The sequence below is a fragment of the Deinococcus depolymerans genome, from assembly GCF_039522025.1.
Lineage (GTDB): Bacteria > Deinococcota > Deinococci > Deinococcales > Deinococcaceae > Deinococcus > Deinococcus depolymerans.
The window spans coordinates 109,263-221,624 of record NZ_BAAADB010000012.1 but is presented as its reverse complement, the minus strand read 5'-3'; the positions used below and the strand labels follow the sequence as shown (position 1 = coordinate 221,624).

Below are 112,362 nucleotides of genomic sequence, written 5' to 3'. Positions count from 1 at the left end.
GCGCGACAGCGCGTACACCGCCGCGTTCGCGATCTTCGGCGCGCGCGGCCCCACGCCCGGCACCTTCCGCAGCGCCGCCTCTGCCACACCCGCCACCGCCCGCGTCAACGCGTCATCCGCCGCCAGCGGCACCATCCACAGCAGCCCCTTCAGGGACAGCGCGTTGAACTCGTCCAGCAGCAGGTTCGGATCACCACCGTACTGTCCGGGATTCAGGCGGAACGTCCGGGGCCTGGACAGCAGCGGCAACGCGTCCGTCAACACCTCCCGGAAGGGCGCCGCCCCGACCGCCTTCACGTGCGCTCCGGCATCCCTGAGCCACTTCGCCGTGGGTTTGCCCGCTGTCGCCGTGCGCGCGAACGCCATCAGCGCAGGCCACGGCTCCCGCCGCTCCGGGGGCAGGGCGTCCAGGCGAGCCAGCACCGCATCCGACCACGCCTCACCGGGATTCAGTTCCGGCGTCAAGATGTTAGAAACACTGCTCCACCACGGGTACTTTTCAGCCGTTGGTCCCCAGTAGGTCACCAGTGCCGAGCGCCGCGCTGCGGCCAGGGCCAATGGGGACAAGATGGCGGTCTTGGTGGCCCTCTGTACCAGGGCAGGCAGGAATGCCTTGGTGGACACATCGGCGTAGGCACTCAGAGGGGCGGCCTCCGGTTCGACCCTGACAGCCAGGATACGGGCGATCTCGTCGTCGCCAATTTCCTGAAGCAGGTGGGGAAGTGCCGTGTCAGACGCTGTCTTCCAGGCGTTGGGAGCTTCCCTCCACCCCACCTGTGGCGGCGCCGTCTGAGGATGTGCAGAGGTGTGAAGGTCAAGGACCCGGCCCAGCAGGTAGCCCTGCTGACCCGCTGGGATGCTGGGGAGCGGGGGGGGCTGCCGCACCTGAGACGTGTCATAGCGTCCAAGGCGCACCTGTTTCACGAGCAGGGCCAGCCATAGATTCGCCGCGTCCTCCCCGGATGCGTCAGCGAGTCGCTGTTCCAGATCACGCAGTTCGTCCAGGTGACGGACGGCCGCTGTGGCGGCGACCCGCAGCGGAGCGGTTTCATCCGCCGCAGCGTGGCGCAGACGGGGCAGCAGAAGCCCCTGCACCTCGGCGGTGAGGCCGAACCATTCGTGCAGGAGGGTCGTCGCAGGTGGGGTGAAGTGCTGCCACGCGGTCATCACGCACCCGGCGACCAGCTCGGGTTTCAGAAGGGCCGCGTGGGGCCGGATGGCCTCACTGAGCAGATGCCGAACCGCTGCGTGGCGTAACTCTTCGCCTTCCAGCAGCGTGTTGATCCGGTTGGCCTCCGCCTCCGCAGGGGTCAGAAGCTGCTGAAATGCGGTGAAGGTCGCCTCGTCCACCTCTCGCCCGTTAATCTGATGTCGTCCATGGCTGGTTGTCGTGGTGATCATCGCTCAGCCCCCCACCAGTGGGGTGAGTTTGAGGAAGGTGACGTCCAGTGGTTCGTCGAGGCGCAGGGTGACGGTCTCGTCGAGGCTCTCGGCCTGCTGGTCGCCGATCAGGATGATCAGGCCGTTGCGGGTGAAGGCTTCGGTGGCGCGGGCGTACTGCTGTTCCCAGTGGACGCGGTGTGGGCGTGGGGGGGTGGGGCTGTTCAGGTCGCGTTCCATGCCTTCGGGGATGACGAGCCCCCGGAAGCGTTGGGTCTGGGTGGCGTTGTGGTCGGTGCATTCCTGGTAGACGCGGCGGCGGATGAGTTCGCGGATGGTGACGGTTTCCTCGGTGAAGTCGAGGGTGAGGGCCGGGGTGGGGTGGGGGCGGGTGGTGGTCTCGTCGAGGATCTGTACGGTGTAGCTCATGAGTTCGCCTCCTGATTATGTTGACAGCGTATCACGGTGGTGGGTCAATTGCAGTGCAGATCACACCGCAGGTGGACGGTGTGACCCTCACGGTGATCCAGGCCACGCGGACTATGCTGCCCGGATGGAGCACGCATGAGGGGAATCGTGTGGCTGGCGCTGGACGGCGTGGGGCACCCGCATGACGCGCCGCCGGGCAGCGTGTGGGAGCAGGACCTCCCGGCGCTGCGGCCGCTGGTGGACGCGGGCCGGTGTCTGGACGCGACGCTGGGCGTGCCGGGCCTGCCGCAGTCCGGGACGGGGCAGGCCTGCTGGTTGACCGGGACGGACGCCGTGGCCCTGATGGGTGAGCATTTCGGGCCGCAGCCGGGGCCGACGCTGCAACGCCTGCTGGCTGCGCAGAGCCTGCCGGTGCGGCTGGCGCGGGCGGGCGGCCGGGCAGCGCTGGTGAACCATTACGTTCCGGCTTACTTCGAGGCGGCGGCGGCAGGGGGCCGGAACCGCATGGGGTGCTTTCCGTTCTCGTTCCGCGCGGCGGGGTGGCCGCTGAACCCGCCGGGCGTGCCGCTGGTGGGCGCGACGCTGGGCCTGGGGTACGCGCGTCCCTGGCCGGAGGAAGGCAGCCCTGAACGCTGGGGGCAGCTGGGCGCGGCCCTGGCGGACGCCGTAGCCGGGCATGACCTGATCGCGGCGGACCTGTGGTTCGGGGACCTGCTGGGGCACGCGGGCGCGCAGCCGGTCCCGCCGGACGCGCTGACGGCGGGCCGCACGTACCTGCGCCGGGTGGACGCCCTGCTGGCCGGACTGCTGGACGCGGGGGCGCGGGTGGTGGTCAGCAGCGATCACGGGAACCTGGAGGACCTGGGCGTGAAGGGCCACACGCGGGCGCGCGTGCCGTTCGCGGGGTCCGGCGTGAACCTGGGGTCGCCCGTGAACGTGGTGGAGGCCGGGCGGGTGCTGGCCGGCTGGTTCGGCCTGCCGTGAGGGGCGGGTGGGGGGTGCAGACTGGCTGTACAGCGCCCGGCACGACCGGTAGAATCGCGGTCATTGACACAGTGAGTTCAGAGCGGGCCGTTCTGCGGCGCGCCGTCCGTGCTGCCGCCGGTCGGGGGGGCCGCGCCGCACGGCGTGAATTCCCAAAGTTATCCACAGGCTTATCCACAACCCCTGTGGAAAGCCTGTGGATAAGCGTCCGCACCGGAGGGCAGACAGCCTGTCTTTTGTTCGTCCCGGTCGCAGAATGTCACGCGGCACGCGCACTTCCGCATCAGGGCGCCGGTTATCCACAGGCTTCCGTTTCACTGTGGATAACTCCTGTTGGTTACAGGGACCGGACTGCACGGACGAAGTCACTCACCAGCTGCCCGTCCTTCACGCCGGCCCTGGCTTCCAGCCGACTGACCGCGTCGACCGCGGCTGGCCTCAGGGCCTGAATGGCCGCCGCCACGTTCGCCGGGCCGAGCCCACCGGCCAGCCACGCCCCGCGCGGGAACACGTCGCGTAGCGCCGCCCAGTCGAGCGGCACACCACCGCCCGGTTCCGGGGCGTCCAGCATCAGGGTCACGCCGGGTTCGTCCCTCCACATGTCGGCCTCCGCCGCCAGATCGGCGGGGCGCACGACACGCAGAACGGGATAATACGCGGCGACCTGCCTCACGTAAAGACTTGACAAAGGCCCGTGAAGCTGCACGGCACTGACGCGCGCGGCCTCCGCGGTGCGCAGCACCTCGTCCAGCCCCTGGCCCAGAAAGACGCCGATGCGTGCCACGACCGGCCCCACGTTCAGGCCCGCCTCGCGCGCCACCTGCGGCGTCACCAGCCGCCTGCTGACCGGCGCGAAGATGAAGCCCAGCGCGTCCACCCCGGCCTCGGCACTCAGGACCGCGTCGCGCACGCTGGTCGTGCCGCACACCTTCACCCGCACCGTCACTGCGGCTCCCGCGCGGCTTCCAGTTCGCTCACGCGCGACTCCAGCGCCCGCACCTGCCGCGTCAGGGCCAGCAGCAGCAGCGCGTAATGGTCGTACAGTTTTGGGCGTTCCATGCGCGCCTCGCCGCTCATCCAGTCACCCAGCAACCGCTCGGCCTCGCGCAGCACCTCGTCGTCCGGCACGTCCCGGTAACTGCGGCTGCCCAGAATCTCCCGCGCAAAATTCAATTCCCGGTCACTCATGCGCGCCATTCTCGCTGAACGGCGCGCCGCCCACCATGACCGCCGCCTTCAGGTCACCTCCCCTGCGCGTGGCGGCGCACCCACGCGGCACTGCGATTCGTCAGGAAGCCCACCACCGGCAGCAGGCCCGACATGGCCGCCATCATGACCGCCATGGTGGCCGCGACCGGCAGCAGGCTCAGGACAATCAGAGGTGCGCTCAGCAGGTCATGCAGCGAGTACAGCGCGCCCGCCACGAACGACACCAGCACGCCCGTCAGCAGCCCCTGTGCCGCCACGCGCCACCACGCCGTGTCGAGCGGGCGGTGCCACGCGGCCAGACCCAGGCTGCACAACCACGCCGCCACGCCCACCGATCCCGTGATGGGCACGAAGAACATGAACTTCGTCCACTCGTCGGTCACGCGCATGTAGGGGTGTCCCCAGAACAGCCGCGTGAGCCACAGCAGGCACAGCGTCCCGATCAGCAACGCGTCCAGGCCCGTTCCCAGCACCGTGCGGGGTGAGAGGACTGCGCGCAGGGCCGCCCAGCGGGTCATGCGCCCAGCGTAACCGGGATGCGGGCGGGCCGCTGCGTCATCTGACGGATGCCCGCCGGGGGTAGCGGCCCTGACTCCGCTCCTGCTCCTCGCCTCATACGGACTCCGATTGAATGGCTGACAAAGCCGTTCAATCCGAGCGGATGCGACTCGTAGAGCTGCTCCGCAGAGGAGGAGCTGGGCGGGTTCCGGACGTGGAGCTGGCAATCCGGTGAAGTTCCGGATTTTCGGCGAAACAAACGGCAGTCCGTATCAGGCGCCCGGCACGCCCGCCTCGGCGAAGGTTCGCATCTCGCGGAGGGTGGCGGCCGCGCCGAGCAGCATCGGCGCGGCCAGCACGCCGCCGGTGCCCTCGCCCAGGCGGAGGTTCAGGTGGAACATGGGCTTCAGGCCCAGGTGCGCGAGTTGCGCCGCGTGTCCGATCTCGGCGCACTGTCCGGCGGGGAACAGGTGGTCGCGCAGGTGCGGGGCGAGGGCGGCGCCGATCAGGGCGGCGCTGCCTTCCACGAAACCGTCGAGGATCACTGCCCGGTGTGAGGCTGCCGCCTGGAGCATGACCCCCAGCATGGCCGCGATCTCGAAGCCGCCGAACTGGGCGAGCACCTCCAGTGGGTCGGTGGTGGGCGTGCGGTCCAGCGCCGTGCGGATCACGGCGACCTTGTGGGCCAGCCGCGCGTCGTCCACGCCGGTGCCGCGCCCCGTGACCTGCGCGGCGTCCAGGTTCAGGAGGCGGGCGGTGATGGCGGCGGCCGGGGTGGTGTTCCCGATGCCCATCTCGCCGGGAATCAGGATGTCCGCGCCGTCCTCGATGGCCCGGCGGGCCAGGGCCGCGCCTGCCAGGATCAGCGCCTGCGCCTCCTGCGGTGTCATGGCCGCCTGCACGCTCAGGTCATGCGTGCCGCACCGCAGGGCCGCGCGGACCAGCGCCGGGTGCTCCGGCAACTCGGCGTTCACTCCGGCGTCCATCACGTACACCCGCGCGCCCACTGCCCGCGCCAGGGCGTTCACGGCCGCGCCGCCCGGCCCGGCGGGCGTGTCCGCCAGGAAGTTCGCGACCATCGCCGGGGTCACCTCGGGCGGGTAGGCGCTGACGCCCGCGCGGGCCACGCCGTGATCCCCGGCCGCGACGATGACTGCCACGCCGCGCGGGTCGGGGCGCTCGCTGCCCAGCACGCCCGCCAACCGCACGGCGAGGTCTTCCAGATCACCCAGCGCCCCGGCGGGTTTGGTCAGTTGCGCCTGCCGCGCCCGCGCCCGCGTCATCACCCCCGCGTCGGCAGGCTGGATGGCGTTCAGGAGGGCCGTCAGGTCAGGATGCATCAGCGGGCATTCTGCCCGTTCAGGGAGGCGGGCGCAGCGCGGTCAGCCACCAGTGCCCCCCTTCGCGGCGCAGCGTGGCGACCGTGCCGGGCGGCGTGGCGACCGCCGCGAGGCCCACGGTGAGGCGCAGCGCGGCCAGCAGCGGCCCGGCGTGCGTGAAGGCCACCGCCTCGCCGGCGGGCAGGGTGTCCAGCCACGCCTGCACGCGGGCGTGAAAGCCCTGGCCGGTGTCGCCGCCGGGGGGACCGTGGGGGCTGTGGGGGTCGCCCAGCGCGTCGATCCAGGTGCGGGGCGCGTCGCCGTGCGCGGCTTCCAGTTCGGTCCAGGTGTGCCCGGCCATCACGCCGAAACTCGCCTCTGCCAGCGCGGGTTGGGGCAGGGCGTGCGGGAAGCCGGCCAGCCGCGCGGTCTGCCGGGCGCGGCCCAGCGGGGACGTGAACGCCAGCGCGCCCCGGGGCAGGTCGAGGCGGCGGGCCAGTTCTGCCCCGGCGGGCGTGAGGGGCGCGTCCTCGTGCGGGTGCGGGTAACGGCGCTGCGCGTTCGGGAGGGTGGGCGCGTGACGCACCAGATGCAGCGTCAGGCCCCCGGGCATGCTCAGCGACCCCAGGCGAACGCGGTCAGCGCGAGCAGTTCCGCCGTGACCACGATCATGCCGTACGTGTCGCCGTTCAGGCCGCCGCCCAGCCGCCGCGCCGCGAATGCCGCCACCAGCAGCGCGCCCACCAGGGCCGAGAGCCACGCCGCCCACGCGCCGGGGATCAGCAGGGTGGGCGCGGCGAGCAGCAGCGCGGCCCAGAGGCGACCCTCGCGCGAGCGGGCGCCCAGGCTCTCGGCACGCGCGGCGGGGTAGGTGTTCATGGGAATCAGTAGCAGCGTCCGCGCCGCCACGGCAGCCACCAGCGGCGCCAGCGGCGGAATGGGGGCCGACAGCAGACTCCAGAGCAGCAGCAGGGACAGCCCCCCGGTCGCCAGTCCGAACGCGCCCACGTGCACGTCGCGCAGGATCACCAGCCGCTCCGCGGGGGTCTTCATGGCGAACAGGGCGTCGGCGCTGTCCACCAGTCCGTCGAAGTGCAGCATCCCGGTCAGCAGCAGCCACGCGCCCACGCCCAGCGCGGCGGTCACGCCGCCGGGCAGCGGCACGTCCAGCCACAGCAGCCCCGTCACCACGCCGCCCACGGCGTACCCGGCGAGCGGGTAGTACGCGCTGGCCCGCGCGAAGTCCCCGTCCCGGATCTCGGTGACGTGCGGCAGCGGCAGGGTCGTCAGGAACGTCAGGGCCAGGTGCGCGGCCCGCAGCTGCCGCCGGACGCGGCCCGGGTGGGAGGCGGGCAGCGTCATGCGTGGGGCGCGGCCACGTGCACCTGCGCGGCGACCCCCAGCGACACGGTCAGGGTGTGTCCGTCCACCCAGACGGTCAGGGTGCCCAGGGCCGTGTCGATCTCGCGGACTTCCAGGGTCGCGCCGGGGGTCAGGCCCACGTTCAGCAGGGTCCGCAGTTGCCCGGCGTCTCCGTCCGGGACGCGCGTGACGGTCACCTCGTCGCCCACGGCCTGCTGCGACAGGCGGCGCTCGGCGCGGGTGGGCATCTCGCCCTGCAGGGTGGGGATCGGGTCGCCGTGCGGGTCGTGCGTGGGGTCGCCCAGCCACGCGGCGATGCGGGCTTCCAGGCGTTCGCTCAGGGCGTGCTCGAGCCGCTCGGCCTCCTCGTGCAGTTCGTCGAGCGGCACGCCGAGCGCGCGGTGCAGGAACAGTTCCAGCAGGCGGTGGTGGCGCAGGACTTCCATGGCGACGCGTTCACCCTCGGCGGTCAGGCGGGCGCCCTGGTACGGGGCGTGCGACACGAGGCCCTGTTCGGTCAGTTTTCGCAGCATGCCGGTGGCGCTGGCGGGCGCGACGTTCAGGGCGTCGGCCAGTGCCTGGGTGCTGACCTTGCCCGTCTGCCCGAGGCGCAGCAGGTGCTTGAGGTAATCCTCGGCGGAAGGCGAGAGGGAACGGGCCGTCATGCCCCCCAGTGTAGCCGGGGGGGGTGCGGGGCAGGCGGGCGGAACTTTTCCAGGTGACGGGACCTCTAAGCTGTGAGGTGACCTTGAATGACGCCCTGGATTCCCTGTCTGACCCGGAACTCGCGCGGCTGGCCGTGCGGGACGAGCGGGCCTTCGAGGTGCTCGTGACCCGTCACGCGCCGGCCGTGCACCGGCTGGCGGCGCTGAACGTCGGGCCGGGCGCGGCGGACGAGGTCGTGCAGGACGTGTTCGTGGCCGCGCACCGGGGCCTGCGGGGCTTCCGGGGAGACGCGCAGTTCAGCACGTGGCTGCACCGCATCACCCTGAACGCCTGCACGAAAACCCTGGGCCGCCACCGTCCCAGCGTGCCGCTGGAGGACGCGCCGGAACCCGCCTCCGCGCAGAACCTGACGCGCGCCGCCGAGGTCACGCAGCTCCGCGAGCAGCTCTCGGCGGCGCTGCGGACCCTGCCGCCCGAGCAGCGCGAGGCGGTGACGCTGCGCGAGGTGTCGGGCCTGGAGTACGCCGAGATCGCCGCGCTGACCGGCGCGGAACTCGGCACCGTCAAGAGCCGCATCAATCGGGGCCGCGCGGCCCTGCGGGCGTGGCTGACCTGCGCCGGAGTGACCCCCCATGACTGACCACCCGAATGACCTGCCGGACCCTGACCTGGACACCCTGCTGGCGCAGGCCCGCACCCTGACGCCCGAGGATCACGGCGCGGCCGGGCGGTTCCTGACGGGCCACCGTGCGCGGCAGGCGCAGCAGCGGACCCGGCGGGCCGGGTGGGTGTCGGCGGCGCTCGCCTCGGCGGCGGTCGTGGCGGGCCTGACCGTGCTGCGCCCCACCCCGGCCCTGCCGAGCAGCGCGGCGTACGACGCCTACCAGAGCGCCTGGGGAGAGGGCTGGTGAGGCGGGCCGCGCGGCTGGGAACCGCCCTGCTGCTCGCCGCGCTGGGCGGCGCGGCGCATGCCAGCGACACGGACGACCTGCTCTCTGCCCTGAAGCGGGCGCGGACGCTCGCGGCGCGCGGGCAGGCCGAGGTGACGGTGCTGTTCCCGCCGCGCGCCGTGCCCACCCGCGCCGCGAACGCCCTGCCGGTCGTGGCGGTGCGGCCGGCGCTGCTGCTGAAGAATTTCACGGTGGTCAGCGCCGGGCCGCAGTCCGTGGCAGGCCGGGACGCCGTGCGCTTCGACCTGACGCCGAAGGTGGGCGGCGCGGGCCGCTGGTCGCTGTGGGTGGACCGCGCGTGGAACGTGCCGCTGGCCTTCGAGGAACGCCGCGCGGACGGTGCGGTGGTGCGCCGCGCGGCGTTCCTGAAGGTGAACGCCGCGCCGGTGAAGGTCGCGGCGGCGGTGACGGCCATTCCGGCGGGGCTGCGCGTGGCGCTGGGGCGGGCGCTGCCGGGCCTGAGTCTCCCGGCGGGGTTCACGCCGGTGGGCGTCCGTACCCGCGAGGCGGGCGGCCTGGAAATCGCCCTGAGTGACGGCCTGAACGTGCTGGCGCTGGTGCTGGCCCCGCAGGACGTCCGGGGTGCGCCGGGCGTGGCGTCCCGGCGGGTGGGGAACGCGTTCGTGTGGCTGGTCGGGAACCTCCCGGACACCGAGTTGCGCGCGGCGCTGGCGGGGGTGCGGCGGGCCTCGCCGGACGCCCTGGGAACTTTTGCGGGGCCGGGGGACTCCAATCCCTAGACCACGGTTCACCGCACCCCGTTTCAAGGAGACCCCATGACCCTGACCCCCCTGACCCGCAAGCTCACGGCCGAGGACGCCGCGCACTTCCTGCGCCGCACGGCGTTCGGCGCGACCGACGCGCAGATCCGCGCGCTGGTGGGCAAGGACGCCCGCACGGCCGCGCGCGAGGCCCTGGCGTTCGACCAGACGACCGCGCCCGGCAATCCCTTCGATCCCATGCAGGGGGCCGGGCCGGGGCCGATGATCCAGCTGACGCGCGGCGCGTGGCTGTTCGAGCTGGTGTACGGCCCGCACCCGCTGCGCGAGAAACTGGCCCTGACCTGGAGCAATCACTTCGTGGTCGGCACCGACAAGGTCCGGAACGTGCACGCGCTGGCCGGGTACCTGGGGCTGCTGCGGCGGCACGCGGCGACCGCGAGTTTCGAGCGGTTCACGCTGGAGGTCGCGCAGTCCCCGGCGATGCTGCGCTACCTCGACAACGACCAGAACCGCCGGGGGAAACCGAACGAGAATTTCAGCCGGGAGCTGCTGGAACTGTTCACGACCGGCATCGGGCCGTACTCCGAGGAGGACGTGCGCGAGGGCGCGCGCGCCCTGACCGGCTGGACCTTCGAGGGTGGGCGCGGCAACCAGAACTACCTGGAACCGTCACGGTTCGTGTTCCTGGAACGGCAGCACGATCCGGGCCGCAAGACGTACCTGGGCCACAGCGGAGAGCTGCGCGGCGAGGACATCGTCCGGCTGGCCGCCACGCACCCGCGGACGGCCGCGTTCGTGAGCCGCAAACTGCACCGCGCGTTCCTGGCCGACACGCCGGACGAGGCGGCCGTGCAGGGCAGCGCCGAGACGTGGCGGCGCACGAACGGGAACGTGCGGGCCGTGCTGGAGGAACTGCTGGCCAGCGAGGCCTTCTACGCCAGCCGCGCGCGGATCATCCGCAGTCCGGTCGAGTACGTGGTGGGCGCGCTGCGCACCCTGGGGCAGCCGAAACTGGATGCCAAGGCCCTGTTGAACCTCACGCAGACGGCCGGGCGCATGGGGCAGGTGCTGCTGCAACCCGAGAACGTCAAGGGCTGGGACGGCGGGCGCGAGTGGATCAACGACACCACCCTGCTGCTGCGCCTGCAGCTCGCGGCGGCCCTGACGCTGGGCGGCAAGGCTCCGCCCCTGACGGCCGCGCCGTCCGCGCTGGCGCTGACCGGCCTGGAACGCCCGCCCAGCGCGGCGGCCACCCTGAAGCTGAACCCGCAGCAGGCGACGTACCTGCACCTGATCAGCCCCGAATTCCAGCTCGCCTGACCCTGTCCGGCGGCCGGGCTGTGGGCTGCGGGCACCGTGCCCGACACTGTTCTTCCTGTTCTTTTCTTCCTGTTCTTTCTGAACCTTCCGGGAGGTTTATCCGTGACGAACCGACGTGATTTCCTGAAACTCTCCGCGCTGGCGGCGGCCGCCACGACCGGCATGCCGGGCTTCCTGGCGCGCGCCGCCGCGCAGGCCGGCGGCAGCAAGACCCTGGTCGTGATTCAGCTGACCGGCGGGAACGACGGCCTGAACACCCTCGTTCCGTACAGCAACGGCGCGTACTACGCCGCGCGGCCCACCATCGCCATCCCGAGGAAGGACGTGCTGACCCTCACGCCGGACCTGGGCATGCACCCCGCGCTGCGGCCGCTGATGGGCCTGTGGGACAGTGGCCGCATGGCCTGGATGGAGAACGTGGGCTACCCGAACCCGAACCGCAGTCACTTTGCCAGCATGGCGATCTGGCACACGGCGGACCCCTCGCAGGCGCAGTCGGACGGCTGGATCGGCCGTCTGGCCGAGAAGATCGGCGATCCGTTCTGCGCCAGCAACATCGGCGCGGCCACGCCGCAGGCGCTGCGGGCCAGCGAGTTCAGCCTGCCCAGCATCGACACGGTCGAGAACTTCCAGCTGAAACTCCCGCAGGGTCTGGGTGGCGCGTTCGGGGACATGCTGGACGCCGCCAGGAGCGGTGAGGCGGCGTTCCTGACGCAGGCGACCCGGCAGATGATGAAGAACACGGCGCGCGTGCAGGCCAACGCCCAGAAGTACCGTTCGGGCGCGACGTATCCGGACGGGAAGTTCGCGGCGCAGCTGCGCGACACGGCCCGCCTGATCGCCGCCGGGGTGGGGCAGCGGGTGCTGTACGTGTCGCTGGGCGGCTTCGACACGCACGCCGGGCAGCGCGCCGAGCAGGACGAACTGCTGGGCACGCTCGCGTCGGGTCTCGCGGCATTCCACGCGGACCTGGAACGGCAGGGGCTGGCCGAGAACGTGGTCGTCATGGGCTTCTCCGAGTTCGGGCGGCGCGTCGCCGAGAACGGCAGCGCCGGCACCGATCACGGCAAGGGCAGCGTGATGTTCGCGCTCGGGCAGGGTGTCAGGGGCGGCATTCACGGCAGCAGCCCGGACCTGGAGGACCTGTCGGACGGGGACATCAAGTACCGGCAGGATTTCCGGGGCGTGTACGCCGAGGCGCTGAGCGGCTGGCTGGGCCTGAACGCCCGCGAGATCCTGAACGGCGACTTCCGGGGTCCGGGCTGGCTGGCATGAAGGCCGCAGGCAGGGTGACGCTGGCGCTGGCGGCGCTGCTGGGCGGCGCGGCGCTGGCCCTCCCGAAGTACCGCCTGCAGGCCGCGCCGCAACTGCACCTGACGGATGGGAACGAGCTGTGGCAGCTGGACCGCCGCGTGATGCCCTGCACGTACTGCCACGTGCGCGGGTCGGGCGGTGCGCCCTGGAACCCGTTCGGGCAGGCCATCCAGGCGACCTTCCGCCGCGAGGCGGAGGCGGGCCGCGCCGTGAAGTTCCCGCAGGCGCTGTCAGTCCTGCTCGAATCGAACGGGGACGCGGACGGCGACGGGTACCCGGACGCGCTGGAGATCTTTGCGAAGACCCTGCCCGGCGATCCGGCCAGCCGCCCGGAGCAGCCCGTGGCCGACCTTCAGGTCGAGTTCGACGCGGCGGGCGGCGCGGCGCAGTTCGCCCCGCCTGCACCCGGCGGAAAGGACGCCGGGAACAAATAAAAAATCCGCCTCTGCGGGCGGCGGCGTTTCTTTCGATTGATAGGAACAGAATACCCCGGAATGCAGGAACCGTCAAGCCTATGCACAGGCACCGGAAAACCCGCCCTGACACGCCCCTGTTTCAGGGCGTCCGGGCGGGATATGCAGCGTGTGCCTGCGCTCAGAGGTCTTTCTCCCAGGTGATCCACATGCGTTCCGTGCGGTAGCCCAGGCGGGTGTTCACGCGCAGCATGGGGAGGTTCAGGACCGTGCCGCCCGTCCCGGCGTGCGCGAACCCCTCCCCTTTCGCCCAGGTCAGCGCGTGGGCTTTCAGGGCGGTCATCACGCCCCGGCGGCGGTGGTCCGGGTGGGTGACGGTTCCCTCGCTGTCCACTTCCGTGCCACGTGGGGTGAGGCGGGTCAGGGCGACGATCTGCCCGCGCCAGCGCGTGACGAACGCGGCCTCCTCCCGCCGGATGACGTCGCGCAGCCCGTCACGGGTGAGGGGGTCGGGCGTGGTGGTGGGGTTGCGCGGCTGGTCGCGCACGCCAGTCTGGTGCAGCGCGTGCAGGGCGTCCCAGTCGGCGTCGGGGGCGTCCGGGGTGAGGCGTTCGGGTTCGTACCCCGCCAGGAACAGCCGCTCCTGCGCTGCCTCGAAGAGCGCGGGGTCGAAGGTGGTCAGGTCCAGGTGCGCGCCCCAGGACTGCCAGGCGTTGCGGAACCCGGCCGCCGCGAAGAAGGTCATCTGCTCCGTGAAGTCCTCGCGGGTGACGCCCAGCACGCGCCGGAACCCGCCCGGCGCTTCGGCCAGCTGCGCCAGCAGCAGCGGCGTGAAGCAGGCAGCGTCCCCGGCCACGTCCAGGCGCAGGGCGTCCGGCACGCCCTCCCCGAACGGTGCGAGGCGTGCGGTGGCGATCACCACGCCGTCCTGCTCGGCGACGAGGCGGGTGGGGCGGGTGCCGGGCTGCGCCTCCCGGAAGTGTTCGGGTGCGTAGGTCCAGTGGCCGCGCACGCCCTCGGTCACGAGGCGGGCGACGGCTGCGGCGTCGGCGGCGCGCAGGGGGCGCAGGGTGGGGAGGTGGTCGGTGCGGTGTGCGTGGGTCATGCGGCCATGGTGCGCGGCGTCCCATGCCGGGGGCGAACCGGGGGGGTAAGCCTTCTGGCCTAGTGGTGGATGGGGGAGCCTGCGGTCCGTGCATATGCGGCGTGCCTGTCCGGCCGAGGAGCCGGCCGCGGCCGGCTGGAGATGGAGGTCGGGTGAAGATACACGGGTCCGCATACTCAGACTCTATTCACGGAAGGGCTTGACCTTTTTACGCCACTGGCGTATTATGTCTTTACCGGAACGGAGGCGACGTTGGTGCGCCTGCACCCCAGGACGGATACCGGCCCCAGATCACGTTTCCCGACCCCCGCATCGGCGAATCCTGCGCGGTCAGCCCCACACCCTCACAGAGCCCAGTCAGGCCGCCCGTCACCCCGACGGGCGGCCTCCTTCTGCCTGCGCGTGGGGGAGCACGTTCCCGCCCGTGGCCGCTGCCCGGTCGCCTCTCCACGGAGCCTATCTATGGGAGTGTGAAGGTGTCTCCATAAGTGTACACAGTACACATACTCTTCTCGGGGTAGGATACGCAACATGTCCAGCGACATCTCCCAGCTGAGTGTGAACACCATCCGCACCCTGAGCATCGACGCCGTGCAGGCCGCCAACAGCGGCCACCCAGGCGCTCCCCTCGGCGCCGCCCCCATGGCGTACGCGGTGTGGCAGGACTTCCTGCGCTTCAACCCCACACACCCCGAATGGGCCGGCCGCGACCGCTTCGTGCTGTCCGCCGGGCACGCCAGCATGCTGATCTACAGCCTGCTGCACCTCACCGGCTACGACATGCCCCTCGAGGAACTCAGGAACTTCCGCCAGTGGGGCAGCAAGACCCCCGGCCACCCCGAGTTCTTCCACACCCCCGGCCTCGACGCCACCACCGGCCCGCTCGGGCAGGGCGCCGCGATGACCGTCGGCATGGCCATGGCCGAGGCGCACCTCGCCGCGCGCTACAACCGCCCCGGCTTCCCCATCTTCGACAACCACACCTACGCCATCCTCGGTGACGGCGACCTGCAAGAAGGCGTGAACCACGAGGCCGCCGCCCTGGCCGGCCACCTGCGCCTGAACAAACTGATCTGGCTGCACGACGACAACGAAGTCCAGCTGGACACCGCCACCAGCAAGGCCGAAAGCGAGAACACCGCCCAGCGCTACGAGGCGTACGGCTGGAACGTCCTGAAGGTCAAGGACGGCAACGACCTCGACGCCATCCGCGCCGCCATCCGCGAGGCGCACGCCAGCGACCGCCCCACCCTGATCCAGGTGCGCACCGTCATCGGCTTCGGCAGCCCCCGCGCCGGGACCAGCAAGGCCCACGGCGAACCCCTCGGCGCCGACGGCGTCAGCGCCACCAAGGCCGCCCTCGGCTGGGAGTACCCGCCCTTCACCGTGCCCGACGAGGTGCGCGCCCACATGGACGCCACGGAACGCGGCGCCAAACTGGAAGCCGACTGGAACGCCCTGATGGACGCCTACCGCGCCGCGCACCCCGACCTGGGTGCCGAGGTCGACGCCCTGCTGGCCCGCGACCTGCCCGCCAACCTCAGCGACGTGCTGCCCAGCTACGAGGTCGGCGGCAAGGGCGTCGCCACCCGCAACGCCAGCGGCGAGATCATCGGCGCGCTGGCCGCCGCCGTGCCCGGCCTGATGGGCGGCAGCGCCGACGTGTCCGGCAGCACCAAGACCACCATCAAGGACGGCGGCGAGATGCAGGCCGACAGCATGGGCGGCCGCAACGTCCTGTTCGGCGTGCGCGAGTTCGGCATGAGCGCCGCCGCCAACGGCCTGAGCCTCTACGGCGGCCTGCGCCCGCTGGTCGGCACGTTCCTGGTGTTCGCCGACTACCTCAAACCCGCCTTCCGCCTCAGCGCCATCCAGATGCAGCCCGTCACGTACGTCCTGACGCACGACTCCATCGGCCTGGGTGAGGACGGCCCCACCCACCAGCCCATCGACCAGCTGGCCATGCTGCGCGCCGTGCCCGGCGCCCACGTCATCCGCCCCGCCGACGCCAACGAGACGGCCGCCGCGTGGCAGATGGCCCTCGAGTACGACAAGGGCCCCACCGCCCTGGCCCTCACCCGCCAGGACCTGCCGATCCTGCCCCGCAACCACGCCGGCGTGAAGAAAGGCGCGTACGTGCTGCGTGACGCCGACGGCGCCGCCGGGGCCGCGCAGGTCATCCTGATCGCCTCGGGCAGCGAGGTCAGCCTCGCCCTGGAGGCCGCCGAATCCCTGGCCGCCGAGGGCATCCAGGCGCGCGTGGTCAGCATGCCCTGCATGGAAGTCTTCCGCGCGCAGGACCGCAGCTACCGCGACAGCGTCCTGACGCCCGGCGTCAAACGCGTCGCCATCGAGGCCGCCAGCAAGGGCCCCTGGTACGAGTGGGTCGGCACGGACGGCGCCGTGATCGGCATGGACACCTTCGGCGCCAGCGCGCCCGCCAGCGTGCTGTTCGAGAAGTTCGGCTTCAGCGTCGCCAACGTCACCAAGGTCGTCAAGAGCGTCCTGTAAGCCCCGCACCGAGAAGCCGGACCCGCTCAGCAATGAGGGGTCCGGCTCTTCTGTGGTGCACTCGACTGGATTCGAACCAGTGGCCTGCCCCTTAGGAGGGGGCCGCTCTATCCAACTGAGCTACGAGTGCGGGCGGTGGCTGGGCGCGTTCCGGCGCGCAGCGGGGATTATAGCAGGGCGGCCCGTGGGCGGGAATGCCCGCTCGCAGGGCACAGAAACGTGAGATAAAAATGTAAGCGAGCCCTACCTATACTCCCTTGAGGTTCTTCATGACGAACGCTGTGTACACCATGACCGTCCGCGCCCTGTCGGGCGTCGTTTCTGAACGGGCTGCCGAGACCATGCTGCGGGCGGTGCTGCGCGAGCAGAATGTCGCGGCCGAGACGGTCACGGCGCAGGAGATGCAACAGGTGATCTCCGGTCCGCTGCTGTCGCGCCTGGGAACCGTGATGCCGGCGGCGCGGGCGCGGCGCGAACTGCTGAGCCTGGCCGGACAGCTGGAAGCCAGATACCCGAAGGCGCCGACCCTGTTCACCGAGAACGTACCGCAGGCCACCTGGGACGACCAGGGCGAGACGGGTACCGGCTGGAACGACCTGCTGCTCAGCGCCGACGATTTTGAATTCGATGACCCCGAGTACGGCGCGGCGCTGGCAGGCCGCGCCTACGACCTCGCCACGACGCTGGATCAGGACGCCCTGATTCAGCTGCTGGGGCGGCTCAGTGGCGTGCAGGGCGTGATGGTGTGCCGCGCGAGCGGTGAGGTGCTGCGGTCGCGGTCCGTGCGGGACCCGGCCGGACTGGGCAGCGTGGTGGCGGCGAGCGCGATGCTGTTCCAGCGGCGCTCGCTGCGGCTGCTGTCGGCGGACCTGGGCGGGCAGACGGTGTGCATGTGCCCGCTGGGTGGGTACTGCGTGGCAGTGATCGCCAATTCTCAAGCGAACGTGGGGAGACTTCTTGTGGAACTTCAGCAACTGCGGGTGGCGGCGTGAGGCTGTCCATTCAGGATGACCGGACGGGCCGCGTGCGCGCGCCCATGACGCTGCTGGCCCTCGCGGCGCTGGGGCTGGGCGGGGCGGGCGCGCAGGACCTCGCGGCGTACAACGCCCTGGCGCAGAACCTGGACGGCGCGGTGACGGCGCGGGCGTCGTCGGCGCAGGCGGCGCTGGCGCGGCTGGACGCGGCGCAGACGGCGCTGGACGCCCTGTCGCCCACGCTGCGCAACCGGCAGATCGTGACCGGCCTGAAGGACGCGCTGGGCAGTTCCCGCGCGGCCCTGGGCCGCACGCCGGCTGAACTGGAAGCGCAGGTGCTGCTGGCGCGCGGCCTGATGCGCAAGGCGCTGTACGACCAGACGCTGGCGCTGCTGGCGTCCGCGCCGCAGAACGGCGCGGCGCAGGTGCGGGTCCTGGCGCGCGAGTTCGGCCTGAGCGGCGACGCGGCGGCGGCCCTGACCCAGGACGTGAAGGCCGGGCAGCTGGAACGCGCCGCGTGGCGGCTGCAGCGCTCGGCGGTGCAGAAGGTGAACGCGAGCCTGCTGGCGGCCCGTCCGCTGCAGAACACCGCGTCGTACGTGAACCTGGCGCGGGCGACCGGCTGGTTCACGGTGGTGCAGGACGCCGCCGGGGCCGGCCCGTTGAAGGTCTCGCAGTTCGGGGACGCGCTGCGGCAGCTCACGGGTGGGGACACGGCGGCGCTGGCCGCCTCGCTGACGACGCTGCGGCAGGGCACCGCGGCGTTCGCGGCGGCGCTGGCCACGCCGCCGGCCGTGGCAGGCAGCCGCCCCGCCACCCAGACGCCAGCCACCCAGACACCAGCTGCACAGACGCCCGCCACGCAGCCGGCCCAGACCCCGCCGGCCCAGACGCCCGCCACACAGACGCCTGCCACGCAGCCCCCGGCTGCCCAGACGCCCGCAGTCCAGACGCCCGCCTCGGCGGACGGGGTGGCGGCGACGTACGCGGCGCTGGGTCGCGCGCTGGCCGCGAGCGGTCACGCGGACGGCGCCTCGGCCCGCGCGGCGCTGGTCGAGGCGGGAACCGCGCTGACGCGCGTGCCGACGGAACTGCGGACCGCGGCGGGCTTCGACGCGCTGACGTCGGCCGTGGCGGGCGCCCAGGGTCGCGGGGCGCTGCGCCCCAGTGACGTGCAGGCCCTGATCGGTGGCCTGGCGAACCTGGAGAACGCCGCGGCGGGCCGGCCGGTCAGTGCCCTGGACAGCACTTCGCTGGGCGTATCCCGCTGGTTCAGCGGGTGGCTGCGCGTGCTGGTGTTCGCGCTGCTGGCGGGCCTGACGGTCGCGCCGCTGTACCTGCTGAACCTCGCGTTCGGCGGGCGGAACGTGTACTGGCGCGCCATCATGGGCGGGCTGGCCCTGCTGATGCTGCCGCTGTTCCTGGAAGGCCTGTTCGGGCTGCTGGGCGCCTTCGGGGACCTGCTCGGCGCGGCCCCGCTGCGCAACCTGACGAACCTGACCCTGACCCAGGGCGCGTACGCCCTGCCGGTCTGGGCGCTGCTGGGCGCGGCGGCCATCGGCCTGAGTGCCTTCGGGTTCCGGGGACTGTGCGAGCAGTTCGGGCTGCTGGGCAACGCCAAACCCAGCGTGCAGAACGCCACGCAGCACACCAGCATCGACTGGGATGAGGACGTCTGATGGCCAGCGTGAGCCTTCAACGCCTCCCGGTGCAGATGCTGGGCGACCTGGTCTCCCCACGCGCACTGGAACGCATCCTGCAGGACGCCGCGCAGGCACGCGGCAGCACCCTCGACACCCTGGACCCGGCCGCGCTGGAGGACATCCTCAAGCGCGAGGTGTTCAAGCGCCTGCAGCTGAGCGTCCCGGCGCCACTGGCGAAAAAGCGCGTGTCCGAGGTCCTGAACGAACTGATGAAGACCACCCAGGAGCGGCAGATGCCCTCACCGGTCGTCAGTTCCCTGGTCGGCCTGGAAGAGGGCGCGCGGCGCTTCACGCTGTACTTCGACTGGCCGGAAACGCAGCGGCTGCGCGGCGTGCTGACCGTCGCCAAACAGGAGGAGAAGGAGGGGCGCGACATCAGCGCCCTGGTCCTCGAGGGCCAGAACCTGATCGAGGTGATGGACCGCCGCCTGCAGGAAGGACTGATCGAGCAGGGACAGGACCTCGCCGAGCTGCGCGCCACCTTCGCGCGCGTGCAGGGCATGGGCGGCAAGGAAGTCCGCCGCCTGGAGACCCTGATCACGCAGATCGACGAGGCGCAGTCGCAGGGCACGCTGCTGCCCGGCGAGGTCGAGCGGGCCCGCAACATCACCTTCAACCTGCGCAAACTGCTGGAATCGTCGGTGGTGCAGGCCGTGCAGAACGTGGACACCGCCGAGATTCCCACGTCCGCCACGATCCTCGACCCGGAAGCGCAGGCGCGCGTGCTGGCGCTCGAGCAGGCGCACGCCGCGCAGCAGCTCGGCACGCTGGAACGCGAGTTCGCGGCGCTGCTGCAGGCCCGCCCGGACCTGCGGGCGCAGCACGACGCGCTGCGCGGCCTGCAGCACGGCAACCAGCTGACGGCCGACACGGTCGAGAACTGGCGCGAGCAGCTGAAGTTCGAGCGGGAAACGGTGCTGGGCGAGCAGCGTGCCCACCTCGCCCGCCTGGAAGCGGCGCTGGCCGGCGCGATCAGTGGCGCGGACATGCGGATCGCGCTGGATTCCGCGCGGCACCTGCTGGACATGGGCAGCCTCGCCACGGACGAACTGCAGGAACTGAGCGCCATGCAGGAATCCCTGCAGGCGGGCGTGAACGCGCAGTCGCAACTGGCGACGCAGCGTGAACTTCTGGACATCGAGCGCTCGGCCCGGAACGTGGTGGGTGCCAGCGCGGAGCTCGCGCCGCTGCTCGCGCAGGCCCGCGCGGACCTCGCGCAGGGACAGGAGCCGGACGTCGCGGCGCTGTGGAGTCTGCTGGAGCGCCGCATGGGCGCCGCCGCGCAGGAACGCGAGGACTTCGACGCGCGCGCCGACCGGGTCGTGCGGGAGTACGACACGGTCCGCAGTCTCGCCGGCGAGACCACCCAGAAACTCGGGCGGCTGGCCGACACGCTGCGCGCCCAGCGCCGCCTGGGCCGCATGAGCGCCCAGGCCCGCGAACGCTACGAGCAGACGCTGCACGACGCCGAGGCGCTGCTGGCCGAGGCGCACGCCGAGTACCGCGCCGCGCAGGAGGTCACCGCCACCTTCGGCCAGGACGCCCTGAGCGGCCTGCTGGACGTGTTCGATTTCGAGGAGGCGACCGACACCAGCCTGATGGCCGCCGCGCCCACCCCGGCCCCGGATCCCTTCGTGGCGCTGGGAACACTGCCGGCCACCCCGCCGCCCGTGACCCCTGCCCCGGCCCCCGCCCCGGCCGTGAGTGCCTCGGCGCTGTTCGACACGCTGCTGTCCTCCATCGGCGCGCCGCCCGCCCCCCCGGCCCCCAGTCCCGCCCCGGACGCCCCGAACGACCCGGCCCCGTTCACGGCGTCCTTCACGCTGCCGCCAGTCGCCACGCCGCAGAGCGAACCGGTCGAGACGTGGCTGTTCCGGAACGGGCAGTTCGAACGGGGCCCGCGTGACCCGGCCGCGCAGGGCATGCTGACCCTGCTCACCCAGGCGAGCGCGCTGGGCCTGCAACGCCTGGACATGAACGACGCCACCCACGTCTGGTCCGCCCGCAGCAGCGCGCCCGGCGAGTGGCGACTGGGCCGCGCGGTCACCTGGACCGCGCTGGACGAACGGGTCGGTCCCTGGCTGGACACCGGCGAGGGCTGACCCCCTCCCCCACCGGTCGCCCGGCATACTGGGCAGCATGACCGCCGAACCCCTGCTTCCCGAACCGGGTGACGTCCTGCTGCTGCGCGGCCTGAGCGAACAGCAGCGGTTCGGAGCCCGGCTGGCCGCCGCCCTGCCGCCCGGCAGCGTCCTGTTCCTGGAAGGCGAACTGGGCGCCGGGAAGACCAGCCTCACGCAGGGACTGGTCGCCGCACTGGGCTTCACCGACACCGTCACCAGCCCCACCTACGCCCTCATGAACGCCTACCCCACCCCGGCCGGGCAGGTCCTGCACGTCGACGCGTACCGCGTGCGCGACGTGAACGAACTGTACGAGATGGACCTCGAAGACCTGATCGAGGGCAGCCGCCTGAGCGTCATCGAGTGGGGCGAAGGGCTGTACGCCGACTACCCCGCCGCGCCCATCCTGCTGCTCGAACACCTGGACGGCACGCCCGACGTGCGGCGCGTGACCCGCCGGCGCTGAAGACGCAAATCTTCTGAACGGCAGGTCAGACCAGCAGTACACTGGCGGTCATGACGGAACGGTTCCAGCAGAGCAGACGCAAGGTCACCCTGCCCGTTCAACCGGCACTTCAATTACCGGACCCGCCCGCCCCGGCACACCTGGAAGCGCAGCGGCGCACGCTGCAACGCTTCACGGCCCGGCCACAGCCTGCCCAGCGACAGGCCGCCGCGCCCGTGCTGCGGGCCGCCAGCCTCGACCGGCAGGAACAGGACCGCCTGACCGGCGAACGCGCCAGCCTGCAACGCCAGATCGCCACGCTGGACAAGGCCGCGCCCGCGCAGCCCTCAGCGCAGCTGCCCGTCCCGGTGAAGCCTGTCACGCCCGCCGACTGGGTCACGGTCATGCGCCACCGTGCCGGGGGCGTTGAGGGGCAGCGGCTGGACACCCGCGCCTTCGGAGAGTTCCAGACCCTCCAGCGGCAGGTTGCCCAGTCGCTGGGTCAGGGTTTCCGGATGGACCGGGGTGACCCCGCCGCCCGCTACGCCGCCTATGGCGAGCACCTCGCCACGCTGCAACGCCACGCGCTGAGCGCCCCGGTGTCCCGCGTGGTGCTGGGCATGGTGCCTCCATCCGAACGCCTGCCCCTGCAACGCGCCGCCGATGAGGCGCTGCGACGCCAACGGGCGCAGGAACAGGCGGCGCTGAACTTCGGCACCCTCCAGACCCTGCAACGGCAACTGGCCGAGCTGGACGCCGAGGCGACCCAGCCGGTCCTGCAACGGATTCAGGCCAGAAGAGGCGCGGGGAACCCGCTCCCGGAGGCCATCCAGCGGCACCTGGAACAGGGCCTGAACCACGACCTGAGCCGGGTGCGCATCCACGACGACGCGGAAGCAGACAAACTGGCGAAGGGCGTGAATGCCACCGCCTTCACCACGGGCACCGACATCTTCTTCCAGGCGGGGCAGTTCAACCCGAACACGCAGAGCGGGCTGGAGCTGCTGGCGCACGAGGTGACGCACACGGTGCAGCAGAGCCAGGGGCGCGTGGGGACGGGCATCGACCCGGACGCCGGACTGGAAGCCGAGGCGCGAAGTATGGGCGCGAGACTCGCAAGCCAGCCCATCACAACAGGCGCGGGCATTCGTGAAGTCCGCTCTAAACCGGGACAGGCAGTCGTCTCTTCGGGGAGGGCCGTGCAACGCTGGGGACTTGGCGATCTTGAAAAGCTGGCGGGCAGCGCAGGCAATAGGATTGCCGGGGTCGTCGGGAACGTCAAGAAACAGGCCCATCAGAGTGTGCAGCGGGCGACGGACAAAGTCAGGAAAGCGGCAGCGGCAGCGACCAAAAAGGTCCAGGTCACTACCCGCAAGACCAGCACCCGGATTGGCACCTTGACATCCAGGCTGCGCCGGAAGGTGGACAGGGCAGGACAGACGGTCAGGCAGTATGCAGGCAGGACCCTCACCAGGGTCAGCCACGCCGCTCAACAAGCGAACCGGCAGAGAAAAGTCCTGGGAACGCACCTCGCCGCTCAAACCAACCAGCTTCGACACACCGCTGCGAAAGCCGTTCAGAAAGTGACGAACCTGGCCAACCGCTCCTTTCAGAAGACAGCAGCGGGCCTGACACGATTCGGGCAGCGTGTTCAGACAACCGTCAAGGCGTTGCCCGCCAGGGCCAGCGCCGCCAGGGATGAATACAAGGCCAAAGCGGCCGCCGCCCTGGCAAAGGCCAAAGCCAGACAGCAGCAGCTCATCCAGCGCGCCAGGGCAGCGGGTCAGAAAGCCGAGAAGGCCGCCAGAGCCAGCGTCGCCAGAGCCTCACGTCAGCTCGACGAGGGCAGAAAAAAGGCAGCGGCCCTCGCCGTTCAGGGCTGGAACACCACTGTCAAAGGGGTGAAGAACGTCTCGGCCTGGGCCACCGAGAAAGTCAATGCAGTCAGGAACAGTCCCAGATTCAAGAAGGCCGTTCATTTCCTGAAAACCTCCGGCGTGCAGATTGCCAAGGTCGGCGCGGCCATTGTCGTCGGGGGCGCCGTCATCGCCGGGGCCGCCGCACTCACAGCGGCGACCGGCGGTCTGGCCGGCCCTGTGCTGGTCGGAGCTCTGTTCGCCTCCGGCGCACTGGGCGGCGCTGCCGGCACCGTGGTCGAAAACCTGCTGACAGGAAAACAGTGGAGTCATGACATCAATGCCAAGAGCCTGATCACGGACGGCGTACTGGGCGTGGCGGTGGGTCCCGCCGCCAAACTGGTGGGCGGCGTGGCACGCGCGGCGGGCCGCCCGGTGCTGGCCGGACTGGGCAAAGCGGCGGCCCGACTTCCCGGCAGCACGTACGTGCAGGGAGTTGCGGCGGCGGCCCGCACCTCCGCCGGGACCATGGCACGCAACGCCCGCACAGCAGCCACCACGCGCTGGAACACCCTCAAGTCGGGCGCGCAACCCGTTCTGAGCGCAGTGGGAACGCACGTCGGCAGCAGTCTGCCGGGGCAGGCATTCAGAGCAGCCGACACTGCTTTCAGCGCGGGCGTTCGTGGGCTGGCAGGGCTGGTGTCAAGCGGCGCCCGGCAGGGTGGAGTCGTCGTCAAAGGAGTATCGGACGCCGTGCGCACCCGCGTGGCAAGCGTGACGGGCAGGCCGGGCATCAACAACGCGATCCGCGCTGCCCGGCAGGTCACGGGTAACGCCAGGGACCGCGTGGCTGTCGCGGGGATGCAGGCCCGCAATGCAGCCAGGCGTGGATGGAGGAATGCGAGACGAGCCCTCACGGACCATGAAATGCGTGTTCGCACGAATCTTCACAGCCTTGGATTGCCGATTAACCAGACTGCCTCTGTCTCTACTAGCCTCTTTAGCACTGCAGAGCGCAATCTGTCCGCCATGCGCAATTACGTTTCCAGCGAGGCCAGGGTCATTGGTGGAGAGGTGCGGGATACGTGGCTGGGCACGGCCGGCCATGGTGGCGTGTTGCGCACGGCCGGGAAGATGGAAGGCTTGGTCGCCCGTACGCCGTCGCTGGCGGCCGGTTGGAAGCAGGAAATGGCAGTGGCCCGTTCGGGGCTGGTCAGGGAACGCATCCGGGTGCTGCGACTGGAGGCCCGGGCGGCAGGTTCCACGCTGTCCAGAAGGGCGGCACGACGTCAGGCCCGAACGCAGGTGACACAGGATATGGTCCGCGACCGCGCCGCGCGAACGGTCCGGCCCGACTTTCTCAAGCGGGCCAGCGACGCGTACGCAGCAGAAAACCAGGCGGCGCGGACAGGCATGGACCCCAGCCGGGGCATTCTGGCGCAGCTTCCACGCGCCTACTGGACCGGCGCGCAGCAGATGGTCGGGGACGCCTGGGGGCGCCTGAGCACGCTGGGGAATGCGGGGGGCGTGGCTGGTGCCGGGGCGGTCGCTGGAGGCTGGATGAGTGAGGAAGTCTTCAAAACGTACCTGACAGGTGCAGCCAAAGCCTACAAGAAGGACAAACAGGCAACCTACCCGAATGCCCAGCACCTGCGGGAGGGTTCACGGGAAGTCAGCAACAACCTGCTGAAGAACGCCGTCTCTGCCGGAACTGGGCTGACTTCAGAGGCGCAGGGCGGTTCCCTGATGATGCTGACACCGTTCGACAAGACCGTGAAGACAGCCGCCGCGCTTGGTGGGTACACCAGCATCACAGATACGAACGAACTGACATACGAACCTCCCGATCAGGCCCCCCAGACGCCGGATGAAAGGGCGGTCCCGTGAGTCTGCTGAGCACCCTGAAACTCCTGCTCACCAGACCGGAGCGGGCACGTGACAGGCCGCGCGTCGCGTACCCGTCGCCCCGGGCGGCGGTGCTGGCCTTCCTGCACGACCCGCAGTGGGGAACGCGGGTGGTCGAGCAGGGCGAAGAACGCATTGTGTTCGAGTACGACGGTGTCACCGGAGAGTGGCTGGACGACCCGACTGGCGACTGGCTGCACCTGCGGTTCCGCGATCCCTTCACCGAGGCGCAGCGGGCCAGCGAACTGGCCATGTACGAGGGCTGGGCAGCCCACTGCGCACAGCACACCCTGTTCCGCTGGGATATCGACGAGCAGGCGCAGGAGTACTACGGAGACGCGTTCGCGCTGTTCCACGAACAGTACAACCAGCTGGAGTGCATCTGGGGAGCGTTCAACAGCGCGAAACTGCTCAGAGAGGGCAGTAACCGAATTGCCATGGGACGGTCCTTCGATCTTTTCTTCGGCGACAGGAACGCGGGGAACTCAGTTGCCGGGTCACTGTGGCGTTGGTTTGACAGCCCTGCGGCTCCAAAAGGCACCAGACACCTCAAGGGAACCTACCGAGAAGAATGGTTTGAAACGGGTTCAGCCGTCTGTTCTGTCATGCAGGAACAGTGGGCTTACTACGCCCGCGTTGCTTACACCAACGGTGATTTTCAGCCTTACATGTCGGGAAGCGAGGAGCAGCAGCTCCGGCTGTACCGCCTGCATCTGGGCTTGCAGCGCTGGTTTCCCAGACTCCGCAACTTTGTCATTCAGACCGACAATCCGGAGAACTCCGGGGCGAACGAGACCAGCGTGGCGATTCTGGTGTCGAGCGGGACGGACGCCGGGCCTATCTTTGACCGGGTGTTCCGGGAGTTCTACGGACAGGTGATCGAGATCACGGAGTGGTTCAATTTCGATTTCAACCCGAAGACCGCGCCGTGGTTCGATCATTCGATCAAGAAACCGCAGCGGCGTGATCAGCGTCAGTCCCCGGTGAGGGGTCTTCCCGACGCGAAGGAGAACAGATGACAGAACCCATGCAGTTTGGCCGTCAGGCCGTCAAGCGACCTCCGTTCGAGATCAGCGGAGTAAGTTTCTCTTCCCTGCCACTCTCGCTGGCCGAAGAGAGACGTCTGGCCGGAGCCGGGGCCGACGCGACCACTGACGACGCGGCCATGGACGCCCTGCTGGGTGTGCTGTCGGCACTGCTGAATGCACGGACACAGGGCGAGTCGGTCGGTGCTGACTGGCTGATGGAGAACCTGACGGCAGGCGACCTGGAGGGGATCGTGTCGTACCTGCGTGGCGAGGCAGCAGCGGACTGAATGCGACTGCTGGCCGCATAACACGGGTGATACGGATTCCGTCTGTTTCGCTGACAATCCGGAACTTCACCGGGTTGCTACCTCCACGTCCGGAACCCGCCCAGCTCCTCCTCGCTTCGCTCGGATTGAACGGCTTTGCAAGCCATTCAATCCGAGTCCGTATGACACCTCCCAGACAGGGGCTGCACCGTTCGTTGTGACAGGGCCGTGTGCCCTGGTGGGCGCTGTCAGAATGGGCGCATGTGGACTCTGGTGCTGAATTGCGGGTCGAGCAGCGTGAAGTTTGCGCTGCTGGACGTTCGGAGTGGGGCGGTGGGCCTGTCGGGTCTGGCCGAGCGGCTGGGGTCGGGGGACGCGTCGGCGCGGCTGGACCTGCCGGGGGGGCGGCGGTCGGTGGCGCTGCCGGGCGGGACGTACGCGGAGGCGTTCGCGGTGATCGCGGGTGCGCTCGATGAGCTGGGCGTGCGCGGGGACGTGGGCGCGGTGGGGCACCGGGTGGTGCATGGCGGCGAGCGCTTCAGTGAGCCGGCGCTGATCACGCCGGAGGTGCTGGACGCCGTGCGGGCGTGTGTGCCGCTGGCGCCGCTGCACAACCCGGCGAACATCGCAGGGATCGAGGCGGCGCGCGCGGCGTTCCCGCACCTGCCGCAGGTGGCGGTGTTCGACACGGCGTTTCATCAGAGCATGCCGGAGGTCGCGTTCCGGTACGCGGTGCCGGAGGCGTGGTACCGGCAGCATGGCGTGCGGCGCTACGGGTTCCATGGGACCAGTCACGCGTTCGTAGCGGCGGAGGCCGCGCGGGAGCTGGGCCGCCCGCTGGCGGAGTTGACGCTGGTCACGGCGCACCTGGGGAACGGGTGTAGCGTGTGCGCGGTGGCGGGGGGGCGCAGCGTGGACACCAGCATGGGCCTGACGCCGCTGGAGGGGCTGGTCATGGGTACGCGCAGCGGGGACGTGGATCCGGGCCTGCATGATTTCATTGCGCGGCAGGCGGGCCTGGGCCTGTCGGAGGTGACGGCCGCCCTGAACCGTGAGAGCGGGTTGCTGGGCCTGTCGGGGTTGAGTAACGACATGCGGGAACTGGAGGAAGCGGCGGCGCGCGGGCATGCGGGTGCGCGGCTGGCGGTCGAGGCGTTCGTGTACCGCCTCGCGAAGCAGATGGCGGGCATGGCGGTCGCGCTGGGCCGGGTGGACGCGCTGGTGTTCACGGGCGGCATCGGGGAGAACAGCGCGGCGGTGCGCGGCGCGGTCCTGGCGCGGCTGGGCGTGCTGGGCGCGGCGGTGGACCCGGCGCTGAACGCGCGGGCGGTGCGGGGCGAGTCCGGGCGGATCAGTCCGGAGGGGACGCTGCCGGCACTGGTGGTGAACACGAACGAGGAACTGATGATCGCCCGGCAGACGCAGGACCTGCTGGCCGGGCTGAAGGGAGCCCAGGCATGAAAACCCTGTTCGTCGCACCGACCCGCAACGGCGTGGGCCTGAGCAGCACGGCGCTGGGCCTGACCCGCGCGCTGGAACGCCAGGGGTTGAAGGTGGCGTTCCTGAAACCCATCGCGCAGACGCATGAGGCCCGCACGGACGACAGCGTGCATTTCGCGCGGACGCTGGCGCACCTGCCCACGCCCGACCCGATCACCCTGACGCACGCCGAGGAGCAGTTGAGCCTGGGGGCCGAGGAGGACCTGATGGAGGAGGTCGTCACCCTGGCCCGGCAGGTCACGGGGGGCGGCGCGGACGTACTGATCGTGGAGGGTCTCGCCCTGAACGAACGGAACGTGTACGCCGGGGCGCTGAACGCCAGCCTCGCGCGGAACCTGGAGGCGGACACGGTGCTGGTGTCCAGTCTGGCGGGGGTGGGCGCGGCGGAACTGGCCGATGAGCTGGAGATCTCGGCGCAGGCGTACCGCCGCAGCGACGGCTCGGGCCTCAGCGGGTACGTGCTGAACTTCGCGCCGCCGGGGCTGGATTTCGGGACGCTGATGGCGGAACTGCGGGCCCGCAGCCGCGTCCTGAACGGGGGCACGCTGCCGTTGCTGGGCGTGGTGTCGCAGTCGGGCGGCCTGAACGCGCCGCGCACGCTGGACGTGGCCCGGCACCTGGGCGCGGAGATCGTGAACGAGGGTGAGGCGGGCCTGCGCCGCGTGACGAGTACGGTCGTCACGGCGCGCACCGTGCCGAAGATGGCGCACCTGTTCGTGCCGGGCGCGCTGGTCGTCACGCCCGGCGACCGGGAGGACGTGATCATGGCGGCGGCCCTGTCGCACCTGAGCGGCGTGCCCCTGGCGGGGCTGATGTTCACGTCCGGCAGCGCCCCGGAGGACAGCATCGAGCGGCTGTGCCGCGCGGCGCTGGGCAGCACCCTGCCCGTGCTGCGCGTGAACACCAACTCGTTCGAGACGGCCTCGCGCCTCTCCAGGCTGGATTCACGCGTCCCGCACGACGACACGCAGCGCATGGAGCGCATGCTGGACTTCATTGCCGACCGGCTGGACACGGGGCCGCTGGGTGCGCGGCTGCGCGTGCCGGAGGTCGCCGGGGACCGCCGCCTGCCGCCCAGCGCCTTCCGGTACGAACTGATCCAGAAGGCCCGCGCCGCCGCCAAGCGCATCGTGCTGCCCGAGGGGGACGAGCCGCGCACCGTGAAGGCCGCCATCCGCTGCACGGAGAAGGGCATCGCGCGCTGCGTGCTGCTGGCCGACCCGGAACGCGTGCGGCAGGTCGCGGAGGGGCAGGGCCTGACGCTGCCCGACGGTCTGGAGATCCTGCACCCGGATTCCATCCGCGCGCGGTACGTCGAGCCCATGGTGGAACTGCGCCGCAGCAAGGGCCTGACCGCCCCGCAGGCCGAAGCGCAACTGGAGGACACGGTGGTGCTGGGCACCATGATGCTCGCGCTGGGCGAGGTGGACGGGCTGGTGTCCGGCGCGGTCCACACGACCGCGAATACCGTGCGGCCCGCCCTGCAACTCATCAAGACCGCGCCCGGCTCGCGGCTGGTCAGCTCGGTGTTCTTCATGCTGATGCCCGAACAGGTCCTCGTGTACGGCGACGCGGCCATCAACCCTAACCCGAACGCCGAGGAACTCGCGGACATCGCCATTCAGAGTGCCGACAGCGCCCACGCCTTCGGCATCACGCCCAGGATCGCCATGCTGTCCTACTCGACCGGCGAGTCCGGCAGCGGCCAGGACGTCGAGAAGGTCAAGGCCGCCACCGCCCTCGTTCGCGAGCGCCGCCCGGACCTGCTGGTCGACGGCCCCATGCAGTACGACGCCGCCAGCGTCCTGTCCGTCGGGCAGGCCAAGGCCCCCGGCAGTCCCGTCGCGGGCCGCGCCACCGTGTTCATCTTCCCGGACCTGAACACCGGCAACACCACCTACAAGGCCGTGCAGCGCGCCGCCGGCGTCATCGCGGTCGGCCCGATGCTCCAGGGCCTGCGCAAACCCGTGAACGACCTGAGTCGCGGCGCGCTCGTGGACGACATCGTGTACACCATCGCCCTGACCGCCATCCAGGCAACGCAGGGGAAGGTTGATGGGTGAAGGTTGATGGGTGATGGAAAGGCCCTGTCCATCAACTTTCAACCATCGACCATCTCCCCCCTATAGAGGTCCGCGCGGCTGAGGGGTACGTGGGCTCTGCGTTGCTCGTCGGGTTTCGCCAGGAGGGTCTGGTAGAGGCCCAGGTGGCCTTTCTCGAAGTAGTGGGAGGTGGCGCCCAGGTAGAGGCGCCACAGGCGGTGGCGTTGCTCGCCGAGGGCGGCGCGGGCTTCTGCGTGGTGCGTTTCGAGGTTCGCGGCCCAGTGGGTGAGGGTGAGGGCGTAGTGTTCGCGGAGGTTCTCTATGTCGCGGACCTCGAACTGCGCCTCGGTGGCGTGTTTCACGGTTTCCCAGATGGGCAGCAGTTCGCCGTCGGGGAACACGTACTTCCGGGCGAAGTTGCCGCTCTGCAGCCACAGGGGCACGCGGGCCTGGGGGATGCCGTCGCTGATGGCGTGGTTCATCATCAGGCCGCCGGGTTTCAGGGCCGTATACGCGGCGCGGAAGTAGGTGGGCATGTTCTTGCGGCCCACGTGTTCGGCCATGCCGACCGACGCGATCTTGTCGAAGCCCCCTTCGGGCGCGTGGGCGAGCACGTCGCGGTAGTCGCGCAGTTCGAAGGTGACGCGGTCGGCGACCCCGGCGGCGTCGGCGCGGGCGCGGGCCTCGTGCAGTTGCGCCTCGCTGAGCGTGACGCCCAGCACGCGCGCTCCGTAGCGCTGCGCGGCGTGAATGGCGAGGCCGCCCCAGCCGCTGCCGATGTCCAGCAGGTGCTCGCCTTCCTTCAGGCGCAGTTTGCGGCAGATCAGGTCCAGTTTCGCTTCCTGCGCCTCGTCCAGCGTCTCGGTGCCGCCCCTGAAGTAGGCGCAGGAGTACACCATGCGCCGGTCCAGCCACAGTCTGTAGAAGTCGTTGCTGACGTCGTAGTGGTACGAGATGGCCTGCTGGTCCCTCTCGCGGGAGTGCTGCGGGCCTTCCAGGCTGGCGGTCACGGCGATGGGCGGGGTGGCCCCGGCGCGGCGGCGCAGGGTGGCGGCGGCGCGCAGCAGGGCGGGCGCGTCGGCGGGGTTCAGGGTCGCGTCGAAGGTCTCGGCGATGGCGGCGATGTCCCCGATGTTTCCCTCGATCTCGAAGTCGCCGCGCAGGTACGCCTCGCCGAGCGCCATGTCCAGCGGGAGTTTCAGCAGGCGGCCCAGCGTTTCCGGGCTGTTCAGGATCAGGCGGGCGCGGCTGGGCCGGGTGGCCGCGATCACCTCGCCGTTCCAGAGCTGCACGTCGAAGGGGCGCACGCTGGGCAGCGCGGCGCGCAGCAGGGTGCGGGTGGCGTCCAGCGTCTCGGTGTCGGTCGGGGCGGGGCGGGTGGCCTGCCGGGCGATCAGGGCGGCGCCGGCGGTGGCCAGGGCCGCCCAGGTCAGGGCCGTACGTCTGGTTGTGGACATGCTGCACCCTACCGGATTCCCGCCTCCCGCGTCCCGTCTATCGCCGGGCGGTGAGCCACAGCAGAGCCCCGCCGGCCGCGACGGCGATCAGGTCCGGGGCGTACGCGGCGACCGCGCCGGGCAGCGCGCCGTTCTCGCCCATGATGCGGAACACGCTGAAGGTCGCGTAGTACGCGAACGTCAGCAGCAGCGCCCAGACCATGCCCAGGTCACGGCCGCTGCGGAAGCTGAACACGGCCAGCGCCACCGCGAAGAACGCCAGGGCCAGCGCGGCCAGCGGCCCGGCGAACTTGCGGTGCAGGGCGGTGAAGTCGGCCGGGGAGTTGACGTGCTGCGCGCGGTAGGTGTTCGTGCGGGCGATCAGGGTGGGCAGCGGTTCGTAGATGGGGTTCAGGTCGCCGTTTCCCTCGGCGCCGAGTTCCGTGCCGGTGTCCTGGAGGGGCAGGGTGCCGCTCTGGAAGGTCAGGACCGTGACGGGCCGGGCGTCCTGGTACGTGACGCGCTGCCCGCTCCGCAGTTCGAGGACGTTGCTGCCGGGGCGCAGGCGGCCGCTGGCGGCGGTGATGACCTCGCGGGGCGGCAGGCCGGGCTGCATGGTCACGACCCGCAGGTCGCGCAGTTCCCCGCCGGGCAGGATCTGCCCGATGCTGATGGCGCGGCCCAGCGCGTCGCGGAGCACGGCGTTCTGCCCGGCGGCGTTCAGGCCCAGCACGCGGGGGTTGTCCAGCACGATCTGCTGCTGCACCTGGCGGGCCTCGGTGCGGGCGCGCGGCACGAGGCCCTCGCCGAGCGCGAAGGCCAGGACGGTCACCGCCAGCCCCAGGGCCAGGACCGGGCGGAACAGGCGCGTGGCGGGAATTCCGGCGGCCAGCGCGCTTTTCAGTTCGCTGTCGGCGGCCAGGCGTGAGAGGCCCAGCAGCGTGGCGAACATCAGCGCGATGGGCAGGGCCTGCGCGGCGGCTTCCGGGACGTTCAGGGCCAGCACGCGGGCGACCAGGACGGGGTTGGCGCCCTTGGCGAGCAGCGGCGCGATGACTTTCTCCAGGCTGCCGACGACCAGCAGGCTGATCACAGCGGCCAGCGCCCCGAACAGGAACGGCAGGATCTCGTTCAGGACGTAGCGTTCGAAGGTGGGCAGGCCCCTCACCGGAGCCTCCAGGCGAGCGCGGCGGCCAGCAGCGTGAACGCGAGGTTCGGCAGCCACGCGGCCAGCGCGGGGTTCAGCGCCCCGGCCGTCGCGAGGCCCGGCACGGTGCTCCACAGGACGTAGAAGGTCACGATGAACAGCAGCACGGCGGCGAACGCGGCGGCGCGGTTACGCAGCAGCAGGCCCAGCGCCCCGGCGGCCAGCGCGAACACCACGGCGGTCAGCGGGTCGGCCACGCGGCGGGCCAGCTGGAACGCGGCGGCGCGGCGGTCGGCGGGCAGCAGGGCGGGGTCGGCGGCGCGGGCGCGCAGGTCGGCGGTGGGGGCCTGCTCGGCGTTGCCGGGCGGGGGGCGCAGGGTGTCGTTCTGCGGGACGGTCACGGACCCCGTGCTCTGGCGGGGCGGCTGGCCGGGGCGGGTGATCCAGGGGGTGGTGAGCGTCCAGGTGCGTTTCCGGGTGTCCCAGCTGCCCAGCGAGGCGGTCAGGGTTTCCTGGCCGCGCTGCACCATCACGCCCTGCAGCTGCGCGGCGCTGCCGCCCGACTCGCTGACGACCCGGCCGGCGTAGTACAGCGCGCCGGGCGGGGCGTAGGTGTAACGCTCCTGCCGGGGCGGCGGCGGGGGAATGTCGTAGATGCTGTACCACGCGCGGTCCCAGGCGGCCAGGCCGGCGGGGACCAGCCGGTCGGCGTTCACGAAGGCCAGGGCGGCCACCCCGAGGAACGGCAGGGCCAGCGGCCAGACCAGCCGCAGCGGGGGGACGCCGCCGGCGCTGATGGCCTTGAGTTCGCTGTCGCGCTGCATGCGTGAGAAGGCCAGCAGGATCGCGAACGGGACGGCCAGCACCAGCGCGCGGTTCAGGATGGTGGGCGTGATGGCCAGCAGGGCGCTCAGGCCCTTGAGGAGCGGGGGGTGGTAGGTCAGGAGTTTGCTGACGGTGCTGCTCAGGACGTCGACCATCTGGAGCGTCAGGAACAGCGCGACGCCCGCCGCGTACCAGCGTGTGACCTCGGCGAGAACGAGCCGGATGAGGAGGGGCGGCACGAGCAGGATTCTAGCGGGCGCGGATGAGGGCAGCGGGTGGGAGCGCCGCACTCCGTCCGTGCGGGGGGGCTATCCGGCCTGCGGGGGCCGGGTGCTGCTCCAGCCCTGCCGTTCGTGCCGCGCGAGGTGCTCGTGCAGCCGCAGGATGGCGGCGTTGCCGTGCGCGCCGCGTTCCTGGATGGCGCGGGCGGTGGCGGCGTCGAGGTATGCGAGGCGCAGCAGTTCGGTGCTGCTCAGGCCGTCGCGGGTGTGTTTCACGCCGCGTTCGCGGCGGATGGTGGCGCTGTCGGTGCCCAGGACGCTGCGGTTGCTGATGCTGCCCAGCTGTCCGTAGACGTTCCCGGCGCCGCCGTGCCGGGCGACAGTGCTCATGAGTTCCCGGCGGGCGTGGGTGCTGTCCAGGCGGGCGGCCAGCCAGCGGCGCGCTTCGGGGTCGGGGTTGCGTTCGGCGATGCTGGCGGCGAGGCGCACGTCGCCCTGCAGCGCGCGGGCGAGCAGGTCCTGCGCCCGTCTGCGCCAGCGGCGGGCCTGGGGGGTGTCCAGCGCGAAGCACAGGGCGGTGAAGGCGGGGACGCTCAGGGCGCCTTCCGGGCCCGCGCCGAAGTCGGCGCTGTCGGGGGTGAGGTCGTGGGCGGCGAGGGTGGCGGCGTGCGCGTTCTCGGGGACGCCCAGCTGCGTGAGGGCGACCGCCGCGTGGAGGAGGCCGTCCGCGCTGACAGGCAGCCGGACGGTGCCGAAATCGAGGGTCAGGGGTACGTTCTTCACAGGAAAAGTATAGCATGAATTATGCTAAAAGCATAATGACCGGTGGGTGAAAAGAGCCCGCGGCGGGTGGGCAGACAGCAGCGGGAAGACGGTCCGGCGGCCCAGCCAGACCGCCCGGCAGGAGCGGCCGGGAAGCGGCAGCCTCTGCACGCCTGGCCCACTTCCCATGTCCCCCTCACCTCTCCCCCCGTACACTGAGCGGCACGCCCAACCCGAGTCCCGCTCCCCCCCGGAGGTTCCACCCATGACGGATGCCCACCGCCCCGACCGCTGGTTCGTGCCCGAGTCCGTGCTGCGCCGCCTGAAGGGCGACCCGGAGGAAGACATCGCCGCGGCCCGCCGCGACCCCGACGCCTTCTGGCTGGCGCAGGCCCGCGCCTTCGAGTGGACGAAGACCCCCACGACCGGCCTGACCTGGAACCGCCCGCACATGCAGTGGTTCGCGGACGGCGAGACGAACATCACCCTCAGCGCACTGGACCGCCACGCACGCGGCGAGGCCCGCACCCGCGCGGCGCTGATCTGGCTCTCCGAGACCGAGGAGGCGCAGGTCATCACCTACGGCATGCTGCACGAACGGGTCGAGCGGGCCGCCGCGGGCCTGCGCACGCTGGGCGTGACCGCAGGCGACCGCGTGGTGATCTACATGCCCCTGACGCCGGAGGGCGTGATCGCCATGCTCGCCTGCGCCCGCCTGGGCGCGGTGCACTCGGTCGTGTACGCGGGCCTGGGCGTGGGCGCACTGCGCGACCGCATCACGGACGCCGGGGCGCGCGTGGTCATCACGGCGGATGTCGGGTACCGGCGCGGGAAACTCGTGGACCTGTACGCCATCGCCTCCGAGGCCATCGCGGAGCTGGGCGGCGTGGAACACCTCGTGCTGTGGGAACGCATCAAGACCTACCAGCGCGAACACGACGCCCGCACCGTCCCCTGGGAGAGCCTCTTCACGCACGGCCGCGCCGGGGCGGTGCCCGTGAACGCCGAACACCCCCTGTACGTGCTGTACACGTCCGGCAGCACCGGGAAACCCAAGGGCGTCATCCACACGCACGGCGGGTACATGGTCGCCAGCACCTACCACCTGGGCCAGCTGTTCGACGTGCGGGCCGGCGACGTGTTCTTCTGCACCAGCGACATCGGCTGGATCGTCGGGCACAGCTACATCGTGTACGCGCCGCTGGCTGCCGGGGCGACCGTCCTGTTCCGCGAGGGCGCCCCGGACTTCCCGGACCCCGGCGTGTTCTGGCGCACCGTCGAACGCTACGGCGTGAACGTGCTGTTCACCGCGCCCACCGCGCTGCGCCTGTTCATGAAACTCGGCCCCGACGTCCTGAAGGGCCACGACCTGAGCAGCCTGCGCGTGATCGCCTGCGCGGGCGAGGCCCTGAACCCGGAGGCGTGGCGCTGGGCGCAGCAGCACCTCGCCGGCGGGCTGGAGGAGGGCGCGCACGCCGTCGTCATCGACCACTGGTGGCAGACGGAACTGGGCGCCCCGATCCTGGGCACCCACCCGCGCTGGCCCGCCCGGCCCGGCTTCGTGGGCCGCCCCCTGGCCGGCGTGGACGCCGACGTGGTCGACGAGCAGGGACAGCGCCTCCCGGACGGCGTGCAGGGACACCTCGTGCTGCGCCGCCCCACGCCCGGCATGATGCGCGGCATTCACGGCAACCCCGAGAAGTACGCGCAGGTCTGGACCGAGAACCCCGCCGGGTACCTGTCCGGCGACCTCGCCGTGCGGGACGAACACGGGTACATCAGCATCCTGGGCCGCGCGGACGACGTCCTGAACGTCGCCGGGCACCGCATCGGCAGCGCCGACGTGGAAGACGCGCTTGTTTCGCACCCCGCCGTCGCGGAGGCCGCCGTGATCGGCATTCCCGACGACCTGAAGGGCGAGAGCATCGTCGCGCACGTCATCCTGCGCCAGGGCTTCGAGGATCAGGTCGGGCGGGGCCTGCGCGCCAGCATCAGCGAACACGTCCGGCGCGAACTCGGCCCCATCGCCACCCCCGGCGAGATCCGCGTCGTCACGGCCCTCCCCAAGACCCGCAGCGGGAAGATCATGCGCCGCGTCCTGCGCGCCCAGGCGCTCGGACAGGACCCCGGCGACCTCACCACCCTGGAAGGCTAGGCGGGGACAGCAATAAAAAAGCCGCCTCGTGGGCGGTGATGTCCAAGACTATAGCGCGGTATGCAGAGGCGGTCGAGGGTATCCGCCCGGAACCGCCCCCGCACCCGTTCATACGGATTCCATTTGTTTCGCCAACAATCCGGAACTTCACCGGATTGCCGGCTCCACGTCCGGAACCCGTTTTTCTCCTCCTCTGCGGGGCAGCTCTGCGAGTCGCATCCGCTCGGATTGAACGGGCTTTGCAGCCCATTCAATCGGAGTCCGTATCAGACGCGGGGGCCGTCGCGGCGCAGGATCTCCAGCCAGTTCCCGGCGACCAGCCACGGCAGGAACGCGACGAGCACCCCGGCGATGTTCACGGCGGTGAGGAGAAACAGGCTGGTGAGGCTCCGGGAATCGGAACTGAACAGCACAGGGGCGAACTGGGCCAGGAAAAACGGCAGGACGCCGCCCAGCACCACGGCCCCCAGCACGCCCTGCGCGGCCCGCCAGCCGGTGTCGCGGCGGCCCAGCCACACGCCGTACAGGAAGATCAGGCCCGCCGCGAGAAGGCCCAAGCTGACCCCCTCGCCACCAAGATTCAAGCTGGTGCTCATGCCGCCAGCATATCCAGCCCCGGCAGCGGCGGTCAGCTCATCTGCGGCGCAGAGAAGGGCATCCCGGCCTTCTGCGCGGCGCGGCGGAACACGTTCAGGCTGCCCCCGTCGAACAGCACGAAGCGCACCCGCAGGTCCGGGTGGTCGGTCAGGAACGCCTGCGCGGTCGCCAGGGCCACGTCGGCGGCGCGGTCCAGGGGGTAGCCGTACACGCCGGTACTGATGGCCGGGAACGCCACGCTGCGGCACCCGTGCGCGGCGGCCAGTTCCAGGCTGGAGCGGTACGTGCCGGCCAGCAGATCGGCCTCGCCTGCCTGCCCGCCGCGCCAGACCGGACCGACCGCGTGAATCACGTACTGCACGCCCCGCGCGGACAGCCCGAACGCCGGGGTGATGACGGCCGTGCCGGTGGGTGTGCCGCCAATGGCGCGGATGGCGCGCAGCAACTCCGGCCCGGCGGCGCGGTGAATCACGCCGTCCACGCCGCCACCGCCCGCCAGTTCCCTGTTCGCGGCGGTCACGACGGCGTCCGTGTCCTGCGCGGCGATGTCGCCCTGAATCAGTTCCAGTGGCACGCGCGCCCCTCCCCTTACCCGTTCCCGATCCGGTCGAGGTCCGTGTCGGTCAGGGTGTAGCTGCGCAGCGCGTCGGCCTGCACGCGTGCCTCGCGGTCCGCCTCGGTCCAGTCCATCTCCGGCAGCTGCCGCGCCCGCTCGGCCCGCTGGATGGCGTGCAGTTCACCCAGCGCGCGGTCCAGGTCGTCGTTCACGACCACGTACCGGAACTCGTGCGCCTCGCGGATCTCCTCGCGGGCACGGGCCAGCCGCTTCTCGATGCGGTCCGGCGTCTCGGTCGCGCGGCCCTCCAGGCGGCGGCGCAACTCGCTGAGGCTGGGCGGCATGATGAAGATCAGGATGGCCTCGTCGCCCATGCGGGCCTTGACCTGCATGGCGCCCTCCACCTCGATCTCCAGGATCACGTCCTGCCCGCGGCTCAGGGCCGCCTCGATGGGTTCGATGGGCGTGCCGTAGCGGTTCCCGACGAACGCCGCGTGCTCCAGGAACCCGTCGGCCTGCGCCTTGGCCTCGAAGGCCTCGGGGGTCACGAACACGTAATCCACGCCGTCGCGCTCACCCGGACGGGCCTCACGGGTCGTCCAGGAGGTGCTGTAGAACACGTCCTGCCCGTCCAGCCAGCGTTCACGCAGCGTGCCCTTGCCCACACCGGACGCGCCGGTCATGACCAGGAGAAGGCCCCGGTGGGGCGACACGGAAAGAGGGGTGTCCTGCGACGTCATCCGCTCACGATACGCGACCCGCCCAGAAATGAGAACAGGCGGCCCACCAGGGGCCGCCCGCAGGGAACGTCGCCTTATACGGACTCCGATTGAATGGGCTGCAAAGGCCGTTCAATCGGAGCGAAGCGAGAAGGAGAGAAACGGGTTCCGATCTGTGAACGAAACAAACGGAATCCGTAGTACACCTGCCGTCTGTCTCGCGCTCCACCCGGGACAGCGCCGGGTTGCCAACGCCACGCCCGGCAGTCCGCTCTGCTCCCACTCTCTGTGCGCGGATGGAACGGTTCAACCCATTCCATCCGAGTCCGCATTACTTCTTCTTCTTGGTGGCCTTGGCGCGGCCCTTGCCGAGCGCCTGCCCCTTCTCGTAGCTGGCCTGCATCTTGCGGCGCGTCTCGGCGACCATGTCCTCGAAGCTGATCAGGCCGGACTCGATGGCTTCCACGCTGGGCTTGATGTTCCCGCCACGGCGCGCGGCCGCCAGGTCACGGTTGACCCCCTCGAACCACTCGGTGAATTCAGGGGTCTCGTCGAACAGCATCTCGCGGGTGTCGCGCTGGTACGTCTCGGTGCTGCCGCGACGGTTGAACTGCTTGGGAAGCGTGAAACGCTCGGGCATGTAGGCACCGTCGAATTTGCCCTGACGGACCGCCTCCTGAAACAGCTTCACAAAGGTGTCGCTGCGCTGAGGATTGCTGAGTTCCATTACCTGCTCGCTGAGTTTCTTGTAAGCCATAATGAAGGCATTATGCGGGCCACCTGCCAGGAAAGTAAAGACCACCCCGCAATCAGGATTCACGGGAAATAAAGAAACGGACCAGACTTAGCATGTACACCACCCCCGATGAAGCCCCGAATCCCGAATGACCCGCACCCGCGCCTTTAGAGTGGGTCTCCGGAACAGTGGCCGGCACCGATACCGCGGGGAACTGTCTTCCGGCACCCCCCGGCCTTTAGTCATGCCCCCATCCGTTCGACCCTCCGCTGGGTTCTCGCTTGCATGGACGCCCGCACCACAGAACTTGACCGTTCCCGTAAAGACTGCCCGCAAGGGTATTGAGCCGGGGCCGGGTTCAGGGATTCCGCCCCCCTCTCCACCCGGCGCGCTGGCGGGGGGTGAACGGACCAGACGGCAGTCCCTCCCACGCCAGGCCCGGCCCAACCTACCAGCCCAGACTGCCGGGCTCTCCCTTGAACGGCCCGACCACGTCCCGCGTGATCCAGCCCCCATAGAAAGCGCCGGGTTGCGGCGTGACCCGCTCGCCGTCCACCCGGCATTCATCCACGCGGCCGGCATACACCGCCACGAACCCCCCCATGTCCCGGAAGGCGGGCGTGGGCGCCTCGTAACTCCAGGCGGCGGCCACCGCCACCGCAGCGCCGCCGCGCAGCGTCCAGTAGGTGGCCTCGCCCTTCCACTCGCAGGTGCTGCCGCCCGCCGCCCGCTCCAGCACGCCCGGCACGAACGCCCGGGGCGGCAGGTAGTACGTGGGCGGGTGGCTGGTTTCCAGCACGCGGTACGCGCCGGCCGTGGCGGCGATCCTCTGCCCGCCCAGCCAGATTTCCAGGTGTCGGTGCGTGCGTTCCAGGCGCGGCGGGCGCGGGTACGCCCACACGCTCTCCTGGCCGGGGCCGGGGGGAACGGGGCGGGGAAGTTGCATGCCCTCAGTGTCCGCCGGACGCGACGGGCGGGCCGTCAGCGGGAGTACGGTCGGCCCGGAGCGTCCGGATCAGGTCCGCCCAGGTGTCCGGCGGGGCGGGGCGTCCCGTCAGGTACCCCTGCACGACGCCGCAGCGCATGGCCCGCAGCAGGTCCAGCTGCCCGGCCGTCTCGACGCCCTCCACAATCACGTTCAGGCGCAGGCCACGCGCCAGCCCGATCAGGGATTCCACGACCCGCTGCGCCTGCGGCGAGTCCGTCAGGGACGTGATCAGCGAACGGTCGAGTTTCAGTTCATCCAGCGGCAGCTTCAGCAGGGTCGACACGGACGACTGCCCGGTCCCGAAATCATCCAGTGACAGGCGCACGCCCAGGTCCCGCAGCTGCGACAGATGCCGGGCCGCGCGGTGCAGGTCCCGCACGGCCAGCCGCTCCGTGAGTTCCAGTTTCAACTGCTCGCCCCCCACCCCGTGCCGCTGCAGGGCGCGTTCAACGCCAGCCACGAAATCGTCCCGCGCGACCTCCAGCGCCGAGACGTTCACGGCGACCCGCACGCCCGGCCCCCACTCGGCCAGCTGCCGGCACGCCTCGTTCAGCACCCACTGCCCCAGCGGCACGATCAGGCCGGACTCCTCGGCCACCGGAATGAACCGCGTCGGAGAGACCGCCCCCAGCTCCTCGTCGGTCCAGCGGACCAGGGCCTCGAAACCCAGCAGCGCCCCGGTCTCGGCGTCCACCTGCGGCTGGTAGTGCAGTTGCAGGGCCTGCCGCTGCAGGGCGCGCCGCAGGCGAACCTCCGTGAACATCTGACTGTGCGCCGCCACGTCCAGCATGGAGTTGAAGAACCGCACGCCATTCCTGCCCTCTCGTTTGGCCTGGTACATGGCCATGTCCGCCTGCCGCAGCAGGTTCGCCGGCAGGCTGCTGTCCGGCGGGTGCAGCGCCACCCCCATGCTGCTCTGCACGTCCACCGGCTGCCCACCCAGGTTCACGGTGGGTTCCAGGGCCGCCTGCAGGCGGCGGGCCACCCGCTCGGCGTCCTCGCGGCCATTCAGGTCCGACACGACCACCACGAACTCGTCCCCGCCTAGGCGGGCCACGGTGTCCGACGGGCGCACGCAGCCCTGCAGGCGAACCGCGACCTCACGCAGCAGCTCGTCCCCGACGGCGTGCCCCAGCATGTCATTCACACGTTTGAACCCGTCCAGGTCAATGAAGTACACGGCGACGCACGCGGTCGAGCGGCCCACGCGCCGCAATTCCAGCTGCAGGCGGTCCAGCAGCAGCGCCCGGTTCGGCAGGCCGGTCAGGGGATCATGCTGCGCGTCGAAGGTCATCTGTGCCGCCAGTTGCCGCAACCGTTCCTCGGCCCGTTTACGCTCGGAGATGTCCCGGTCCTGCCCGAGCACCAGTTCCCGCCCGCCCACCATGACCAGACTGCTGGCACTCTCGATCGGGAAGACCCGGCCGTCGCGGTGCCGGTGCGCACCCTCGCCGTGCACCGGCTGCTCCTCGCGAATCCAGGCCAGCAGTTCCGGCCCTTCCTGCGCCATCATCGGGTACGGGTGAAGCAGGTCGATGGACGCGCCCACCAGATCCTCGTACCCGTAGCCGTTCATGCGGCAGAACGCCTCGTTGCAGTCCACGATCCGCCACGGCACGTCCGGATCGTGCGGATCGATCAGCACCAGACCGTCGGCGGACTGCTCGAACAGCGTCCGGAACCGCGCCTCGCTCTCCAGCCGGGCGGCCTGCGCCTCCCGCTCGGCGGTCACGTCCACGCCCGTCGCGATGATGAGCGCCGTCCGTCCCTGGCGGTCCAGCACGGCGGCGTTCGACCACAGGATCACGCGCCGCTCGCCGTGCACGGTCCGCCACGCGTGCTCACGCCGGTTCGGGAACGGCCCGGACAGGAAGGACCCGGCCACCTCCTCCTGCTCATGCTCGTCCAGCAGCAGCGGCCACAGCACCCGGCCCACCACCTGCGCCGCCTCCAGACCGCTGAGGCACTCGCAGGCCCGGTTGAAGCGCAGCACGCACCCCTGCGCGTCCAGCACCATGACCAGCGTGTCCGTCACGTTCAGGACCGTCTCGGCCAGGTCCGGCCCGCCCGCAGCCGGCGCCCAGGGCACACGCGGCATTCTCAGGAAACGGGAGTTGATGGCCATACCCCACCGTACCCCGCCCAACCTCACAGAAGCCGCACGGCCCTCTACTTAAATTCCCCGGACACCCTCCGGATCAACGCCGCGACCTGGACTGCGACGCCGGCCACGCCCCGGTACTCCACAGCGCCAGCGCGATCAGCACCGGCTGAAAGAACAGCCGAGTCAGGCGTTTCTGATCCGTGTCCAGCCCGAACGCACTCTGATGCGTCAGGTACTGCGACACGTTCCCGGGAAAGATCGCCACGAAGAACGCCGCCAGCACCCACCCCACCGTCCGCCGCTGCCGGGGCAGGGCCAGCAGCGCCGCCCCGAACCCGACCTCCACCACACCAGACGCCAGCACCACGAAATCCTTGTCCAGTGGCAACCACGTCGGCACCTGCGCCTGAAAATCCTGCCGCAGGAACGTCATGTGCCCCACACCCGCAAACACCATGAACGACCCCAGCAGCACGCGCGCCAGCGTCCGGGGCAGGGTGGTCGGAGGATCAACGGTTCGGGTCATGCGCGGATGGTAGGCGGCAGACCGCACGGGCGCGTGTGCCACAGCCAGCGGAGCCTTAACCAAAGTCATGGCCTCCCACGGGCCGGGCCGCCATCCTGAACGCATGGCTTACGTGATCACCACCGGCTGCGCAGGCGTGAAAGACGCCGCCTGCACCCAGGTCTGCCCGATCGAGTGCATCCACGACGCGGGCGACCAGTTCGTGATCCACCCGGACGAATGCATCGACTGCGGCGCGTGCGCGGCCGCATGCCCCGTGGGCGCGATCTTCCAGGACTCGGACGTACCCGCCGGGCACGCCGCGTCCACCGCGCGGAACCGGGCGTTCTTCCTCTGACCGGTACCCGTGTCCAGCCGGCGTGGCAGCATCAGCCCATGCCCATCCCGGACGCGCTGTCCCTGCTGACCCGGACACCCCTGTTCCAGGGTGCCGACCGGGACACGCTGGCAGGACTGGCAGGCCCCGCGCAGGTCATGACCTTCGGGCGAGGCGACGCCGTTTTCCGCGCGGGTGACCCCGCCGACACGCTGTTCATCGTCGCGGTAGGCAGCGTGCGCATCTACCGCGTGGGGCGAGGCGGACGGGAATTCACGCTGGGCATCGACAGTTCCCGGCAGGTTCTGGAGCCCGCCAGTGTGCTCGGCGGCGAGACACGCCACGCGGCGCACGCCCAGGCCCTCGCCACACCCACCGTTCTCCTGAGCTTCCCCGCCGACCTCGTGCGGCACGCCGTCCAGCACACGCCCGCGCTGGCCGGAGCGGTCATCGCGCACCTCGCCCGGCGGGACGCCGACACGCACCGCCGCCTGGACGCCCTGGTGTTCAGCGGCGTGGGCGAACGCCTCGCCGCGTACCTGCTGGAACACGCCCCTGCTCCCCACGCCCTGCCGACGAACAGCGACCTCGCCGCGCTGCTCGGCACCGTGCCGGAGATCGTCAGCCGCAAGCTGGGCGACTTCTACCGCCTGGGCTGGATCGACCTCACGCGCCGCACCGTGACAGTCACGGATGAACGGGAATTGCAGCGACTTTCGGAGGGCCTATGACCCAAGGTGATACGGCCGCGCTCGCCACGTCCTGCACGCCCCAGACGATGGAGCCGGTCCCCGGCATGTTCTCAACCGCGGTCCGGGGCGGCCAGAATGGACAAGGAACGCTGAGGGCACGCTCCCGACCCGCCACCCTAAGCTGACGGGATGACCGACCTCGCCCAGAAGGCCCGCACGTTGCTCGACCTGCACACCGCTCCCGAGATCCTGACGCTCGCCAACGTGTGGGACGTGGTGTCCGCGCAGGTGGTGGCCGCCGTGCCCGGCGTGCGCGCCCTGGCGACCGCCAGCCACTCCATCGCCTCGACCTTCGGGTACAAGGACGGCGAGAACATCCCGCTGGAGCTGCACCTGGACATGGTGCGCCGCATTGCGCAGGCGGTGGATCTGCCGGTCAGCATGGACCTGGAGGCCGGGTACGGCAACCCTGGCGACACGGCCCGCCGGGCCATCGAGGCGGGCGTGGTCGGCGGGAACCTCGAAGACCAGATGAAGCCGCTGGACGAGGCCGTGGCCGCCGTGCGGGCCGTGCTGGACGCGGGCCGGGCCGCCGGGATCGACTTCGTGCTGAATGCCCGCACCGACGCCCTGGTGCGCGCCGAACCCGACGCTCCGCGCCAGCCGCTGCTGGACGAGGTCATCCGCCGCTGCCAGGCGTTCCTGGAGGCCGGCGCGCCCGTGGTCTTCGTGCCCCGGCTGGTGGCGCGCGAGGAGATCGAGCAGGTGGTCGCGGCGCTGGGGCCGCAGAAGCTGACGCTGATCAGCGTGCCCGGCGCGAGCCTGCCCGCCAGCGAGTTGCAGGCGCTGGGCGTGGCGCGCGTCTCGACCGGCCCCTTCACGCAGCGGGTCGCCCTGACGGCCCTGCAGGACGCCGCGCAGGAACTCGTGGCGGGCGGCGTCCTGCCGGCCGGAACGCGCGCCCTGAACTGACCCGCCCAGGCTGAGGCTCAGGAACCCACCTCGTCCAGCACGGCCCGGATGGTCTGCCGGCAGATCGCGGCGAGCGCCGGGTTCGTGTGCACGTAGTACGGCAGGGCCACCAGCGACACGCTCAGCGCCCAGCCGCGCCCGCGCGCCCACGTGGCGGGGTCCACGTCCAGCGCGGCGCGGAAACTCTGCCGGGACGGGGCATCCAGCAGGTTCCACGCGGGTTGCAGATCGACGGCCGGGTCACCCAGTGTCAGGCCGCCCCAGTCGATCACGGCGCTCAACCGCCCACCGTGCGCCAGCAGGTTGCCGGGTTTCAGGTCGCCGTGAATCCACACGGGGTCACCGGCCCAGGTGAGAACACCCAGCGCGGCCTCCCACACAGCCAGCACCGGCGCGGGGTCGAGGAGGCCCGCGCAGTCGGCGATGGCCCCACGGGTCCCCCGGTCCCGGTCCTGCAGCGTGCCGTTGCGGGAGCCCTGCGGGGCGTCTGCTGGCGGGGGCGGAACGCAGCGCAGCGCCGTGATGAAACCTGCCAGATCCCGCGCCAGCCCCTGCCTGTCATGCACGGTGTCCAGGCCCGCGTCCACCCCCTCCAGCCAGCGGTACACCGCCCACGGGAACGGGTAACCCTCGCCGGGCACGCCCACGAACAGCGGTTCCGGCACGCGCAGCGGCAGGTGCGGCGCGAGGCGCGGCAACCAGATCGCCTCCTTATGCACGTCGTCCGCTGCCCAGCCAATGCGGGGCAGGCGCACGACCAGCCCGTCCCCCAGGCGGAACATGGCGTTGTCGGTCCCCGCGTGGCGGATCCGGGTCAGGGACAGCCCCGCCCACGCTGGGCACTGCGCCACGATAAGGCGCGACACCAGGGCCACGTCCACCATCACCTCGTCCTCGTGCATCCGGACTGGAACGTCACTCATTACCCGCCACCGTACCCGCCCGCACCCGGCACGCGCATGCGCCAGAGCGCGTATCGCCACCCCACCCGGGCGCGCCTACACTGCTTTCATGCTGATCCTGCGCCCGATGACTGCCGGTGACTTCGAACGCTTCGTCGGGCACTCTGCGCCCCAGTACGCCGCCGAGAAGGTCACGAGTGGCGAGTGGACGCCCGAGGAAGCCCCGGAACGCGGCGACCGCGAATTCCGGCAACTGCTCCCGCAGGGGCCGGACACGCCCGACAACCACCTGTTTCACCTGCACGACCCACAGGAGGGCGCGGACGTGGGCGTGCTGTGGTACGCCCTCCAGACGCGGGCCGGAAGCGTCACCGCCTTCGTGTACGAGGTCGAGGTCTACGAACCCCAATGGCGGCGCGGGTACGCCACGCAGGCCTTCACGCTGCTGGAACGGCACGCCGCCGCACGCGGGGCCACGAACATCAGCCTGCACGTCTTCGGGCACAACACCGGCGCGCGGGCCCTGTACGAGGGCCTGGGCTTCCAGACGACGAACGTCATCATGCGCAAGGACCTGGGGTAAAAATCTTCGCTTCTCTCCTCTATCCAAACGCAGAAAGCCTGTAAGTTACAGCATGACACAGCCTCAGAAACGTCGTGGATACCGCACCCTGGTGCATCTCGATCAGCGATATATGTGGCGATTTCATGCTGGGGCAGATCAGGGCGTGCTCACTGTCGTTTCCCAGAGCGAGAGGAAGGAACGTCTTATACGGATTCCGTTTGTTTCGTTAACAGATCGGAACACCACCGATCTGTTAACTCCACGTCCGGAACCCGGTTTTCTCCCACTCGCTTCGCTCGGATTGAACGGCTTTGTAAGCCATTCAATCGGAGTCCGTATTACAGTCATATTTCCGGAACACTCTGATCCTTGGCTTCACGTCGGCACCCATCGGGAAGTAGACGGAAGCCCTGGGACAGGATGGAAGGCCATACCCAGACGAATTACTCCAGTCGTCGTCGCCGAGATTCTTCGTGAAGCCATCGAAAAATCCTGGCCTAGCAGGCAACAAGAGTTCGTCGCCGAGTGGCGAGATGGAAACCTCCATCTGAGTTCGACACTCCACTAATCTCACCTGCAAAAAGGCATCCTAAGCCGCTTTCTTCAGCCGCGTCCTGAGGGTCTTCTCGCTTTCCAGCAGGCGTTTCAGGGCGGCTTCGCTGCGGGTCAGGCCGTCCAGGTCGGCTTCTGTCCTGCCGGCGCGGGGTTCGTAGTCGTCGAGGATCTTGCCTTCCAGGTAGCGGTCGAAGATGACGGGGCAGATGTAGCTGCTGCGCGTGACGGCGGGCGTGTTGCCCAGGTCGGCGGCCACGTATTTGACGCAGTCGACGAGGGTCTGCCGGGCCTGTTTCTCGGTGTCGGCGACGCCCGCCTCGGCGAGGTACTCGGCGGCCAGGAGGGTGCCGCCCCAGGTGCGGAAGTCCTTGGCGGTGAACGGGCCGATGACTTCTTTCAGGTAAGCGTTGAGTTCGCTGCTGCGCACGCGCCGGCGGTTGCCGCCTTCGTCCACGGTCTGGAACAGCCAGGGGCCGGGCAGGTCGAGCAGGCGGGTGATGTTGGCGGCGAGGGTGCGGTCGGTGGTGGCCTTGTGCTGCGTGACGCCGTGCTTGCCTTTGAAGTGGAAGGTGACGGTGTTCCCCTCAACTTTCACGTGCCGCTGCCGGAGGGTGCTCAGGCCGTAGGTTTTGTGCTGCTGGGCGTAGATGTCGCTGCCCACCCGGAACCGCGCGACGTGCAGCAGGCGGGTCATGAGGGCCGTGACCTTGCGGGGTGGGAGGCCCTGGGCGCGCAGGTCCGCTCCGGTGGTGGTTTTGAGGGTGCCGAGCGCCCCGGCGAAGCGGGTGAGGCGCTGCCATTTCTTCAGTGCGCCGGCCTGCACGAAGTCCGGGTGGTAGCGGTACTGGAGGCGTCCGGCGGCGTCACGTCCGAAGGCCTGGAGTTCGGCGTCCGCGTCGGGACTGACGTACACGTCCACGTAGGCGGGGGGGACGGCGAGTTTCGCGATGCGTTCGATGCCGGTCCTGTCGCGGTAGCGGGTGCCGTCCGGCCAGAAGTACTTGAATTTCCTGGGGTCGTTGCCCTCGCGGCGCAGGTACTCCCCGGCGAGGAGTTCGGTGCGGGAGGTCATTCGGTCACCTGCATGGGCAGTTGCCAGTCGATGGGCGTCAGACCCGCCTCCTCAAGCGCGGCGTTCACCTGGCTGAATGGGCGGCTGCCGAAGAATTTCGCCTCGCTCAGCGGGCTGGGGTGCGCGGACTCGATGACGATGTGCTGGGGTGCGGTGATGAGTTTCTTCTTCTTGCGGGCGTACGCGCCCCACAGGACGAACACGACCCGCTGTGGCTTGTCGTTCACGGCGCGGATGACGGCGTCCGTGAAGTGCTCCCAGCCCCTGTTGGCGTGGCTGTTCGCCTGCCCCTCGCGGACGGTCAGGACGGCGTTCAGCAGCAGGATGCCCTGCTCGGCCCAGCTCCGCAGGTAGCCATGGCGGGGCGCGGTGAAGCCCGGCAGGTCGGCGGTCAGTTCCCTGTAGATGTTGCGCAGGCTGGGCGGGATGGTCACGCCGGGGCGGACGCTGAAGCTCAGGCCGTGCGCCTGACCGGGGCGGTGGTAGGGGTCCTGGCCCAGGATCAGGACCTTCACGTCGCCCAGCGGGGTGAAGCGCAGCGCGTTGAACACGTCCGGCGCGGGCGGGAACACGTTGCCGGCGCGGCGTTCCTGCACCAGGAAGTCCTTCAGCTCGTGGAAGTACGGGGCGCTGAATTCGCCGTGCAGGGCCTGCTGCCAGTCGTCGGGCAGTCCGGCGGGCAGGACGGCCTTCGGGGCGGCCGGGGCCAGGCCGAACAGATCAGGTTGGTCGCTCATGATGTTCCTTTTTACGGCAGTGGGCCGCCGGGGGGGTGGGGGGTTGTCGGGCAGACCCTGAGCTTTCCTTTCGGCACGCAGGTCCGCCTTCTTGCGGCTGCCGTGTTTCACGTAGAGGCGGCGGGCTTCGGCCTCGAATTCCGGGCTGGCGCGGGCGGCGCTGATGCGGGCGCGGGCGCGGCGGCCGGCCTCGGATTCGTTCACGATGGGCGGCGGGTAGCTCAGGCGTCCGGCGCCGCTCCACTCCCAGGGCGCGTGGATGAAGTCCGTGGGCACGTCCGCGAGTTCGGGCAGCCAGCGGCGCAGGAACACCCCGTCCGGGTCCTGCTCGCGCGCCTGCCGGGTCGGGGAGTAGATGCGCACGCGGTTGATGCCGACCGTGCTGCTCTGCATCTGCATCTGCGACCAGTGGATGCCGGGTTCGTTGTCCAGCCACTCGCGGGCCAGGAACAGTCCGGGCCGTCGCCAGTGCAGCCAGAGGTGCTGCGTGGCGAAACTGACCAGCAGGGCGCGCATGCGGAAGTTCAGCCAGCCGGTCTCGCGCAGCATGCGCATGCAGGCGTCGATCAGGGGGTAGCCGGTCTGTCCGTGTTGCCAGCGGTCGTAGAAGTCCGGGTTCCACTCGTGTTCGCGCAGGCCGTCCAGGGCGCGGTTCAGGGTGCGGAATTCCATGTCCGGCTGGCTTTCCAGGCGCTGCATGAAGTGGCAGTGCCAGTGCAATCGTGACTCGTAGGAGCGCAGGGACCGCACCCAGCGCGGGTCGGCGTCGGGGTCGCCCCGCACCTGCGCGAGACGCACGCGGGTCGCCTGCAGCACCTCGCGCAGCGAGATGGTCCCGAAGGCCAGCGGCGCACTCAGGCGCGAGCAGCTGGCCTCGGCACTCAGGGGGCTGCTCATCTCGCGCATGTAGTTCACGCCGCGCGCCGTCAGGAAGGACTCCAGGGTGTCCAGCGCGGCGGCGCGGCCCCCCGGCGGGATGGTCTTCGCGCCAGCGGGCACGCCCAGTTCGGCGTGGGTGCGCAGGCCGCCGGGGTCGGCGTCCACGCCACCCAGCTGCGCGGGCGCGGGCACCTGCGGGGCGCCCAGCCGTTCCTCCCAGGTGGCGGCCCAGCCGTCGCGGTTGCGCATGCGGCGGATCACGCCGTTCTGCGGCAGTTCCGTCATGGGCAGGCCGCGTGCCCGCGCCCAGGCCCGCACGCGACGGTCCCGAGCGAAACTCACGCCGTTGCCGGTCTCCTCGTGCGCCCACACGGCCGTCACACCATGCGCCCCGCGCAGTTCGTCGAGTACGGAGACCGCCTCGCCCACCCGCACGACCAGCGGGGTGCCCAGGGCGCGCAGGCTGGCGTTCAGTTCGCGCAGGGACCCGTTCAGGTACGTCAGGTGGTGCCCGGCGAACTCCTCGTGCGTCAGCTGTTCGGGTTCGTAGATGAACACCGGCAGGACCGGGCCGCGCCGCGCCGCCTCGACCAGCGGCGCGTGATCGTGCACGCGCAGGTCCTTCTTGAACCACACCAGTTGCGTTCCGCCCAGCATGACCCGACTGTCTCCCGGCGCGGCAGCCGGGACGGTAGGCGTGCGCCCCAACTTCAGGCGACATGAACGCGGGCCACCCCGTGGATCGGGTGGCCCGCGCGGGTCGCGTCCGGTGGCCTACTGGATGGTCGCCCGGAAGCAGACCGTGACGCTCTGCGCGGGGGCCAGCACGAAGCTGCCGTCCTGCACGAGCACCCGGCCGTCCTTCAGCTGCCCGGCGTCGGTGTCGGCGGCGGCGGTGTAGAACACCTCGGTGCCCGCGGCGCTCAGGCGGATGTCCCTGCCGGCGCCGAAACCGGCGGTGGCGAAGCTGGTGCTGGCGGGCACCACGTCGCTGAAGATGATGTTGGTGGCGTTCAGCCCGCCGACGTTCGTGGTGGTGATGCAGTATTCCAGCACGTCGCCGGGGTTGCCCTCGCCGGCCGTGCCGACTGCGCTGTTCCGCGTGACGTTCCGGACGGTCTTGGCGACCGTCAGTCTGGCGGGCTGGAAGACGGGCGTCACGACCTCGTTGCTGGGCACGCCGCCGCCGGGGCCGCCCGTGAAGTCCACGCGCGCCACGTTCCGCACCTGCGCGGGATCGAGCGTGAAGGGACTGACCACGGTCACGCGGAAGGTCACGACGGCCTCGTTGTCCAGCGTGGCGGGCGTGGAGTCGATCTTCAGGACCTGCGTGTCGCAGGCGGCGGCGCCCTGACTGCAGATCCCGACCGGCTGCGCGAAGGGGTAGGCGGCGCCGCCGAGGCTGGTGGCGTTCTGGCCCGTGACGGTGGTGGTGAAGCCGTTCACGCGGGCGCTGTCGGGCACGTAGGCGGTCCCGGCGGGCAGGGCGTCCTGGAAGGTCACGCCCCCGGCAGGCAGGGTGCCGCTGTTGCGGATGACCACGCGGTACTCCAGGGTGTCGCCGGGCTGCACCTTGTCACCGGTAGTTCCCGCGACCTTCCTGACGCTCTTGACGGCGCTCAGGGACGGCGCGATGACCGGGAAGGTGCAGCTGGCCAGGTCGGTGGAGCCCAGGGTGGTGCTGCCGACCGCGGTGTAACTGACGTCCGCGAGGTCGATCTTCACGAGGCGGCCCTGGTTGTCGCGGGCGTAGATGCCGTTGGGGCTGGCGGCGATGCCGTTGAACTGCGAGCCGGTGGCGGGGTTGCTCAGGCGGCCCAGGTACTCGGCGCGCAGGGTGGTGGGGATGACCAGCCACAGGTCGATGGTGGCCGAACCGGTGGCGCTGCTGATCATGTACAGTTTGCCGCTGCTGTCGGCGAAGAAGTCGCCGTTGACGTTGAAGCTGGGGGCGCTGGCGGTCGTGGCGCTCAGCTGCCCGAGGGCCGTGACGGTGTAGGGGCTGGCCGTGTCGAAACGCCACAGGTTCCGCCCGGAGTCCATGGCGTAGCCGGTGCCGGTGCTGGTGACGGTCATGCGGACCAGTCGGTCGGTGACGCCGCTGAAGATATCGCCGGCGCTCCAGGTGCCCAGGACCGTGTCGAAGATCCGCAGGCGGTTGTTCTGGTCGGCCACGAAGAAGCGGCGGGCGTTGGTGGACACGGCCAGCGTGGCCGAGTTGGTGTTGTCGGGCAGCGTGGCGATGGTGGCGCCCAGGGTGTTCGTCAGCTCGTCCAGTTCGCGGATGGCGATGCCGTTCACGTCGCTGGCGCCGCTGCCGCTGGCGATGGTCAGCGCGTAGATGCGCGGGCAGGTGGGGGGCGTGACGGGCACCGTGACGCTGGTGGTGTACACGGCGCACTGACCGCCGGTGGCCGTGCAGCTGGCCGGGTCGGGGATGGGGTCGGGGTCGCCGCCGCCACCGACGCTGGCGCGGTTGGTGATGGTGGGGGTGGCGCTGGCGGCGCTGCCCACGCTGACGCCGAAGGTCAGGTCCGCGCTGCTGCCGGCCGCGAGGTTGGGCGTGCCGGTGCAGGTGACGCTCTGGCCGCTGGTCGTGCAGGTCCAGGTGCCGGCCGTGAAGCTGGCGGGCGCGGTGATACCGGTGGGCAGCAGGTCCCGGACCGTGACCAGGCCGCTGCTGACGCCGGGGCCTTCGTTCCGGACGCTCAGGGTGTAGGTGGCGCCGGCCTGCCCGACCGTCCAGGGGCCGTTGCCGGTCTTGGTGAGGGTGAGGCTGGGCCTGGCGGGCACCGGGCAGCTGAGTTTCAGGTCGTCGAGTTTCAGGACGTTCGCGTCGGCGCTCGTGCCGTCTTTCAGGGTCAGGATCTGCAGCGTGACCTGCGGGCCGGGGCTGGTGAAGGTCGGGACGGTCTGCTGGGTGTAGCTGGTGGTGGCGACCGCACCGTCGAACTGCTGCAGGACGGCGCCGCCCGCGTCACGGAACACGTACCGCAGCTGGGTGGCGGTGTTCGAGTGGCTGCGGACCCAGTTCGAGTAGCTGATCTCGGCGCCGGCCGGCACGGTGATCCGCTGTTCGTACAGCAGGCCCGGCGTGGTCAGGGTGCCGCCGTTCCGGCCTTCGAAGCTGGCGATGTTCATGAACAGCGCGAAGCCGCCGTTGCCGGTGTGGTCGATGTCCTTCCAGAAGGTGTAGGTGCCGTCCGTGGCGTTCACGACGCCCGCGTCGCTGCGGTAGTCGTGGTTGCGGACCTCGCCGCTGGGGCCGCTGGCATTGAAGGTCTGGACGAAGGGAGTGGTCGCGCTGCACACGCCGGTGACGGGTGCGGGGGGTGGGGCAGAGACGGTCGTGGTGTATACGGCGCACTGACCGCCGGTGGCCGTGCAGCCGGCCGGGTCGGGGATGGGGTCGGGGTCGCCGCCGCCACCGACGCTGGCGCGGTTGGTGACGCTGCCGACCGCCGCGCCCTGCACCTGCACGGGCAGCGTGAACGAGCTGCTGCTGCCGGCGGCGAGGTTGGGCGTGCCGGTGCAGGTGACGCTCTGGCCGCTGGTCGTGCAGGTCCAGGTGCCGGCCGTGAAGCTGGCGGGCGCGGTGATGCCGGTGGGCAGCAGGTCCCGGACCGTGACCGCGCCGCTGGTGGCGACGGTGCCGGTGTTCTTGACGCTCAGGGTGTAGGTGGCGCCGGCCTGCCCGACCGTCCAGGGGCCGTTGCCGGTCTTGGTGAGGGTCAGGCTGGGCCTGGCGGGCACCGGGCAGCTGAGTTTCAGGTCGTCGAGTTTCAGGACGTTCGCGTCCCCGGTCACGCCGCTGTTCAGGCTGTAGATGCGCAGGGTCACCTGGGTGGTGTTCGAGCGGAAGGTCGGCAGGGTCTCCTGGGTGTAACTGGTGGTCAGGGTGCTGCCGTCGCGGCTGGCGAGCAGCGCGCCGCTGGCCGTGTCGAAGAAGGCGTAGCGCAGGCGTGAGGGCGAGGCGGAGTGCGTGCGGGCGTAGTGCTGGTAGGACAGGTCCGCGCCGGCCGGGACGGTCAGCGCCTGCTCGTACAGCAGGATCGGGGCGGCGCTGGCCGTGGTGACGTTCAGGTACAGCGCGTACCCGCCGTCGCCGGTGTGGTCGATGCTGTTCCAGAAGGTGTACTTGCCGGCGGTGCGGGTGACGGTGTTCACGTCGCTGGTGTAGGCGTGGTTGCGGATGACGCTGCGCGAGGTGTTGCTGCCGAAGGGTTCTTTCCAGGGACTGGTGGGCGTGCAGGTGGTGGCGCCCGCCACGCTGGCGAGCAGGCCGGTGGCGGTGACCGCGAGGGTCGCGGCGCGTTTCAGCTGGGTCAGGAGGGCATGCATGCGGTGTCCCATATCAGCGGCCTCCCCCGTTGGCAGGCGTGCCCGGTGAAGGTGGCGAGGTCGAGTCCAGGGGCACGCCGTTCGCCTGACCGTCGTCGAGGGTCAGGTCCAAGCGCAGGTACAGGCCCTGGCGGGTGTAGATGTTGGTGCCGATGCCCTGGAAGCCGACCGGGTTGTAGCCCAGCGTGACCCAGGTGCCGGGCAGCGCGCGGTAGCTGCCTTCCACGCCCAGGCTCAGCAGGGTCGAACCGGTGGCCGGCTGGATCAGGCCGCGCGCAGCGAGCCCCAGACCGAACTGCTCGGTCAGGTAGTACGTGCCGCTCACGGAGCCCTGGTAGGTGGCGCTGCCCGGCTGGTCGAGCAGGCTGCGGCCGGCGATGCCGGCGCGCACGGCGTAGCGCGGGACGTGGTATTCCACGTTCGCCTCGCCGATCAGTTCCGGGGTGTTGCCGGCCAGCGCGCCGTCGCGGTAGCGCAGGTACGCCAGGCCCTGCCACTGTCCGGCGCGCAGCGCGGCCGACGCGGCGTAGTTGCTGCCGCTGTCGGCGCCGAACACCTGGGTGCCGTCGGCGCTGAGGGTCAGCTGCTCGTTCAGGCGGTAGCTGGCGCCGCCCTTGAGGGCCACGCTGAAGTTCCCGCCGGTGGTGGCGGCGTCGGCGGCGAGCGTGCCGCTGAGGTGATCGGTCTTGTAGCGCAGGGCCACGCCGGCGTTCCAGCCGCTGGTGTTCTCGGCGTTCCCGTCGAGGTCCAGCAGGTAACTGCCGTTGACGCCGAGGCTGGTGGTGTCGTTCAGCGGGAGGGTGGTGTCCGCGCCGAAGCGGGCGCGGTTGCCCCAGCCGTCCGCGCCGGGCAGGTCGTAGTGGACGTTCAGGTTGGTCATGCCCAGGCGGGACTGCAGGCCCAGGCTGGCGCGGTGGCCCTTGGCCCAGTTGATGTCGTCGCGGGCGGTCAGGGTGACGTTCTCGGTGACGGGAACGCTGGCCTTGACGGTGGTGGCGCTGTCCTGCTGGCCGCTCAGCGCCTGGGCATGCTCGGCGCTGACGCTCAGGCCTCCCTGGTTGTAGGCGGCGCTGAGAATCCCGGCCAGTCCCTGCTCGTTCCCGAACCCGGCGCGGATGCCGGCCCCGAGGGTGAAGGGCGAGAAGCTGTACAGGCCTTTGAGGTCGGCGTGCCCGCCGCTGCTGGGCGCGCTGTCGGTGCCGGGCACGCTGCTGTAGGCGGCGGCCGCCGCGACGGACAGGCGGTCCGTGAGTTTGTAGTTGGCGTCGGCCGTGACGCCCAGACCGGTGGCCGAGGCGTTCAGGCCGCTGTAGGCGGCGCCCTGGTAGTGCAGGCTGGCGTTCACGCCCAGCCGCTCGCCGGTCAGGCTGGCGCTGGCGTCCACCAGGGCGCCGCCCCCGGCGTACGCGGCGAGCAGGTCCGCGCGGCTCTGGTCGGCGCTGTAGCGGGCGCGGACACCCACGCTGGTCACGCCGTCGAGTTGCACGGCGGCCGCCGAGGCGCTCAGGCTGTCGCTGACGCGGTAGGTGGCCTGGGCGCCCCAGGCCAGGGTGCGCGCCCCCAGCGGGTTGTTCAGGCGGTAGCTGAGGCGCACCTGCTGGGCGCGGCCCTCGCTGTCCACCAGGTCCACCGGCCGCTGGAAGTACAGCACGCCGGCGCTGGCGTCCAGGGTGTAGTCGCTCAGGCGGGCCAGGGCGCGGACGCGCTGCTCGCCGGTGCGCGGGTCGGTGGTCACGAGTTCCACCGTCTCGCTGTCGGGCTGCAGGCCGCTGTCGGGCAGGGTCAGGACGCGGGTGCCGGGGGCGTCCAGGGTGCGGCGCACCAGGTCGCCGGGCAGCGCCGCCACGAAGCCCGACACCTGCGGGTTGCTGCGGGTGAAGCCGCTCAGGGCGGTGGGCGTGATGCCCAGGTTGAACACGTCGACGGGCAGGGGCGCCTGACGGTACTGCACGTTGAAGGCCGGGTGCTCGTAGCGCACGGCGACCGGGTCGATGCCCTGCAGCGGGAAGCTCTCGCTGCTGCTGTCGCCCAGGTTCGGGTAGCGGTCCAGGGGGCTGCTGGTCGGCAGGCCCTGCGCGCGGTCCTGCGCGACGCTGGTGACGCCGGCGGCGCTGCGTTCGGCGTTCAGGCCGCCGCTGGCCGCGACGTACAGTTTGCCCTCGCCGATCGGCGTTTCCAGGTAACCCTGGCCGCGCGCCTCGCCGGACACGGCGCCGCTGCCCTGCAGCAGCGCGCCGACGCTGACCATGCCGATCCCGACGCGGGTCTTGCTGGGCAGCGCCTCGAAGGCCTTGCTGACGACCCGGTCGCCCAGCAGCAGCCGCACGTCGAAGCGGGTGGGTGCGGAGAGCGGTTCGAGTTCCAGGACGCCCTCGCCGTCCACCAGTTTCACCTGGTAGCTGCCGACGCGGGGGCGGGCGTCGCCCTGGGTGGGTTCCAGGCTGGTCTGCACGGTCACGTTGCTGCTGGCGGTGGTCAGGCCGGCCGCGTCGGTCAGGCGCACGGCGATGCGGATGGGCGTGACGCCGTCCGCGACGAGCTGCTCGGCCTTCAGGTCCGCGCGGACCGGGGTGCCGGCCAGGAAGACCCGCACCGTCTGGTCGCCGAAGGTGACGGTGTTCTCGCCGGTGCGCAGCGGCAGGCCGTAGAACTCCTGACGCTGGGTGCCGGTGGCGGCGTCCACGCTCTTGCGGCCCAGGGTGGCGGGGTCCACGGGCACGCCGTTCACGCTGGGCAGCGCGGCGCTGTCGGCCGGGCTTTCCACGGCGACGGTGATCCGGTCGCGCTCGCGGTAGACCGTGCCGTCCAGCGGGAGTTTCAGCGGGCCGGCGTTCTCGGGGACGGCCGGGGCGACCGTCACGTTGCTGAGGGTGTTCAGGTCGTCTAGGTTGCCGTCGCCGACCAGGACGTTCAACTGACCGCCGGCGTAACGGCCGACCAGGGTGGGGCTGGCCAGCGCCGGGAGGTTGCCCTCGTGCGTGACCCGGTAGGTCAGGACGCCGCGCGCCGCGCCGGGCGTGGTCCAGTAGTAACGGCCGCTGGGTCCGGCCTGCGGGTCGGCGATGGGCCGGCCACTCAGCTGGCTGCTGCCCGGCACGTAGCTGCCCCCGGCGGGCGGCTGGTGCGCCACGATGACCTGGTTGGCGTTCTTGGTGCTGGGCACGTCGAAGGGAATGCGGACGGTGCTCTCGCGCGTGACGGCCACCACCGGGGTCGGGGTGGGCGGCGGCGGGGTCTGGACGGTCTGCGTGCCGGTCACGACCTGCTGACTGCCGCAGTTGCTGCTCAGGGTGGCGCTCAGCTGACCCTGCTCGCCGCCGTCGCCCTTGACGCGGGCGCGGTAGCTGAGGGTCTTTTCCTCGCCGGGTTGCAGTTCGCCGCTGAAGGTGGTGGGGTCCAGCGCTTCGAGGGTCTCGCCGGGCGCGTCGGTCAGTTCATAGGGGGCGGGCGCGCCGCTGGTGTTCTTCAGGGTCAGGGTGACCGTGACGGTCTCGCCGGGCAGCGTGGCGGGCAGCGGCGCGCGGCGCAGTTCGATCTGCGTGGCGGTGGGCAGCACCCGCACGTTCAGGTTCTGGGTCTTGTTCCAGGGGGCCAGGGTGGCGGTGAAGGTGCCGCTCCCGGCGGCCTCGGCTTTGGCCTCGAAGCGCAGCAGGCCGGGGTTGGCGGCGTCCACGCGGGCCGTGACGGTCGTCTCACCGGCAGCGGTGAATCCCTCGGGGAGTTTCACGCGCAGGCTGGCGGGCAGGGCCTGCCGCTCGAAGTCGGTGGTGGCGCGCGCGGTGAAGGTCACGACGTCCCCCACGCAGACCTCGGGCCGGTCGGCCTCGAAGTTCAGGGCCATGCTGGGTTTGACCTGCACGGCCACGTGCGCCGTTTCCTTCCTGACGACCGTGACGGCCGGGGCGTTCAGGGTGACCTCGGCGCCCTTGACCGGTTCGGCCGTCACCGGGTACTCCTTGGCGGGCAGCGTGAACGGTCCGGCGCTGCCCTGCACGTTGTAGGCCTGCTCGCCGACCGTGACGGTCGCCTGGGTGGGCAGGGTCTCGTCGGGCAGCACCAGTTCGGCCCTGATGTCCAGGCGGCCGGTGGTGTCGGCCGTGACGATCTTGATGGGCCCGGTCGTGAGTTCGAAGCCGACCGAGTTGGAGTACTGGTAGGTGTCTTTCGGCTGGCGCAGGTACAGGGTGTAGTTCCCGGCGGCCTCGGGAACCTTGATGTCGTCCCACTGCAACTGACCGCTGACCTTGACGGGGTAGGCGTTGCCCTGCGCGTCGCGCAGTTCGGCTTCCAGTTCGCCGGGGCCGTCGCCGTCGTACATGCGGATGCCCATGGGGCCGCCGGGGTTGGCGACGTTCAGGGCCGGCACCCAGTCGCCGCTGCGGATGGTGACGTTCAGGTGGTCGGCCTCGACGGCGGCGCTGATGGAGTTCAGGCGAAAGGCGAAGGTGTTCTTGCCGTTGCCTTCGGTGCGGACCTTCAGGGTGTAGGTGCCGGCGGGCAGGTCGTCGTTCAGGAAGGCCTGCCAGTCCTGGGCGCCCACGCCGAAGGTCTGTTCACGGACGGTCTTCCCGTCGGCGTTCAGCAGCGTGAAGGTGGAACTGACCGGGGCCTTGGGGCGTTCGGTGGAGTAGTTCTCGTCTCCGTAGTAGTCGTCGCTGCGGTAGTCCTGCGGGTCGAACTGAGCGCCGTACACGTCGAGCTGCACGCGGGAACTGAGGCCCACGATCAGTCTCAGGTCCTGGTCGCCCACTGTCCACATCAGCTTGTTGCCGACGGAGGTCAGGGGCAGGGACGTGGCGATTTCCTGCGCTGCTGCCGAACCGAGGAGGGCCGCCGTCAGGGTGGTGATGGCGCGTTTCACTCAGTACCTCCAGCTGGCCGTCGGGTCGGTGACGGCGCCTTTAGGGTCGCCTGCCCAGCGGAAGCGGTAGGTCACCGCGCGTTCCCCGCTGGCAAGCGTGTCGTAGGTCAGGGTGTTCTGCCCGTCGGTCAGGACCGCGCCCTGCGGCAGCGGGTCCGTGACGGTCACGCCGCCCAAGTCCGCGCTGGCGTTCAGGATCAGCTGGGTGCGGTACTCGCCGGGCACGTCGGTCATGAACACCTGCTTGCGGATCAGCAGGGTGCGTGCCGGCTGGCCGGGCAGGCTGCTCGACACGCGCAGGGTGGTGTCGCGGATCACGGCGATGTCACCGGCCTGCGGGGCCAGCGGGAAGTCCACGCTGGTCAGGTTCCGCACGAACACCAGGCGGCTGCCGGGGCGGCCGGCGTCCTGCGGGACGCTGATGTTCTGCGCGGCGACCGAGTTGGGGTCCAGGCGCAGCGCGGCCGTGCCTTCAAGCAGGTTGCGGAAGTGGTAGCGGCCCTCGGCGTCGGTCAGGGCGGTGCGGCCGCCGGCCAGGATCACGCGGGCGTTCTGGCAGGGAATGTCGGTGCCGCGGTCATACGTGCCGTTGCGGTTCACGTCGAGGAACACGTACCCGACGAGGTCGGCGGTGTTGCGGCCGAAGATCAGCGGGTCGATGGTGTTCAGGGCGCTGCTGGGCGGCGTCTTGGTCTCGCCGTCGTTGCTGATGGCGGTGGCGACGGCGCTGTTGCGGATCTGCGTGCCGGCGTCGGGCGTGACGATGGCGTCGAAGGTGATCACGGCGGTCGCGCCGGGCGCGAGGCCGGGAATCAGCCAGACGTACTCGCGGTCCGTGACAGTCGGGATGATCTCGGCGCCGTTCAGGCGGCTGCTGCCGCTGACGTAGTTCAGTCCGGCGGGCAGGTTGTCCGTGACCCGGATCTCCTGCAGGGCGGCGGTGGCGCTGCGGTTGGTGACGGTGAAGGTGTAGGTGATGGTCTGCCCGAAGGCGACGGTGGCGGGGTTGCTGGTCTTGACCAGGGTCAGGTTGGCGGCGTCGAACACGCCGTTCACGACCTCGTTCGAGGGGGTGGGTTCCGGCACCTCGCTGCTGCTGACGGTGAAGGTGTTCACCATGCGCGCGCCGTCCGGGGTGCTGGCGGGCACGCGGGCCCTGAGGGTGAGGGTGACGCTGTCGCCGGGGTTCAGGCGCGCGAAGCGCCACACGATCTCGTCCCCTTCGGGCGTGCCGCCCTGGTCGGCCGAGACGAAGTCCAGACGGTCGGTGCGGGTGACCTGTCCGGTGGCGTTCAGGATCTGCAGTCGGCGCAGGTTGTCGCGCAGGACCACGTTCGTCAGCGGGAAGGTCTGGCGGTTCTGGAAGCTCAGGGTGTAGGTGATGACCTGTCCGGGCGCGACCAGTCCCTCGCCGGCGTCACCGGTCTTGACAGGGGCCAGCAGGTTCGCGGAGACGTTCAGGATGCAGTCGACCGTCAGGTTGTCGGCGGCGCCGCGGCTGCTGCGGGCGGTCAGTTCGGCGCGCAGGTCCTCGGCGGCGCTGCTGCTGCCGGTGCGGGTGGTGACGTAGCAGGCATTGAAGTCCCGGGTGCCCTGCGGGGCGAGGTCCGGCACGCGGAACGGTTCGGTGATGGGCGTGCCGTCGCGTTCGGTGAAGCGGACGCTGCCCTCGCCGAGCGCGATGCGGCCGGTGATGGTGATGGTGTCCGGGCGGTCCCCGAGGTTCTTGACGGTGTGCGGGAAGCAGACTTCCTGGCCGAGCAGGGCGTTCTGGCGCACCTGCTTGTCGTCGGCGCTGAGTTCACCGCCGGGCAGCGCTTCGGGGTTGCTGATCGGCCCGAGGGCGATGCTGGGCGTGAAGCGCACGGTCACGTCGGCCGGGGCGTCCACGCTCACGTCGCTGCTGCGCAGCTGCGCGACGTTGCGGCGGGTGCCGAGGTCCGTGTCGGGCGCGGTCAGGCGGAAGGTCAGGGTCAGGCTCTCGCCGGGCGCGAGGCTGTCGGCGCGGGCGCGGACGGCCGCGACGGGGGCCGTTTCAGTGGCGGACCAGCTGGTGCCGTCGGCGCTGTACTCGATCACGCCGCCCCCCGTCAGGGCGGCGCTGGCGCTGCGGAACACGAAGTCGCGCATGGCGGGGGTGTTCAGGAAGTCCGTGACGGTCACGGGCCGCGAGGGGCCCTGGCCGGCGTTGCGGGCGGTGAGGGTCACCAGGGTGTCCTGGCCGGGGCGGATGACGGCGGGCGTGAAGGTCTTGCCGAGCGTCAGGACCGGCGGTTCGCCCACGCGTACGCGCGCGACGTTGTCGTCGTCGGTCTCGCCGGGGCGGCCGCCGGTGTTCGTGGCGCAGTCGGCGATCAGGTTCAGGTAGGCGCTGCCGCGGTTGGCGGCGGCGGTCGTGACGCGCACCAGGACCGGGCGGGTCTCGTCGGCACCCAGGCTGAGGGCTGTGATGGGCGGTTCGTTCGGGTCGATCTGGCCGTTGCCGTTTGCGTCCTCGTGAAGGGTGAGGGCGCCGGGCGTGAACTGCGAGGCGGCGTCGCTGACGCGCAGGTTCAGGGTGTTGCGGGCGTTCCCGGTGTTGCCCACCACGTAGCGCAGCACCGCGCTCTCGCCGGGCAGCAGGTCGAAGCTCTGTCCCGGCGCGGCGACCGTACCGTTGGGCAGGACGCTGGCGGCGCACACGGCCGTGACGGTCGTCTGGACGGGCGGGGTGGGAATGGATGTGGGCGGGCCGTCTTCCGGCGTGAATTCAAGAACGGCGGCGTTCTGGATCACGGTCCCGGCTGCCGTGCCCGCTGCGTTCGCCGGTGCGACCAGGGTCAGCAGCAGCGCTGTCAGCGTGTGGAGCACAGAGGGTTTTCGCACGTTGCCTCCCGGAGGAATGTCTGAGCACTGAAAAACTGGCGTCTCTTGTTGTGGGAGAAGGCGGAGAGGGAGTCGGGTGAAATGTGGAACTCCCCCGTGGGGGGCGGCGCGCCCGGCCCCGCACCACGGGGCCGGGGCGCGCCGGCGGGCCTTATTTCACCGTGACTTTGAAGGTGCCGGTGATGGTCTGGCCGGGGGTCAGGATGTCGCCGGTGTCGATGGTGCCGTTGCCGTTGGTGTCCACGCCGGCGTAGACGGTCACGCCGTCTGCCTGGGGGGCGGCGATGGGCGCGGCGCTCCAGGTGGTGCCGTTGGTGGAGTACAGGATGGCGCCGGTGGCGCTGCTGGTGGCCGTGAAGCTCAGGTAGGTGGTGTTGGCGGGCAGCGTGTCCCTGATGAAGGCCTTGGTCACGTTGGCGTTGCTGGTGTTCTTGCCGACGATGGTGTAGGTCAGCGTGTCGCCGGGTCTGGCTTCGGCCTTGTCGACGGTCTTGGTGGGTGCGGCGACCACGGTCTTGCCGACCGTGATGGTGTCGTTCTTGTCGGTGACGGTCGCGCCGGTCGTGGGGGACTTGGCGGTCTGGTTCAGGGTGATGGTCTGTGCGGCGGCGGCGCAGGGCACGTCGACCACGGCGATCAGTTTCAGTTCGGCGCCGGGGGCGAGCACATTGGTGTCGGCGATCCCGTTGGCGTTCGTGTCGGTCAGCGCGGGCTCGCCGGCGTCCAGGGCCTTGTTGCCGTTGGTGTCCAAGAAGTACTTCACGGCGACGTTCCTGGTGGTGCCGTCGGTCAGTTTGATGGGGGCCACGCCGCTCACGTCGAAGGTGTCGGGGGCGCTGCCCAGGTTGGCGATCTCCATGGCGACCGTGGAGCGGATGTCAGGGGAGGTCGCGGTGCAGGTGACGGGCGGCACGATCGGCGTGCCGGGGTTGCCGGGCTGGCCTGCCTCGGGGGTGCCGACCGGGGCGGGGTCACCGCCGGGCTGGTTGGGGGTGGGGTTCCCGAAGGACAGGCCGGGCAGGTTCACGATGTCCCGGGTGGTGTCCTTCTTGGTGGGGTCGTTGCTGCTGGTCGTGGTGACCGTCACGGTCGGCTGGGTGCCGGGGGCCGTGGGGGCGCTGCCGGCGGGGAAGGTGACGCGCACGAGCAGGTCGGCGGTCTGGCCGGGGGTCAGGCTGCCCACGTCGGGCACGCCGTCGCCGTCGGTGTCGGGCAGGGGGGTGCCGTCGGGCTTGAGCAGTTCGACGGTGGTCCCGGTCGGGAAGCCGGCCTGGGCGGTGGTGATGTCGAACACGTCGGGGCGGTTGCCGGTGTTCTGCACGGTGTTCGTGAAGGTGACGGTGGTGGTCGTGGTGGTGGCCTGCGCGGTCTGGGTGTCGGCGGCGCTGGGCGTGATGGTCACCGGGGTGGTGTCGGCGCTCTGGTAGGGGGGCGTGGTGGGGGTGCCGTTGCCGTCCGGGTCGTTTTTCGGACCGATGACGGTGGCGTCCTTGCGGTCCACGGTGGTGGTGTTGGAGTTGTTGGCGTCGCGGGGCACGGCCGGGTCGTTGTTGAAGGCCGGGTTGTCCTGGCGGTCGCCGGTGGGGTCACCGCCGAACTTGTCGGTGCTGGTGGCCGTGGTGGGGATGGTGTACACCTGGAAGAACTTGACGGCCTGATCCTGGTTCACGCCGGTAATGCTGGTGATGGGCGTGGCGGCCGCGATCTCGGCGGCGCTGAGGGTGCCGTCGTTGTTGGTGTCGGCGCTGACCGGGAAGAACCGGATGTTCTCGGGGGTCTTGACGGCCGCCGTGGGGTCCGGGGTGTTGGTCAGGGCGTAGCTCTCGTTGGGCACGTTGCCGGTGTTGGTCAGCGTGTACGGGAAGACCACGGTGTCACCGGGTTTGGCGGCGGTGGTCTGGCCGGGCTTGCTGTAGTCGGGGGTCAGGCGGTCGGTGCTGCCGTCGTTGACGACGATGGTGAAGCTGGGCACCGGCAGGACGGTCGTGGTGACCGGGTTCGACGGAATGGGCGGGGTGGGCGTGGTGCTGCCTTCCGGGGTGAAGACGATCTCGGCGACGTTGGTGATGACCGTGCCGGCGGCGGTACCGGCGGCGGAGGCGCTGCCGGCAGCGAGCGCGGCGAGCAGTGCGGCGACCTTCCAGGAATTCTTCATGTGTGTCTCCTCTGAATGCAGGGTTTGAGCGGCGGGATTATTTGACTTTGACGCGGAAACTGAGCTTCAACGTTTCGTCCGGGTTGATGTTGGTGACGGTCCAGCGCACGTTGGTGTAGGCGCTGGGCGGCGCGGGGACCTGCCGGGTGACGCTCCGGCCGTTCTCGGTGACGGTCACGGTGCGGGTGGGTGAGGCGCTGAAGGCCTTGCCGCCGTCGACGCTGTACTGAACCTTCCAGCGGTCGGTGTTGGGGGTGGTCAGTTCGGCGAACTCGGTGCCGCGGGGCACGGGGACGTTCACGAGCAGCTGCGCGACCCGCCGGTCCGAGGTGTTCACGAGCGTGACCTGTTCGCGCAGCAGGTCACCGGGCAGCACGGTCTTGGGGTTCTCGACGAGTGTCTCGGTGGTCTTGCCGTTCGTGACCGTGCGTCTGACGAGGTCCTGGTTCAGGGTGAATTTCACGTTCCGCTGGACTGTGCTGGTCTGGGCGGCGGCGCTACCGAGCAGGAGGAGGGGGATCAGGATGCGTTTCAGGTTGACCTCCGGGACAAAAAAAGGACCGACAGCTGGGGGACAATGTCCTCCGTTCTGTCGGTCGCGCCACTGGCTCCTCACCTGGCAAGGCGCCCGTGTGCGCCAGGTGGTTCATAGCTCCGGAACAGCTGGTTGATCAGGTGCACACCCCGCTGGGCGGCTGACCTGCTGAGCGGCGGGAGTGAGGGTGGAACTCTGACAGTCTTCCGACTGACTCAGGTGTCACTATGAAATTTCTCACCTTACCGCTCCTGCCCATCATCAAGTCAGCAATCCTTGTTGTCAAACCCCCAGACGACCAGCATTCGCTTTGGCAATGGGGGTACCGCTTCCCCCATCAAAGGCGTCGATCTCCTCGATGAAGCGGTCGAACAGGTAGCGGCTGTCGTGCGGGCCGGGGCTGGCCTCCGGGTGGTACTGCACGGAAAACACCGGGTAGCGCGAGTGCGCCATGCCTTCCAGGGTGCCGTCGTTCAGGTTCACGTGGGTGGCCACGAAGGCCCCGTTGGGGATCGAATCAATGTCCACCGCGTACCCGTGGTTCTGGGAGGTGATCTCCACATTTCCCGTTAACAGATTCTTCACGGGCTGGTTTCCGCCCCGGTGCCCGAACTTCATCTTGAAGGTCCGGCCCCCCGCCGCCAGCCCCAGGATCTGGTGACCCAGGCAGATGCCGAAGGTGGGCAGCAGCCCCATCAGTTCCCAGGCGGTCTTGTGCGCGTACTCCAGCGGGGCGGGGTCGCCGGGACCGTTGCTGAGGAACAGGCCGTGCGGTTGCAGCGCCATGATCTGCGCCGGGGTGGTGTGGGCCGGCACCACGATGGGTTCGATGCCCACCTCGGCCAGCCGCTCGATGATGGTGTGCTTGATCCCGAAGTCCATCAGGACCACGCGCTTGCCGTGCCGCAGCGTCGGGAAGGCATAGGGAAGCGCGGTCGTGACCTCGCGGGTCATGTCGTGCCCGTCGATGTCCTGGTGCCCCAGGGCGCGGCTCACGTACACCTGCTCCTCGGCGGGCGTGAACTCGCCGTACGGATCCTCCGGGTGCGTGTAGCTGCGGTGCGCGATCACGCCCTTGACCACGCCGCCCGTGCGCAGGCGGCGCACCAGCGCGCGCGTGTCGATCCCCTGGATGCTCACGACGCCGTACTGCTGCATGAACGCTTCGAGCGACTGCTGCGCGCGGTGGTTGGAGTACTCGGCGCTGAATTCACGCGAGATGAACCCCCGCACGTACGGCTTGTTGCTCTCCATGTCGTAGATCGCCACGCCGTAGTTCCCGACGTGCGGGTACGTGATGGTCACGATCTGCCCGTTGTACGAGGGATCGGTCATGATCTCCTGGTACCCGGTCATGGAGGTGTTGAACACGACCTCGCCGACGGTCTCGCCGCGGTGTCCGAAGGCGTACCCGCGGTACACCGTGCCGTCTTCCAGGGCCAGAATGGCCCGCTCTTTCCTGATCATGTTCGTTCCTCCCCATTCGCGCCTCTCCGGACGCGTTTCATGGCCCGGCGCACGTGACCCTCCCGCCGTCTTACCAGCGGTACTTCACGTTCGCCTTGCCGATGATGACATTCCCCGCGACGCTGCGCTGTGAGGTCATCCCGTCATAGCGGTTGAGCAGCCCGGCCACAGCGTCCATCACCGGCCCGAGCGTCTCTTCCATCCCCATCTCGTCGAATTCGGCCGGCAGGCTGCCCATCAGGGCGTCGCCGCTGACGTCGGGCAGGTCCCGCTGGTAGCCCCAGCCGCCACTGCCGGTCAGGGTCAGGCCCGCCGCCCGGAACGCCGGGTCCTGCGCGAGCGGCGCGTCCCTGCCCGCCAGCGCCGCCCGGAGGGCCTGCTCGCTGAAGGCCGTGATCAGGTAGTCGCCCTCGAAGGCGTACACCATCTTCAGGCTGCCCAGCAGCGCGTCTATCTGATCCAAGGACTCCTGCCCGGCCATCATGGCGGCGGCCCCCATGCCGCCCGTGTCCATGCCGCCCATGTCCATGTCTTCCATGTCCATGCCGCCCAGGTCGCCCTTCATCAGGTCGCCCAGCGTGCCTTTCAGGGTGACGCGCAGGCCGGCGATGGCCTCGTTCACGCTCCGGGCGTACTCGGGCAGGTGCGCCTCGGCAGCCGCGCGGTCCCGCACGCTCTGGTACGACACGGAGGTCGCCAGGGCCGCCAGCGGATCGGACGGGTCCAGGCCCGCGTGCGCCCCGCCGGCCAGCGTGACCTGCGCGCACTCGCTGCCCAGGTACTGCCCGGCGCGTTCCAGGTGGCTGGCCAGCTGGCTGTCGGTCAGGAACCCGAACGGCTCGAACAGGTCCAGGCGGGTCAGCCAGCGGGCCGCGTAGGCGTTCGATTCGGGCGCGCAGGCGGTCGCCTGCACCGCCTCCACGTCGGCCGGAATGATGTTCTGCACGCCGAAGTCGGTGGTGTGGGTCAGCAGGCGCGCCAGCGGGCGGTCCTTCCCAGCCGTGTTCACGACCTGCGCCGAGACCGTGTTCAGGCCCGTGTCGGTGGTGGTCAGGCCGCCCGCCACCTGCCCCAGGGTGTCCAGGGCGTCCACGACCGGCGACAGCAGGCGCGGCAGCATGAACTGCGAGAACTGCCCGCGGATCACCCTGGCGGTCGCCGAGAAGTTCAGGTACGCGCCCAGCTGCACCGGCCCGGCCGCGCGGGTCGCCTGCGCGTACGGCGCGGAGGCCGCCAGGGTCGGCGCGGCCTTCCCGCTCAGGCGGCCCAGGTACGACATCAGCAGTCCCTTGTCGCTCGACAGGTACACCAGTCCGTTCGCCTGCCCGGCGAACAGGTCGCCGGACCGCACGAAGGGGTACGCGCCGACCCGCGCGCCCTTCTTCTTCGGGATGAACGACGAGAACAGCTCGGCGGACAGGTCACCCGTGCGCGCCACGGCCAGCAGCGCCGGCGTGAAGGTGCCACCCCGGCCCTGCACCGTGAACACGCCCGCCACGCCCTCGCGGCCCACCGAGTCGGCCAGGACGCCGCTGAAGCCGCGCAGCATCGCGCCGGAAGCCTCCAGGTCCCCGTCACCCCGTTCGGCCGCGCCGTCCAGCACGCTCCCGACCAGGCCCGTCAGGCGGTCGAGGGCCGGGGCGGCACCCTTCGTTTCGAGGGTCAGGAGCGCCCCGGCCGGCAGGTGCGCGGTCAGCGGCACCGACGTTCCCTGCGCGGAGGCCGTGACAGCGAGGGCGAAGGTGAGGGCAGCGGCGGCGTGCATGGGGTTCATGAGATTCATCGTAGAGGCCGCCGGCACGGGGCGCGTCAGCACTTCAGCGGATGGGGAGGGCCGCGCGCTGGCCCCCGGCGACCCGTTCACCGCAGCTCCCGGTACATGGCGATCTCGTTGCAGTTCTCGAAGAACGCGCAGCGCTGGCACTCGCTCCAGACCTTGGGGTGCAGGTTCGTCTTATCGATGCGGGTAAAGCCGCACTTCTCGAAGAAGCCCTGCTGGTACGTCCAGGCGAACAGGGCCGGCAGGTCGATCTCGCGCGCCTCGCGTTCACACGCGGCCACCAGGTCACGGCCCAGGCCGCGCCCCTGCATGTTCGGGTGAATGGCCAGCCCGCGCACCTCGGCGAGATCCGGCGCGAGCATGTGCAGGCCGCACACGCCGCCCAGACCGCCGGGCCGCCCCCCGTGCGGTTCGGCCAGCACGAGGTGGAAGTCCCGGATGGTCTCGGCGAGCAGCGCCTTGGACCGCACCAGCATCAGGCCGCGCGCCGCCCAGTACCCGATCAGCTCGTGAACCGCGTCGATGTCCGACAGCCGCGCCTTGCGGAACGACAGCGGCGCGTCCGGGTGGATGTCCGGCACCGCGATGGACTCCAGCGAGAGCGTCACGCGCGGCTCCAGCAGGGAGGGGTGTGGGGTGTGGGACATGGGAACGGCCCTGCGCCCCACGGCCCACAGCGCACCGCGCTTACCCCAGGGTGCGCATCCAGGTGGTGCCGCCCGGGCGGTCGCCCCGCGCGCGGTACGCCCGCACCTGCGGCGTGTCCGGCAGGTCGCCCATCACGACCGCCAGCGGCACCTGCTGAAAGCCGAAGGTGCCCCAGTCGCCGCCCTTGCTGAACATGTAGATCGCGCGGTCCCCACGTCCCTGCGCGTACTCCACGGCGCTCATGACCAGCCGCCGGCCCAGCCCACCGCCACGCGCCTCGGGCAGCACGGCCGCGCCGCGCAGCAGCGACGCGCCCTCGCCGTGCTCCAGGCCGATCGCGCCGACCGGCTGCCCGCCGCGCTCCATCACCCAGTAGGTCGTGCCGTCGGCCAGCGTGGCGTCGGTATCCAGGCCCGAATCGTGAAAGACGCGGGTGACGGTGTCCCGGTCGGCGGGGCTGGCCATGCGGATCTGAACGCTGGAATCGGTCATGCGGTGCTCCTTCAGTGAAAGAAAGCTCGGCGGTCACGGTGACCGCAGGTCGACACGGGTTTTGCGTGGCGACAGCATAGCGCATGCCCGCGTGGAAGCACTGCCAGTCCGCGTTCACCCCTGCGCCGCCTCCCCTGCGGGCTGCCCGTCCGGTTGCCCCTGCGGCTGCACGTCCAGCCGCCACGCCTGCTCGCCACCGATCCAGCCGTTACACAGCCCGCTGACCACCTGCGGCGCGTCCGGCAGCGCCCCGGAGATCTCTTCGGCCGTGACCGGCACGAACCCGAACCGCCGCCAGTAGTCCCCGGCCTCCTCGCTGAACAGGTACACGCTGCGGTCCCCGCGCAGCGTCGCGTGCGTCAGCGCCGAGCGGACCAGGGCGCGGCCCAGGCCCTGGCTGCGGGCCTCCGGCAGCACTGCCGTCGAGCGGATCAGGCTGACGCCCTGCCCGTGCTCCAGGCCGATGCAGCCGCCGGGCACGCCGTCCAGGTCCGCGATCCAGTACGTGCCGGCCTGCGGCGTGACGCTGGTCGTGTGCAGCCCGCAGCGGGTCAGCAGGTCGAGAATGACCGGCAGGTCTGCCGGGGCGGCCTGACGGAGTTTCACGTGCATGTCGGACAGGGTCATGGGGAACTCCTTGAGGGAAAGGGCAGACGGGGCGGGGGGAACCGTGAAGGGCGTCACGGGCGCTCCAGCGCCTGGCGGGCGTTCCGAATAGCCTCGCGCACGCGCCCGGGGGCGGTCCCGCCGAAGCTGGCGCGGCCCCGCACGCTCTCCTCGACGGTCAGGGACTGCGCGACCTCCGCGTTCAGGAGGGGGTGCGCGGCGCGCAGTTCCCCGTCGGTCAGGTCCCACAGCTGCCGCCCGCTGCGGCTGGCCACGCCGACCAGTCCGCCCACGACCTCGTGCGCCTCGCGGAACGGGACGCCCTGACGGGCCAGGAAGTCCGCCACGTCGGTCGCCGTGGAGTAGCCCCGTGCGGCGGCGGCGCGGGTCACGTCGGCGTGCCAGACGGTCTTCGGCATCATCTCGGCGTACAGGCGCAGCACGATGCTCAGGGTGTCGTAGGAGTCGAACACGCCCTCCTTGTCCTCCTGAAGGTCCTTGTTGTACGCCAGCGGCGTGCCCTTCACGACCGTCAGCAGGCCCATCAGGTTCCCGAACACGCGGCCCGCCTTGCCGCGCGCCAGTTCGGACACGTCCGGGTTCTTCTTCTGCGGCATGATCGACGAGCCCGTCGTGTGGGAATCCGGCAGGGTGATGAAGCCGAACTCGAAGGTGGAGTACAGGATCAGTTCCTCGCTGAGGCGCGACAGGTGCGCCGACAGGATCGCGCAGGCACTCAGGAACTCCAGCGCGAAGTCCCGGCTGCCCACCCCGTCCAGACTGTTCGCGGTGGGCCGCGCGAAGCCCAGCGCCGAGGCCGTCGCGTGCCGGTCCACCGGCCAGGGCGTCCCCGCCAGCGCCGAGGAGCCCAGCGGCGACTCGTCCATCCGCTCGGCCGCGTCCCGGAAGCGGCCCTCGTCACGCTCCAGCATCGCCACGTACGCCATGAACCAGTGACTCAGCAGGATCGGCTGCGCCACCTGCAGGTGCGTGTAGCCCGGCAGGATCACCTCGGTTTCCAGGTGCCTCTCGGCCTCCGCGAGCATCACCGCGCGCAGGGCGCGGGTCTTCTCCGCCAGATCCAGCGCGGCTTCCTTCGTGAACAGCCGGAAATCCACCGCCACCTGATCGTTGCGGCTGCGGGCCGTGTGCAGCTTCCCGGCCACCGGCCCGATCCGGTCCCGCAGGGCCGCCTCCACGTTCATATGAACGTCCTCGCGGTCCAGGCGCCACTCGAAGTTCCCCGCGCGGATGTCGGCCAGCACCGCGTTCAGTCCGTCGGTGATCTGCGCGACCTCGTCGGCGGTCAGAATGCCGACCTGCCCCAGCATCGCCACGTGCGCCAGCGAGCCGCGAATATCCTGCTCTGCCAGCCGCTGATCGAAGCCCACCGACGCGTTGAAGAGTTCCACCAGCCCGTCCGTGGCCTCCGCAAAGCGGCCACCCCAGAGTTTCTTATCCTGCGTATTCGTCATTGGCTTGCGTCCTCGGGTGGGCAGTGAAGGAACCCCTCACCCCCGGCCCCTCTCCCCCCGGAGAGGGGAGAAAAGATTGATTTGATCAGCACCACCGGGGCGGGGCTGTCCGGGTGGGCGTGCGCGTAGGGTTCGTCGGTGACGGTGTACCCGAGCCGGTCGTAGAAGGGCAGCACGTCCAGGTTGAACTGGCTGACGGCCAGCAGCACGCGCCCGTAGCCGCCCATCCGGGCGACGTGTTCGACCTCGCGCACCAGGGCGCGGCCCACGCCGAGGCGGCGGGCCTGCGGGACGGTCGCGAGTTTGTTCAGGGTCAGGGTGCGGTCGCCGTCCGGGCGGTAGCCGACGCAGCCCAGCACCTCTCCCCCACCGGCTGCCAGGAACCCGCCCGCGCCGGGGGCCAGCAGCGACCGCGTCAGGTCGGCGGGCGTGGTGCGGTTCCAGCTGGAGCGGGGGTCCATGCCGGCGGCCATCATGACCGCGTGGAAGGCGGGAATGTCTTCCGGGTTCACGGGGCGCAGCGTGGTGGGGGACTGGGTCACGGACTTCAGACCTGGGCGGGTTGCTGTTCGGCGGCGTCGGCTTTGGCTTTCACGCGGGCCTGGACGCGCATGCGCAGGGCGTTGAGTTTGATGAACGCGCCGGCGTCGTGCTGGTTGTAGTCGCCGCCCGCCTCGAAGCTCACGAGGTCCTTGTCGTACAGGCTCTGGGGGGCCTTGCGGCCCACGGTGACGCAGTTGCCCTTGAACAGTTTCAGGCGGGCGGTGCCGGTGACGCTGCTGGCGACGTGGTCGAAGTACACCTGCAGGGCCTCGCGTTCCGGCGCGAACCAGAAGCCGTTGTACACGAGTTCGGCGTACTTGGGGGCGAGCTGGTCGCGCTGGTGCAGGACCTCGCGGTCCAGGGTGAGGCTCTCGACGGCGCGGCGGGCGTGGTACAGGACGGTGCCGCCGGGCGTCTCGTACACGCCGCGTGATTTCATGCCCACGAAGCGGTTCTCGACGAGGTCGAGGCGGCCCACGCCGTGCTTCCCGCCCAGTTCGTTCGCCTTGGCGAGCAGCGCGGCGGGAGACAGTTTCTCGCCGTTGATGGCGACCGGGTCGCCGTTCAGGAACTCGATTTCCACGTACTCGGGTTCACTGGGGGCCTCGGTGGGGTCCACGGTCAGTTTGAACATGTGGGCGGGCGGTTCGGCCCAGGGGTCTTCCAGGATGCCGCCCTCGTAGCTGATGTGCAGGAGGTTCGCGTCGGTGCTCCAGGGGTCCTTCTTGGTGGTGGGGACCGGGATGCCGTGCTCGTGGGCGAAGGCTTCGAGGTCGGCGCGGCCCTGGAAGGTCCAGTCGCGCCAGGGGGCGACGGTGACGATGTCGGGTTTCAGGGCGTAGGCGGTCATCTCGAAGCGCACCTGGTCGTTGCCCTTGCCGGTCGCGCCGTGCGACACGGCCACCGCTCCTTCCTTCTCGGCGATCTCGACCATCTTCTTGGCGATCAGCGGCCGGGCGATGGAGGTGCCCAGGAGGTAGTAGCCCTCGTACAGCGCCGAGGAGCGGAACATGGGGAACACGTAGTCCCGCACGAATTCCTCGCGCAGGTCCAGCGCGTACGCGGCGACCGCGCCGGTGTTCAGGGCCTTGACGCGGGCTTCTTCCACCTCGTCGCCCTGGCCGAGGTCGGCGGTGAAGCAGACCACGTCGTAGTTCCGTTCGGTCTGGAGCCACTTGAGGATGATGCTGGTGTCCAGGCCGCCGCTGTACGCGAGTACGATCTTGTCTTTTGCCATGGTCTGATTCTCCCTGCTTTGTGTGAAGCGTTGGTCTGTGGGGGGTTGGGCTGTGAGGGGTTGGTCTGGCGTGGGCAGCGCAAGGCCCTCCGACGTGAGCACGCCGCCTGTGGCCCCGGGTGGGGTCAGGCGGTCGGTCAGCGTCGGAGGGTCAGGGTCTGCATATGCATGTATGGTTATACGCAATTTGCGTATAGCTATGCACAGGAGGGTAGCAAGAGACACCCCCCCGGTCAAGGGTCGGCCCCCACCCCGCCCGGCCCACACGTGAAAAGGGCCGCCAGCGGCGGCCCCATGCCATGCAGCATCCCATCTGTCGCGCCCGGCCGCGGCGCGGGGCGGGGGATGCCGGCGTCACGCCCGCTCCCCGCCGGGCCACCCCCCGCGCCGCCCGTGCGGAATTCAGCGCAGGCGGTAGTTGACGCCCAGCCGCGCACCCACCCCGAAGGACCAGTCCGCGCCCACGCCCGTCCCGAACAGCACGCGCGGCCCGACGCCCAGTTCACCGAACAGGCTGACCTGATCGGTCACGTTGAAGTTCGCGCCGCCCAGCACGCTGGGAAACACGCCCACGGCACCGGCCGAGTTCCCGCCGCTGGTGGCGAACAGCCCGAACAGGCCCAGGGTGCCGCCGTAGTAGGGCTGCACCGATTCGGTCTGCGGGGCGGTGTGGCGCAGGTAGGACACGTCGCCGCTGACGGTCACGAAGCCGCCACCGTTGAAGGCGGCGGCCAGGGGCAGGCCCAGTCCGAAGCGCACGGCGTCGGTGGCGTTCGTGTCACGCTGGTACTGCACGCCCAGCAGGTAGGCGCCGACCTTCTCGGCAGCGCCGGCGGTGGACAGGGTGGTCAGGGCCATCAGGGACAGCAGGATTTTCTTCATGCCGTCCATGCTGCCGTTCTCATGAGAGATCTGCCGCCTCATCTGCCGGCTCCCAGGCAACCGGTCTAGACAGCTTCGGGAAACGAATGGAGGCGAACGCCCGCTGCGGGGGGTCGTTCGCCTCTCTGTCCGTTGGGGGTTCCGGCGCGCGTGGCTGCCAGCGCGCTGCGCTCAGGGCAGGCGGTAGTTCAGGCCCAGGCGGACGCCGCTGCCGACCATGACGTTACTCGCGTTCGTGCCACCGATCGTGATGCGGGGGCCCACGTTGCCTTCCACGAAGAAGCTCAGGGGGTCCGTGACGTTGTAACGCAGGCCCAGCGTGCCGTGCGGGTACACGCTGACGCCGCCGCCCTCACCGAGGACCACGCCGGCACCCAGGCCCAGGCCGTAGTAGGGGGTCAGGCCGCCCAGCGCCGAGCCGGTGCCCACGAAGTCACCCAGGTAATCCACGCTGCCGCCCACGGCGAGGTTGTTGAACTGGAAGTTCGTGGCGTCCAGGTTCAGGCCGTAGCGCATGGCGCTCGCACCGGTCAGGTCGGTCTGGTAGTGCAGGGTGGCGCCGGAACCGACCGAGCCGCCCAGGTAACTGGCCGCGGAGGCGGACGAGACGGCGGTGATCGCCAGGAGGCCGAGCAGGGTCTTCTTCATACCCCGGAGCATAGGGAAGCGCCGGGTCCGCTGAAAGGGATGATTCTTTACAAAAACGCGCTGTGACCTTCAGCGGAACTTCATGTTCCGCCGCTGCGGGCCGCCGCTCAGGCCTGTTCCCGCACGTACCCGTCCAGGCGCTCCAGCGCCCGGTGAATGTCGTCCCGGGACTTGCAGAACGCCACGCGCAGCAGCCCCGGCGGCGCGGCGTGCCGGACGTAGAACGCGTCGCCCGGAATGACCGCCACACCCGCCTGCCCCACCAGCCCCTCGGCCGTCCAGGTGGGGTGCAGCGCCGTCAGGAAGTACGTGCCGCGCGGTTCGAACACCGTGACCCCCAGGGCCCGCAGGCCGCCCGCCAGCAGGTCCCGGCGGGCCGCATAAGCGGCGCGCAGCTCGTCATAGAAGCCGGAGTCGCGGGCGACGGGCAGCGCGGCCGCCACCGCCGCCTGCAGCGGCGCGGGCGCGCAGAACGACGTGACCTGCCGCACGCCGTTCAGGCCGGCGCCCAGGCCGGGCGGCGCGGCGATCCAGCCGACCCGCCAGCCGGTCGCTTCCAGCCGTTTGCCCGCGCTGCCGACCGTGAAGGTGCGCTCCGGGGCCAGGGTCCGCAGGCTGACGGGCCGCTCCCCGAAGTACAGCTCGTCGTACACCTCGTCACTGACGATCCACAGGTCGTGCCGCCGCGCCAGCGCCACGATGCCCGCCAGTTCCTCCGGCGTGAACACCGTCCCGGTGGGGTTGAAGGGACTGTTCAGCAGCAGGCCCCGCGTGCGCGGCGTCACGGCCGCCGCCAGGGCGTTCAGGTCGAAGGCCCACCCGGCGTGCGGGTCCAGCCGCATGGGGACCGTCACAGGGGTCGCGCCGGCCAGCCGCACCTGCGGCAGGTACACGTCGAACACCGGTTCGAGCATCAGAACCTCGTCGCCCGGCCCGTACAGGGACAGCGCCAGGACGTTCAGGGCCTCGGTCGCGCCGCAGGTGACGGTGATGTCCGCGCCGTCCACGCCCAGGTCCGCGCCCAGCGCGTCCCGCAGCGCGCCCAGGCCCGCCGGGGGCGTGTACTGGTCGCTGCGGCCCACGGCGTCCCGCGCGGCGCTCAGCAGGAAGGATGGCGGCGGGCCGGGCGGGAAACCCTGCCCCAGGTTCACCGCGCCGTGCTGCGCGGCCAGCCGGCTCATGCGTGAGAAGATGCTCTCCTGCGAGGCGCGGGCCCGGTCATGCAGTTGCGGCATGTGCGCAGTCTGCACCGCCACCCCCGGCCGTCGCCGCGCCCATCCAGACAGCGCCCCCCCCCGGGACTTCACGCGCCGGCCCGTGAGGCCACAGTCAGAGGCCGGCGCGGAGAATGCCGCAATGCACAGATTCCGCATCTCCGGCGGTCCGGCAGAAGCCCAGTACCGCCGCAGCGGACTGCTGATCATCTTCTCCGGCCTGCTGACCGCCACGGCGATCACGCTGGCCCTGAGCGGCCCCCTGCGGGTGGGCGCCACGGACCGGCTGTTCCTGCTGCTGATGGTCGTCAAGAACGCCCTCTTTCTCGCGTGGCTGTGGCGGCGCCCGCAGCTGTTTCAGCTGATCGGGGGGATCGAACTCACGGGCGAGATCGTCGCGGGGCTGTACCGCATGCAGCAGGTGCTGCTGGTGGACCACACCGCGCACGGACTCAGCGGCTACTCGTACTGGCTGGCCCTGCCGTACCTCGTGGCGTCCCTGGTCCTGCCCACCCACGCCGCCCTGCTGGTGTCCGCCGTGCAGCTGACCGGTCTGGCCGTCCTGGGCGGGCTGTACTGGGCCGATCCGCTGGTGGCGGACTCGGTCCGGCAGGACAGCGCCAACGCCTGGCTGCAGATGCTGCTGATGCACAGCGCCTTTCTCGCGGTCATCACGTTGCAGCAGCACCTGCGCCGCCGCTACGCCCTCAACCTGGTGGAGGCCGAGCGGCGCGCCGCGCTCGCCCTGCGCGATTCCCTGACCGGGCTGCCCAACCGCCGCGCGCTGCAGACGTGGCTGGACGCGCAGCGGGAAGGGTGCAGCGTCGTCTACCTGGACATCGATCACTTCAAACGGGTGAACGACGTTCACGGGCATGACGTCGGTGACAGCGTGCTGCGTCACGTGGCGGGGCAGGCGCGTCAGTGCGTGCGTCAGGGCGATCAGGCGGGCCGCTGGGGCGGTGAGGAATTCCTGCTGCTGATCCAGGGAGACGCCCAGGTGGCCTCCCGGGTGGCCGAGCGGCTGCGGGCGCAGCTGCGCGCCGAGCGGCACCCGGTGGCCGGTGTCGTGACGGTCAGCTGCGGGGTCGCGCAGGCCCACCCCGGCGAGAGCGCCGACGCCCTGCTACGCCGCGCCGACCGGGCGCTGTACGCGGCCAAGCGGGCCGGACGTGACACCGTGGAGGTCGCCGTGTGAGCCGACGGGAGCCGGCGGCAGCCGGATGCATAAGTTTGCAGACCGCCTTACGCCGCCGGGGGCCGCGGCGTGTTAGGCTCATTCTCTGGAATGCCTAAGCGTACTGATCTCCAGACCATCCTGATTCTCGGCAGCGGCCCCATCCAGATCGGGCAGGCCGCCGAGTTCGACTACTCGGGCACGCAGGCGCTCAAAGCGCTGAAGAATGAGGGATACCGGGTGGTGCTGGTGAACAGCAACCCCGCGACCATCATGACCGACCCCGACCTGGCGGACGCCACGTACCTGGAACCGCTGACACCCGAGTTCGTGCGGCGCGTGATCGAGAAGGAACGCCCGGACGCGCTGCTCCCCACCCTGGGCGGCCAGACGGCCCTGAACCTCGCCATGGACCTGAACGCCGACGGGACCCTCGCGGAGTTCGGCGTGGAACTGATCGGCGCGAACGCCGCCGCCATCCGCAAGGGCGAGGACCGCGAGGAATTCCAGGCGGCCATGAAGAAGATCGGCGTGGAGACCGCCAAGGGCCAGATGGTCCACTCGATGGAGGAAGCCATCGAGTACCAGAAAACCATCGGGCTGCCCATCGTCATCCGCCCCAGCTTCACGCTGGGCGGCACGGGCGGCGGCATCGCGCACACCTACGAGGACTTCCTGGCGATCACCGAAGGCGGCCTGCGCGACAGCCCCGTCACCAGCGTGCTGCTGGAAGAATCGATCCTGGGCTGGAAGGAATACGAGCTGGAGGTCATGCGCGACACGGCCGACACGGTCGTGATCATCACCTCCATCGAGAACTTCGACCCGATGGGCGTGCACACCGGCGACAGCATTACCGTGGCCCCGGCGCAGACCCTGAGTGACGTGGAGTACCAGCGCCTGCGCGACCAGTCGCTGGCGATCATCCGCGAGATCGGCGTGGACACCGGCGGCAGCAACATCCAGTTCGCCGTGAACCCCAAAGACGGCCGCGTGATCGTCATCGAGATGAACCCCCGCGTGAGCCGCTCCTCGGCGCTGGCGAGCAAGGCCACGGGCTTCCCCATCGCCAAGATCGCCGCGCTGCTGGCCGTCGGCTACCACCTGGACGAACTGAAGAACGACATCACCCGCATCACGCCCGCCTCCTTCGAACCCAGCATCGACTACGTGGTCACGAAGATCCCGCGCTTCGCCTTCGAGAAGTTCCCCGGCAGCAGCGACGCGCTGGGCACCCAGATGCGCTCGGTGGGCGAGGTCATGGCCATCGGCCGCACCTTCAAGGAGAGCCTCCAGAAGGCCATGCGGAGCATCGAGTCCGACGTGCGCGGCGCGTTCGCCACCATGAGCGCCGACGAGCTGCGCGGCCTGCTGTACGGCAACCCCCGCCGCCTGGAAGCCGTCATGGAACTCCTGCGCCGCGGCGAGAGCGTGGAGGCCCTGTTCGACGCCACGAAGATCGACCCGTGGTTCCTGGGCCAGCTCAAGGAGATCATCGACGCGGAAAGCGAACTGCTGGACCTGGGACCCATCCGCGAGTGGAAGTACGAGATCTGGCGCGAGGTGAAACGCCTGGGCTTCAGTGACGCCCGCATCGGCGAGATCGTCGGCCTGAGCGAACTGGACGTCCGCGCCATCCGCAAGGAAGCCAAGGCCGTGCCCGTGTACAAGACCGTGGACACCTGCGCCGCCGAGTTCGAGGCGCACACCCCGTACCACTACTCCACCTACGAGTGGGAGGACGAGGTCACACCCACCGACAAACCCAAGGTCGTGATCCTCGGCAGCGGCCCCAACCGCATCGGGCAGGGCGTGGAATTCGACTACGCCACCGTCCACGCCGTCTGGGCGCTGCAGGAAGCCGGGTACGAGACCATCATGGTCAACTCGAACCCCGAGACGGTCAGCACCGACTACGACACCGCCGACCGCCTGTACTTCGAACCGCTGACGTTCGAGGACGTCATGAACATCGTCGAGCACGAGAACCCCGTCGGCGTGATCGTGCAGCTCGGCGGGCAGACCCCGCTGAAACTCGCCCGCCGCCTGGCCGAGGCCGGCGCGCCCATCATCGGGACCAGCGTGGACGCCATCGACGAGGCCGAAGACCGCGCCTCCTTCAACGCGCTGTGCGAACGCCTGGGCCTGCCGCAACCCAAGGGCAAGGTCGCGCAGACCCCGGATCAGGCCGCCGCACTCGCCGAAGAACTCGGCTTCCCGCTCATGGCCCGCCCCTCCTACGTCCTGGGCGGCCGCGCCATGCGCACCGTCCGGAGCATGGACGAACTCACCACGTACCTGAACGAGGTGTACGCCGCCGTCGAGGGGCAACCCAGCATCCTCCTCGACCAGTTCCTTGAGGGCGCACTGGAACTCGACGTGGACACCCTCTGCGACGGCAACCGCGCGGTCGTCATGGGCATCATGGAACACATCGAGGCCGCCGGCATCCACAGCGGCGACAGCGCCTGCATCCTCCCCCCCGTCAACCTCAGCCCCGACCTGCTGGCCCGCGTGAAAGCCGACACCGAACGCCTCGCCCTGGAACTCGGCGTGCGCGGCCTGATGAACGTCCAGTGGGCCGTCAAGGACAACGTGGCGTACATCCTCGAAGCGAACCCGCGCGCCAGCCGCACCGTCCCGTTCGTGAGCAAGGCCGTGAACCACCCCCTCGCCAAGAGCGCCGCCCGCATCGCCGTCGGCCACACCCTCGACCAGATCGGCCTGCACGAGACCCCCACCCCCGCCATGTACTCCGTGAAGGAAGTGCACCTGCCGTTCCTGAAATTCGCGGGCGTGATCCCCACCCTCGGCCCCGAAATGAAAAGCACCGGCGAGAGCATGGGCATCGACACCGACCCCTACCGCGCGTTCTACCGCGCGCAGATCGGCGCGAAAAGCAACGTCCCCACCAGCGGCACCGCCCTGCTGCTCGGCGACGGCCTGGACGACATCGCCACCAGCCTGCAGGGCAGCGGCCTGACCGTCATCCGCGAACAGGACGGCGACAAACTGCCCAACCTGCTGATCGACGTGACCGGCAGCCGCCTGCTGCGCACCGCACTGGAACGCGGCGTGCCCATCGTCAGCACCAAGGAAGCCGCCGAATGGACCGCCAAAGCCATCGCCGCCGCCAAGAACGACCCCCTGAACGTCAAGAGCCTCCAGGAATGGGTGAACGCCTGACATGAGCCTCACCGCCGACCTCCACTGCGAAATCAGGGAGGTCGGCGGTCACTGGTGGCCCGTCGCCACCTTCGACATCGGATCAGCCCGCCGCTTCCGGCAGGCACTCCACGGGGCAGGCCTCGCAGACCGAGGCCTGCCCCCCGGCGTTTCCGACGTCCTGCGCGACCGGTACGACGATCAGGTGACTGCGTACCCCCGAGAGGTCTGTGGGGCGACGTTCATCACCACGCAGGAACTCCCGCTCCTCCTGAACGCCGCGCTGTGGCTGACCGCCGGGGAACGCGAACGTATTCCCCCGCACGCCTACGAGGAGTACGCGGAAACGGACTTCATCCGCGCATGGCACGCCTTCGCACAGGCTCACGAGGCAACCGGTCAAGAGGCTCGGCTTGTCCTCTGGTTCAATCTCTGATTTCAACCTGCTCCCGCTTCTGCTGGGGCGCGGGGTGGTGACGGGGGGCGGACTGGAGGATTCCGGGGCCGCCCCTCTCCCCTCTTTACTTCTGTGCGTGGTGGTGCTACATTTTCTGGGCTCAGGCGTTGGCTTGGGGCTGTGGCGCAGCTGGGAGCGCGTCTGAATGGCATTCAGAAGGTCAGCGGTTCGATCCCGCTCAGCTCCACCAGAAACAAAGGAACCCCCTCCACACCGGAGGGGGTTTTCCTGTTGCGCCTGCCCTGGGTGGGCTTTATACGGACTCCGATTGAAGGGGCTGCAAAGCTCCTTCAATCCGAGCGGATGCGAGCAGGAGAAAAACGGGTTCCGGACGTGGAGCCGACAATCCGGTGAACTTCCGGATTGTCGGCGAAACAGACGGAATCCGTATTACTTGGTCGGGCAGCCTTTGGCGGTCTGCGCTTTGTTCAGTTCCTCGGTGCGGGCGTCGACCTTGGCGATCACGTCGCGGTTGTCCATCTCGTTGACGACCGCGCCGGGCCAGAAGAACAGGACGAACAGGACGTTCTCCTTGCTGACGCCGCTCTTGTTCTGCGCTTCGGTGCGGATCTGGGCGAGTTTGCCCAGTTCTTCCTTGATCTCGGCGCAGTTCATGTCGCTGACGGGTTTGGCGGTGGCGGCCGTGTACTTGGGGGCGCAGGAGGCCAGGGTGAGGGAAGCGATGAGGAGCAGACCGGCAGTCAGTTTCTTCATGGCTTTCACATATAGCAGTCATGAGAGCCGGGCGTTGCCGCAAGTGCCGCTGCGGGGGGCGCGGGATTCTGGTAGCGGCGCAGGTGGTGGGCTGGGCAGGCTTTCAGCGGTGGCTGTGGCGCGCTGAAACGCGCGGCCGGCACACTGCGGACGGGTGGGGTGCGGCTGGGCCTCCCGGATGGTCTGTGCGCGGTCCTGGGGCAGTCACGAAAGGCAGGAGGCCCGCGCGGTTGCGGCGGGCCTCCTGTGTGGTGCTGGGGCGGGGTTCAGGCGTGGACGAGGGCGCCTTCCCAGCCGAAGACGGCGCGGTCGTCGACGGCGAGGGTTTCGTTCCCGGCCTTGATGGTGGTGGCGAGGCTCTTGATTTCGGGGAACAGCTTGGCGAAGTAGAACTTCGCGGTCTGGACCTTGGCGGTGTAGAAGCCGTCCCGGTCGTTGCCGGCTTCGATCTGCTCGTGGGCGATCTTGGCCATGCGGGCCCACAGGTAGCCGTACACGACGTGCCCGAAGAAGCGCAGGTAGTCGACGGCGGCGGCGTTCACTTCGTCGGCGCCGCCTTCGCCCATGGCTTTCTGCCCGATGACCATGGTGAGGCTGCCGAGCTGCTGGGCGGCCTTGCCGAGCTGCGTGGCGTACTCGCCGATGTGCTCGTCGCTTTCGTTTTCCTCGACGAATTCCTGGAGGGTGCCGGCGAGTTTCTGGAGTTTCTTGCCGCCGTCCATCAGGACCTTGCGGCCCAGCAGGTCGAGGGCCTGGATGCCGTTGGTGCCTTCGTAGATCTGGCCGATGCGGGCGTCGCGGACGAACTGCTCCATGCCCCATTCCTGGATGTAGCCGTGGCCACCGAAGACCTGCTGGCTCTGCACGGCGATGTTGAAGCCGTTGTCGGTCATGAAGGCCTTGGCGATGGGGGTCAGCAGGGCCACCAGATCGGCGGCTTCCTTACGTTTGGCTTCGTCGGGGTGGTGGTGTTCCTGGTCGATGCTCAGGGCGAGCCACATGGCCATGGCGCGGCCGGCTTCGGTGTAGGCCTTGCCGGTCAGGAGCATGCGGCGCACGTCGGGGTGCACGATGATCGGGTCGGCCTGCTCGGCGGGGTTCACGCGGGGTTCGTGGCGCATCTGGGTGCGGTCCTTGGCGTAGGCCAGGGCGTTCTGGTACGCGACTTCACCGAGACCCAGGCCCTGCAGGCCGGTGCCGAGACGGGCGGCGTTCATCATGATGAACATGTGGTTCATGCCCTTGTTGACCTCGCCGACCAGCCAGCCCTTGGCCTGATCGAAGTTCAGGACGGCGGTGGCGTTGCCGTGGATGCCCATCTTGTGTTCCAGGCTGCCGCACACGACGCCGTTGCGTTCGCCGACCTTGCCGTCGGGGGTGGGGATGAACTTGGGAACCAGGAACAGGCTGATGCCCTTGGTACCTTCGGGGCTGCCTTCCAGGCGGGCCAGGACGAGGTGGACGATGTTGTCGGCCATGTCGTGCTCGCCGGCGCTGATGAAGATCTTGGTGCCGCTGATGGCGTAGCTGCCGTCGCCGTTGTCGGTGGCCTTGGTGCGGATCATGCCGAGGTCGGTGCCGGCGTGCGGTTCGGTGAGGCACATGGTGCCGGTCCATTCGCCGCTGACGATCTTGGGCAGGTACAGGTCCTTCAGGGCGTCGCTGCCGACGGCGTGCAGGGCGCTGTACGCGCCGTGGCTCAGGCCGGGGTACATGCTCCAGGCGACGTTGGCGGAGTTCATCATCTCGACGAGGACGTTGCTGATCAGGTGGGGCATGCCCTGGCCGCCGTAGGTGGGGTCGGCGTCGAGGGCGGTCCAGCCGGCCTCGCGGTACTTCTTGTAGGCGGCCTTGAAGCCGGTGGGGGTGGTCACGTCGCCGTTGTCGTGGCGCACGCAGCCCTCCTTGTCGCCGATGGCGTTCAGGGGGACCAGTTCGCTTTCCACGAAGCGGGCGGCCTCGTCGAGGACCTGGCTCATCAGGTCGGCGTCGGCGGTTTCGTTGGTGGTGTAGTAGGGGATCTTGGCGAGTTCTGCGGGGGCGTCCAGCAGTTCGTTCATCAGGAACTTGATGTCGCGCAGGGGGGCTTTGTAGGTAGGCATGTGTAGGTCCTCCTTGTGGGGTTTCGCCCCGGAGGGACGCCACCCGTCACTGTTAGTTGAACCGAGTATAAATCTTTTGGGGGCGAATGTCACGCCTGCCGTCCCGGCCGGCCAGCCGCGCCCCTCCCCGGCCGGCCCGGCAGTTGACCGCCCGCGCACTTCACCCTGTGGTGGCCCCCCCCGGCCGGTTGCGTCGCCGCGCAGGGTATTTCGGGTATTGTGTGAAGAATCATGAACTATCCAAGCCTGGTCTGGCATCTCAAGCGAACGGAGCTCTTCGCCGACCTTGAACTTGCCGAACTGGAGCGAGTGGCCGCCACCACCCCCTACCGGTCCTACCAGCCCGGCGAGGTCATCTACCGCATGGACGACCCCGCCGACGCGCTGTACTTCGTTCGCAGCGGCCTCGTCAAGATCAGCAAACTCTTCCCGAACGGCAAGGAAGCCATCCTGGGCGTCATCGGGCAGCACGACACCTTCGGGGAACTGCTGCTGCAGCCCGAGGAACGCCGCCCCACCCAGGCCGAGGCGCTGGAACGCACCACCCTGATCGTCCTGCCGCGCAGCGAACTGCAGAAACTGCTGAACAGCAAACCCGACCTCGCCATGAAACTGATCCGCCTGATGGCCGCCCGGCTGTTCGAGGCGCAGGCCTGGACCGCCACCGTCAGCGCGTACAGCGCCCCGGAGCGCGTGGCGAGCCTGCTGTACCGCCTCGCCCGCGAGTTCGGCCGGCCGCACAGTCAGGGCGTGGAACTGAACCTGAAACTGAACCAGGAAGACATTGCCCGCATGGTCGGCGCGACCCGCGAGACGGTCAGCCACAGCCTGGGCAAACTGAAACAGGACGGCGCGATCGTCCGCGCCCGCACGCCCATCATCGTGCGCCTGGACGCCCTGAAACGCTACATCGAACAGGGCAACTGACGCGCGTCGCCGGAACGCCGCACCTGCGCCGCCTTCCGGGGCGGCGTTCTTCTATGCTGAACCATGACCCGACCGCTCCGGCCCGTCATCCGGCCCGTCATCCGGGCCGCCACGCCCGCCGACGCCCCCGGCATCGCCGCCGTTCACGTGCAGAGCTGGCGTGAAACGTACGCGGGCCTGATCCCCGCCGACTTCCTGAACCGCATGACGGACGCCGAGGCACAGGCGCGGCGCGCGGCGTTCTGGGCGCAGAACATCACGGCCGGGCAGGACGTGGTGCGCGTGGCCGAGGCAGAGGGCACCGTGCTGGCCTTCGCATCGGCCGGGGAATCGCGCGACCATCCGGGCTTCGACTCGGAACTGTTCACGCTGTACGCCCTGCGGGCCGCGCAGGGGCACGGCACCGGCCGGGCACTCCTGCACGCCGTCACGGCGGCCCTGCGGGAACGCGGCCAGCGCAGCATGGCGCTGTGGGTGCTGGACGTGAACCCCACCCGCCACTGGTACGCCCGGCAGGGCGGCGCGGAGTGCGGCGAGAAGCGTGACGGTGACCTGCGCGAACTCCGCCTGGGCTGGCCAGACCTGGACCGCCTGCGCTGACCCGGCGCGTGCCACGCTGACCGCATGGCCACCCCCCTCAAGGACACCGTCATGCCCGCCGACACGCTCGACCGCCTGGACATCCGCCTGGGCCGGATCCTGAGTGCCGAGCCCGCCCCCGGCACCCCGAAACCCGCCTACCGCCTGAGCGTGGATTTCGGCCGGTACGGCGTGCGCACCAGCGTGGGCCGCTTCACCGGGCACCCGCCCGAGGAGCTGATCGGCATGCAGGTCCTGGGCGTCCTGAACTTCGAGGCCCGGCCCGTCGGAGACACCGTCTCGGACGTCCTGATTCTCGGCGTGCAGTTCACGGGTGCGCCCAGCGGCGACGCCACCCCGCTGACCCCCGCCCGCGAGGCGAAACTGGGCAGCAAGGTGTTCTGAAGAAGGGTGCGGGAGGCGGGCAGTGATCATCCACTCTCTCCTTCCTCCTGCGCCCGTTCAGCGGCGGAGTTTGCGGGCAGCTTCCTCGGGCGTGATCTCGCCGCGTTCGAGGCTGCTGAGGACCTCGGCGTGCGGGTCGGCCAGTTCCGGTTCGTACCCGATGGCGCGCAGCAGCGTGTCGAAGCGGGCGCGGACGGTGGGGTAACTGACGCCCAGGACCCGCTCGACCTCCTTGAGGTTGCCGCGCACGCGGATGTACAGGCGCAGGAATTCCAGGTTGTCGGGGGTCAGGACCGCGAACTCGTTCAGTTCGAAGGTGCCGCGCACCGTCACGCCACTCGTCGGGAACCGCAGTTCCGTGACCAGGGGCGCTTCGGTTTCATCGGGGAACGGCAGGGGCAGGGGGCGCATACATCCTCACTGTAAGGGGCGGGTCATGTTGACTCCGCCTGAATGGTTGTTGCTGACCCTTCAGGCCGAGCGGATGCGAGAGGGAGCAAGGCGGGTTCCGGGCGTGGAGTGAACAACCCGGCGTTTTTCCGGGTTGTTCACGAAACAGACGGCAGTCCGTCTCACTTCAGGCTGATGCGGATCTCGTTGCCGCTGCTGTCCTCGGAGTCGATCAGCGGGCCGGGAGGCGGGTCGGCCTCGATGATCAGTTGCAGCGCCTCGATGCTCAGGCCGGCGGCTTCCAGGGCGCGGACGCCGTGCGGCGGGATCAGTTTGGGCAGGTGCGCGGCCAGACTGACGGGCAGGTTCGCGCTGTACTCGTCACCGTCGCTGCTCTCGATCTCGATGCGCAGGATGCGGGCCGAGGCGCGGGGCATGTGGGGCTCGGGGGGGACGGGGTCGTGCGGGACGGCCTGCTGCGTGATGCGGTCTACCATCTCGTCAATTCCTCCGGTGAAGCGGTCCGCGAAGCGTTCCACGAGGTCCTCCAGGCCACGCACGCGCTGACCGCCGATCACGACCTGCGGGCGGCGGGGCGCTGCGGGCGCCTGGGGTGGACGGGGCGGGCGGGGCGCCTGCGGGGCGGTCGGGACGGCCGGCACGCCCCGCAGCAGCATCAGCTGTTCGGCGATCTGGTCGGTGCTCAGTTCCTCGCGGTTCAGCAGCGCGGCCAGCAGTTCGCGGTCGGTGGTCTGCAGGGCCAGGCGGGTGTGCAGCGCGGCCAGCAGGGGCGCGGCGTCGTCCAGGGTGAGGCGCGCGGCGCGGATCAGGTCCAGGATGCGGCGGATCTTGTCTTTCATGGGCGGCCTCCGGTGCCGCTCAGTTGCACGTGGGTCAGGGCGGCGCGGTGGGCCTCGGCGTGCAGCGCGGCGCGCGCCCGCTGACGGTCGTGGGTGAGCTGCGCGTCCGGGGTCAGGGTGGCGCGGATCAGGGCGTGCAGGCGGCCCAGCAGGTTCGGATGTCGGGCGGGGCGGGCCGCGGTGAGGACCGGGCGGGTGGGCAGGGCGGTCATGCGCTCACGACCTTCAGGCCCCCGGCGGTCACGCGGCAGTGCAGGTGCGCGTCGCCGCTGCCGATCTGGCCGCTGTGGTGGGTGGTCAGGAACGACCCGCTGCGCTGCGTGGGGAAGTCCGCGCGGAAGGATCCCATGGTCAGTTCGGCGTTCAGGGTGACGCTGCTGCCCGCGCCGAGGTGCAGGGAGGCGTTCCCGGCGTTCACTTCCACGCGGTGGTCGCCGCTGCTGAGCACGCCGGCCCAGCGGAGGTTGCCGCCGTTCACGCCGGCGGTCAGGGCGACCGATCCGGCCAGGGTGAGGTTCCCGCCGTTGACGGTGGCGTACGCGGGGCCACTCAGGGTGCCGCCGTTCAGGTTGCCGCCGTTGACGGTGGCGTGCAGGGCGTGCGCATCCTGCAGTTTCAGGTTGCCGCCGCTGACCTCGGCGTTCAGGTCGCCGCTCAGGTCGGGGAGGGTCAGGTTGCCGCCCTCGACGCTGGCGTGCACGAAGTTGGGCGTGAACGGCACGGTCAGGATGGCGCGCAGCGAACCGAAGTTCAGGCCCTTCTCGGTCGGCTGGCGGCGGGTGACGTGCCAGCCGTCGGGGGCGTGGCTGAGCGTCAGTTGTCCTTCCTCGCTGGCGCTGAGGGTGGGGGTGGCCAGGGCCGGGTCGAGCAGGACGGTCAGGCTGTAGCCGCTGACCCTGAGGGTCAGGTCCCGGGCGGGGTCCGGACTGGGGCTGGGGCCGGAGCGTCCCGGGGGTGTGGGGCCGGGCGGCGTGGCGGGGGCGGACTTGCCGAGATCGGGAGGGGTGGGGGCGTGGTCCTCAAGGAGACCGGCGGCCTCCCCGGCGGTGAGTTTGCCTTCGGCCACCAGACGCTGCACCTGCGAACGGAAATCTTCGGACCCATGCTGTTCATCCATGTTCGTCTCCTGTGATCATATAGAAACATGGATATACCAATCTGTCAAGCTTAATTTTGCATTCAGCTCGATAATTCTGGAGAGCGGTCGGAAAACCGGCCATACCGGTGCCATAAAGGCCACGCCGGACACAGGATGTAAAATCAGCATTCCCAATCTGTCAGGGGCCGGGTGCCGGTGTCGCCACCCCCGGCCCGGCGCCGCTGCTCTATCCTCTGAGCCATGAGCCTTCCCACCGCCCCCGACCTCAGCCCCGCGCAGCGCACGGAAATCGAACTGCTGGCACGCGGCAAGCAGGCCAAGAGCCGCGCCATGCGCGACCTGGGCCTCACGGAAACGCCGGAAGCCGCGCACGCCCTGCTGCTGCGCGCCGGCCTGTGGGACGAGGGCCGCACCCCCTACGCCGACCGCCTGGGCGCCGCCACGCAGCCCGTCACGCTGAACGTCCCGGACTTCACGGACGAACCCCGCCTGGACCTGACCCACCTGGACGCCTACGCCATCGACGACGAGGGCAACCGCGACCCGGACGACGCCGTGGGCATCGAAGCCCTGGACGGCGGCCTGACCCGCCTGTGGATTCACGTGGCCGACGTGGCCGCCCTGGTGCCCGCCGACAGCGAACTGGACCTCGAGGCCCGCGCACGCGGCGCGACCCTGTACCTGCCGGACCGGACCATCGGCATGCTGCCCGACGACCTCGTCGAGAAGACCGGCCTGGGCCTGCACCCCACCACGCCCGCCCTGAGCATCAGCCTGGACCTCGACGAGGACGGCAACGCCGACGCCGTGGACGTGCAGCTCACGACCGTGCGCGTCACCCGCCTGACCTACACGCAGGCGCAGGCCGCGCTGGACGCCGGCCAGGAACCCTTCGTGACCCTGGCCCGCCTGGCCCGCGCCAGCCGCGACCTGCGCGTGCAGGAGGGCGCCCTGAGCATCGACCTGCCCGAGGTGCGCGTGAAGGCCGGCCCCGACGGCGCCCTCGTGACCCCACTGCCGAAACCCGAGATGCGCGCCGTGGTGCAGGAATGCATGACCCTGGCCGGCTGGGGCGCCGCCATCTACGCCGACGACCACGCCATCCCGCTGCCGTTCGCCACGCAGGACCCCCCCCAGCGCGAGGTGCGCGGCAGCGGCCTGAGCGCCGAGTGGGCGCGGCGGCGCACGCTGTCGCGCACCCGCTTCCAGCCGGCACCCGGCCCGCACGCCGGGATGGGCCTGGACCTGTACACCCAGGCGACCAGCCCCATGCGCCGCTACCTGGACCTCGTGGTGCACCAGCAGCTGCGCGCCCACCTCGCCGGACGCGACCCGCTGGGCGGCAAGGAGGTCGCCGCGCGCGTGGCGCAGGCCGGCCTGAACGCCGACGGCACCCGGCAGGCCGAACGCCTGAGCCGCCGCCACCACACCCTGCGCTTCATCGCCGCGCAGCCCGAGCGCGTGTGGAACGCCGTGGTCGTGGACCGGCGCGGCCCGCAGGCGACCCTGCTGATCCCGGATCTGGCCTTCGACCTGACCACCAGCACGCCCGCCCCGCTGAACACCGAACTGCAGGTGCAGCTGACCGACGTGAACCTCAGCACCCTTGGCGTCCGCGCCCGGCTGGTGTAGGCCCGGCCCGCGACCGGGGGGCTGCATAAAATCACCGCCCCTCATTTCGCACAGAGCGGAAAACATCGTTATAGACGCACGTTTTGTGCCGTCAAACCTGATTCATCTTTCATTCATTCACAGCCGGTCATGGCTACACTCCTGCCATGACCGCCGTGACCAGCGCCCAGAGTGACATCGTGTCCCTCCGCATGAGCCACTGCCGTGCCGAGCACGCTGCCCGGAGCGCCCAGTACCACCTCGCCGTGCTGCACTACCGCACCTGCCTGGAAGTCGCCGAACGCCGCGAGGACTGCCGCGCCGTGGAGTTCTTCGCGCTGAAACTCGCCGGCTGCTACGACCAGATGGGCCTGGGCAGCAAGGCCGCCAGCTTCCGCGCCCTGGCCGACTGCGGCCACCACGGCGGCGATCACGGCGACACCCCCCTGACCGGCTGATCCGCCGCGCCGCGCCGGCAAGAACGGGGAGGCCCCCGGTCAGCCGGCGCTCAGCTTCGCGCGGCACAGTGGGTGGCATGACCAAGTTGCTGACCCGCCTCCTGTTCGTCCTGACCGCCAGCAGCGCTGCCCTGGGAACCGCGCAGGCCGCCACCGTCACCCTCACGCCCGGCCAGACCGCCCGCCTGGGCGACGCGACCGTCACGCTGCTGCGCGCCCAGGACAGCCGCTGCCCCATGAACGCCCGCTGCGTCCGCGCCGGAGAACTGAAGGTCAGTGTCCTGGCCGTGCAGGGCGGCCGCACCCGCCTGCTGCGCCTGCAACTCCCGGCCAGCAGCGGCGACAGCGGCGGCCTGCGCGTCGTGGGGGCCAGCGGCCCGCTCGCCGGGCAACCCAGCCGCGCCCCGCTGACCGTCACGCTCAGCGACGACCGCTGACCCGCCCCTCCCGCCTGTCCGGCCGCGGCTGGTACGGACTGCCGTCTGTGGTGTTGCCAGCCCGGAACCCGTTTCTCTCCTGCTCGCTCTGCTGCGCAGCTCTACGAGTCCGTTCGGATTGAACGGCTTTGCAAGCCATTCCATCGGAGTCCGTATGATCAGGCGGCCGGACGGGCCGGCCACTGCGCCAGCAGCGCGCCCGCCAGGATCAGTGCGCCGCCCAGCACCACGCCCGGTCCCGGCTGCTCGCCCAGCACCGCGCCTGCCAGGATCAGCGTGAACAGCGGCTCCAGCGTGCCCAGCAGACTGGTGCGCGCCGCGCCCAGGTGCCGCACCGCGCCGTACAGCGCAGGCACGGCGACCAGGGTGGGCAGCAGCGCCATGGCCGCGATCACGCCCCACTGCGCCCCGGTGTCCGGCACGCCCAGCGTCCCGCCGCTCGCGGCCAGTCCCGTGAACACCAGCGCCGCCACCAGCGCCATGTGCGCCGTGGCGGCCAGCGCCGGGACGCCCGCCAGCCACCGCTCGCTGGCCAGCAGGTACGCGGCGTACAGCACGCCCGCCCCCGCGCCCAGCAGCAGGCCCGCCGGGTCCCGGTCGGCCGGGCCGGGCAGGCCGATCACCAGCGCCAGCCCGGCCGAGCCGAGCGTCACGGCGCCCAGTTGCGCGGCGCGCGGCGCACGGCCCGACAGCCACGCCAGCAGGATCACGAAGGCCGGCGCGAGGTACAGCAGCAGGCCCGTGGCGCCCGCCGTGACGCGCCCCAGCGCCCCGAAATAACAGATGGTCGCGGCCGTGTACAGCGTGCCCACGCCCAGCATCCGCAGGCGGTCGGCGCGGCGCAGCCCGCGCGAGGTGACGGGCAGCAGCAGCAGGGCGACCAGCCCGAAGCGCCACGCCAGCGCATTGAAGGACTCCAGGCCCGTCTGTGCGGCCAGTTTGCCCCAGACGCCCAGCGTGCTGAACGTCAGGGCCGAGGTCACGCCCAGCAGCAGGCCGGTCCGTACGTTCACCGGGGCGGGAGCGGAGCGGGCAGGAAGCGGCGTCACCCCCGGAGGGTAGCGTCCGGGCGCCGCGCAGCCCCCCACCACACCCAGACTGCGCCCCGACCCCACCGCGCGCGGGTGCCGGTCATGGACGGCGCAGGTCACGGAAGCGGCCGGCCGGGGCGCGCTAGCCTGGGGCGCGTGACGCCGCCCGCCTCCCCCTCCCCGAGCCCGTGGCAGGTGGCCGTGAACCTCCCGGTTCCCCCGTACGATTTCGGCGCGCCGCACGGCTTCACCGGGCCGGTCCCGCTGGGCTGCCGGGTGCTGGTGCCGTGGCGCGGCGAACTGGTCGTGGGCCTCGTGGTGGGCGAGGGCGACCCGCGCGCCGCCCACCGCCTGCGGGAAGCCGCGCACCTGCTCGACGACCCGGCCCGGCCGTGGGTGCCGCCCGCGACCGTGACGGGCGTGCAGGGCTGGGCGCACGACGCCCGCATTCCCGCCGGGCTGATCTGGGGCGACCTGCTGGGCGTCGGCTGGACGGCCGCGTACACCCACATGGTCCGCGCCGTGCCGGGCAGCGACCTGAGCGCCTTCGCGCGGCGCGTGCCCACCGACCGCTGGACGGACGCCGGGGCCTTCGCGCCCGCCCTGCTGGACGCCATCCGCGAGCAGGGCCTGCTGGAGGAACGCTTCACGCCGCAGCCCCGACTGATCAGCGTGGTCGAGGCTCGCGCGCCCGAACACGTCCCGCCCGCCAGCCGCACGGCCACCGTCCTGCGCGCCGTCAGGCCCGCCCCCACCCAGATACCGACGCTGACGCCCCGGCAGGCGCAGGCCGCCGCGTGGCTCGCTCAGCACGGCCCCTGCGACACCCTGAGCGCCTGGGCCAGGGGCGCCGGGGTCAGCGCCGGGGTCGTGACCGCCGCCCTGAACGCCGGGGCCGCCGAGTACACCAGCACCGAACGGCCCCCGCCGCCCGCGTGGGAGTGGCTGCGCGACCACGGCCCGGCCGACAGTTACGCCGCCTGGGCCGCCGGGGCCAGCGCCGCCGGGATTCCCCTGAGCGGCACGCAGGCCGGCACGCTCGCCCTGCGCGGCTGGGCCGACACCGTGCAGGTGCCCGCCCCGCCCCCCGCCCTGCCGGAACCCGCCGCCGCCGCGCCCGACCCGGACCGGCCCGACCGGCTGCCCGAAGCGCCCGTCTGGCGGCTGCACGGTGGCCGCCCCGCCACCCGCGCCGCCACCCTGGCCCCCCGCATCGGGCGGCTGCTGCGACAGGGTCGCGGCGTGCTGGTCCTCGCCCCCGACGCCGCCACGCTGCGGCGCAGCTGGGAGCACCTGAGCGGCCTGGCCCGCACCTGCGGCACGCACGCCGCGCAGATCAGCGGCCAGCTGAGCGAGGCGCAACGCGAGCACACCTGGCAGCTCGTGCAGGGCGGGCACGCGCGGCTGGTCATCGGCAGCGGGCACGCCCTGACCGCGCCGCTGCACGACCCCGCGCTGATCGTCGTGCTGGAGGAGGCCAGCGACGCCCACAAACTCCTGAGCGGCAGCCGCGCCTTCCTGCCCGACGTGGCCGCCCGCCTCGCCACCGCACACGACGCCGCCCTCGCCCTCGTGGGGGCCGCGCCCGCCGCCGAGAGCGTCCCGCACCCCGGCGCGGTCCTCCCACCCCCCCGCGCCCGCGTGCATGTCGTGGACTACGCCAACCCGCCCGAGCAACCCCAGATCGGGCCGCTGTCCGGCACGCACCTCGCGCCCGCCGACATGGGCTACCCCATCAGCCACGACCTCGCCCGGGTGCTGCGGCAGGTGCAGGAACGCGGCCGTCAGGCGGCGCTGCTCGCGCCCCGGCGCGGGTACAGCGCCCTGCTGCGCTGCCCCACCTGCGAACACACCCCCCAGTGCCGCCACTGCGACGTGCCGCTGCGCTTTCACCAGGACACCCGGCAGCTCACCTGCCACCAGTGCGGCTACCACCAGCCCGTCCCGGACCGCTGCGACGAGTGCGGCGACCGCATGTGGAAGGCGCGCGGCCCCGGCACCGAATGGATCACCCAGGAAGTCCGCAAACTCCTGCCGGGCTTTCCGGTCTACCGCCTCGACCGCGACCACCAGGACGACCTGACGCCCCTGATGCGCGGCGAGAGTGGCGTGATCGTCGGCACGCAACTGCTGCTGTCGCACGAGGCCCCGCCCGACCTCGCCCTGATCGGCGTGACCCTGGCCGACACGTGGCTGAACGTCAGCGACTTCCGCGCCTCAGAGCGCTACCACCGCCTGCTGCGGCAGCTCGCCGAGTGGCACCCCACCCGCGCCCCCATGACGGTCGTGCAGACCTTCCAGGCGGACCACCCCGCCCTGAAGGTCATGGTGGACGGCCGCGACACCCTCGCGTACCCCGCCGCCGAGGAACGCGCCCGCGCCGCCCTGAACTACCCCCCCCACGCCCGCCTCGCGCAGATCGAGATCAGCGCCCGCGACCAGCACAGAGCGCAGGCCGCCGCGCAGGACCTCGCCGACGCCCTCCACGGCGCCGGCGCCACCGCCCACGAGGTCCTCGGGCCTGCGCCCAGCCCGGTCGCCCGCGTACGCGGCGTGTACCCCTACCACCTCTTCCTGCGTGCCCGCAACGACACCCGCCTCGGCGAACTCCTGCGCATCCTCGACACCCGCACCTGGAAAGCGAAGATCAGGGTGGACGTGAATCCGAGGGGCGGGCTGTAGGGCTCAGCCCGTCACCTCGGGTACAGGTTCGCCGCCCATCTGGCGTTCCAGCGTGGCGTACGCGCCGCCGCGTCTGCGGAGGGTGTCGGGGTGGCCGTCCTCGACGATCAAGCCACCTGCCAGGACGATGACGCGGTCGGCGGTGCGGGCGAGGCTGGGGCGGTGCGTGACGATCAGCGCGGTGCGGCCGCGCGTGAGTTCGTCCAGCGCGGCGACGACCTGGGTTTCACTCTCGGCGTCGACGGCGCTGGTGGGTTCGTCGAGCAGCAGGAGGCTGGGCCGGGCCAGCAGCGTACGGGCGATGGAGAGCCGCTGGCGTTGCCCGCCGCTGAGTCGCACGCCGCGTTCCCCCACCACGGTCTGGAGGCCCTCGGGGAGGGCGTGCACGAAGGTGTGGGCGTGCGCGGCGCGCAGGGCCGCCTCGACCTCGGCACCCGAAGCGTCCGGGCGGGCGTAGGTGACGTTGTTCAGCACCGTGTCGTGGAACAGGAAGGTGTCCTGCGCCATGACGGCGGCGTTCTCGCGCAGGCTGCGCAGCGTGAGGTCGCGCAGGTCATGCCCGTCGAGCGTCACGCGCCCGCGTTGCGGGTCGAAGGTACGGGTGACGAGGGCGAGGAGGGTGCTCTTGCCCGCGCCGCTCTCGCCGAGCAGGGCGACGCGCTGCCCGGCCGGGACGTGCAGCGTCACATCCCGCAGGATGGGCCGGGCCGGGTCGTACCCGAAGGTGACGCCCTCGAAGCGCAGGTCGCCCTGCACGGGCTGCGGCAGGGGCCGCGCTCCGGGCCGGTCCTGCACGGGGACGGGCGCGTCGAGCACCTCGAACACCCGCCGTCCGCTCGCCTCGGCCCGCTGGAGCAGGTCGCCGATGTTCACGAGGTCGTCGATCGGGCCATAGAAGTACCGCCCGCACCCCCGGTACGCGAGGAGGCCGCCCAGCGTGAACTGCCCGGCCATGATCAGCCACGCGCCGCCGCCCAGCATGATCACGTTGCCCAGGTTCCCCACGAAGCGCGCGCGGGGGAAGGCGCGGTTGCGGATGGTGACGGCCTTCACGCCCTCGGCGTACAGCTCGTCGCCCAGGGCGCGGATGCGCTCGGCCTCGGCGTCCTCCCGCGCGAAGCCCTGCACCACGCGGATGCCGCTCAGGCGGTCGGCGATCAGGGCGCTCAGGTCGCCCAGGCGGGCGCGCGCCGCGCGGTACGCGGGCCGCACGGTGCGGGCGTAGCGGCGCAGCATGAACGCCACCGCGATCATCGGAATGGTTGTCAGGACGCCCAGCAGCGGCTGCAACGCAATGAAAATCCCTATCACGCCCACCAGCCGCAGGGCGTTCGCCAGCACGGCGTCCGTGCCGCGCACCAGCACGTCCTGCAACGCGTCCACGTCGCCCGTCACGCGGGCCAGCAGATCCCCGGTCCGCTGCCCCTCGAAGTACGCCGCCGACTGCCCCTGCAACTTCCCGTACAGCGTCAGGCGCAGGTCCCGCGTGAACGCCTGCCCCGCCCGCTCCAGCAGCAGCCCCCGCCACGCCGACAGCACCTGCTGCGCCGCGAACACCCCCACCAGCACTGCCAGCTGCCCCCCGATAAACACCCAGTCCCGTTCCGGAATGCCCTGATCCACCACCCGGATCCACACCAGCGGCGGGTACAGTTCCGCCGCCACACTCAGGGTCAGCAGCAGCAGGCCCAGACCCACCGTGCGGCGGTACGGACCCAGCAGACCGTACAGGCGGCGCAGAACAGACGGGGAGGGGGCAGGCATACGGGCGAGGATACGCGGCGAAACTCAGGGCGTCCGGGCGACAGCACGCACTTCCAGCCAATCCTGCAACTCCGGATGAAGAGGTCTTGGCAGGAACTCTGCCAGTTGTGCGAGGAACGCCAAGACATTTCTGACTCGTCCCAGCTGACGGATCGTGGCGCTGTCCTGACGCCGCCAGTCTGGGAACAGCACCTTGAGCTCCTCGGGCGTCCAGGGGATCAGCTTCAGTGCGTCAGCGGTCAACACCTGTGCATCCAGAAGCGGATGCCCATCCTGCGACCCAAACCGGGCAATCATGAGGAGACGAATGGACAGCGGCTCCCGCCAGCAGTCCGGGCAGGCTGACACCAGCGCAAATGCTGCCTCCGCCCAGACCAATGCCTGCTCTCGCTCTGTATCGCGGGCCTTGCTGTAGAGCTGTTCCCACATGTGCAGGACGTCGTTGATCCAGATCTGCTCTCCGGCTCTAAGCGCGTTCATCATCTCGTGTGCCCGCGCGAGCAGTTCTGCATCCGTCACACGTTCACTGTACCGTCAGGGCTACCCCGTCCCATTTCCCGCGCCGATCACCCCGTATCCTGCGCGGCATGACTGTGCCCGCTGACCGCCCTGATGAACGCATTCCGGTGATTGTGGTGGGTGGGTTTCTGGGTGCGGGGAAGACGACGCTGGTGAATCACCTGATCCGGTCGTTGCCGCACCGGCTGGGTGTGATCGTGAACGAGTTCGGCGCGCAGGGCGTGGATGGCAGCCTGATCGAGCGGCTGCAGGACGACGTGACGGAACTGACGGCCGGGTGCCTGTGCTGCACGGGGCGGGATGATCTGCTGCGGGCGCTGGTGACGATTGCCATGCGTGAGCAGAAGCCGGACGCGGTGATCGTGGAGTTGAGTGGCGTGGCGGACCCGACGCCGGTCCTGACGACGCTGCTGGAACGGTCGGTACGCGCGGCGTTCCGCGTGACGACGCTGGTGGCGGTCGTGGACGCCCGGCACGCCCTGCAGACGCTGCGGGAGCATCCGGAGGCGGCGCGGCAGCTGGCGTACGCGAACGTGGTCGTGCTGAACAAGACCGACCTCGCCGACCCGGCGCTGCTGGATCACGCGCAGGGCGTGCTGCGCGGCGTGAATCCGCTGGCGGAGATCAAACGGGTGGAGCGGGGTCAGGTGGACGCGGACGCCCTGCTGGCCCGCGACGACTTCGATCCGCGCGTGCTGGACGGCGTGGACGCCCGCGCGGCGCACACGCCGGGCCTGAAGTCGTTCACGCTGCGTGCGGACCGGCCGCTGGACCCGTACCGCTGGCAGCGGTTCATGACGGAGTTCCTGCTGTCCCGCCCGGCGGAGGTCCTGCGGGCCAAGGGGTTCCTGGACCTGTTCGGGTACCCGCAGCGGATCCTGTTCCAGGCGGTGCGGGACCTGTTCACGGCGGACGCCTGGGACGCCGGGGACGGCACGTCCGAACTGGTGGTGATCGGGCGGGGCCTGGACCGCGCGGAGTTCGAGGCGGCGTGGGAGGCGTGCCTGACGCCGGACCCGGCGGACCTGATCCCGGACTGATACGGACTCCGATTGAATGGCCTTTGCGGCCCATTCAATCCGAGCGGATGCGACTCGGAGAGCTGCTGCGCAGAGAAGGAGAGAAACGCCCCTCCGGACGTGGAGTTGACAGATCGGTGGTGTTCCGATCTGTGAACGAAACAAACGGCAGTCCGTATGACACCGGGGCCGGGCGGGCATGAACGAACCTGAAGTCGCCTCGCACGCGCGGCGGGGTGGGGCGGGCCTACGGTGAGGACCTCACAGGAGGTCTTGCATGCTGAACCCGAACCGGATCCGGCCACCCGCCCACGTTCCGCCTGCCCACGTCATGGAGGACGCCGTCAGTGACCACGACGCGCTGGAAGGCGTGGCCGACACGCTTCAGACGCTGCTGCGCGGCGCGGAGGCGACCCTGCCGCCCGGCGTGACGGACGCCCTGCACGGCGAGTGGCTGGGGCACCCGCTGCACCCGATTCTGGTGCACCTGCCGCTGGGCGGGTGGATGATCGCGGCGGCGCTCGATCACCTGCCCGCGCGGTCGCCGGGTGCGAACGACGCGGCGGCGGACCGGGCGCTGCTGCTGGGCACGCTGGGCGCGGTGGGGACCATCGCGACCGGCTGGGCCGACTGGTCGAACACGCGTGGGCAGGCGCGGCGCACCGGCCTGATTCACGGGGCGCTGAACGAGGCGGCGTTCCTGCTGAACGTGGGGTCGCTGCTGGCGCGGCGGCGTGGGCGGCGCGGCCTGGGGAAGACCCTGTCTGGGGCGGCGCTGGGCGTGGCGGTCGCGGGCGGGTTCCTGGGCGGCGAACTGGTGTACCGGCACGGGCTGGGCGTGGGCCGCACGCTGGCGCACCGGCAGGGCTGAGACGGACTCCGATTGAATGGCTTTATAAGCCATTCAATCCGAGCGGATGCGACTCGTAGAGCTGCTCCGCAGAGTAGGAGAGAAACGGATTCCGGACGTGGAGTTGACGACCCGGTGCCGTTCCGGGTTTCCAACTTCATGCCCGGCAGCCCGCTGCTGCTCCCACCCTGCGGAGCAGCTGTCCGGGTCGCTTCGCTCGGAGGCCGCATGACCCACTGGCGCGGGCCGGGGGCGGTAGCATCCGGGCATGACGCTGCACCCGGACCTGCTGTTCCCCACCGCGCATGAACTCGACACGCTGACGCCCGAGGCGCTGGCGGGCCGCATGAACGCCCTGCAGGGCACGCTGGGCGCGCGGATCGGCATCGAGTTCCTGCAGGCAGGCCGCGAGCGGCTGGTGGCCCGCATGCCGGTCGAGGGAAACCGCCAGCCGGCCGGGCGGCTGCACGGCGGCGCGAACCTCGCGCTGGCCGAGGAACTGGCGAGCGTGGGGTCGTGGCTGAACCTGGACCCGGCGCGGCAGGTGGCGGTCGGCGTGGACCTGAGCGGCACGCACGTGCGCGGCGTGACGGACGGCTGGGTGACGGGCGAGGCGGCCCTGGCGTACCGGGGGCGCAGCATGATGGTCTGGACCATTGAGATCCGCGACGAGCGGGGGCGCGTGACCAGTCTGGCGCGCTGCACCTGCAACGTGATCGCCACCGGTGCCTGATACGGACTCGGCTTGAACGGCTTACAAAGCCATTCAAGCCGAGCGAAGCGAGTGGGAGAAAACCGGGTTCCGTCTCTGTTCTCCGTTCGGGCGGAGTCCGGAGGGGACCGAGACCTTCCCGGTGAGGGGTTCCTGGCAGCGGCGCCGGCGGGTGCAGCGCTATGCTGCGCGGCGTGAGCGGAACAGGTCGGGTGTGCGCGGCGCTGCTGGCGCTGCTGGTGGCAACAGCGGACGCTTCGTCGTACCGGGTGCAGCCGGGCGACACCCTGAGTGGCATCGCGGCGCGCGCCGGGGTCAGTGCCGCGCAGATCCGCGCGGTGAACGCCCGGTTGCGCGGCACGGATCAGGTGCAGGCCGGGTGGGTACTGACCCTCCCGGACCGGACGCTGCCCGCCGGGACGCACACCGTGAAAAACGGTGAGAACCTGTCCGTGATTGCCGCCCGGTACGGCCTGAGCCTGGGCGCCCTGCTCAGCGCCAACCCTGCCTACCGGGACGGGAAGGCCCTGTGGACCGGGGCGCGCCTGACCATTCCCGGTCGCAGCGCGGCGCCCGCTGCGGCCCCGGCAGTCCGGCGTGGCGGGGCCACGGTCCGCGCTGCCAGTTCGTCCGGCAGTTCCGGCGGGTGGCTGTGGCCGGTCGCGGGGTATCACGGGGTCAGCAGCGGGTACGGGCCGCGGGTGCTGGACGGCGTGCGTGAGGATCACCTGGGCGTGGATATCGTCGCGCCGGTCGGCACGCCGGTCCGCGCCGCCCGTTCGGGCCGCGTGCTGGAATCCCGCCCGGACTTCGACCGGGGCTGGGGCTGGACGGTCGTGCTGGAACACCCGGACGGCTGGATCACCCGGTACGCGCACCTGAGCGCCAACCTCGTGCAGAAGGGCGAGCTGGTCGTGCGGGGTCAGCCGGTCGGGCGGGTCGGGAACACGGGGCGCAGCACGGGGCCACACCTGCATTTCGGCACGTACCTGCGCTGGGATCCGCGCGATCCCCTGAGTCTGTACTGATGCCCGCCCGGGACCGCGTTCCGGCCGCCTGCGTCCACTACGCCGAGGGGAAGGGCGAGGCGGCCCGCGCCGCCCTGCACGCCTTCCTGGACGCGCTGCCGCAGTGTCCGGGGTTTCTGGGCGCGGAGTTGCTGCTCTCCCCCGCTCAGCCGGAGTTGACGCTGGTGGCGAGCCGCTGGGCCGGCCAGGTGCCGCCCCTGCCGGTGCCGAACGGCGTACGCGCCTGGGTGTTTCAGGTGCAGGCGAGCCGCTGACCACACTCGCCCTTGCATTCCGATGCCCCTCGCTTTACGATGCCCCTACCACCAGCATCGCCAAGCGAGGTCACCGCGCGTGACCCCGGAAGGAGCCCCATGGACGCCCAGCAGCTCAAAGGTCACCTCGACCTCCTCCTCCTCGCCACCCTCGAAACCGGCCCCCGCTACGGCGGCCAGATCATCGCCGACGTCCAGGCCGCCACCGACGGCCACTTCGCCCTGCGCGAAGGCACCCTCTACCCCGCCCTGCACCGCCTCGAAAAACAGAACTTCATCCGCGGCGAATTCCAGACCCTCCCACGCGGCGGCAGCCCCGTCAAGGTCTACACCCTCACCCCCACCGGAAAAGCCGAACTGAAAGCCCAGCGCGAAAAATACGAACGCTTCACCCGCGCTGTCCGTGGCGTCATCGGCGGCCCGGCATGAACCGCGACCAGTTCATCCGCCACGCCACACGCGGCCTGTGGGGCACCAAAAAACGCGACGCGGCCCTGGAACTGCGCGGCGCCATCGAGGACAAGATCTACCGCCATCAACTGTGCGGCATGGACAGCGCCGACGCCGAACGGGCCGCCCTGCGCGACCTGGGCAACCCCCACGCCATCGCCCGCGACCTCAGCGGCGTCCACACCGCACCCGCCGCCATCCGGGCCACCCTCCTGCTGGGTGTGGCCGGCCTGCTGAGCTTGCAGGCCGTGGCGCAGGTCAGCGCCGTGCAGTCGACTTTTTTGCCGCAGGACACGGACCCGCAGACCTGTGCCATCAGGACGGGACAGACCGTTGCCGGGCAGAATCCTGTCGCGCAGCGGCTGCTGGAGCAGGCAGGCGGCGTGGAGGGCCTGCGTGAGCAGTGCCGGACCGGCACCTTCGCGGTGTACGGCCCTCTTCTGAGCGTGACGGACCTGCTGGCGGCCCTGAAGTCGGCGCGTGTTCCGGTGAACGCCTATGCAGGTCCTCGCGTCCTCACGCTGAACGGCGGCGTCACCGGGACCGTCCCGCAGGTCTCCTTCCAGATCGAAACGATGAACGGCCAGCAGTACCTGCCGAGCATGTTCCTGACGACTTTCCTGACCTCCGTGACGTCACAACCGTTCAGCTTCACGGGCCTCACCAACCCGGTCCTGACCATCGGCGCCGCCCGCATTCCCATCGGGACCGCGCAGGCACCGGTCCGGACGGTGGACCTCATTGCCAACGGACTGACAGGGGCGCGCCGGACGGACACCTCGCTGCCCATTCCCGTGAATGTCCTCCCGCAGAGCACCCGCCAGCCCGCCGATCCTGCCGCGCCGCAACTGGCCGTGCCGGGCAAGGACGGGGAGGTGTTCGCAGTGGTACAGAACATCCTGCGGCTGAATCAAAAGGCCTTCAACGGTGGGGATCAGCCGGAAACGCTGTGGGTCCGGGCGCGGCAGAACGGCCGGATCGCGTTCACGGACGAACTGACTCCGAACGTGCGGCTGGTGAACTCGCAGGCGGAACTCGATCAGGCGACGGCACGGGGCGTGAAGGCGGCGGTGGTGTACCGCGTGAACACCGCGAACCTTCAGCGCCCGGCGCTGACCGTCGTTCCGGCGGCGCAGGTGCGGGTGGTGCAGCCCTGATCGGCCTCCTGATTCGCTAGGGGGGACGTGAGCTTCGGCCCACTCCCCCCTCCCGTCAGCTGCCCTTACAGCTGCGGGACGTACCCGGCCAGTTCGCCCAGCAGGTCGCGGGCGGTCAGGTCGATGCGGACGGGCGTGACGCTGATCAGTCCGGCGTCGACGGCGCCGTAGTCGGTGCCCTCGTCGTGGGCGTCGGGGGCGGTGCTGGTGCCCGCGACCCAGTGGTACTCGCGGCCTTCGGGGTCGTGGCGGGTGACGATGCGGTCTTCCCAGCGGTGCTCGCCGACGCGGGTGACGCGCACGCCGCGTGGTGGCAGGGCTGGGAAGTTGACGTTCAGCAGGGTGCGGGGGGGCAGGCCGCGCGTCAGGACTTCCTGGGCGAGGCGGGCAGCGTACGCGGCGCCGGGCGCGAAGTCGTACTCGCCGGCGGGGGTGGCCTGCTGGCTGAACGCGATGGCGGGAATGCCGAGGCTCATGCCTTCGATGGCGGCGGCGACGGTGCCGCTGTGGGTCAGGTCGTCCCCGAGGTTCGGGCCGAGGTTGATGCCGCTGACCACGAGGTCCGGCTGGCCGGTCAGGTGGACGCCCAGCACGACGCAGTCGGCGGGCGTGCCGTCCACGCGGTACGCGGGAATGTCGCCGAAGCCCGCGCTGGCGGTGTGCTTGAAGCGCAGGGGCCGGCGGATGGTGATGCCGTGCCCGACGGCGCTCTGTTCGACGTCGGGGGCGCTGACGGTCACGTCCGCGAAGGTGCTCATGGCCTGCGCCAGGGCCTTGATGCCGGGGCTGAAGATGCCGTCGTCGTTCGCGACGAGAATCCGGGGGCGGGGGGCGGGGTTGCTCATGGGGTCAGCGTAGCGCGCCACCTGTCATGACCGCGCCCCGAGGGGGGGTGGGTGGCGCGGCGGGAGCGGCGTATGGTGGGTCATGCGAGGCGTCAGTGGAGACGGAACGGAGCGGAGACCGGTGCGGGGTGGGCCGGGTGTGGGGGGCGGGTCGCGGGTCGTGCGTTCCCTGATCGCCGGTTTCCTGATGGCCGGCTGGGTGGCGGGACTGTCGGGCGTGGGGGCTGCGCAGGGGCAGGGACCGGCCTTCCTGCCGAACGTGGAGGTGACGCGCGTTCCGGGGGGCGCGGCGGAGGTCCGGCACCTGTGGTGCGGCGCGGCGGGCCGCGCGGACCTGCAGGCGGCCCTGACCCTTGAGAGCGCCGGTCCGCTGGCGTATCAGGTGGCGGCCCTGCACACCAACGACGCGGCGCACGCCCTCCTGATGGCCGGGCGGGACGCGCCGCAGGTGCGTGGGTTGTACACCCGTTACGTGGTGCAGGGCTACCCGGTGGGCCGCGTGACGCTGGCGGGGCTGCTGGGCACCTGGAAGTTGTTCGGTCTGAAGTTCGACTGGCAGGGCGCCACGTACCACTGCCAGCTGGGATGAGGGGCAGCGGCCCCCGGTGGGGCGGATTCCGTCTGGTTCGTCAACGAGCCGGTACGGCGCGGGGTTGTCCCGCCCGGACCCCGTGTCTCGCCTGCCCACCTCGCCCGGGTTGAACGCTGTTATACGGATTCCGTTTGTTTCGTTGACAGATCGGAACACCACCGATCTGCCAACTCCACGTCCGGAGGGGCGTTTCTCTCCTCCTCTGCGGCGCAGCTCTCCGAGTCGCATCCGCTCGGATGGAAGGGCCGTTGCAGCCCATTCAATCGGAGTCCGTATTACACCCCTTGCAGCCGGAGTCGGCAGTCCGTATTACTTGCCCTGCTGTGCGAGTTTCAGGTAGTAGGCGCTGCTCCTGTCGGTGGGGTCGAGGGCCACGGCCCGCGCGTACGCCTCGGCGGCGCCCGCGTAGTTCTTCGCCTCGTAGCGCACGCGGCCCAGCCACGCCCAGGCCTTCGCGTAGCGTGGGTTCTGCTGCGTGGCCGCCTGGAAGCCGGTCTCGGCGGCCGCTTTCTCACCGGCCGCGTACTTCTGGTACGCGGCCCGGTAGGTCTGCACGACGCTCAGGCCGTACTGCTGCGCCTCGGTGGCGAGGGTCAGGTTGAACCTGTCGGCGGCGGTGGGGTTCGGCAGGGCGTTCAGGGCCGTGTAGGCGTCCAGCGCGGCCTGGGTGTTCCCGAGTTCCAGGGCCAGCCGGCCGGCCTCGCGGTGCGCCTCGGTGAAGTTGGGGGCGCTGCGGGCCGCTTCCTGGAAGCCGGCGAGGGCCTGTGTCTTTCGGCCGGCGTCGCGGTCGCCGTAGGCGCGGCTGAAGGCGCGGGTGGCGGCGGGGCCGTACCGTCCGGCGCTCTGCGCGAGGCCCTGGAAGTACGTCAGCGTCTTGTCGGCGGGGTTCAGGGTGAGGGCGCGGGCGTACAGGGTCTGCGCCTGGGTGTAGTTCCCGGCTTCCAGCGCGGTGCGGGCGGCCCAGGTGGCGCACGGGGCGCTGTCCGGGTCGAGTTGCAGGCAGCTGGCGAAGAACTTCGCCGCCTCGTCCGGCTGGTTGCGGGTGTACGCGGCGTACCCGAGGTTGTACTGCACGGTGGCGGCCACCCTGGCCTCCGGGCCGGTGGTCGGCGCGGCGCGGAAGTACGCGTTCCAGGCGAGTTCCGCCTGCCGCCAGAAGCCGACCTCGGTGTAGATCTGCGCGCGGAGTTTCAGGTAGTCGGGGTTGCCGGGCGCGGCGGCCACGGCGGTCTCGGCGGCGGCCGCCGCCTGCTTCCAGAGGGGTTGGTCGATGTTGGCGCTGCCTTTGGGGTAGGCGCTGCGGGCCTTGAGGGTCAGGTCGCGGGCCTCGGCGGCGGCCTGCGCGGCACCCTGACCCTGCGTGAGCAGGCTGGTGGGGGCGGGCGTGGCGGCGGGGGCGGTCTGGGCCGGTGTGGTCTGGGCGCTGGCGGGGCCGATCAGGGCGGCAGTCAGGGCAAACAGCAAAGGGGTGCGGTGCATGGGTCTCCTCGGGGCGCGGCCGGGTACGGCGCGGGCATGAGAACGGGAACGCCGGAACGGACGGTCATTCTAGGCAGCCGTACCTGACCGGCAGGAGCAGAGTTCCGTGAGGGGCCGTTCATGCTCCGCGCCGGCGCGCCGCCGGACAGCACCGCGCCCACAGGCCGGACCGGAAGCGGCGGCAGGATCAGGGAGCGGCGCGTCTGGTAAAACAGAGGCATTGTGACGGACCTCGATTCTCCCCGCGTGTACCCGCTGCGCCTGTACGGCGACCCGGTGCTGCGCCGCAAAGCCAAGCCCCTGCAGGCCACCGATACCCTCACCGTGCCGGGCTTCGATCCTCAGACCGTGCGGCAGGTGGCGAACACCATGCTGGAGACGATGTTCGAGGCGCGTGGCGTCGGCCTGGCCGCCCCGCAGATCGGGCTGCCCGTGCGGATGTTCGTGGCCGTCGAGTACGAGGACGACGAGGAGGAGAACGAGGGCGGCGACGACAACCTGCGCTCGCGGGTGCTGCGTGAGTTCGTGATGCTCAACCCGGTCCTGAAGGTCATCAACAAGAAGAAGGACCGCTCGTACCAGGAGGGCTGCCTCAGCATCCCCGGCATCTACGAGGAGGGCGTGCCGCGCGCCCGCGCCGTGCAGGTCAGCTACACCGACCTGGACGGCATGGGCCGCGTGATCGAGGCGGACGATTACCTCGCGCGGGTGTTCCAGCACGAGGCCGATCACCTGGACGGTGTGCTGTTCCTGGACCGCCTGCCGGCCGAGGTGACCGAGGACTACCGCAAGGAACTGCTGGCCATCGGGCAGAAATCCCGCGCGTTCCTGAACGACCTGGCCGCGCACGAGCAGCGCCGCCGCGCCGAGCGCGCATGACCGGCCGCCCGCCGCGCGTGGCGTTCTTCGGGTCGCCCGCGTTCGCCCTGCCGGTCCTCGAAGCGATCCGCGAGCGCTTCGAGGTGGTGCTGGTGGTGGCGCAGCCGGACAAACCGGTGGGGCGCGGCCTGAAGCTCACGCCGCCGCCCGTCGCGGCCCGCGCGGCCGAACTGCGCCTGCCGCTCGCGCAACCCACGAAACTGCGCCGCAACCCGGATTTCGAGGCGACCCTGCGGGACTCCGGCGCGGACGTGGCCGTCACCTGCGCGTACGGGAAGATCCTGCCCGCCAGCGTGCTGGAGGTGCCCCGGTACGGGTTCCTGAACACGCACACCAGCCTGCTGCCCGCGTACCGGGGGTCCGCGCCGATCCAGTGGGCGATCATCAATGGCGAGACGGTCACCGGCACGACCATCATGCAGACCGACGAGGGCATGGACACCGGCCCGGTGCTGCTTCAGGAGGCGCTGCCCATCGCGCCAGGGTGGACCAGCCTCGAACTGGCGGACGCCCTGAGCGCCCAGGCGTCGCGGCTGATCGTGCAGGCCCTCTCCGACCTGGACGGCCTGCAGCCCACCCCGCAGGACGAGACCAGCGCCACGCACGCACCCATGCTGACCAAGGAGGACGGCTTCGTCCGCTGGACCGACACCGCCGCGCAGATCGTGAACCGCTCCCGGGGCGTGGCCGCGTGGCCGCAGACGACCGCGTTCCTGGGCGGCGCCCGCCTGAAACTCGGCGGCCTGAGCGTCACGGCCGGTTCGGGCCAGCCGGGCGAGGTGCTGGGCGTCACGGAAGGGGGCCTGACGGTCGCCGCGCAGGAGGGCGCGGTGCTGATCCGCACCGTGCAGCCCGAGGCGCGCAAGGCGCAGGCCGCCCACACCTGGGCGCAGGGCGCGGGCGTGACGCGCGGCACCCGGTTCGACCTGTGGGAACCGACCCAGCGCTGAGGCCGTACCCGGGGGCATGAGCCTCGCCTTCCCCCTGACGCTGGAATTCAAGTTCAGTCTCTTCACCGAACTGCGCGTCACCGACGCACGCGGCCAGCTCGTCGCGGTCGTGAAGGAGAAGACCTTCAGCGTCCGCGACGAGGTCCGCATCTACCGCGACGAGCAGAAACGGGTGCAGACCCACCGCATGAAAGCCAGGGGCTTCCTCGCGGGCGCACTCGACTGGAAGGCGTCGCGCCTGATCGAACGGATGGACGGCACGCCCGTCGGCGCCCTCCAGGCGCAGGGCATGCGGACCCTGTGGGCCGCCGGGTACGACCTGCTCGGCCCGAACGGCGAACCACGCTTCGCCATCCGCGACGATCACCCCTGGCTGGGCCTGATCGAGGGCGCGCTGGACGCCATTCCCTTCGTCGGTGACTTCATCGCGATGGGCTTCGACTACCTCGTGAACCCCACGTACACCGTCACCGGCACGAATGGGCAGGCGGCGTACCGCGTGCACAAGAAACGCAGCTTCATGGCCCGCCGCTTCACCGTCGAGGAGTTGCAGCCGCGCGCCGGGCAGGACGACGAACTGGTCCTGATGGGCCTCATCCAGCTGATCCTGCGCGAACGCGAACGCGGGTAAACATGAGCATTCCGGATCGGCTGGCGTACCTTGCCATGGTCGCCTTTTTGGAGGCCTACTACCAGCGCACCGGTTCTGACGAGATCGGTGCGCTCCTGGGCGACCTGCAACTCGACAGCGTAGATGAGCCCTTCGACCCAGCAGTTCTTCAGGACTGGACCGACGCCGTGGCGCGAGCACGAGAAGACGGCGAGGCGCTGGCCCGCGCGCACCTGGGCTGACGCTCAGCGGGGCTGGACGCCCGTGGCGTGCAGGATGGCGTCCACGGTCTCCTCCACCGTCAGGCGGGTGGAGTCGATGACGTGCCAGCCCGTCTTCGGGTGGCGTTCCAGTTCATCGTCCACGAACGCGATGGCCTGCTCCAGCAGGGGGCGGAAACTGTCCCCGTCCGTCCCGCGTGCCGACAGGCGCGCCAGTGCCGCTGCCCGCTGGGGACGCAGCAGCACGAGGTGCAGGTCCGGGCCGAGCACCCGCGCGTAGTCCGCCTCGGGGTGCGCCCCGAACCAGAAGTCGTCCAGCGCGGCGGTAAACCCGCCCCGGGTGTACGTGCGGGCCATCAGCGCGGCGGCCTCGTGCGCCAGCGCCAGCTGGGCGAGCAGTTCGTCACTGAACTCGAAACTCATGTCCACCAGTCCGGACACGACCATGTGCCGCACGTCATCCACCGGGATGTGCACGCCCCGCGTGAAGCGGCGCATCAATGCCTGGGCGACGGTGCTCTTCCCGGCGGCGGGCGGACCCATGATCAGGAAGGTGTCGCGCATGGGGCGAGCCTACCCCTTCCAGGCGGGCACCCCATCCCCGTACTGCGCGTGGGCGTCGCAGCGGGACCGCAGGACGCACGCGCCGCACTTCGGGTCGTACCACGAGCAGACCCGCTGGCCGTGCCGCAGCAGGTTCACGTGCAGTTCGTACAGGAACGCCGGGTCGGGCGGCAGGAGCTTCAGCAGCGCGCGGTGCGCGGCCTGCTCCCCCATCTTCGGGATGGCACCCACCCGGGTCGTGACGCGGTGAACGTGCGTGTCCACCGGGAAGACCGGGCGGGCGAAATTGAACAGCAGCACCAGCGTAGCTGTTATTCAGCCACAGCAGATTTACCCAAGTAACTTTGTGGATAAACCACGAATGTGCGATACCGGTCGATCTTTCGATGCTTCAAAAATAGGATTCCGACCTGACGAAATTTGACACACATATCGTACGTCGATCGGGGTTTGACCCAAGGAGGTACAACATATAGACTCTTGGTCAGAGTTGCCGTGTGGTAACGCTTCGCAGGACAAGAGATAAGTCCGGTACCCTTGTAAGAGGGATTTGAGTCCGGCACGGTCGCGCCACGGTTTCAGTCCGATGCTCGTCTAGCGGAGATTTCGCTCTTTACATCAGCCTTCCTACGAAGGTATGAGTGAGGTGTTTCTCCTGTTTAGCAGTCAAGCCGTTGGTTACAGCAATCTAGTTTCAACTCAGCCGCTTCTTTTGGCTCTGCTCAAAAGAAGACAAGTGCCGTCCACCAAACCAAGAATACCACCCTCTAGGCATCTGCAGGACGACATGCTGTATAATTACAGAATGTCCCTGTATAACGTCTACTGCGACGAAAGTTGTCATTTGGAGAATGACGAGAGTAGCGCGATGGTTCTTGGTGCTATTTGGTGCCCGTTTGAGCACGCCCCTGAGGCAAATAAAAGAATAAGAGAGATAATTAAGCACCACAACATGTCTACTGATTTCGAAATCAAGTGGTCCAAAGTCTCTCAGGGCAAGATAGATCTGTATCTTGATTTAATTGACTACTTCTTTGATAATTCCAATTTAAGCGCACGCTTGCTAGTAGTTCCTGATAAAAAATCTATAGATCATGCAAGATTTGATCAAACTCACGATGATTGGTACTACAAAATGTATTTTACCATGCTTAAAAATATAGTAACACCTAAAGATGAGTTTAATATTTTTATAGACATCAAAGATACAATTGGTTCAAGCAAGATAGCAAGACTCCATGATGTGATTAGTAACAGCATATATGACTTTGACAAAAAGGTTGTCAGAAAAATCCAAACAGTGAGATCACACGAAGTGGCCATACTACAATTAGCAGATCTCATAATTGGCGCAGTTGGCTATAAAAACCGAAAACTATCGACCAGTTCAGGCAAGATGAAAATAATTGACCGTATTATTGAGAGATCGGAGTACAATTTAAAATCCAGTACTCTGCCTACCGAGAAAAAATTTAACTATTTTATATGGAGAGCGGGTTAATGCCGCACCTCAATTTAGCCACTAGAGAACGTTTGCCCACAGAGTCAGTTGAAGACTATATAGAAAACTACGTAAAGCCGGAATACGAAGCGCTTAAGGAAGCTGGAATCTGTCTTGGTGGCAAGCCTCTAACTTTTAGGCGTCAGCCCATACTCCAAAATATGGAGGCGGGCTTGGAGCATATAGTCACCGAGTTTAAAGGCAAGCCGGGAAGACAAAGCGCCGTAATAATGGATGAACGGTGCGCGTGCATAAGCTGGATCAAGCAGATTTTAGAGAATTTCAATCATTGCGAAAATATTATTTGGTATCGTGAGGAGCGCAAAAATGTATTAGACATGGTGATAATCCTTGCTGAGAATACCGATGGACCACCGTTCAAAATCGTTCTGAGTCCTCGCTCTTCGGGCTGGCTTCTGGTAACCGCCTATCCCCTTCGAGCCGGTCGACTTGCAAAAGCACGCCAGGCCCATGCAGATTTCGTAATTCAGCTTGCTCGAGCATGACGCAAAAACTGGCGGCGCCCTCGCAATGAGGACGCCGCTGATCGCTCCTTCTACTCGTGGCAGATGAGGTACTGAAATAATAACATATTTACGCAAATAGTCAAATTTTATTACGTCCTGAGCATAATTACCGACACAGCCGAGAAATTTTAGCCTTATCGGCGCCAAAAAAGATCTGCCCTTGACATAATTAACCAACGCCCATCCCACCGTTGACTAAACAGTGCAATTTCGCTAAATAGGATTTAGGCTACAAATAAGATACCCCCAGCGCAAGCCAGGCTAGGGGCTTTCAACTCAAGTGGTCCGACCGATCAGTTACAACGCAAACGGACGAACGGACCGCAGCGCGACGCCGTCGTCCCCTATCTGGAACGTGACGTCCAAGATGTCGAGGAGTTCTGCTAGGGCTTCGTTCGTGCTGGCGCACACGGCCTCTGCGAGGTTCGTCAGGTCAGGCAGGTCGGAGCGGATGGGCGTGCTCACTGGCGGGATAGCTTCCCGCTGGGCCATGAGTTCGGCGCGCAGGGTGCGGTAGTCGGCGTAATCGATGGCGCCGTCCAGTTGCATGCGGGCCAGTGCAGTCAGGCGGCGCTCCACGTCGGCGCGCTCTTCAGCGTGTGGGTCTGTGGCTGCCGGCAGTCCGGTCAGGACATGGAGGTGCGCGGGATCACTGGGGCCACTGAGGTACGTGGCGAGCAGGGCGCGCGCCTGGTCGGCGATCTCTTCGGCGGTGTACCAGTTGCGGGTGCTGCGGCCGTTACTGGGGCAGGTGTCGCTGCCACGCACACGGGGGTAACAGGTGTACGCCCGGCGCCGGTTGTGCGTGGGTTTCACGGCAGGCCCGGCACCCTGATCGCGGCCCTGCAGCGGTGTCCCGCAGGCGCACAGGAGATGCCCGGTGAGCGGAAACTTGTCCGGGCGCTTGTGCGCGTGGTTGGTACGGGCGTCGCGCTGAGCGGCCTGCCACACGTCCTGAGTGACCAGCGCGGGCGCGGGAATGCGGATCCATGAGGCGGGCTGGTCGGGCAGGACGGTCTGCCGGTAGTTCATGTAGCCCTGCCAGTACGGGTACTGAACGATGCGCCGCACCTGGGGCACCTGCCAGCGGCCGCCACGGGGACCGGTCAGGCCCTGGGCGTTCAGTAGTTCAGCAGTCGCGTTGTACGGCGCCCGGCCCTGGCTAAAGATCAGGCGAACGACGTCGGCGTCTGGACTCTCAACGAGGCGGCCATCCTCGCCGCGCATCCAGCCGGTGGGAAGGCTATCGCTGGCGTGCGGGTAGATGCCCTGCCGCGCTGCCTCGAGTCGACCGGCTTCCGTGCGTTCTCGGGTCTGTTCGACTTCCAGTTCGGCTAGGGCGGCCAGGATGGTGAGCATCAGGCGGCCTGCGCTGGTTTCCGTGTCGATGTGCTCGGTGAGGCTGACCAGTCGCGCGCCAGCTTCGCGGATCTGCCCGATAATGCTGAGCAGCTGAATGGCCCCGCCACGGCCCAAACGGCTGAGGGCGTACACGATGACCACGTCACCGGCCTGCAGGTCGCGCAGCAGCTGGGTGAGGGCAGGGCGGTCGTCGCGCTTGCCAGAGAGTCCCGCATCTGGGTACAGGCGGGCGCCTTCCAGGCCTTCGTACCGGCACCAGGCCAGGGCCTTTTCTCGCTGGGCGTCCAGGCTGAAACCCTTCTCAGCCTGATCGGCGGTACTGACGCGCAGGTAGATACGGGGCGTCATATTGAGATCGTCGAATGGAATGAAGCTAGGTCAAGTGATCGTGGCTCTGGACCTATGAGGCTGAGAGGAAGCTGCCAGACATGTTCCCGGCAGTCGTCCTGGTTCCGCTGGAAGACGCTGTCCAGGTTCCACTTGGCTGGGATCTCAGCGCAGGACTTGCTCATGATTGAGTTTTGCGAGCTCGGTAGGCTTGTCTTGGATGCTTGGGCTTGTCGGGGTATTTAAGTTCAAGAATTCCAGATGTCACCATCTGAGTGATGTATCTGAGTCGCAGAGCCTCAGGGTTGCGGCCGAGAAGTTGGGCAAGAGCTCCCAGAGAAATGTAGTCCTGAGCGGCCTGGAGTATTTTTTCTTCGGTGGCTTTGGTGTTCAGAAAAGTGGTTAGGTCCGCTTCCACCTGTTGAGGGAGTGGGGAGCTCGGGGATCCATGTTGGATGTCCAATGTTGGATGTTGGATGTTGGATGTTGGAAGCTTGGTTTGTTCTGCCACGTACTCAGGTGAGGCGATGGGCATAGGCCCCTTGACAGATGCCATTTTGGCGTCTGGGAGATCGAATAGAGATGGAGGGGTATCAACTGCCTTGGACCTTACCTCTTTTCGACGTTTGGTAGTGTTGGCCTGAACAGTAGAAACATGCAGTGGCGTAATCGCTTTGCGTCCGTCTGCTACCTGATAAGTTGTCCAACTAGAATTCCACTGACGAATGAGAAGACCTCGATCCACCAAGCGGTTCAATCGATCAGTGATCGCCCGTGGGTGTTCATTGTCAAAAGTCTGTTGAAGTCGTCGATTATGAATCTCGCCCTCATATTCGGCGATTGCTAAAAACATTCTATCTATATCCTCAAGAGCATCCAGCTTGTTGCCTAACTTATTCCTAAGGCTTTGCATAGTCATATCTGGAAACATGCCCACCATATGCATCTCCAAAGATACTGACTCGGGCTGTACAGACTCATTTAGAAGGGGTTTAGTCCAATGTTGGCTACTCCAAGCACTCAAAATTCGAGGAATGCCGGAACCGGCTTTATCGCCAGAACCGATGAGCTGAAACATGACTTGGAGTTGGAGGTTGCGGCAATCGCTTCTACCTCCACGCATTACTTGTTCCCGCGGAAGACGTAAACCGCCAGGATTGGTAAAACTAAAGCCGTCATCCTTTTTGAGGATCACGATGCCGCCACTGACGCTATAGTCGGTGTGGATAAGTGAATTTATGAGGGCTTCGCGCAATGCTTCGTGCACAGGCGTAACGTCAATTCTCTGTTTGCCACCTTTTATCTGAAACGGAAGTTTCAAATCGGACGTCAATTTGGGATAGACTTTTCGCGCAAAATCGTAAAGATTGCCGGACCAAGTCCCATTGGGGATTACGCGGTCAGACCACCGATCCGGCGAACC

Annotated in this window: 100 protein-coding genes, 2 tRNA genes and 1 pseudogene (2 of these 103 running past the window's edge); 47 read left to right on the top strand and 56 right to left on the bottom strand. The window is 69.7% G+C overall.

The window, feature by feature from the left end:
* A protein-coding gene (locus ABDZ66_RS08290; protein ID WP_343757675.1) for a DUF4132 domain-containing protein crosses the window boundary here: on the bottom strand, window positions 1–465 show its beginning. 1,527 nt of this gene lie to the left of the window's left edge; only the first 465 of its 1,992 coding nucleotides appear in the window; its start codon is at window positions 463–465; its stop codon lies beyond the left edge, outside the window.
* Window positions 466–1,404: 939 nt separating this feature from the next.
* Window positions 1,405–1,809: a hypothetical protein gene (locus ABDZ66_RS08285; protein ID WP_343757673.1), complete on the bottom strand. Its 405-nt coding sequence runs from the start codon at window positions 1,807–1,809 to the stop codon at window positions 1,405–1,407.
* Between the two features lie 135 nt (window positions 1,810–1,944).
* Between ABDZ66_RS08285 and ABDZ66_RS08280 the strand changes: the two genes are divergently transcribed.
* Window positions 1,945–2,793 carry a metalloenzyme domain protein gene (locus ABDZ66_RS08280; RefSeq protein WP_343757672.1) on the top strand — a complete coding sequence of 283 codons (849 nt, stop codon included), beginning with the start codon at window positions 1,945–1,947 and terminating at the stop codon, window positions 2,791–2,793.
* 337 nt (window positions 2,794–3,130) lie between these two features.
* Here the strand turns inward: ABDZ66_RS08280 and ABDZ66_RS08275 are convergent, their stop codons facing one another.
* From ABDZ66_RS08275 to ABDZ66_RS08245, 7 genes are all read right to left on the bottom strand, one after another.
* Window positions 3,131–3,739, bottom strand: a complete 609-nt coding sequence (locus ABDZ66_RS08275; protein WP_343757670.1) for a phosphoribosylanthranilate isomerase — start codon at window positions 3,737–3,739, stop codon at window positions 3,131–3,133.
* Window positions 3,736–3,981 carry a hypothetical protein gene (locus ABDZ66_RS08270; protein ID WP_343757668.1) on the bottom strand — a complete coding sequence of 82 codons (246 nt, stop codon included), beginning with the start codon at window positions 3,979–3,981 and terminating at the stop codon, window positions 3,736–3,738. The genes ABDZ66_RS08275 and ABDZ66_RS08270 overlap by 4 nt, the downstream gene beginning before the upstream one ends.
* A gap of 53 nt (window positions 3,982–4,034) precedes the next feature.
* Complete coding sequence (locus tag ABDZ66_RS08265) at window positions 4,035–4,520, bottom strand: hypothetical protein (RefSeq protein ID WP_343757666.1); 486 nt, start codon at window positions 4,518–4,520, stop codon at window positions 4,035–4,037.
* A gap of 252 nt (window positions 4,521–4,772) precedes the next feature.
* Entirely contained in the window at window positions 4,773–5,840 is a 1,068-nt protein-coding gene (gene cobT, locus ABDZ66_RS08260; protein WP_343757663.1) for a nicotinate-nucleotide--dimethylbenzimidazole phosphoribosyltransferase, read from the bottom strand.
* A 19-nt stretch (window positions 5,841–5,859) separates the two neighbouring features.
* Entirely contained in the window at window positions 5,860–6,432 is a 573-nt protein-coding gene (locus tag ABDZ66_RS08255; RefSeq protein ID WP_343757661.1) for a histidine phosphatase family protein, read from the bottom strand.
* A gap of 2 nt (window positions 6,433–6,434) precedes the next feature.
* Window positions 6,435–7,181, bottom strand: coding sequence for an adenosylcobinamide-GDP ribazoletransferase (locus ABDZ66_RS08250; protein WP_343757658.1), 747 nt, complete (start codon window positions 7,179–7,181; stop codon window positions 6,435–6,437).
* A complete protein-coding gene (locus ABDZ66_RS08245) occupies window positions 7,178–7,846 on the bottom strand; it encodes a metal-dependent transcriptional regulator (RefSeq protein WP_343757655.1) in 669 nt (222 codons plus the stop codon). Before ABDZ66_RS08245 ends, ABDZ66_RS08250 begins: the two co-directional genes overlap by 4 nt.
* A 77-nt stretch (window positions 7,847–7,923) precedes the next feature.
* Here ABDZ66_RS08245 and ABDZ66_RS08240 point away from each other — a divergent pair, with 77 nt between their 5' ends.
* From ABDZ66_RS08240 to ABDZ66_RS08215, 6 genes are all read left to right on the top strand, one after another.
* Window positions 7,924–8,487 (top strand): sigma-70 family RNA polymerase sigma factor, encoded by a 564-nt coding sequence (locus ABDZ66_RS08240; RefSeq protein ID WP_343757653.1) that lies wholly within the window; start codon window positions 7,924–7,926, stop codon window positions 8,485–8,487.
* Complete coding sequence (locus ABDZ66_RS08235; RefSeq protein WP_343757651.1) at window positions 8,480–8,758, top strand: hypothetical protein; 279 nt, start codon at window positions 8,480–8,482, stop codon at window positions 8,756–8,758. The genes ABDZ66_RS08240 and ABDZ66_RS08235 overlap by 8 nt, the downstream gene beginning before the upstream one ends.
* Complete coding sequence (locus tag ABDZ66_RS08230) at window positions 8,755–9,537, top strand: transcriptional regulator (protein ID WP_343757649.1); 783 nt, start codon at window positions 8,755–8,757, stop codon at window positions 9,535–9,537. The genes ABDZ66_RS08235 and ABDZ66_RS08230 overlap by 4 nt, the downstream gene beginning before the upstream one ends.
* A gap of 36 nt (window positions 9,538–9,573) precedes the next feature.
* Entirely contained in the window at window positions 9,574–10,839 is a 1,266-nt protein-coding gene (locus ABDZ66_RS08225) for a DUF1800 domain-containing protein (protein WP_343757646.1), read from the top strand.
* A 102-nt stretch (window positions 10,840–10,941) separates the two neighbouring features.
* Window positions 10,942–12,114 carry a DUF1501 domain-containing protein gene (locus ABDZ66_RS08220; RefSeq protein WP_343757644.1) on the top strand — a complete coding sequence of 391 codons (1,173 nt, stop codon included), beginning with the start codon at window positions 10,942–10,944 and terminating at the stop codon, window positions 12,112–12,114.
* Complete coding sequence (locus tag ABDZ66_RS08215) at window positions 12,111–12,587, top strand: hypothetical protein (RefSeq protein ID WP_343757642.1); 477 nt, start codon at window positions 12,111–12,113, stop codon at window positions 12,585–12,587. The genes ABDZ66_RS08220 and ABDZ66_RS08215 overlap by 4 nt, the downstream gene beginning before the upstream one ends.
* 160 nt (window positions 12,588–12,747) lie before the next feature.
* Here the strand turns inward: ABDZ66_RS08215 and ABDZ66_RS08210 are convergent, their stop codons facing one another.
* Window positions 12,748–13,671: a GNAT family N-acetyltransferase gene (locus ABDZ66_RS08210; protein WP_343757640.1), complete on the bottom strand. Its 924-nt coding sequence runs from the start codon at window positions 13,669–13,671 to the stop codon at window positions 12,748–12,750.
* A 531-nt stretch (window positions 13,672–14,202) separates the two neighbouring features.
* Here ABDZ66_RS08210 and tkt point away from each other — a divergent pair.
* Complete coding sequence (gene tkt / locus ABDZ66_RS08205) at window positions 14,203–16,182, top strand: transketolase (protein ID WP_343757638.1); 1,980 nt, start codon at window positions 14,203–14,205, stop codon at window positions 16,180–16,182.
* Between the two features lie 53 nt (window positions 16,183–16,235).
* Here tkt and ABDZ66_RS08200 read toward each other — a convergent pair.
* A tRNA-Arg gene (locus tag ABDZ66_RS08200) sits at window positions 16,236–16,312 on the bottom strand.
* A gap of 139 nt (window positions 16,313–16,451) precedes the next feature.
* Between ABDZ66_RS08200 and ABDZ66_RS08195 the strand changes: the two genes are divergently transcribed.
* The 9 genes from ABDZ66_RS08195 (at window position 16,452) to pta (ending at window position 30,045) form a co-directional block, all read left to right on the top strand.
* Entirely contained in the window at window positions 16,452–17,174 is a 723-nt protein-coding gene (locus tag ABDZ66_RS08195) for a roadblock/LC7 domain-containing protein (RefSeq protein WP_343757636.1), read from the top strand.
* On the top strand, window positions 17,171–18,835 hold the full coding sequence (locus tag ABDZ66_RS08190) for a hypothetical protein (protein WP_343757634.1): 1,665 nt from the start codon (window positions 17,171–17,173) through the stop codon (window positions 18,833–18,835). The genes ABDZ66_RS08195 and ABDZ66_RS08190 overlap by 4 nt, the downstream gene beginning before the upstream one ends.
* Entirely contained in the window at window positions 18,835–20,961 is a 2,127-nt protein-coding gene (locus ABDZ66_RS08185; protein ID WP_343757632.1) for a coiled-coil domain-containing protein, read from the top strand. Before ABDZ66_RS08190 ends, ABDZ66_RS08185 begins: the two co-directional genes overlap by 1 nt.
* Window positions 20,962–20,998: 37 nt before the next feature.
* On the top strand, window positions 20,999–21,448 hold the full coding sequence (gene tsaE / locus ABDZ66_RS08180; protein ID WP_343757630.1) for a tRNA (adenosine(37)-N6)-threonylcarbamoyltransferase complex ATPase subunit type 1 TsaE: 450 nt from the start codon (window positions 20,999–21,001) through the stop codon (window positions 21,446–21,448).
* A 50-nt stretch (window positions 21,449–21,498) separates the two neighbouring features.
* Window positions 21,499–25,170 (top strand): eCIS core domain-containing protein, encoded by a 3,672-nt coding sequence (locus ABDZ66_RS08175; RefSeq protein WP_343757628.1) that lies wholly within the window; start codon window positions 21,499–21,501, stop codon window positions 25,168–25,170.
* Window positions 25,167–26,207, top strand: coding sequence for a hypothetical protein (locus tag ABDZ66_RS08170; RefSeq protein WP_343757626.1), 1,041 nt, complete (start codon window positions 25,167–25,169; stop codon window positions 26,205–26,207). The genes ABDZ66_RS08175 and ABDZ66_RS08170 overlap by 4 nt, the downstream gene beginning before the upstream one ends.
* Window positions 26,204–26,503, top strand: a complete 300-nt coding sequence (locus ABDZ66_RS08165; protein ID WP_343757624.1) for a hypothetical protein — start codon at window positions 26,204–26,206, stop codon at window positions 26,501–26,503. The genes ABDZ66_RS08170 and ABDZ66_RS08165 overlap by 4 nt, the downstream gene beginning before the upstream one ends.
* A gap of 240 nt (window positions 26,504–26,743) precedes the next feature.
* Complete coding sequence (locus tag ABDZ66_RS08160) at window positions 26,744–27,943, top strand: acetate kinase (protein ID WP_343757622.1); 1,200 nt, start codon at window positions 26,744–26,746, stop codon at window positions 27,941–27,943.
* Window positions 27,940–30,045, top strand: a complete 2,106-nt coding sequence (gene pta / locus ABDZ66_RS08155; RefSeq protein WP_343757620.1) for a phosphate acetyltransferase — start codon at window positions 27,940–27,942, stop codon at window positions 30,043–30,045. Before ABDZ66_RS08160 ends, pta begins: the two co-directional genes overlap by 4 nt.
* A 38-nt stretch (window positions 30,046–30,083) precedes the next feature.
* Here pta and ABDZ66_RS08150 read toward each other — a convergent pair whose 3' ends face one another.
* From ABDZ66_RS08150 to ddrC, 4 genes are all read right to left on the bottom strand, one after another.
* Entirely contained in the window at window positions 30,084–31,481 is a 1,398-nt protein-coding gene (locus ABDZ66_RS08150) for a class I SAM-dependent methyltransferase (protein WP_343757618.1), read from the bottom strand.
* A 37-nt stretch (window positions 31,482–31,518) separates the two neighbouring features.
* Window positions 31,519–32,619 (bottom strand): LptF/LptG family permease, encoded by a 1,101-nt coding sequence (locus tag ABDZ66_RS08145; protein WP_343757774.1) that lies wholly within the window; start codon window positions 32,617–32,619, stop codon window positions 31,519–31,521.
* A 5-nt stretch (window positions 32,620–32,624) separates the two neighbouring features.
* Window positions 32,625–33,671 carry an LptF/LptG family permease gene (locus tag ABDZ66_RS08140; protein WP_343757616.1) on the bottom strand — a complete coding sequence of 349 codons (1,047 nt, stop codon included), beginning with the start codon at window positions 33,669–33,671 and terminating at the stop codon, window positions 32,625–32,627.
* Between the two features lie 69 nt (window positions 33,672–33,740).
* Complete coding sequence (gene ddrC, locus ABDZ66_RS08135; protein ID WP_343757614.1) at window positions 33,741–34,436, bottom strand: DNA damage response protein DdrC; 696 nt, start codon at window positions 34,434–34,436, stop codon at window positions 33,741–33,743.
* Between the two features lie 244 nt (window positions 34,437–34,680).
* Between ddrC and ABDZ66_RS08130 the strand changes: the two genes are divergently transcribed.
* Window positions 34,681–36,570, top strand: coding sequence for an acetate--CoA ligase (locus tag ABDZ66_RS08130; RefSeq protein ID WP_343757611.1), 1,890 nt, complete (start codon window positions 34,681–34,683; stop codon window positions 36,568–36,570).
* Between the two features lie 266 nt (window positions 36,571–36,836).
* Here ABDZ66_RS08130 and ABDZ66_RS08125 read toward each other — a convergent pair whose 3' ends face one another.
* The 7 genes from ABDZ66_RS08125 to ABDZ66_RS08095 all read right to left on the bottom strand — a co-directional run bounded on the left by ABDZ66_RS08125 (window position 36,837) and on the right by ABDZ66_RS08095 (window position 42,796).
* Window positions 36,837–37,166: a hypothetical protein gene (locus tag ABDZ66_RS08125; RefSeq protein WP_343757609.1), complete on the bottom strand. Its 330-nt coding sequence runs from the start codon at window positions 37,164–37,166 to the stop codon at window positions 36,837–36,839.
* A gap of 32 nt (window positions 37,167–37,198) precedes the next feature.
* Window positions 37,199–37,741, bottom strand: coding sequence for a macro domain-containing protein (locus tag ABDZ66_RS08120; protein WP_343757607.1), 543 nt, complete (start codon window positions 37,739–37,741; stop codon window positions 37,199–37,201).
* A gap of 14 nt (window positions 37,742–37,755) precedes the next feature.
* On the bottom strand, window positions 37,756–38,463 hold the full coding sequence (gene gmk, locus ABDZ66_RS08115) for a guanylate kinase (protein WP_343757605.1): 708 nt from the start codon (window positions 38,461–38,463) through the stop codon (window positions 37,756–37,758).
* Window positions 38,464–38,773: 310 nt separating this feature from the next.
* Window positions 38,774–39,199, bottom strand: coding sequence for a hypothetical protein (locus tag ABDZ66_RS08110; RefSeq protein WP_343757603.1), 426 nt, complete (start codon window positions 39,197–39,199; stop codon window positions 38,774–38,776).
* A gap of 427 nt (window positions 39,200–39,626) precedes the next feature.
* Window positions 39,627–40,124, bottom strand: a complete 498-nt coding sequence (locus ABDZ66_RS08105) for a DUF427 domain-containing protein (RefSeq protein WP_343757601.1) — start codon at window positions 40,122–40,124, stop codon at window positions 39,627–39,629.
* 4 nt (window positions 40,125–40,128) lie between these two features.
* On the bottom strand, window positions 40,129–42,255 hold the full coding sequence (locus ABDZ66_RS08100; RefSeq protein ID WP_343757599.1) for a putative bifunctional diguanylate cyclase/phosphodiesterase: 2,127 nt from the start codon (window positions 42,253–42,255) through the stop codon (window positions 40,129–40,131).
* A gap of 109 nt (window positions 42,256–42,364) precedes the next feature.
* Window positions 42,365–42,796 carry a DoxX family protein gene (locus tag ABDZ66_RS08095; protein WP_343757597.1) on the bottom strand — a complete coding sequence of 144 codons (432 nt, stop codon included), beginning with the start codon at window positions 42,794–42,796 and terminating at the stop codon, window positions 42,365–42,367.
* 103 nt (window positions 42,797–42,899) lie between these two features.
* Here ABDZ66_RS08095 and ABDZ66_RS08090 point away from each other — a divergent pair, with 103 nt between their 5' ends.
* The 3 genes from ABDZ66_RS08090 (at window position 42,900) to ABDZ66_RS08080 (ending at window position 44,776) form a co-directional block, all read left to right on the top strand.
* Window positions 42,900–43,133, top strand: a complete 234-nt coding sequence (locus ABDZ66_RS08090) for a ferredoxin family protein (protein WP_343757595.1) — start codon at window positions 42,900–42,902, stop codon at window positions 43,131–43,133.
* Between the two features lie 38 nt (window positions 43,134–43,171).
* On the top strand, window positions 43,172–43,843 hold the full coding sequence (locus ABDZ66_RS08085) for a Crp/Fnr family transcriptional regulator (RefSeq protein ID WP_343757593.1): 672 nt from the start codon (window positions 43,172–43,174) through the stop codon (window positions 43,841–43,843).
* A gap of 150 nt (window positions 43,844–43,993) precedes the next feature.
* The gene (locus tag ABDZ66_RS08080) at window positions 43,994–44,776 is read left to right on the top strand and encodes an isocitrate lyase/PEP mutase family protein (RefSeq protein ID WP_343757591.1); all 783 of its coding nucleotides are present in this window, start codon (window positions 43,994–43,996) and stop codon (window positions 44,774–44,776) included.
* Window positions 44,777–44,793: 17 nt separating this feature from the next.
* On the opposite strand, the gene ABDZ66_RS08075 is transcribed toward ABDZ66_RS08080, so the two are convergent.
* Window positions 44,794–45,699: an aminoglycoside phosphotransferase family protein gene (locus tag ABDZ66_RS08075; protein WP_343757589.1), complete on the bottom strand. Its 906-nt coding sequence runs from the start codon at window positions 45,697–45,699 to the stop codon at window positions 44,794–44,796.
* 88 nt (window positions 45,700–45,787) lie between these two features.
* On the opposite strand from ABDZ66_RS08075, the gene ABDZ66_RS08070 reads away from it, so the two are divergent.
* On the top strand, window positions 45,788–46,261 hold the full coding sequence (locus ABDZ66_RS08070) for a GNAT family N-acetyltransferase (RefSeq protein WP_343757587.1): 474 nt from the start codon (window positions 45,788–45,790) through the stop codon (window positions 46,259–46,261).
* A gap of 571 nt (window positions 46,262–46,832) precedes the next feature.
* On the opposite strand, the gene ABDZ66_RS08065 is transcribed toward ABDZ66_RS08070, so the two are convergent.
* The 18 genes from ABDZ66_RS08065 to ABDZ66_RS07980 form a co-directional block, all read right to left on the bottom strand.
* Complete coding sequence (locus ABDZ66_RS08065) at window positions 46,833–47,870, bottom strand: DNA topoisomerase IB (protein WP_343757585.1); 1,038 nt, start codon at window positions 47,868–47,870, stop codon at window positions 46,833–46,835.
* On the bottom strand, window positions 47,867–50,143 hold the full coding sequence (gene ung, locus ABDZ66_RS08060; RefSeq protein WP_343757583.1) for a uracil-DNA glycosylase: 2,277 nt from the start codon (window positions 50,141–50,143) through the stop codon (window positions 47,867–47,869). Before ung ends, ABDZ66_RS08065 begins: the two co-directional genes overlap by 4 nt.
* 117 nt (window positions 50,144–50,260) lie before the next feature.
* Window positions 50,261–53,827: a hypothetical protein gene (locus ABDZ66_RS08055; protein ID WP_343757581.1), complete on the bottom strand. Its 3,567-nt coding sequence runs from the start codon at window positions 53,825–53,827 to the stop codon at window positions 50,261–50,263.
* 13 nt (window positions 53,828–53,840) lie between these two features.
* Entirely contained in the window at window positions 53,841–58,688 is a 4,848-nt protein-coding gene (locus tag ABDZ66_RS08050) for an autotransporter outer membrane beta-barrel domain-containing protein (protein WP_343757579.1), read from the bottom strand.
* Entirely contained in the window at window positions 58,689–61,553 is a 2,865-nt protein-coding gene (locus tag ABDZ66_RS08045; protein ID WP_343757577.1) for a DUF7933 domain-containing protein, read from the bottom strand.
* A 151-nt stretch (window positions 61,554–61,704) separates the two neighbouring features.
* On the bottom strand, window positions 61,705–63,708 hold the full coding sequence (locus ABDZ66_RS08040) for a hypothetical protein (RefSeq protein ID WP_343757575.1): 2,004 nt from the start codon (window positions 63,706–63,708) through the stop codon (window positions 61,705–61,707).
* A 37-nt stretch (window positions 63,709–63,745) separates the two neighbouring features.
* Window positions 63,746–64,171, bottom strand: a complete 426-nt coding sequence (locus tag ABDZ66_RS08035) for a hypothetical protein (protein ID WP_343757573.1) — start codon at window positions 64,169–64,171, stop codon at window positions 63,746–63,748.
* A gap of 354 nt (window positions 64,172–64,525) precedes the next feature.
* Window positions 64,526–65,710, bottom strand: coding sequence for a glutamine-hydrolyzing carbamoyl-phosphate synthase small subunit (gene carA / locus ABDZ66_RS08030; RefSeq protein WP_343757571.1), 1,185 nt, complete (start codon window positions 65,708–65,710; stop codon window positions 64,526–64,528).
* A gap of 70 nt (window positions 65,711–65,780) precedes the next feature.
* The gene (locus ABDZ66_RS08025) at window positions 65,781–67,484 is read right to left on the bottom strand and encodes a hypothetical protein (RefSeq protein WP_343757569.1); all 1,704 of its coding nucleotides are present in this window, start codon (window positions 67,482–67,484) and stop codon (window positions 65,781–65,783) included.
* A gap of 86 nt (window positions 67,485–67,570) precedes the next feature.
* Window positions 67,571–68,137 (bottom strand): N-acetyltransferase, encoded by a 567-nt coding sequence (locus tag ABDZ66_RS08020; RefSeq protein ID WP_343757567.1) that lies wholly within the window; start codon window positions 68,135–68,137, stop codon window positions 67,571–67,573.
* Window positions 68,138–68,177: 40 nt separating this feature from the next.
* A complete protein-coding gene (locus ABDZ66_RS08015) occupies window positions 68,178–68,630 on the bottom strand; it encodes a GNAT family N-acetyltransferase (RefSeq protein ID WP_343757565.1) in 453 nt (150 codons plus the stop codon).
* Between the two features lie 114 nt (window positions 68,631–68,744).
* Window positions 68,745–69,257, bottom strand: a complete 513-nt coding sequence (locus ABDZ66_RS08010) for a GNAT family N-acetyltransferase (RefSeq protein WP_343757563.1) — start codon at window positions 69,255–69,257, stop codon at window positions 68,745–68,747.
* 53 nt (window positions 69,258–69,310) lie between these two features.
* Window positions 69,311–70,711 carry an argininosuccinate lyase gene (argH, locus tag ABDZ66_RS08005; RefSeq protein WP_343757561.1) on the bottom strand — a complete coding sequence of 467 codons (1,401 nt, stop codon included), beginning with the start codon at window positions 70,709–70,711 and terminating at the stop codon, window positions 69,311–69,313.
* Window positions 70,708–71,253, bottom strand: coding sequence for a GNAT family N-acetyltransferase (locus ABDZ66_RS08000; RefSeq protein ID WP_343757559.1), 546 nt, complete (start codon window positions 71,251–71,253; stop codon window positions 70,708–70,710). Before ABDZ66_RS08000 ends, argH begins: the two co-directional genes overlap by 4 nt.
* Window positions 71,254–71,258: 5 nt before the next feature.
* Entirely contained in the window at window positions 71,259–72,491 is a 1,233-nt protein-coding gene (locus tag ABDZ66_RS07995) for an argininosuccinate synthase (protein WP_343757557.1), read from the bottom strand.
* 402 nt (window positions 72,492–72,893) lie between these two features.
* Window positions 72,894–73,373, bottom strand: a complete 480-nt coding sequence (locus ABDZ66_RS07990; RefSeq protein WP_343757555.1) for a hypothetical protein — start codon at window positions 73,371–73,373, stop codon at window positions 72,894–72,896.
* Window positions 73,374–73,544: 171 nt separating this feature from the next.
* On the bottom strand, window positions 73,545–74,021 hold the full coding sequence (locus tag ABDZ66_RS07985; protein ID WP_343757553.1) for a hypothetical protein: 477 nt from the start codon (window positions 74,019–74,021) through the stop codon (window positions 73,545–73,547).
* A gap of 107 nt (window positions 74,022–74,128) precedes the next feature.
* The gene (locus tag ABDZ66_RS07980; protein ID WP_343757551.1) at window positions 74,129–75,256 is read right to left on the bottom strand and encodes a pyridoxal phosphate-dependent aminotransferase; all 1,128 of its coding nucleotides are present in this window, start codon (window positions 75,254–75,256) and stop codon (window positions 74,129–74,131) included.
* A gap of 121 nt (window positions 75,257–75,377) precedes the next feature.
* Between ABDZ66_RS07980 and ABDZ66_RS07975 the strand changes: the two genes are divergently transcribed.
* From ABDZ66_RS07975 to ABDZ66_RS07960, 4 genes are all read left to right on the top strand, one after another.
* Window positions 75,378–76,433 (top strand): GGDEF domain-containing protein, encoded by a 1,056-nt coding sequence (locus ABDZ66_RS07975; protein WP_343757548.1) that lies wholly within the window; start codon window positions 75,378–75,380, stop codon window positions 76,431–76,433.
* 90 nt (window positions 76,434–76,523) lie between these two features.
* On the top strand, window positions 76,524–79,598 hold the full coding sequence (carB, locus tag ABDZ66_RS07970; protein WP_343757546.1) for a carbamoyl-phosphate synthase large subunit: 3,075 nt from the start codon (window positions 76,524–76,526) through the stop codon (window positions 79,596–79,598).
* 1 nt (window position 79,599) lies between these two features.
* Window positions 79,600–80,013 carry a hypothetical protein gene (locus ABDZ66_RS07965; RefSeq protein WP_343757545.1) on the top strand — a complete coding sequence of 138 codons (414 nt, stop codon included), beginning with the start codon at window positions 79,600–79,602 and terminating at the stop codon, window positions 80,011–80,013.
* Between the two features lie 135 nt (window positions 80,014–80,148).
* Window positions 80,149–80,224: transfer RNA gene (locus ABDZ66_RS07960), tRNA-Ala, on the top strand.
* A gap of 200 nt (window positions 80,225–80,424) precedes the next feature.
* Here ABDZ66_RS07960 and ABDZ66_RS07955 read toward each other — a convergent pair.
* The gene (locus tag ABDZ66_RS07955) at window positions 80,425–80,748 is read right to left on the bottom strand and encodes a hypothetical protein (RefSeq protein ID WP_343757543.1); all 324 of its coding nucleotides are present in this window, start codon (window positions 80,746–80,748) and stop codon (window positions 80,425–80,427) included.
* A gap of 266 nt (window positions 80,749–81,014) precedes the next feature.
* Entirely contained in the window at window positions 81,015–82,850 is a 1,836-nt protein-coding gene (locus tag ABDZ66_RS07950; protein WP_343757542.1) for an acyl-CoA dehydrogenase C-terminal domain-containing protein, read from the bottom strand.
* Between the two features lie 231 nt (window positions 82,851–83,081).
* Here ABDZ66_RS07950 and ABDZ66_RS07945 point away from each other — a divergent pair, with 231 nt between their 5' ends.
* The 3 genes from ABDZ66_RS07945 (at window position 83,082) to ABDZ66_RS07935 (ending at window position 84,761) form a co-directional block, all read left to right on the top strand.
* Window positions 83,082–83,777, top strand: coding sequence for a Crp/Fnr family transcriptional regulator (locus ABDZ66_RS07945; RefSeq protein ID WP_343757541.1), 696 nt, complete (start codon window positions 83,082–83,084; stop codon window positions 83,775–83,777).
* Window positions 83,778–83,840: 63 nt separating this feature from the next.
* A complete protein-coding gene (locus ABDZ66_RS07940) occupies window positions 83,841–84,377 on the top strand; it encodes a GNAT family N-acetyltransferase (RefSeq protein ID WP_343757540.1) in 537 nt (178 codons plus the stop codon).
* A 24-nt stretch (window positions 84,378–84,401) separates the two neighbouring features.
* Window positions 84,402–84,761 (top strand): tRNA-binding protein, encoded by a 360-nt coding sequence (locus tag ABDZ66_RS07935; protein ID WP_343757539.1) that lies wholly within the window; start codon window positions 84,402–84,404, stop codon window positions 84,759–84,761.
* Between the two features lie 57 nt (window positions 84,762–84,818).
* On the opposite strand, the gene ABDZ66_RS07930 is transcribed toward ABDZ66_RS07935, so the two are convergent.
* From ABDZ66_RS07930 to ABDZ66_RS07915, 4 genes are all read right to left on the bottom strand, one after another.
* Entirely contained in the window at window positions 84,819–85,172 is a 354-nt protein-coding gene (locus ABDZ66_RS07930; protein ID WP_078301387.1) for a DUF2089 domain-containing protein, read from the bottom strand.
* A 161-nt stretch (window positions 85,173–85,333) separates the two neighbouring features.
* Window positions 85,334–86,011, bottom strand: coding sequence for a hypothetical protein (locus tag ABDZ66_RS07925; protein WP_343757538.1), 678 nt, complete (start codon window positions 86,009–86,011; stop codon window positions 85,334–85,336).
* Complete coding sequence (locus tag ABDZ66_RS07920) at window positions 86,008–86,223, bottom strand: hypothetical protein (RefSeq protein WP_343757536.1); 216 nt, start codon at window positions 86,221–86,223, stop codon at window positions 86,008–86,010. Before ABDZ66_RS07920 ends, ABDZ66_RS07925 begins: the two co-directional genes overlap by 4 nt.
* Window positions 86,220–87,128 (bottom strand): DUF4097 family beta strand repeat-containing protein, encoded by a 909-nt coding sequence (locus tag ABDZ66_RS07915; RefSeq protein WP_343757534.1) that lies wholly within the window; start codon window positions 87,126–87,128, stop codon window positions 86,220–86,222. Before ABDZ66_RS07915 ends, ABDZ66_RS07920 begins: the two co-directional genes overlap by 4 nt.
* A 222-nt stretch (window positions 87,129–87,350) precedes the next feature.
* Here ABDZ66_RS07915 and ABDZ66_RS07910 point away from each other — a divergent pair, with 222 nt between their 5' ends.
* The 3 genes from ABDZ66_RS07910 to ABDZ66_RS07900 all read left to right on the top strand — a co-directional run bounded on the left by ABDZ66_RS07910 (window position 87,351) and on the right by ABDZ66_RS07900 (window position 89,616).
* Entirely contained in the window at window positions 87,351–88,742 is a 1,392-nt protein-coding gene (locus tag ABDZ66_RS07910; protein ID WP_343757533.1) for an RNB domain-containing ribonuclease, read from the top strand.
* A 146-nt stretch (window positions 88,743–88,888) separates the two neighbouring features.
* Window positions 88,889–89,179: a hypothetical protein gene (locus ABDZ66_RS07905; protein ID WP_343757532.1), complete on the top strand. Its 291-nt coding sequence runs from the start codon at window positions 88,889–88,891 to the stop codon at window positions 89,177–89,179.
* Window positions 89,180–89,256: 77 nt separating this feature from the next.
* A complete protein-coding gene (locus tag ABDZ66_RS07900) occupies window positions 89,257–89,616 on the top strand; it encodes a hypothetical protein (RefSeq protein WP_343757530.1) in 360 nt (119 codons plus the stop codon).
* Window positions 89,617–89,774: 158 nt separating this feature from the next.
* Here ABDZ66_RS07900 and ABDZ66_RS07895 read toward each other — a convergent pair whose 3' ends face one another.
* Entirely contained in the window at window positions 89,775–90,665 is an 891-nt protein-coding gene (locus ABDZ66_RS07895) for a DMT family transporter (RefSeq protein WP_343757529.1), read from the bottom strand.
* Between the two features lie 138 nt (window positions 90,666–90,803).
* On the opposite strand from ABDZ66_RS07895, the gene priA reads away from it, so the two are divergent.
* Entirely contained in the window at window positions 90,804–93,329 is a 2,526-nt protein-coding gene (priA, locus tag ABDZ66_RS07890) for a replication restart helicase PriA (RefSeq protein WP_343757528.1), read from the top strand.
* A 3-nt stretch (window positions 93,330–93,332) separates the two neighbouring features.
* Here the strand turns inward: priA and ABDZ66_RS07885 are convergent, their stop codons facing one another.
* Entirely contained in the window at window positions 93,333–95,093 is a 1,761-nt protein-coding gene (locus ABDZ66_RS07885; RefSeq protein ID WP_343757527.1) for an ABC transporter ATP-binding protein, read from the bottom strand.
* 24 nt (window positions 95,094–95,117) lie between these two features.
* Window positions 95,118–95,612 (bottom strand): hypothetical protein, encoded by a 495-nt coding sequence (locus tag ABDZ66_RS07880; RefSeq protein WP_343757526.1) that lies wholly within the window; start codon window positions 95,610–95,612, stop codon window positions 95,118–95,120.
* Between the two features lie 68 nt (window positions 95,613–95,680).
* On the opposite strand from ABDZ66_RS07880, the gene ABDZ66_RS07875 reads away from it, so the two are divergent.
* The 7 genes from ABDZ66_RS07875 to ABDZ66_RS07845 all read left to right on the top strand — a co-directional run bounded on the left by ABDZ66_RS07875 (window position 95,681) and on the right by ABDZ66_RS07845 (window position 101,082).
* Window positions 95,681–96,652 (top strand): CobW family GTP-binding protein, encoded by a 972-nt coding sequence (locus tag ABDZ66_RS07875; protein WP_343757525.1) that lies wholly within the window; start codon window positions 95,681–95,683, stop codon window positions 96,650–96,652.
* A 256-nt stretch (window positions 96,653–96,908) separates the two neighbouring features.
* Complete coding sequence (locus tag ABDZ66_RS07870; RefSeq protein ID WP_343757524.1) at window positions 96,909–97,502, top strand: DUF2231 domain-containing protein; 594 nt, start codon at window positions 96,909–96,911, stop codon at window positions 97,500–97,502.
* Window positions 97,503–97,749: 247 nt separating this feature from the next.
* Window positions 97,750–98,214, top strand: a complete 465-nt coding sequence (locus ABDZ66_RS07865) for a PaaI family thioesterase (protein ID WP_343757523.1) — start codon at window positions 97,750–97,752, stop codon at window positions 98,212–98,214.
* Between the two features lie 173 nt (window positions 98,215–98,387).
* Window positions 98,388–99,221 carry a LysM peptidoglycan-binding domain-containing M23 family metallopeptidase gene (locus ABDZ66_RS07860; RefSeq protein ID WP_343757522.1) on the top strand — a complete coding sequence of 278 codons (834 nt, stop codon included), beginning with the start codon at window positions 98,388–98,390 and terminating at the stop codon, window positions 99,219–99,221.
* Window positions 99,221–99,475 carry an antibiotic biosynthesis monooxygenase family protein gene (locus ABDZ66_RS07855; protein WP_343757521.1) on the top strand — a complete coding sequence of 85 codons (255 nt, stop codon included), beginning with the start codon at window positions 99,221–99,223 and terminating at the stop codon, window positions 99,473–99,475. The genes ABDZ66_RS07860 and ABDZ66_RS07855 overlap by 1 nt, the downstream gene beginning before the upstream one ends.
* Window positions 99,476–99,574: 99 nt before the next feature.
* Window positions 99,575–99,904, top strand: a complete 330-nt coding sequence (locus tag ABDZ66_RS07850) for a PadR family transcriptional regulator (RefSeq protein WP_343757520.1) — start codon at window positions 99,575–99,577, stop codon at window positions 99,902–99,904.
* Entirely contained in the window at window positions 99,901–101,082 is a 1,182-nt protein-coding gene (locus tag ABDZ66_RS07845) for a permease prefix domain 1-containing protein (RefSeq protein WP_343757519.1), read from the top strand. Before ABDZ66_RS07850 ends, ABDZ66_RS07845 begins: the two co-directional genes overlap by 4 nt.
* Before the next feature lie 65 nt (window positions 101,083–101,147).
* Here ABDZ66_RS07845 and surE read toward each other — a convergent pair whose 3' ends face one another.
* A complete protein-coding gene (surE, locus tag ABDZ66_RS07840) occupies window positions 101,148–101,927 on the bottom strand; it encodes a 5'/3'-nucleotidase SurE (protein WP_343757518.1) in 780 nt (259 codons plus the stop codon).
* A gap of 160 nt (window positions 101,928–102,087) precedes the next feature.
* On the opposite strand from surE, the gene ABDZ66_RS07835 reads away from it, so the two are divergent.
* Entirely contained in the window at window positions 102,088–102,516 is a 429-nt protein-coding gene (locus tag ABDZ66_RS07835) for a hypothetical protein (protein ID WP_343757517.1), read from the top strand.
* A gap of 312 nt (window positions 102,517–102,828) precedes the next feature.
* Here the strand turns inward: ABDZ66_RS07835 and ABDZ66_RS07830 are convergent, their stop codons facing one another.
* A complete protein-coding gene (locus tag ABDZ66_RS07830) occupies window positions 102,829–103,998 on the bottom strand; it encodes a tetratricopeptide repeat protein (RefSeq protein WP_343757516.1) in 1,170 nt (389 codons plus the stop codon).
* A gap of 222 nt (window positions 103,999–104,220) precedes the next feature.
* Here ABDZ66_RS07830 and def point away from each other — a divergent pair, with 222 nt between their 5' ends.
* Genes def through ABDZ66_RS07810 form a run of 4 tightly spaced genes read left to right on the top strand, consistent with a single transcriptional unit; the run spans window position 104,221 to window position 106,679 of the window.
* Window positions 104,221–104,877, top strand: a complete 657-nt coding sequence (gene def / locus ABDZ66_RS07825) for a peptide deformylase (RefSeq protein WP_343757515.1) — start codon at window positions 104,221–104,223, stop codon at window positions 104,875–104,877.
* Window positions 104,874–105,827, top strand: coding sequence for a methionyl-tRNA formyltransferase (gene fmt / locus ABDZ66_RS07820; RefSeq protein WP_343757514.1), 954 nt, complete (start codon window positions 104,874–104,876; stop codon window positions 105,825–105,827). The genes def and fmt overlap by 4 nt, the downstream gene beginning before the upstream one ends.
* Window positions 105,828–105,843: 16 nt before the next feature.
* Window positions 105,844–106,458, top strand: a complete 615-nt coding sequence (locus ABDZ66_RS07815) for an LURP-one-related/scramblase family protein (protein ID WP_343757512.1) — start codon at window positions 105,844–105,846, stop codon at window positions 106,456–106,458.
* A 35-nt stretch (window positions 106,459–106,493) separates the two neighbouring features.
* A complete protein-coding gene (locus ABDZ66_RS07810) occupies window positions 106,494–106,679 on the top strand; it encodes a hypothetical protein (protein WP_343757511.1) in 186 nt (61 codons plus the stop codon).
* 3 nt (window positions 106,680–106,682) lie between these two features.
* Here the strand turns inward: ABDZ66_RS07810 and ABDZ66_RS07805 are convergent, their stop codons facing one another.
* Together ABDZ66_RS07805 and ABDZ66_RS07800 are read right to left on the bottom strand one after the other, a co-directional pair.
* On the bottom strand, window positions 106,683–107,222 hold the full coding sequence (locus ABDZ66_RS07805) for an AAA family ATPase (RefSeq protein ID WP_343757510.1): 540 nt from the start codon (window positions 107,220–107,222) through the stop codon (window positions 106,683–106,685).
* Between the two features lie 9 nt (window positions 107,223–107,231).
* A pseudogene (locus ABDZ66_RS07800) lies at window positions 107,232–107,534 on the bottom strand (endonuclease III domain-containing protein); the annotation flags it as partial.
* A gap of 493 nt (window positions 107,535–108,027) precedes the next feature.
* On the opposite strand from ABDZ66_RS07800, the gene ABDZ66_RS07795 reads away from it, so the two are divergent.
* Both ABDZ66_RS07795 and ABDZ66_RS07790 read left to right on the top strand, forming a co-directional pair.
* Complete coding sequence (locus ABDZ66_RS07795) at window positions 108,028–108,723, top strand: DUF3800 domain-containing protein (RefSeq protein ID WP_343757509.1); 696 nt, start codon at window positions 108,028–108,030, stop codon at window positions 108,721–108,723.
* Window positions 108,723–109,229: a hypothetical protein gene (locus ABDZ66_RS07790; RefSeq protein ID WP_343757508.1), complete on the top strand. Its 507-nt coding sequence runs from the start codon at window positions 108,723–108,725 to the stop codon at window positions 109,227–109,229. The genes ABDZ66_RS07795 and ABDZ66_RS07790 overlap by 1 nt, the downstream gene beginning before the upstream one ends.
* 318 nt (window positions 109,230–109,547) lie before the next feature.
* On the opposite strand, the gene ABDZ66_RS07785 is transcribed toward ABDZ66_RS07790, so the two are convergent.
* Together ABDZ66_RS07785 and ABDZ66_RS07780 are read right to left on the bottom strand one after the other, a co-directional pair.
* The gene (locus tag ABDZ66_RS07785; protein ID WP_343757507.1) at window positions 109,548–110,960 is read right to left on the bottom strand and encodes a recombinase family protein; all 1,413 of its coding nucleotides are present in this window, start codon (window positions 110,958–110,960) and stop codon (window positions 109,548–109,550) included.
* Window positions 110,961–111,120: 160 nt separating this feature from the next.
* Window positions 111,121–112,362, bottom strand: the 3' portion of a protein-coding gene (locus ABDZ66_RS07780; RefSeq protein WP_343757506.1) for an RNA-binding domain-containing protein. Its footprint extends 753 nt past the window's final position; the window shows 1,242 of its 1,995 coding nt (coding positions 754–1,995); the start codon falls outside the window, past its right edge — the gene reads right to left on this strand; its stop codon occupies window positions 111,121–111,123.

Excerpts from the sequence above, each read along its gene's own strand:
- pta (WP_343757620.1), top strand. The coding sequence starts at position 27,940 with ATGAAAACCCTGTTCGTCGCACCGACCCGCAACGGCGTGGGCCTGAGC.
- ABDZ66_RS08020 (WP_343757567.1), bottom strand. The coding sequence starts at position 68,137 with ATGTCCCACACCCCACACCCCTCCCTGCTGGAGCCGCGCGTGACGCTC.
- ABDZ66_RS08080 (WP_343757591.1), top strand. The coding sequence starts at position 43,994 with ATGACCGACCTCGCCCAGAAGGCCCGCACGTTGCTCGACCTGCACACC.
- ung (WP_343757583.1), bottom strand. The coding sequence starts at position 50,143 with ATGCTGGGCGGAACGCAACTGGTGTGGTTCAAGAAGGACCTGCGCGTG.
- gmk (WP_343757605.1), bottom strand. The coding sequence starts at position 38,463 with ATGACGTCGCAGGACACCCCTCTTTCCGTGTCGCCCCACCGGGGCCTT.
- ABDZ66_RS08040 (WP_343757575.1), bottom strand. The coding sequence starts at position 63,708 with ATGAAGAATTCCTGGAAGGTCGCCGCACTGCTCGCCGCGCTCGCTGCC.
- tsaE (WP_343757630.1), top strand. The coding sequence starts at position 20,999 with ATGACCGCCGAACCCCTGCTTCCCGAACCGGGTGACGTCCTGCTGCTG.
- ABDZ66_RS08280 (WP_343757672.1), top strand. The coding sequence starts at position 1,945 with ATGAGGGGAATCGTGTGGCTGGCGCTGGACGGCGTGGGGCACCCGCAT.
- ABDZ66_RS08175 (WP_343757628.1), top strand. The coding sequence starts at position 21,499 with ATGACGGAACGGTTCCAGCAGAGCAGACGCAAGGTCACCCTGCCCGTT.
- ABDZ66_RS08285 (WP_343757673.1), bottom strand. The coding sequence starts at position 1,809 with ATGAGCTACACCGTACAGATCCTCGACGAGACCACCACCCGCCCCCAC.
- ABDZ66_RS07975 (WP_343757548.1), top strand. The coding sequence starts at position 75,378 with ATGCACAGATTCCGCATCTCCGGCGGTCCGGCAGAAGCCCAGTACCGC.
- ABDZ66_RS08075 (WP_343757589.1), bottom strand. The coding sequence starts at position 45,699 with ATGAGTGACGTTCCAGTCCGGATGCACGAGGACGAGGTGATGGTGGAC.
- ABDZ66_RS07900 (WP_343757530.1), top strand. The coding sequence starts at position 89,257 with ATGACCAAGTTGCTGACCCGCCTCCTGTTCGTCCTGACCGCCAGCAGC.
- ABDZ66_RS07875 (WP_343757525.1), top strand. The coding sequence starts at position 95,681 with ATGACTGTGCCCGCTGACCGCCCTGATGAACGCATTCCGGTGATTGTG.
- ABDZ66_RS08195 (WP_343757636.1), top strand. The coding sequence starts at position 16,452 with ATGACGAACGCTGTGTACACCATGACCGTCCGCGCCCTGTCGGGCGTC.
- ABDZ66_RS07925 (WP_343757538.1), bottom strand. The coding sequence starts at position 86,011 with ATGAAAGACAAGATCCGCCGCATCCTGGACCTGATCCGCGCCGCGCGC.
- ABDZ66_RS08215 (WP_343757642.1), top strand. The coding sequence starts at position 12,111 with ATGAAGGCCGCAGGCAGGGTGACGCTGGCGCTGGCGGCGCTGCTGGGC.
- carA (WP_343757571.1), bottom strand. The coding sequence starts at position 65,710 with ATGATCAGGAAAGAGCGGGCCATTCTGGCCCTGGAAGACGGCACGGTG.
- ABDZ66_RS07995 (WP_343757557.1), bottom strand. The coding sequence starts at position 72,491 with ATGGCAAAAGACAAGATCGTACTCGCGTACAGCGGCGGCCTGGACACC.
- ABDZ66_RS08085 (WP_343757593.1), top strand. The coding sequence starts at position 43,172 with ATGCCCATCCCGGACGCGCTGTCCCTGCTGACCCGGACACCCCTGTTC.
- ABDZ66_RS08025 (WP_343757569.1), bottom strand. The coding sequence starts at position 67,484 with ATGAACCCCATGCACGCCGCCGCTGCCCTCACCTTCGCCCTCGCTGTC.
- ABDZ66_RS08130 (WP_343757611.1), top strand. The coding sequence starts at position 34,681 with ATGACGGATGCCCACCGCCCCGACCGCTGGTTCGTGCCCGAGTCCGTG.
- ABDZ66_RS08225 (WP_343757646.1), top strand. The coding sequence starts at position 9,574 with ATGACCCTGACCCCCCTGACCCGCAAGCTCACGGCCGAGGACGCCGCG.
- ABDZ66_RS07905 (WP_343757532.1), top strand. The coding sequence starts at position 88,889 with ATGACCGCCGTGACCAGCGCCCAGAGTGACATCGTGTCCCTCCGCATG.
- ABDZ66_RS07945 (WP_343757541.1), top strand. The coding sequence starts at position 83,082 with ATGAACTATCCAAGCCTGGTCTGGCATCTCAAGCGAACGGAGCTCTTC.
- ABDZ66_RS08255 (WP_343757661.1), bottom strand. The coding sequence starts at position 6,432 with ATGCCCGGGGGCCTGACGCTGCATCTGGTGCGTCACGCGCCCACCCTC.
- ABDZ66_RS07990 (WP_343757555.1), bottom strand. The coding sequence starts at position 73,373 with ATGAAGAAAATCCTGCTGTCCCTGATGGCCCTGACCACCCTGTCCACC.
- ABDZ66_RS08070 (WP_343757587.1), top strand. The coding sequence starts at position 45,788 with ATGCTGATCCTGCGCCCGATGACTGCCGGTGACTTCGAACGCTTCGTC.
- ABDZ66_RS08015 (WP_343757565.1), bottom strand. The coding sequence starts at position 68,630 with ATGACCGATTCCAGCGTTCAGATCCGCATGGCCAGCCCCGCCGACCGG.
- ABDZ66_RS07845 (WP_343757519.1), top strand. The coding sequence starts at position 99,901 with ATGAACCGCGACCAGTTCATCCGCCACGCCACACGCGGCCTGTGGGGC.
- ABDZ66_RS07955 (WP_343757543.1), bottom strand. The coding sequence starts at position 80,748 with ATGAAGAAACTGACTGCCGGTCTGCTCCTCATCGCTTCCCTCACCCTG.
- ABDZ66_RS07940 (WP_343757540.1), top strand. The coding sequence starts at position 83,841 with ATGACCCGACCGCTCCGGCCCGTCATCCGGCCCGTCATCCGGGCCGCC.
- ABDZ66_RS07830 (WP_343757516.1), bottom strand. The coding sequence starts at position 103,998 with ATGCACCGCACCCCTTTGCTGTTTGCCCTGACTGCCGCCCTGATCGGC.
- ABDZ66_RS08250 (WP_343757658.1), bottom strand. The coding sequence starts at position 7,181 with ATGACGCTGCCCGCCTCCCACCCGGGCCGCGTCCGGCGGCAGCTGCGG.
- ABDZ66_RS07985 (WP_343757553.1), bottom strand. The coding sequence starts at position 74,021 with ATGAAGAAGACCCTGCTCGGCCTCCTGGCGATCACCGCCGTCTCGTCC.
- ABDZ66_RS08090 (WP_343757595.1), top strand. The coding sequence starts at position 42,900 with ATGGCTTACGTGATCACCACCGGCTGCGCAGGCGTGAAAGACGCCGCC.
- ABDZ66_RS07885 (WP_343757527.1), bottom strand. The coding sequence starts at position 95,093 with ATGCCTGCCCCCTCCCCGTCTGTTCTGCGCCGCCTGTACGGTCTGCTG.
- ABDZ66_RS08245 (WP_343757655.1), bottom strand. The coding sequence starts at position 7,846 with ATGACGGCCCGTTCCCTCTCGCCTTCCGCCGAGGATTACCTCAAGCAC.
- ABDZ66_RS08235 (WP_343757651.1), top strand. The coding sequence starts at position 8,480 with ATGACTGACCACCCGAATGACCTGCCGGACCCTGACCTGGACACCCTG.
- argH (WP_343757561.1), bottom strand. The coding sequence starts at position 70,711 with ATGACGAATACGCAGGATAAGAAACTCTGGGGTGGCCGCTTTGCGGAG.
- ABDZ66_RS08185 (WP_343757632.1), top strand. The coding sequence starts at position 18,835 with ATGGCCAGCGTGAGCCTTCAACGCCTCCCGGTGCAGATGCTGGGCGAC.
- surE (WP_343757518.1), bottom strand. The coding sequence starts at position 101,927 with ATGAGCAACCCCGCCCCCCGCCCCCGGATTCTCGTCGCGAACGACGAC.
- ABDZ66_RS08210 (WP_343757640.1), bottom strand. The coding sequence starts at position 13,671 with ATGACCCACGCACACCGCACCGACCACCTCCCCACCCTGCGCCCCCTG.
- ABDZ66_RS07810 (WP_343757511.1), top strand. The coding sequence starts at position 106,494 with ATGGTCGCCTTTTTGGAGGCCTACTACCAGCGCACCGGTTCTGACGAG.
- ABDZ66_RS07870 (WP_343757524.1), top strand. The coding sequence starts at position 96,909 with ATGCTGAACCCGAACCGGATCCGGCCACCCGCCCACGTTCCGCCTGCC.
- carB (WP_343757546.1), top strand. The coding sequence starts at position 76,524 with ATGCCTAAGCGTACTGATCTCCAGACCATCCTGATTCTCGGCAGCGGC.
- ABDZ66_RS07865 (WP_343757523.1), top strand. The coding sequence starts at position 97,750 with ATGACGCTGCACCCGGACCTGCTGTTCCCCACCGCGCATGAACTCGAC.
- ABDZ66_RS08010 (WP_343757563.1), bottom strand. The coding sequence starts at position 69,257 with ATGACCCTGTCCGACATGCACGTGAAACTCCGTCAGGCCGCCCCGGCA.
- ABDZ66_RS07850 (WP_343757520.1), top strand. The coding sequence starts at position 99,575 with ATGGACGCCCAGCAGCTCAAAGGTCACCTCGACCTCCTCCTCCTCGCC.
- tkt (WP_343757638.1), top strand. The coding sequence starts at position 14,203 with ATGTCCAGCGACATCTCCCAGCTGAGTGTGAACACCATCCGCACCCTG.
- ABDZ66_RS08165 (WP_343757624.1), top strand. The coding sequence starts at position 26,204 with ATGACAGAACCCATGCAGTTTGGCCGTCAGGCCGTCAAGCGACCTCCG.
- ABDZ66_RS07920 (WP_343757536.1), bottom strand. The coding sequence starts at position 86,223 with ATGACCGCCCTGCCCACCCGCCCGGTCCTCACCGCGGCCCGCCCCGCC.
- ABDZ66_RS08105 (WP_343757601.1), bottom strand. The coding sequence starts at position 40,124 with ATGCAACTTCCCCGCCCCGTTCCCCCCGGCCCCGGCCAGGAGAGCGTG.
- ABDZ66_RS07815 (WP_343757512.1), top strand. The coding sequence starts at position 105,844 with ATGAGCCTCGCCTTCCCCCTGACGCTGGAATTCAAGTTCAGTCTCTTC.
- ABDZ66_RS07805 (WP_343757510.1), bottom strand. The coding sequence starts at position 107,222 with ATGCGCGACACCTTCCTGATCATGGGTCCGCCCGCCGCCGGGAAGAGC.
- ABDZ66_RS08110 (WP_343757603.1), bottom strand. The coding sequence starts at position 39,199 with ATGGCTTACAAGAAACTCAGCGAGCAGGTAATGGAACTCAGCAATCCT.
- ABDZ66_RS07915 (WP_343757534.1), bottom strand. The coding sequence starts at position 87,128 with ATGGATGAACAGCATGGGTCCGAAGATTTCCGTTCGCAGGTGCAGCGT.
- ABDZ66_RS08265 (WP_343757666.1), bottom strand. The coding sequence starts at position 4,520 with ATGACCCGCTGGGCGGCCCTGCGCGCAGTCCTCTCACCCCGCACGGTG.
- ABDZ66_RS07795 (WP_343757509.1), top strand. The coding sequence starts at position 108,028 with ATGTCCCTGTATAACGTCTACTGCGACGAAAGTTGTCATTTGGAGAAT.
- ABDZ66_RS07855 (WP_343757521.1), top strand. The coding sequence starts at position 99,221 with ATGCCCGCCCGGGACCGCGTTCCGGCCGCCTGCGTCCACTACGCCGAG.
- ABDZ66_RS07930 (WP_078301387.1), bottom strand. The coding sequence starts at position 85,172 with ATGCGCCCCCTGCCCCTGCCGTTCCCCGATGAAACCGAAGCGCCCCTG.
- ABDZ66_RS07950 (WP_343757542.1), bottom strand. The coding sequence starts at position 82,850 with ATGCCTACCTACAAAGCCCCCCTGCGCGACATCAAGTTCCTGATGAAC.
- fmt (WP_343757514.1), top strand. The coding sequence starts at position 104,874 with ATGACCGGCCGCCCGCCGCGCGTGGCGTTCTTCGGGTCGCCCGCGTTC.
- ABDZ66_RS07910 (WP_343757533.1), top strand. The coding sequence starts at position 87,351 with ATGAGCCTTCCCACCGCCCCCGACCTCAGCCCCGCGCAGCGCACGGAA.
- ABDZ66_RS07785 (WP_343757507.1), bottom strand. The coding sequence starts at position 110,960 with ATGACGCCCCGTATCTACCTGCGCGTCAGTACCGCCGATCAGGCTGAG.
- ABDZ66_RS07965 (WP_343757545.1), top strand. The coding sequence starts at position 79,600 with ATGAGCCTCACCGCCGACCTCCACTGCGAAATCAGGGAGGTCGGCGGT.
- ABDZ66_RS08125 (WP_343757609.1), bottom strand. The coding sequence starts at position 37,166 with ATGAGCACCAGCTTGAATCTTGGTGGCGAGGGGGTCAGCTTGGGCCTT.
- ABDZ66_RS07935 (WP_343757539.1), top strand. The coding sequence starts at position 84,402 with ATGGCCACCCCCCTCAAGGACACCGTCATGCCCGCCGACACGCTCGAC.
- ABDZ66_RS08095 (WP_343757597.1), bottom strand. The coding sequence starts at position 42,796 with ATGACCCGAACCGTTGATCCTCCGACCACCCTGCCCCGGACGCTGGCG.
- ABDZ66_RS08055 (WP_343757581.1), bottom strand. The coding sequence starts at position 53,827 with ATGCATGCCCTCCTGACCCAGCTGAAACGCGCCGCGACCCTCGCGGTC.
- cobT (WP_343757663.1), bottom strand. The coding sequence starts at position 5,840 with ATGCATCCTGACCTGACGGCCCTCCTGAACGCCATCCAGCCTGCCGAC.
- ABDZ66_RS07980 (WP_343757551.1), bottom strand. The coding sequence starts at position 75,256 with ATGCCGCAACTGCATGACCGGGCCCGCGCCTCGCAGGAGAGCATCTTC.
- ABDZ66_RS08065 (WP_343757585.1), bottom strand. The coding sequence starts at position 47,870 with ATGACCTCCCGCACCGAACTCCTCGCCGGGGAGTACCTGCGCCGCGAG.
- ABDZ66_RS08270 (WP_343757668.1), bottom strand. The coding sequence starts at position 3,981 with ATGAGTGACCGGGAATTGAATTTTGCGCGGGAGATTCTGGGCAGCCGC.
- ABDZ66_RS07790 (WP_343757508.1), top strand. The coding sequence starts at position 108,723 with ATGCCGCACCTCAATTTAGCCACTAGAGAACGTTTGCCCACAGAGTCA.
- ABDZ66_RS08160 (WP_343757622.1), top strand. The coding sequence starts at position 26,744 with ATGTGGACTCTGGTGCTGAATTGCGGGTCGAGCAGCGTGAAGTTTGCG.
- ABDZ66_RS08150 (WP_343757618.1), bottom strand. The coding sequence starts at position 31,481 with ATGTCCACAACCAGACGTACGGCCCTGACCTGGGCGGCCCTGGCCACC.